This window comes from Mesorhizobium sp. PUT5, assembly GCF_052216645.1.
Lineage (GTDB): Bacteria > Pseudomonadota > Alphaproteobacteria > Rhizobiales > Rhizobiaceae > Mesorhizobium.
This window is the reverse complement of the sequence record NZ_JBQOSO010000003.1, coordinates 3679674-3791523: the sequence shown is the minus strand read 5'-3', so window position 1 is coordinate 3791523 and position 111850 is coordinate 3679674. Positions and strand designations below refer to the sequence as shown.

The following is a 111850-nucleotide window of genomic DNA, read 5'->3' as shown; positions in this document are numbered from 1 at the left end:
CGCGTTGGGCAGCACCTCGCGCAAGGCTATTTCCACAGGGTGCATGCCGACGACGCGGGCGGCGGCCACATAACCGCGCTCGCGGATCGACAGCACCTCGGCGCGCGCCACGCGGGCCGGCCCGGTCCAGGCCGAAAGCGCGATCGCCGCCACCACCACGCCGAGCGAGGGGCCGACGATGCTGACGAAGGCCAGCGCCAGCAGGAAGCCGGGCACGGTCTGGAAGGCGTCGGTGACGCGCATCAGCGCCTCGTCCACCAGCCCGCCGGCAAAGCCCGCCAGCGTGCCCACCAGCGCGCCGATGGCGAGCGAGGCGGCGGCCGCCGCCAACCCCACCGCCAGCGAGGTGCGCGCGCCGTGGAACAGTTCGGCGAGCACGTCGCGGCCCAGCCGGTCGGTGCCGAGCGGCAGCGACCAGTCCTGGAAGGGCGGCAACAGCGCCGGGCCGGCGATGCGCATGGGATCGCCGGGAAAGAGGACGGGCGCGAGGAGCGCCATGGCCGCCAGCAGGGCCAGGATCAGCGCGCCGCTTGCTGCCTCCGGCACGGAAAGGAAGCGGGCGAGCCGGCTCATGCGCCGGCCTCGCTGGCGCCCACGCGCGGGTCGAGCGCGGCATAGGCGATGTCGACGAGCAGGTTGATGACGATGACCAGCACCGCGCTGATGAGGATGATGCCGAGCAGCAGCGGGGTGTCGCGCTGGGCCACTGCCTCCTGCGCCAGCCGGCCGAGGCCCGGCACGGAAAAGACGCTTTCGATCACCACGCTGCCGCCCAGCATCTGCGCCGATTGCAGGCCGAGCATGGTGACCAGCGGCAAAAGCGCGTTGCGCGCCACATGGGCGAGCACGATGCGGCGGCGGGCGATGCCGCGCGCGCGGGCGGCGCGGATGAAATCCATACGCCAGATTTCGGCCATGCCGGCCCGCATCATGCGCAGGTAGAGCGCCAGGTAGATGACGCCGAGCGAAGCCACCGGCAGGGCTAGGTGCCAGGCGATGTCGGCGGCGCGGGCGAAGCCTGTCCTGCTTGAAGCGACGGTCTCGATGCCGGCGATGGGAAACCAGCGCCATTTCACCGAAAACAGCACCGTCAGCACCAGCCCCAGCCAGAAGCCGGGCACGGCATAGAGCGCCAGCGAGCCGATGGACAGAAACCGGTCGCGGAACGAGCCCGGCCGGGACCCGGCATAGATGCCGAGGGCCGAACCCAGGCCGAAGGAAAGCGCGGTGGCGCTGCCCATCAACAGCAGCGTGTTGGGCAGCCGCTCCAGGATGACGTCGCGGATCGGGCGCGAGAAGGCGACCGACTGGCCGAGGTCGAGATGGGCGAGCGCCCACAGATAGTTGGCCAGCCGGGTCAGTTCGCTCTGGTCGAGGCCCCAGCGCTGGCGCAGCGCCTCCACCAGCCCGGCATCGCCGCCGGTGGCCGCGATATAGGCATCCACCGCGTCGCCGGGGGCGGACTCAAGGAGAAGAAAAGTGCCGACGACGACGATCGCCAGCACGAAGACCGAGCCGACCAGCCGGCGGCGCAGCAGGACGAGCGCGCGGGTCATGGTCGTAAAAGCAGCGGTGAAGTTCGTACGTCATTCCGGCCAAGGGAGCGATAGCGACCGCGAGCCGGAAGCCATTCCGGCCGGCGACAGAGCTCGCGCAAGTTCTGCGCGGACAATCCCTGCTCGATTGTTCCGGAATGGATTCCGGCTCGCGCACTCGCTCCCGCTCGTGCTTGGCCGGGATGACGCGGAGGGAGGGTAGCTGCCAGCCGCATACACCGCGGCGATGCCGTAGGTCGCAATGCAACCCTCCGCGATAAGACGAGACATGACGGTTCACTCATGGCGAAAGCTGAGCATTCGCGCGGGCAATGCGCAAGCTTCGGAGAATGCGGCCTATTCCTCCAGCCACGTACCGGCCCAGTTCGACACCGCCCAGCGCGGATTGTCGGCGATGTTGCGGAGCTTGTCGCTGGCCACCGAGATGAAGCTCCAGTCGGCCACGTTGATGAGCGGCAGGTCGGCCGCCACCAGCCGCTGGAAATCCTTGTAGAGTTCGGTGCGGGCGCCGGCGTCGAGCGTCTGCGAGGCCTTCTCGATCAGCGTATCCATCACCGCGTTGTGATAGCCGCCCTGGTTGGAGAAGGGCACGCCGTCGGGGATGCCGCTCTGCACCAATATGGTGGTGGAGATGGCCGGGTCGCCGCGGAACACCGGCGGGCCGACGGCAAGGTCGAAGGCGTGGTCGGTGTAGACGGCCTTCATGTGGGCGGCCGCGTCGTTGTTGACCAGTTGCGCGTCGATGCCGATGGCGGCCAGCGCCTGGCGCAGATAGTCGCCGAACTGCTTCGTCTCGTTGAAATAGGGCGCCGGCAGGAGCCTCAGCGAAAAGCGCGTGCCGTCGTCGCCGCGCTTGTAGCCGGCCTCGTCCAGCAGGGCGTTGGCCTTGGCCACGTCGAAGTCGTAGGTCGGCACGTCCGCCGTGTAGAATTGCCTGTCGTTCTTCGGTACCGGGCCGGTCGCCGTCTCGGCATAGCCGAGGAAGACCGTCTTGACGACGAAATCCTTGTCGATGGCATGCGCGATCGCCTGCCGCACCTTGAGATCGGCAAGCTCCTCGCGGCGGTGGTTGATCTCGACCACGAGCTGATAGGTCAGCCCCTCATAGCCCTTGGTGACCACCTTCAGGCCCGGCACCTTGGCGATGCGGTCGAGATCGGCCAGCGGTACGGCGGAGAAGGCGGCGAGCTGGATCTCGCCGGCTTCCAGCGAGTTCGCCGCCGAGGCGCGGTCGGGCAGCACCTGGTAGACGATCTCGTCCAGATAGGGCTCGCCTTCGCCCCAATAGGCCGGGTTCTTCTCCAGCCGGTAGTACTGGCCGGGCTTGTACTCTGCGAACCGGAACGGCCCGGTGCCGATGGGCGCGTTGTTGGCGGGGTTGTCCTCGATCTTGCCTTCCGCATAGACGTGCTTCGGCACCACGCTGGACAGCGCCGGCAGCGCGTTGCGGATGAGCTGGAACGGCGTTGGCTTCGAAAAGCGGAAGACGGCGGTGTGCTCGTCCGGCGTGTCCACGGCCTCCAGGTCCTTGAACACGGTGCGGCCGAGATTCTGCAGCTTCTTCCACACTTCCAGCGCCGAGAAGGCGACGTCGGCGGAGGTGAAGGGCTTGCCGTCGTGCCATGTCACGCCCTCGCGCAGCTTGAACGTCGCGGAAAGCCCGTCTTCCGCGCCTTGCCAGCTCACGGCCAGGCGTGGGCTCAGCCCGTCCTCGCCCTCATAGTCGGCTTCCGCCAGTTGCTCGACGATCTTGCTGGAGACGAAGAAGACGCCGTTGGAGGCGACGATGGCGGGGTTGAGGTTGCGCGGCTCCGAATCGGCGGCCACCACCAGCCGCCCGCCCTTGCGCGGTTCGGCTGCAAGGGTGATCGGCGGCAGCGCGGCGGAAGCCGCCAGCGCGGCCGTGCCGGCCAGAAGCGTGCGTCTGGAAAGAGTGAAAACCGGCATCGTGAACTCCCCTGCATCGGCCGCCAGGGCCGGCGGCGCAAATTCTCCGGCGGGAAGCATGGCCCCCTGCCCATGGCGGGCGATTATGGACGCAAGCGGCGCTTTGGCCAGAGAAGGAATTGGCGGGGCGCGGCGTGGACGTGAAAATTCCGTCCGCTGGACCAGTTGGAAAGCGAACCATTCCCCGCGCAGCCTATGCTGATAGGATGGCGGTCCAGAAAGAGGACAGGGCAATGCCATCCAGCCGCGACCGTCTCGAAGACATCCTGTCCCGCCTCGAAGCGCGTGGCGGGCAGGAGCGTGTGTTCACCAGGCTCTATCCCGACGCCGCGCGGGCCGCGGCCGATGCCGCCGACGCGCGGCTCAAGGCGGGTGTGACGCTCGGGCCGCTGGACGGCCGCATCGTCTCGATCAAGGACCTGTTCGACGTTGCGGGCGAGCCGACCGCGGCCGGCTCGCTGCTGCGCGCCTCGGTCGCCCCGGCCGCCAACGATGCGGCGGTGGTGGCCAGGCTGCGCCGCGCCGGCGCGGTGGTCCTGGGCAAGACGGTGATGACCGAGTTCGCCTTCACGGCCATCGGCGACAACCCGCATTTCGGCACGCCGCCCAATGCGGCGGATGCGTCGCGCATTCCGGGCGGGTCGTCGTCGGGGGCGGGCGTGTCCGTCGCCGAAAGCACCAGCGAGATCGCCATCGGTTCCGACACGGGCGGCTCCGTGCGCATCCCGGCGGCGCTGAACGGCACGGCCGGCTTCAAGCCCACCGCGCGCCGCGTGCCGCTGGCGGGCGCCTTCCCGCTCTCGCCCAGCCTGGACTCGATCGGCCCGCTGGCGCGCTCGGTCGCCGATTGCGCGGCGGCGGACGCCGTGATGGCCGGTGAGGAATGGCCCGGGCTTCAGCCGCTGCCGCTGGCAGGCTTACGTGTCGGGGTCCCGCGCGGCCGTCTGTTCGAGCATGTGGAAGATGCGGTGGGCGACGGATTCGAGCGGTGCCTCTCGGCCATCGGCCAAGCCGGTGCGCATCTGGCGGAAGCCCGGATCGACGATCTCCTGGGCGAGATGCGGGCGGTCACGCGGCCTGCCTCGATCGCCGCGCTCGAGGGCGCGGAAGTTCATTCCGGCTGGTTGGAGGAGGGCGCCCCGGCCGCCGTCGACACGCATGTCAGCGGGCCTCTGGCGCGCGCGGCCGCCGTGCCGGCGCCCGTCTATATCCGTGCGCTGCGCCGCCGCGCCGAGCTTGCCGCGGCCATGGACGAGCGGCTGGCGGGCTTCGACGTGCTGGCGCTGCCCACCGTGCCCATGCTGGCGCCCCGGATCGCCGAGCTTACCGCCGACGAGGCGCTGCGCAACCGCACGGAGGGACTGCTTCTGCGTAACACGCAGGTGGCCAACCAGTTCGATCTCTGCGCCATATCGCTGCCCATGCCGGACATGGCGCTGCCGGCCGGGCTGATGCTGGTGGCGCGCAACGGCCATGACCGCCGGCTGCTGGCCGTCGCGGCCTCCGTCGAGGCGCGCCTGACGGCCGCCTGACCGTCCGTCAATTGATATCGTATTCATATTATTTTTGTGAAAATAAGTATTTCACATCGCTCCGATCGCTCGCTAGTACTTATATAGATTGAAAAAAGCGCCGGAATTCGGCGTGCATGAAAATGGATCAATGAAAGGCAGCTTGGCGCCCTTTTCCGCTGACGGCGGCAATCCCGGGCGCTGATCGGGCTGCCTGCAGGAAGCGGGGCATCCGAACCGGGGAGGAGCGCGTGGGGGACGCGACCCGGCTCGGCAGCCAGGGCTTCGGCAAAACCGGCATGGCCGCGCCTGGCAAGCAGGCGGGAAGCGACCGGGCCGGCAACGACATGGCGAGGAGTGATTGATGATCAGGGTTGGTGTTGACGTCGGCGGCACGTTCACGGACATCGTTCTGGAACGGTCCGGTTCCGGCGGGCCGAGCCAGGTGGTGGTAACCAAGGTGTCCAGCACCCCGCACGACCAGTCCGAGGGCGTGGTGCAGGGCATCCTCAAGGTGTGCGGCCTGGCCGGCGTGGAGCCCGGCGCCATCGACGCGGTCTTCCACGGAACCACCGTGGCCACGAACATGATCATCGAGCGGGCCGGGGCTCGCGTCGGCATGATCACCACGCGCGGCTTCCGCGACATCCTGCACATGGCCCGGCACAAGCGGCCGCACAATTTCTCGCTGCAGTTCGACCTGCCCTGGCAGTCGAAGCCGATCGTGCGCCGCCGCGACCGGCTGGTGGTGACGGAGCGGATCATGCCGCCGGACGGCAGGGTCGAGACGCCGCTCGCCCTCGACGAGGTCAAGCAGGCGGCCGAACTCTTCGCCAAGCGCGGCATGGACGCGGTGGTGGTGGCCTTCCTGTTTTCCTTCCTCAACAACGAGCACGAGCTGCGCGCCAAGGAAATCGTCAAGGCGGCCATGCCGGATGCCTTCGTCTGCTGCTCGTCGGAAGTGGTCAACACCATCCGCGAATACGAGCGCTTCTCCAGCACGGCGATGAACGCTTATATCGGGCCGAAGACCTCGGCCTATCTGCGCAGGCTGGAGGGGCGGCTGCGCGAAGCCGGCGTCAACGCCATCGTGCGCATCATGCAGTCCAACGGCGGCATCTCCACTATCGACAACTCCAGCGAGCTGCCCATCGGCCTGCTTCTGTCGGGGCCGGCGGGCGGCGTCATCGGCGGGCGCTGGACCGGCCGCAACAGCGACAAGGCCAACGTCATCACCATCGACATCGGCGGCACCTCGGCCGATATCAGCGTCATCCAGAAGGGCGAACTGCGCATCAAGAACCCGCGCGACACAGAGGTGGCGACGCTGCCGGTGCTGGTGCCGATGATCGACGTCGACGCCATCGGCGCCGGCGGCGGCTCGATCGCCTATGTCGATCCCGGCGGCGCGTTCCGCGTCGGCCCCCGTTCGGCCGGCGCGGTGCCGGGCCCTGCCTGCTACGGCAAGGGCGGAACCGAGCCGACCGTCACCGACGCCCAGGTGGTGCTGGGTCGCATGGACCCGGAACAATTTCTCGGCGGCGACCTGGAGATCGACAGCTCGCTGTCGCACAAGGCCATCGAGGAGCACATCGCCAGGCCGCTCGGCCTGCCGGTGGAACAGGCGGCCCTCGGCATCCTCAAGATCATCAACAACAACATGGCGCTCGCCATCAACGCCAACTCCGTGGCCAAGGGCATCGACCCGCGCAATTTCACGCTGATGGGCATGGGCGGCGCCGGGCCGCTGCATTCGGTCTCGCTGGCGGAGGCCATCTACGCCAAGGACGTGATCTCGCCGGTGCAGCCGGGCATCACGGCGGCGACCGGCCTGCTCGTCACCGACCTGCAATACGAATACACCCATTCGACCGTGCTGGTGCTGAACAAGGCCACCGACGAGGACTTTCGGGCGGTCAAGGAAGCGGTCGACGGCCTCGCCGCCCGCGCCAACGCCCAGCTCGACCTCGACGGCATCCCCGCCGGGAAAAGGCGCTTCCGCAAGGTCGCCGAATGCCGCTATGTCGGCCAGGGTTTCGAACTGCGCGCGGACATGCCGGCGGAGGATCTCGATGCCGCCAACATGCAGGTGGTCATCGACAATTTCTACGAGGCCCACAAGCAGGTCTACGGCCACGCCTTCCGGGACCAGCACACGCAGATCGTCACCATCCGGCTGATCGCTTCCGTGGAGGTGGAGGAATTGACCCTGCCGAAGCTGCCGGCAGGCGGCCGCCGCAACCCGCAGGAGGCGGTCATGTACCGGCGCCGCACCGTGTTCGACGACGGCACGGCGCTGGAAACGCCCCGCTATGCGCGCGACAGGCTCAAGGCCGACGACCGCATCGAGGGCCCCGCTCTGGTGATCCAGCACAATTCCACCACCGTGATTCCTCCCGCCTATGCCGGCACCGTGCTGGCTTTCGGCGACATCCTTATCAACCGCAACTGAGGAGAGGGACAATGACGAGGGAAGTCGATCCGATCTCGCTCCAGATCATCGGCGGCGCGCTGCATTCCATCGCCGAGCAGATGGGCAACGTGCTCTACCGCATGAGCTATTCGTCGATCATCCGCGAAAGCCAGGACCTCGGCGCCGGCCTGTTCGACATGGACTACAACACGCTGTGCGAGTCCGATTCCACGCCCATGCATATCGGCTCGCTGCCCGGCTATCTTCGCGGCATCGAGAAGTCGGTGCCGAAGGACGGCTGGAAGCCGGGCGACTGCGTGATCCACAACCACCCCTATTTCGGCGCCAGCCACTCGCCCGACATCGGCATCGTCATGCCGGTGTTCTTCGAGGGCGAACTGGTCGGCTTTTCCGCCAACACGGCGCACCATGTCGACATCGGCGCGGCCACGCCGGGCCTGGTGATCGACATTCCCGACGTGTTCGCCGAGGGTATGCTGTTCAACGGCCTCAAGCTCTACGAGGCGGGCGTGCGCAACGAGTGGCTGTGGAAGTACATCCGCGACAACACGCGCGTTCCCAGCCTGGTGATGGGCGACCTGGAGGCGCAGATCGCCTCCGCCGAACTCGGCGTGCAGCGCTTCGTCGAGCTGATGGAGACCTATGGCAAGGACACCGTGCTGCAGGCCACGCGCCAGCTCATGGACTACACCGAAAACATGCTGCGCCGGGAGATCGCCAAGATCCCCGACGGCGACTATGTGGCCGAAGGCTTCATGGACGACGACGGCCGCAACCGCGGCGCGACCCTGCCGCTCAAGGTGACGGTGAGGGTGCGCGGCGACGATGTCGAGGTCGACCTCACCGGCTCCTCGGCGCAGGTGCCGACCGCCTTCAACGTGCCGTTCGACGGCTCGACCAAGGTGGCCTGCTTCTTCGCCTTCCGCGCGCTTTTGCTCGATACCTACACCCACGAGGAATACATTCCCCAGAACGAGGGTTCGTTCCGCCCGGTCAAGGTCACGGCGCCGCTCGGCACGATCTTCAACCCGATCTCGCCGGTCGCGGCGGAAGCGCGCTTCAGCCAGATCCAGCGCATCGTCGATCTCATCATCAAGGCGCTGGCGCCGGTGGTCCCGGAAAAGGCAACCGCGGGCAACGCGGCGGTGCTGTCCTTCGCCTCCTATTCGGGCGTGCGCCCCGACGGCGACTACTGGGTGTTCCTGGAGGTCAACGAAGCCTCGATGGGCGGCCGGCCCTTCTCCGACGGGCCCGACACGGTGGAGGAATTGATGCGCAACACGCGCAACAATCCGCTGGAGGACCTGGGCATGCATCTGCCGCTGATCTGCGACCGCTACGAGGTGCGCGACGACGTGCCTCCGGGCGCGGGCAAGTTCCGCGGCGGTGCCGGCGTCGTCAAGTCGCAGCGCTATCTGACGCCGGGCTTCATGACCCACGAGGCCGACCGCCACGAGGACGCGCCCTGGGGCGTGTTCGGCGGCAAGCCGGGCCATGGCGGCAAGCTGGAGGTGCGCAACGTCAACACCGGCAAGGTTCGCTACGAGCCGGCCAAGTTCTCCGGCCTGCGCACCGAGGAGGGCGACGTCATCACCTATTATTCGCCGGTTGGCGGCGGTTATGGCGATCCGCTCGAGCGCGATCCCGCAAAGGTGCTGGACGACGTGCTCGACGGGTTCATCACCGTCGACCATGCGCGCGACGACTACGGCGTCGTGCTCGCGCCGGTCGACGACGGCTACGGCTGGGCGCTGGACCTTGCCGCCACGGCCAGGCGCCGCACCGAGCTTGCCGCCGTGGCGGGAGGCTGACCGCAAAGCCGGCGGGCGGCATCGGCCGGCGGCTTGCCGGCCGACCGAGAGGCCCGACCGGACGCCTACGGACGAACATTTCTTCTCGCCCGTCCTGCCTCGGAAGCATGGCCGGCGAGCCGCTGCGTTCGGCCGGAAGGGCGTCGGAAACACGAAACCGAGACGGCGGGAGCACGCCGCCGGCGCGAAATCATTGGGGGAGAGGGCGTTGGCCGACATCCAGGACATTGCAAGCCGAACGATCGGCGAAATCGCGCTCGCCTATCGCAGCGGGCAGGCCGACCCGGTGGCGGTGACGGAGTGCCTGCTGGAGCGGATAAGCACGGGCGGCCACGACAACGTCTTCATCTCCGTTTCCGGGGACCGGGCGCGGGCGGAGGCGGAAAGGTCGTGGAAGCGGTTCAGGCAGGGCCGGCCGCTCTCCCCGCTGGACGGGGTGCCGCTCGCCTGGAAGGACAATTGCGATGTCGCCGGCACGCGCACCACGGCGGCGTCGGCGCTCCTGCGCGACAGCGCGCCCAAGGATCGCGACGCGCCCTGCGTGGCCAATGTCGCGGCGGCCGGCATGGTCTGCCTCGGCAAGCTCAACATGTCGGAATTCGCCTATTCCGGGCTCGGCCTCAACCCGCATTTCGGCACGCCGCGCAATCCCAACGACGCCGCGGTCGCGCGCGCGCCCGGCGGCTCGTCGTCCGGCACCGGCGTGGCGGTGGCGGCACGCCTGGTGCCCTGCGGCATCGGCACCGACACCGGCGGCTCCATCCGCGTGCCGGCGTCCTTCAACGGCGTGGTGGGCTTCAAGACCAGCGAGCGGCGCATCGAGAAGGCCGGCGTGTTTCCCCTGTCCCACACCCTCGACACGGTCGGGCCGCTGGCGCGCTCCGTGGCCGACTGCGCCCTGATCGACATGGCGCTTCGGGGCGCCGTCAGCGTCGAGGCGCGCCGCGGCGATCTCGGCGCGCTGAGGATCGTGGTGCCGACCGACGTGGTGCTCGACGATCTGGAGCCGGCAGTCGCCGCCAATTTCGACCGGGCGCTCGCCGCGCTGGAGGCGGCGGGCGCCACCGTCGTGCGCCGCTCCGTTCCGGCGGTGGTCGGCGCGCATGCGCTCACCGCGGCCTGGGGCACGCTGACGGCCGCCGAGGCTTATCACGAGCACCGCGGCCTGGTCGAAAGCGACGACGTCGCGCTTATGGACCGGCGCGTGGTCAAGCGCATCATGGACGGGCGTGCCATGTCGGCCGATGCCGTGATCGCCATCCAGCGCGGCCGCATCGCGCTGGAGGCCGAGATTGGCGAAATGCTGGGCGGCGGCGCGCTGCTGGCGATGCCGACGACGCCGATCACCGCGCCGGCCATCGCGCCGCTGGAGGCCGACGACGCGACCTTCCACCGCGTCAATCTGTTCGCGCTCCGCAACGTGGTGATCGGCAACATCCTCGGCATGTGCGGCCTGGCCATGCCGAGCGGGCGCAACGAAAACGGTATGCCGACCAGCATCCTCTTTTCGGCGATGCGCGGCCAGGACGAGCGCCTGCTTTCGCACGGGCTGGAAATCGAGCGCGTCCTGGCCGAGGCGGGGGCGACGGCGTAGAGGCCGCTACCCGTCGAGGAACTCGTTCCAGCGGCGCGTCAGGTAGGTGTGCTCGTCCATGAAGGTGTTCCACACGCGCACCATGGACAGCCGCTCCCGGTGCGACCCGCCGTCGCGGCGGTCGCCCGGCCAGGCGCAGGGCAGGCCGAAGGGGTCGGCCAGAACCGCTTCGGCCGGCTGGCCTTCATACCAGTAGGCCCATTCCTCGGGGCTGAGATGGGCGCGCGTGCGCTCGGGAAACGTCGCATAGTAGCCCTGCCTGGTCAGGCAGGCGCCGGCCCAGCCGCCGTGCCACCAGTTCAGGTAGTCGTAGGCGGCGTCCAGCATGTCGCCCTGCGTGTGCGCCGAGATGCACAGGTCCGCATGCCAGCCGCGGCTTCCTTCCACGGGCGCCGCCACCGCCACCGGAACGCCGAGCCGCCTCAACATGGTCTGGGCGGGGGAGAACATGCTTTGCACCACGACCCCGCCGCGCTGCATCAGCCTGGCCGCTTCCTCGTAGTTGCGCCAGATGCCCTTGAAATGGCCGGTCTTCTTCTTGTGCAGCAAAAGGTCGACGACGGCGTCGATCTCCTCGATGGTGAGATTGCCGATGTCGCCGAAGGCCGCGCCCTGCGAGGCCTCCGTGGCAAGGGCGGCCTCGATCATGCCCAGCACCGGGTCGCCCATGATGGCGATGCGCCCCTGCCAGCGGCGGTCGAGCAGCCAGGCCCAGCTTTCGGGCTGGCCCGGTTCCAGCTCCGCGCGCACGGAAGGCAGATAGCCGAAGGCATCGACCCCGTGCAGCACGGGCAGCATCGACACGCGGTCCGACGGTGTGCTGCCGAGCTTGCCGTCCGGCTGCAGGAACAGCTTGCCGAAGACCGTGGCAATGGCACGGCTGCCGGGGCCGGAAAGCGCCTTCGCCCTGATCTCGGCGCCGCCGTCGATCCTGGCCAGGTCGATGTCCTGGATGGCGCGGGCCGTCCAGATCAGATCGATCGTGTGCCATTGGTGATAGACGTCGAACGTGTCGGGCCGGGTGACGGCGCGCTTCAGGCCGTCGATGCCGTCGCTCAGCTCGAACTCTATGTCGAAGCCGAGGTCGCGGCGCGCGCGGGCGCGGATGGGCTCGGGCAGGAATTCCGTGCGCCCGATCACGCGCAGCTTTCCCGGCCTCCTGCTGCGTGCGCGGGCCATCAATGGATCCTGACCAGATAGTGCGCCACCTCCGGCTCGGTGAAGACCGACAGCACCTTCAGGCGCTCCCTTGCGCGCATGTGGTCCATGTCGAGATGATGCAGCAGGGCCGCGGCGGCGCCCCTTGCGTCCCCGAGGTCCAGATGCTCCAGCACCAGCCGGTGCTCGCGCAGCATGTCGGCCTTGTCGTGCAGGCCGATATAGGTGCCGAACAGCCTGTTCACCACCAGCGAGAGCTGGCACAGCCGGACCGTCTCGACAAGCCGGCGGTTGCGCACCTGGCCGATGCAGCGCCCGTGGAGGTCCGCCTCCACCTCGTCGATCCGGGGCTGGGAGACGGCCGAGGCCACGCCCAGCAGGGTATCGACGCGCGCCTGCATGTCGCGCAGCACGGCCCTGTCCAGCCCCGGCTGGGCGGCCGCGAGCGCTTCCGGCTCCAGCAGGCGGCGCATCTGGTGCGCGTCGTCCAGCATGCGCGCGCTCAGCGGCCCGGCGATCCAGTGCGAGGTGCGGTCCTTGGCGACGAGGCCGCGCCCGTCCAGCCGCGACAGCACCTCGCGCACGACGGTGCGGCTGACGGCAAAATGGTCGCCGAGCGCGGTCTCGGAAATCTGGTAGATGCCGAAGGGGATGCAGTTCAGCGTATCGGCCTCGACGGTCTCGAAGATGCGCTCCCAGCTTGGCTGGACGGCTGCGCCGGCGAGCCCGCCGGAAAGATCGAGGTCGAGCAGGTGCAGGTTGCGCCGCGCCGGCTCGGCATCGCCGACGACATAGCCCTGGTCGGGCGTATGGCGCACGAGCCCCAGTTCCTCGAGCAGGACGAGCGCGCGCTTCACCGGCGGGCGGCTGACGCCGAGCCGGTCGGCCACGGCGGCGGTGAACAGCCGCGTGCCCGCCGGCAGGCGGCCGGCCTCGATGTTCGCCGCCAGCACGTCGCGAACGATCTCGTAATAGGGTCTGTTCGCCGTCAAGGAACCGCCGCCCTTGCTTTGCCCGGATATCGCGCCCTCCATCGCCCGGCCGCCGCCTGCGGTCAACCTGCCGGGCCTGCGCCCATTCAGGTCCTGCCGGCCCGCTCGGCCCGGGTGGCGGCAAGGTCGAGGGCCTTGGCCTTCATCACCACCCCGTAGGCGGCGCGCGCCGTCTCGGCGCTGATGAAGCCTTCCAGCACGTCGTCCAGCACCGCCTGCGGGTCGCGCATCAGCGGATCGCCATAGCCGCCGCCGCCCGGACCGTGGGAGACGAGCGTCTCGCCGGCCGTGACCTTGTGATACGGCACCTTGGAGACAAGCTCGCTCTCCCGGCCGTTCCTGCCCCGCAGCCGCAGGGCGGCGGTGTGGCCGTCCTCGCCGCCGCGGAAGCCCCAGGGGCGGTATTTGTGGCCGTCGCCCTCGACCGAGAAGCCGCCATCGGCCAGGAAGGTGAACTCGCGCACGGCGCCGATGCCGCCGCGCCATTGCCCGGCGGCGGCCGCGTCGCTGCGCAGCTCGTAGCGGTCGACGCGCAGCGGCAGGTGCGATTCGATGTCCTCGATGGGGTTGTTGCGGGTGTTGGCATAGAGCGTGTCGACGGCGTCCATGCCGTCAAGCCCGGGCCGGCCGCCATAGCTGCCTTCCATGATCTCCATGTGCACCCAGTGGTTGCCCTCGTTCAGCCCGGAGAAGGCCACGACGCGCAAATTGCCGATGCCGGCCGAAACCTGCCCCGGCACCGCCTGGGCAAGCGCCTTCATCACCGTGTCGGCAAGCTGGTTGCCGGGGCAGAAGCGCGCGATCACCGGCGCGGGGAAGGTGGGATTGGCGAGCGTGCCCTTCGGGGCGACGATCTCGATCGGCCGGGTGAGGCCCGAATTCTGCGGTATGTTGCCGTAGATGGTGCTGTCGAGCAGGATCGAGCGCACGGTGAGCCAGACGGCACAGTCCACGGTGCCTTCGAGCGGCATGTTGATGGGCTTGTCGGGGAGCTGGGCGGCGGTGCCGGTCAGGTCCACGATCAGCCGGTCGCCGCGGACCTTCACCGTGGCCACGATCGGCAGGTCGCGGCGCGCCGGGTCGGGGTCGTCCAGATAGCCGTCTATATGGGTGGTGGCGGTGTAGTCGCCGTCGGGCAGCGCCCGGATCGCGTCGCGCATCAGGCGCTCGGAATAGTCCATCAGATGTTCGTAGGCGGCGTTGACGGTGGCAAGGCCGTACTGGCGCACCAGCGCCAGATAGCGGTCGGCGCCGATCTCGGCCGCCTTGATCTGCGCTTCCATGTCGCCGACCACCAGCGGCGCGGCGCGGATGTTGTCGCGCAGCAAGTGCCAGACCGCATCGTTACGGCGCCCCTCGCTGAACACCTTGATGGCCTTGAACTGGAGGCCTTCGGCATAGGTGTCGACGGCATCGACGATGCCGCAACTGCCGGGGGTGAGGGCGCCGATGTCGAGATGGTGGGCGGTGGTGGCGGAAAAGCCGATCAGCGCGCCGTCGAGGAAGACCGGCACGCAGAAGGCCACGTCGGGCCCGTGGCTGGCGCCGCCATAGGGGTCGTTGTGCATGATGACGTCGCCGGGCTTCAGTTCGTCGCCCCGGGCCTGCAGCGTCTTCAATATGCCGCGGATGTAGCCGGGAATGGGGCCGGACTGCAGCGGCGTCGACATCTTGCATTCGCAGAGCTGGCGCCCCTCGGCATCGGTCAGCGCCGCGCCGAAGTCCTCCGATTCGCGGATGATGGAGGAATAGCTCATGCGCATGAGCTTGTGGCCCATCTCGATGGCGATGTTCTCCAGCGCGCCGTGGATGACGGCGGCGGTCACCGGATCGATGCGGGCGGAAGCCTGCGGTGCGGCGGCGGCGGTGTCGGCATGTCCGGTCATTGGGCGTCTCCCAGCGTCATGATGATGCTTCCCGAGGGGTGGACCTCGGCCGTGGCATGGGGCGGCACCACGGTCGTGCTGTCCTTCTGCAGGATGATGCACGGCCCCTGGAACGGTTCGCCGGGCGGCAGCAGCGAGCGCTGGTAGACCGGCGTCTCGAAGCTCCTCAGCTCGCCCGCCACGCGGAACAGGCAGGTGCCGGTGCGCAGGCGCGCCTCGGCCAGCGAGCCGCCGGCAGGCGCGCGCAGCGCCGGGATCTTGGCGATGTGGCCGATGCCGCTCACCCGCACGTTGACGATCTCGATGCCGCTCTTTTCGAAGGCGTGGCCGTATTCGGCCTTGTGCGCCCTGTGGAAGCTTGCCCACACCTCTTCGAGGTCGCTCTCGGAAATCTCGCCGGCCGGCAGCGGCACCTTCAGTTCGTAGCCCTGGCCGACATAGCGCAGGTCGCCGACGCGGGCGAACGAGACCTCCTCCGTGGGGATGCGGTCGGCCTCGAACTGCGCGGCAAGCCCGGCTTCCATGGCGTCGAGGTCGGCGTTCAGGCGGGCGAGGTCGACCGCGCCGGAATGCTGGAACTGCGTGCGGATGACGTCGTATTTGAGGTCGGTGGTCAGAAGCCCCATGGCCGAGTTGATGCCGGGATAGGGCGGCACGATGACCTCCGGGATGCCCAGCATGGCCGCCACTTCCGCGCCGTGCAGGGGGCCGGCGCCGCCGAAGGCGACCAGCGCGAAGCCGCGGGGGTCGATGCCCTTCTGCACGGTGCGGGAGCGGATGGCGTTGGCCATGTTCGAGTTGATGATGGTGAGCACGCCTTCGGCCGCCTCGTTCAGCGGCAGGTCCAACTCCCCGGCCAGCCTGCCGATCACGGCGCGGGCGGCCTCGACATCGAGCTTCATGCCGCCGCCGAGGAAATCGTGCGGGTCGAGGCGGCCGAGCACGAGATTGGCATCGGTCACGGTCGGCAGCCCGCCGCCGCGGCCGTAGGCGGCCGGGCCGGGAGCCGCGCCCGCGCTCTGCGGGCCGACGCGGAAGGCGCCGCCGCGGTCGACATGGGCGATGGAGCCGCCGCCGGCGCCGATGGTGTGGATGTCGAGCATCGGCATCAGCAGCGGGAAGCCGGCGATGGAGGTGGAGCGCGAATCGGTTTCGGCCAGCCTGCCGTCGACCACCAGGCCGATGTCGGCGCTGGTGCCGCCGATGTCGAAGGTGATGAGGTGGTCGCGGCCCACCTGCTCGCCGATCCAGGCGCCGCCGAGCACGCCGGCCGCAAGGCCGGACAGGAGCGTCAGCGTCGGCTTCTCGGTCACCATCTTGGGCGTGGCGACGCCGCCATTGGACGCCATGATCCTGAGGTCGCCGCCGATGCCGCTGTCGCGCAGGGCGGCGTCCAGATGCGCGATGTAGCGATCGACCTTGGGGCCGATCGCCGCCGCCAGCGCCGCGGTGGTGAAGCGCTCAAACTCGCGGAACTGCGGCGACACGAAGGAGGAGGTGGTGACGAAGACGTCCGGCAGAACCTGCCTGACGATCTCCGCGGCGCGCAGCTCGTGCGCGGGGTTCAGGTAGGAGAACAGGAAGCAGATGGCGATGGATTCGACGCCCTCCTCCTTCAGCTCCAGCGCCGCGCGCCGCACCGCCTCCTCGTCGAGCGGCACCAGCTCCGCCCCGGTGGGCGGCACCAGCCGGCCGGCAACCGTCTTGCGGAAGCGCCGCTTCACCAGCGGGCGGCTCTGCCACGGCAATTGCTGCATGATGGAATAGTGCTCGACGCGCTGGTGGCGGCCGATATGGACGATGTCGCGGAAGCCTTCGTTGGTGATGAAACCGGCGCGCGCGCCCTTGTCTTCCAGCACTGCGTTGGTGGCGGTTGTGGTGCCGTGGAACACATGGGCGATCTCGGCCGGGTCGACGCCGTTGTCCGCGCACAGTTCCCGGATGCCGGTCAGGACCCCTTCGGCAGGATCGTGCGGCGTGGTCGGCACCTTGTGGATGGCCAGCGCCCCGGTGGCCAGGTCGCAGTAGACGAGGTCGGTGAACGTGCCCCCGACATCGACGCCGATCGTCTTCATCCGCCACTTCCTCCCGCTCGACAGATCCGAAACATATCGGACTATGAATCCATAATTCATATAGCTTGGCAAGCCTGTATGAAGCCGAAAAGACGGATCTGCATGAGCACATATGCTTCGATACAAGTCTCGGCATCGGGACAAGCGGAAAATTGCCGTTGTGTTATGTGAATTATGTATACATAGTTGCAAAAACTGGCTCCCGACCAAACGGGTCTGGGGCAGTGCTCGGGAGGGACGGGACATGGCGGTTTCCGCGCTGGACATAGACGGCTCGCAGGTCGAAAGGCTGATCCTGGAACTGGGCGCCATCGGCGCGCATAGCGGCACCGGCGTGTGGAGGACGGTCTATTCGCCCGAATGGGTCGAGGCCAACGCGCTTCTGGCCCGCTGGTTCGAGGGCGCCGGGCTCGCCGTGAGGCAGGACGCCGTCGGCAATCTGTGGGGCCGGCTGCCGGGCTCGGAAGGCGGCAAGTCGATCGTGTCGGGCTCGCATGTCGACACCCAGCGGCCCGGCGGCCGCTACGACGGCGCGCTGGGCATTCTGGCCGCCTTCGTCGCAGTCAAGGCGCTGCGGGAGCGCTTTGGCCAGCCGAAGCGCACGCTGGAGGTCGTCTCGCTGTGCGAGGAGGAGGGCAGCCGCTTTCCCACCGCGAATTTCTGGGGGTCCAGCGCCATCACCGGCCGCACCCGCCCGCAGGACGTCGACACGGTCGCCGATTTCGACGGCGTGCGCATCGCCGACGCCATGCGCCAGGTCGGGCTCGATCCGGGCAGGATCGGCGAGGCGGTGCGAGACGACATCGCGGCCTTCATCGAACTGCATATCGAGCAGGGTCCGATCCTCGAGGCGGCGGGCCTTCCCGTCGCGATCGTGGAGGCCATCACCGGCATGCGCCACACCGAAGTGTGCCTCACCGGGGTGCAGAACCATGCCGGCGCCTTTCCGATGGATCTGCGCAACGATCCCATGGCGGGCTTCGCCGAGATCGCGTCCGGCCTGGTCGACACGGCGCACCGCATGGGCCGTCCGGCGGTCACCACCATCGGCCGCTGCACCGTGGCGCCCAACGCCGGAGCGGTCATTCCCCAGTCGGTCACCTTCACCATCGACGCCCGGCATCCGGACCCGGACAAGCGCCGGCACCTGTATGCCACCCATGATGCGCTGATGCGCGAGGTGGCGCAGCGCCGCGGCCTGGGCCTGGAAAGCCGGGTGCTGTTCAACCACGAGCCCAAGCTCAGCGCCCCGCATCTCGTCGCCCTGCTCAAGGGCGCGGCCGGGGAACTGGACATTCCCACCCTGACCATGGCGAGCGGAGCCGGCCATGATTCGCAGCAGATGGCCGAGATCGCCGATTTCGCCATGATCTTCGTGCGCAGCAAGGACGGCCGCAGCCACACGCCGGAAGAGTTTTCCACCATCGAGGACATCGTGGCCGGGATCAGGGTGCTGGCGTCGGCCCTTCACAAGCTGGCCTATTAGACGCCGCAGGCCCTCCGCATCCCGGAAGCCGCGCATCGGCGAGGCTTTCGGGCGCGCAATGTGCGGCAGATCAAACTGTTCGTCCCTGTCCGTGCTAGAAGCGGTGCGGCAAGCGCGCCGGCTGCGGCGGTTTTGCCGGTTCCTGCCCGGTTCGCGCTGTGATAGGTGTGGCCGGAGAAATCGGGGGAGAACGAGGTTGAGCGGTCCGCGCGCAAGATGGAGCATGCCGGCGATCCTCGCCGTCGCCTATCTGCTCGTGCTGCAATCGGCGCTCGGCGCCTTCGCGTTCGGCGCGGGGCCGGGCACGGGCCAACTCGATGCCTTCGGCAACGTCATCTGCACGCATGAGGGCGCCGCCGAGCGTCCGGCCGGCGACCCCCAGCACCGGCACGATTGCTGCCTGTTCGGCTGCAGCCTCTCCTCCTTCGCCCATGGCGCGCCGCCGGCGGCCGAAAGCCTCGTCCATGTGGTCCGGTACGAACCGGTGGCGCAGGTCCTGCCACGGTCCGACGCCGCGCCGGTCGTGCGCGTGCGCACCCCGGTCAACCCGCGCGCGCCCCCGGCCGCGGCCTGAGGCTTTCCCCGGTCCCGGAACCTTCGCGGGCCGTCATCATCCAATCGTCAAATCGTTCGCGGCCGCCCTGCGGCGCGACCCCCTCTTCATGGAGCACCCATGTACAATCCGCACTCTTTTCCCGCGCGCATTTTTGGTCGCGCATCCCCGCTGTTCCGCTCGCTGGAGGAGCGGCTCGGCATCGCCGTCTTCGTCCTCGCCCTTCTGTTCGCGGGCGCCCATGCCGCCATGGCGCACGAATTCAAGGCGGGCGATCTCGAAATCGGCCATCCCTGGTCGCGCGTGGTGCCGGCCGGCGCCACCGTGGCCGGCGGCTATCTCACGGTCACCAATCACGGTGCCTCGCCGGACAGGCTGCTGTCCGTCGCCTCCGACATCTCGGCCAAGGCCGAACTGCACGAAATGGCGGTCAAGGACGGCGTCATGACCATGCGTCCGGTCGAGGGCGGGCTGGAGATCCCGGCCGGCGGCTCGGTCGAGCTGAAGCCCGGAAGCTATCACCTGATGTTCATGGGGCTGAAGGAACTGCCCAAGCAGGGCGAAAAGTTCCCGGCCACGCTGACCTTCGAGAAGGCCGGCACCGTGAAGGTCGAGTTCGCCGTGGAGGCGATGGACGCCGCCGGCGGCATGAAGATGGACCACGGCCAGGAAATGGATCACGACCATGCTGAATAGAGGATTGAAATCGGGCCTGGCGGCAGCCGCCATCGTCATTTGCGGCAGCGCGCCGGCACTCGCCCATGTCACGCTGGAGACGCAGGAGGCGCCCGTCGGCTCGACCTACAAGGCCGTGCTCAGGGTGCCGCATGGCTGCGAGGGCAAGGCGACCACCGCCGTCCGGGTGAAGATTCCGGAAGGCATGATCGCGGTGAAACCGATGCCCAAGCCCGGCTGGGAGCTGAAGACGGTCAAGGGAAAGTATGCCAAGTCCTACAAGCTGTGGGGCGAGGATGTCGCCGAAGGCGTGCAGGAAGTGGACTGGAGCGGCGGCAACCTGCCGGACGAATTCTACGACGAGTTCGTGCTGCGCGGCCAGCTCGCCGCGGACCTGCCGGCCGGGGAGATGATGTACTTCCCCGTCGTGCAGGAGTGCGAGGGCGGCGCCGCCGACCGCTGGATCGCCATACCGGCGGCCGGGCAGGACGCGGACGACCTCGAATTCCCGGCGCCAGGCCTCAAGCTGCTGCCGAAGAAATAGGGGACGGCGCGGCGCGGCGGTTCCGGCCGCCGCGCCGCCTTTTCCGGGGCGCGGGCGATGGAGCAGCATACGGGAAAAAGTCGGCCGGCGCGGCCTGCTTGCCTGGCAAGGCCGGGTGAGGCCGCGAGCGGATCTACCCCCACCCCTTACCCCTCCCCACAAGGGGGAGGGGGACCTTGCAGCGGGGCCACTCGCCTCCGAAACCTCGTTGATTGCGCGAAGCGCGCGAGCCTTCCCCTCCCCCTTGTGGGGAGGGGTGAGGGGCGGGGGTGCGAGGTCGGCCGCCTCACCTCAAGCATCCTGCCTGAACCTCCGCAGATACGGGATCTCCGCCTGCGGCTCCGCGCCGTCCTGCTTTTCCTCGCCCTGGCTCTGGCCTTCGGCCTGCCGGGCGCGGCCTTCGCCCATGCCGCGCTGGTGGCCACCGAGCCGGCGGACGGCGCCGTTGTGGCCGAAAGCCCGAAGCAATTTTCGCTGACCTTCAGCGAGCCGGTCTCGCCGCTGGTGCTGACGCTGGTGCGGCCGGACGGCAGGCCGGTGGCGCTTTCAACCTTCCGCCTCGACGGGCAGACGGTGGTGATCGACGCACCGCCGGAGCCCGGCGGCGGCCTCGGCACGCATGTGCTGAGCTGGCGGGTGATCTCGGCCGACGGCCACCCTGTCGGCGGCTCGATCCTGTTCTCGATCGGCGCGCCGAGCGCGGCGCCGGCCGCGACCGAGGCGGTCGACTGGTGGCTGCGCGGGGCCATCTGGCTGGTTCGCATCGCCCTCTATGCCGGCCTGTTCCTCGGCATCGGCGGCGCCTTCGCCGTCGCCTGGCTGGAGGATGGCAAGCGCGACGGCGCCCGCTTTGCCGGCTGGATCATGCTGCTGGGGCTCGCAGCCGCCCCTGTCGCGCTCGGCCTGCAGGGGCTGGACGCGCTCGGCGCGCCGCTGTCGCATTTCGCCAAGCCCGCGGTCTGGCGCACGGGCGCCGGCACCACCTATGGCTGGACGGTGCTGATCGCGGTGGTCTCGCTTGTCCTCGGCCTCGCCTCGCTGGCGCTGCCGCGAAAGCTCACCGGGAGGCCGCTTTCGCTTCTGGCCCTTGCCGGCGTCGGCGCGGCACTGGCCGCCAGCGGCCATGCCAGCGCCGCCGAGCCGCAATGGCTGACGCGGCCGATGGTGTTCCTGCACAGCGCCGGCATCGCCTTCTGGACCGGCGCGCTGATGCCGCTGGGGCTGGCGCTGCTGCGGCGCGGGGTCGAAGCCAAATCCATGCTCATGCGCTTCTCGGCGGCAATCCTGCCCGTGGTCGGCGTGCTCGTGCTTGCCGGCGTCGTGCTCGCCGTCATCCAGGTGCAGGCGCCGGCCGCGCTGGTCGGCACCGCCTATGGCCGCCTGCTGCTCGCCAAGCTCGCTTTGCTTGCCGTGCTGTTTGCCCTTGCCGCCCTGAACCGCTGGCGGCTCACCCGGCCGGTCGAGGCCGGCGAGCGGGCGGCGCGCGCCCGGCTGGTGCGCGCGATCGGGGCGGAACTGGTGCTGGTGCTGGCCGTCTTCGGCGTCGTGGCCGGCTGGCGCTTCACGCCGCCGCCGCGCGCGCTGGCGATCGCCGCGGCGCAGCCGGCCACCACCCATATCCACACGCTGAAGGCGATGGCGGATTTGTCGGTCACGCCCGGCCATGCCGGCCCGGTCTCGGTCTCCATCGTGGTCATGACCGGCGATTTCGGCCCGCTGCCGGCCAAGGAGGTTACCCTGGTGCTGTCCAAGCCGGAGTCCGGCATCGGGCCGCTGAAGCGGCCGGCGCGCATGCCCGGCGACGGCACATGGCGGGTGGACGACCTGGTCATCCCCGTGCCCGGCCGCTGGACGGCGCGGCTCGACATCCTCGTCTCGGATTTCGACATGGTGCAGATCGAGGGCCCCATCGACATCAGGCCGCGATAGGCCGCGATGCGCTTCGCGCGCGGTTGACGAAGCCGGCTTCGGGGATCAAACATCCCGGTCCGGCGGCATGGCGAAAAGGGACAGGAAAATGGAAAAAGCCGAAATCGGCCTGATCGGCCTCGGCACGATGGGCTCCAACCTCGCGCTCAACATCGCCGAGAAGGGCCATCGCATCGCCGTCTTCAACCGCACGGTCTCACGCGCGGATGCCTTCAAGGCCGAAGCCGGCGCGCTCGCCGACCGCATCGTGCCCTGCCACAGCCTGGCCGAGCTGGCGGAGGCGATCCGGCCGCCGCGCCCGGTCATCATCATGGTGGTGGCGGGCAAGCCGGTGGACGAGCAGATCGCCGCTCTGCGCGACGTGCTTTCCGCCGACGACATCGTCATCGACGCCGGTAACGCCAATTTCCACGACACCGTCCGCCGCTTCAAGGAACTGGAAGGCTCCGGCCTCACCTTCATCGGCATGGGCGTGTCGGGCGGCGAGGAGGGCGCGCGCCACGGACCCTCCATCATGGTGGGCGGCACGGAAGAATCCTGGCGGCGGGTGGAGGGCGTGCTCACCGCCATCTCCGCCAAGTTCAAGGGCGAGCCCTGCGCGGCCTGGCTGGGCCCCGACGGCGCCGGGCATTTCGTCAAGACCATCCACAACGGCATCGAATATGCCGACATGCAGATGATCGCCGAGATCTACGGCATGCTGCGCGACGGGCTCGGCATGGGGCCGAAACAGATCGCGCCGGTGTTCGCCGGCTGGAATGAGGGCCGGCTCGCCTCCTATCTGATCGAGATCACCGCCAAGGTGCTGGCCGCCGACGATCCGCAGACCGGCCGGCCGGTGGTGGACATCATCCTCGACCGCGCCGGCCAGAAGGGCACCGGCAAATGGTCGGTGATCGAGGCGCAGCAGCTCGGCATTCCGGCAACCGCGATCGAGGCGGCGGTGGCCGCGCGCGTGCTTTCCTCCATGAAGGACGAGCGGCTGGCCGCCGAGAAGGTCTATGGCGCGGGTGGGGGGCGGATTTCCGAGCCGCGCGAGGCGTTGCTCAAGGACCTGGAGTTGGCGCTGCTCGCCGGCAAGATCGCGGCCTATGCGCAAGGCTTTGCCGTGATGGCCGGCGCCTCGAAGGAATTTTCCTGGAACCTGCCTCTGCCCACCATCGCCAGGATCTGGCGCGCCGGCTGCATCATCCGCTCGCAGATGCTGGACCAGATGGCCGAAGCCTTCGGCAAGGGCGGTGCGGCCGCCAATCTGCTGATGGCGCCGGCATTCGTGGAGATGATGAAGGCCGCGCATCCCTCGCTGCGGCGCATCGTGGCGCTGGCGGCGGAAGCCGGCCTGCCGGTGCCGGCGCTGTCCTCCGCGCTCGCCTATTTCGACGCCTACCGGCAGGGGCGCGGTACATCCAACCTGATCCAGGCGCAGCGCGACTTCTTCGGCGCGCACGGCTTCGAGCGCATCGACGCCCCCGGCGCGCATCACGGGCCGTGGGGCGGCGGGCAGTAGGAGGGCTTCATCTCATCTGGCCGACCGTGCGCGTCAGCGCCGGAAACGACGGCAGCTCGGCTGCCGGCGGTTGCTGGTTGGCAAGCCGCAGCAGCCTGATCGGGAAGACGATGGCCTCGCGGTTCGCCGGCGGTATGTCGTCCGACCGGCACTCGCTCGCTTCCGCCTCCTTGAGCGCGGCGTCTATCTCCTGCGCCGATACCACGCCCTTGTGAACCAGCAGGCGGTTCACCGCGGCGACGGCCATCAGCAGGCCTTCCAGTTGCAAGTTGGCGACATTCATGGCTCTGGCTCCCATCTGTCCGCCCATAACGCGCGGACGCGCAAGCCGATCCTGACACATTATCGCGCCGGCGCGTCCGGTATTGCGGCCGCAGGGCAGGATTCCACCTCGGCCGGCCGGCTCAGCGTCTGCAGCGAGCCGATCGGCGCGCCGTCGATGCGGCCGATGACGGCGCGGGCAAGCTCGGCGCCGGCCAGGCGCACGTCCTCGTTGATGACATGAAGCTGCGGCCGCAGGAAATGCAGCAGGCGCGAGGCCTGCTTGGAGACGATGTCGAGATCGTCGCCGATGCGCAGGCCCTCGTCCTCCACGCCGGCCACCAGCGCGAAGGCGGCGGCACCCGCGCCGCTGACGATGCCGTCGGGCCGCAGCCTGCGCTGCATCAACTCGCGCGTGCGGGCGCGGATATGCTCTATGGAGTGGTCGACCGTGGCCGCCGGGAACGGCACCTCGGTCAGCCCGCAATCGGCCAGCGCCTCGGCGAAGCCGTCGCGCATGTGATGGTAGTAGCTGAGATTGGCGGGCGGGGCCAGCAGCGCCAGGCGGCGGCGGCCGAGCGCGGCCAGCTTCCTCACCGCCTCCGCCGCGAAGGCGAAATTGTCGAAGTCATGGTAGGGGTGCTCCAGCCCCATCTCGGTGCGGCCGTGCGTGGCGAAGGGAAAGCCGCGCTCGGTCATGTAGCGCACGCGCTTGTCGTCCGGCTCGGTGCGGGAAACGATGATGCCGTCGGCCGAGCCCGTCTCCACCACATAGCGCACCGGTTCCAGCGGATCGTTGTTGCGCGAATAGGGCGTGACGATGAGGTGGTAGGGCGTGGCGGCGAGCGCCTCCGAGATGCCGTAGATCATGTCGGAGACGAAGCCGCCGATCTGCTCTTCCGTGTCGAGCACCAGCGAGATGACGTTGGTCTTGCCGGTTCGCAGGCGCACGCCGGCGCGGTTCGGCCGGTAGCCGATCTGCTTGGCCACCAGTTGCACGCGGCGGCGGGTCTCGGCGCCGATCTCCGGCGCGTTCTTGAGCGCGCGAGAGACGGTGGTGACGCCAAGCCCGGTCATGAAGGCGAGCGTCTTCAGCGTCGGCCTGCCTGCCTCCGCGTCGTCGTCTGTATCGTGGCGGTGTTCTTTGTCCATGATCCCGGCCGTGGGCGCATAGCAGCCGCAAGGCCGCGCTGCAACCGCCCTGTGAATGCCCCCGCAGCATGGGCGGGGCACGGCCGGCAATAATAATCTGTAACGTTACAGATTGACAGTGCGAATTTCAGCAAACCGGAACATGAGGACGCCGTGCCGGGCGCGGCGCCCTGGCGGGCACGCACGTGAGATATGCGGCACTGCGAGATGGATGCTGCGCTGCACCCGGCGTCATAAGGGCGGGGCGATTTCTTCGGAATCCGAAAAAAATGGCGCGGCGGGCTTGCGCTGCGGTTCCGTTTGTCCTATCGAAAATCTGTAACGTTTCAGATTCTGGGAGGAGCCGAAATGAGTTACAGGTTTGCGATCGCTGCGCTTGCGGCGACCACGGCAATTGCGTTCGCAGGTCCCGCGTCGGCGACCGACCTCGAGGTCACGCACTGGTGGACCTCGGGCGGCGAGGCGGCGGCGGTCGCCGAATTCGCCAAGGCGTTCGACGCCACCGGCAACCATTGGGTGGACGGGGCCATCGCCGGCTCGGGCGGCACCGCGCGCCCGATCATGATCAGCCGCATCACCGGCGGCGATCCCATGGGCGCCACGCAGTTCAACCACGGCCGCCAGGCGGAGGAGCTGGTCGAAGCCGGCCTGATGCGCGATCTCACCGACATCGCCACCAAGGGCAAGTGGACCGAGGTGGTGCGCCCGAAGAGCCTGCTCGACAGTTGCACCATCGACGGCAAGATCTATTGCGTGCCCGTCAACATCCATTCCTGGCAATGGCTGTGGCTGTCCAACGAGGCCTTCGCCAAGGCGGGCGTTCCGGTGCCGAATACCTGGGACGAGCTGGTGGCGGCCGCGCCCGCGCTGGAAAAGGCCGGCATCGTGCCGCTCGCCGTGGGCGGCCAGCCCTGGCAGGCGTCCGGCGCCTTCGACGTGCTGATGGCGGCGGTCGGCGGCACCGACACCTTCCTGAAGGTCTACAAGGACAAGGATGCCGAGTTCGCCAAGGGGCCGGAAGTCGCCAAGGTGTTCAAGGCCGCCGACGACGCCCGCAAGATGGCCAAGGGCACCAACGTGCAGGATTGGAACCAGGCCACCAACATGGTCATCACCGGCAAGGCCGGCGGCCAGATCATGGGCGACTGGGCGCAGGGCGAGTTCCAGGTCGCCGGCAAGGAGGCGGGCAAGGACTATAGCTGCCTGCCGGGGCTCGGCCTCAATCCGGTCATCGCCACCGGCGGCGACGCCTTCTACTTCCCGCTGCTGAAGGACGAGGCGAAATCCAAGGCCCAGGAGGTGCTGGCCGAAACCATGCTGGCGCCTGCGACGCAGGTCGCCTTCAACCTCAAGAAGGGCTCGCTGCCGGTGCGCGGCGACGTCGACCTCCAAACCGCGAACGACTGCATGAAGAAGGGCCTCGACATCCTGGCCAAGGGCAGCGTGATGCCCTGGACCGACCAGCTGCTTTCGCAGGACACACAGAAGCAGAAGGAGGACCTGTTCTCCGAGTTCTTCGCCAATGAGGGCATGACGGTCGAGGACGCCCAGAAGCGCTTCGCCGACATCATCGCCTCGGCCGACTGAGGCGGCGATGGTTCGTTGAAGCACCCCCTTGCCGGTCCTTCAGGCCACCTCTCCCGCAGCGGGAAAAGCTGGTCCGAAGCGCCGGCGAGGGGCGGATACGCGCGGACAAGACCGCACCCCAGAAGGCAAGCCCGATGACCGACGACCAGACACGGCCCCCCGGAAGGCTGCTGCGCAACCTGAACGCCAAGATCGCCTCGCTGCCGATGATCCTGACGGCGACGGTGGTGTTCCTGGGCGGCACGATCTGGACGGTCGTCTATTCCTTCACCAACTCCAAGCTCCTGCCGCGGCTGAAATTCGTCGGGCTGGACCAATATGAAAGGCTGTGGGCGGCGCCGCGCTGGCTGGTGTCGATCGAAAACCTCGCCATCTACGGCGTGCTGTCGCTGGTGTTCTCGCTGGTCATCGGCTTCCTGCTCGCGGCGCTGCTGGACCAGAAGATCCGCTTCGAAAACACCTTCCGCACCATCTTCCTCTACCCCTTCGCGCTCTCCTTCATCGTCACCGGGCTGGTGTGGCAGTGGCTGCTCAACCCCGACCACGGCATCCAGAGCGTGGTGCGCGGCCTGGGCTGGGAAAGCTTCGATTTCGACCCGCTCTACAATTCCAAAATCGTCATCTACGGCATCCTGATCGCCGCGCTGTGGCAGGGCACGGGGCTGGTCATGTGCCTGATGCTGGCCGGCCTGCGCGGCATCGACGAGGACATCTGGAAGGCCGCGCGCGTCGACGGCATCCCGATCTGGCGCACCTATGTCTTCATCGTCATCCCGATGCTGCGGCCGGTGCTGGTGACGACGCTGGTCATCATCGCCTCCTCCATCGTCAAGGTCTACGACCTCGTCGTGGCGCAGACCTCCGGCGGCCCCGGCATCGCCTCGGAGGTGCCGGCCAAATATGTCTACGACTATATGTTCCACGCCCAGAATCTCGGCCAGGGCTTCGCCGCCTCGACCATGATGCTGCTTTCCGTGGCCATCGTCATGGTGCCGTGGGCCTATCTCGAATTCGGCCGGCGGAGACGGGCATGAGCACCGCCACGCTTGCCTCGCCCGTCGCCGCAGCGGCCGCGCCTGGCCCCGGCGGGCCGCAGGGGCCGAAGCCGCAGCGCAGGTTTTCGCGGCGCAACCTCTTCGTCTACGGCACGCTGTTCGTCGTCGCGGTCTACTATCTCCTGCCGCTCTACGTGATGGTGGTGACCTCGCTGAAGGGCATGCCCGAGATCCGCATGGGCAACATCTTCTCGCCGCCCATGGAAATCACCTTCGAGCCGTGGGTGAAGGCGTGGGCCACGGCCTGCACCGGCCTCAATTGCGACGGGCTTTCGCGCGGCTTCTGGAACTCGGTGCGCATCACCGTGCCTTCGGTGGTGCTTTCCATCGCCATCGCCTCGGTCAACGGCTACGCGCTGGCCAACTGGCGCTTCAAGGGGGCGGAAACCTTCTTCGCCATCCTCATCGTCGGCGCCTTCATCCCCTACCAGGTGATGCTCTACCCGATCGTCATCATCCTGCGCGAAATCGGGCTCTACGGCTCGCTGACCGGCCTGGTGCTGGTGCATTCCATCTTCGGCATGCCCATCCTGACGCTTCTGTTCCGCAACTATTTCGCCTCCATGCCGGAGGAACTGTTCAAAGCCGCGCGCGTCGACGGCGCCGGCTTCTGGGGCATCTACTTCCGCATCATGCTGCCCATGTCGCTGCCGATCTTCGTGGTGGCGGTCATCATCCAGATCACCGGCATCTGGAACGACTTCCTGTTCGGCGTCGTCTACACGCGGCCCGACACCTATCCGATGACGGTGCAGCTCAACAACATCGTCAACTCGGTCCAGGGCGTGAAGGAATACAACGTCAACATGGCCGCCACCCTCATCACCGGGCTGGTGCCGCTGGCCGTCTATTTCGTTTCCGGAAAGCTGTTCGTGCGCGGCATCGCGGCCGGGGCGGTGAAGGGATGAACGCCATGATGCAGACTGCCGCCAGCGTTTCGGTGCGCGACCTGTCGCTGAACTTCGGCGCCGTGCAGGTGCTGAAATCGCTCGATCTCGACGTGGGGGAGGGCGAGTTCGTGGTGCTTCTGGGGCCTTCGGGCTGCGGAAAGTCCACACTGCTCAACTGCATTGCCGGCCTGCTCGACATTTCGGCCGGGCGCGTCTTCATCAAGGGCCGCAACGTCACCTGGGACGAGCCGGCCCATCGCGGCATCGGCATGGTGTTCCAGTCCTATGCGCTCTATCCGCAGATGAGCGTGGAAAAGAACCTGTCCTTCGGGCTGCGCGTGGCCGGCCTGCCGAAGCAGGAGATAGACAAGCGCATCGCGCGCGCGGCCGAGGTGCTGCAGATCGAGCCGCTGCTGAAGCGCAAGCCGGCCGCCCTTTCCGGCGGCCAGCGCCAGCGCGTGGCGATCGGCCGGGCGCTGGTGCGCGACGTCGACGTGTTCCTCTTCGACGAGCCGCTGTCGAACCTCGACGCCAAGCTGCGCTCGGAGCTGCGCGTGGAAATAAAGCTGCTGCATCGGCGGCTGAAGAACACCATGATCTACGTCACCCACGACCAGATCGAGGCGATGACGCTGGCCGACCGCATCGCGGTGATGAAGGGCGGCGTCATCCAGCAGTTCGACGCGCCGCAGGTCATCTACAACCGGCCGGTCAACCGCTTCGTCGCCGGCTTCCTCGGCTCGCCGGGGATGAATTTCCTGGAAGGGCGCCTGGAGCAGGAGGGCGGCGCGTGGCGCTTTGCGGCGGACGCATTGTCCATCCCGCTTTCCACCTACGAGTTCGAGGCCGCGCCCCGGCCGGGCCCGGCTTCCTTCGGCATCCGGCCGGAGCATGTCGGCCTGAACAGCGGCGCCGGCTGGCCGTTTTCGGCCTCCGCCACCGTCGAGGTGGTGGAGCCGATGGGCTCCGACACGCTGGTCTGGCTGAAGCTCGCCGGACAGAATTTTTCCGTGCGCGTCACCTCCGAGCGGGCGCCGGCAGCCGGCGAGACGGTGACGATCGGCCTCGACCCCATGCGCGCCTCGCTGTTCGCAGAGGCCGGCAACCGCCTTTGATGCTTTTCAACTCCCCAAGCCCGATGGACGAAAAACGATGAACTGGTCATTCCAACTCTACAGCGCCCGCAACTTCCAGCCCTGGGACAAGGTGCTGAAACTGCTCGGGCAGGCCGGCTACAGCCAGGTGGAAGGTTTTGGCGGCGTCTATGACGACCCCAAGACCTTCTGTGCCGAACTCGACCGCAACGGCCTGTCCATGCCGAGCGCGCATTTCTCCATCGACGCGCTGGAGAACGACTTCGACGGCGTGCGGCGCATCGCCGACGCCTTCGGCGTCAAGCTGCTGGTCTGCCCCTATCTCGTGGCCGAGGCGCGGCCGACCGATGCCGCCGGCTGGCGCGGCTTCGGCGAGCGGCTGGCAAAGGCGGGCGAGGCGGCCGGCAAGGCGGGCTACGGCTTTGCCTGGCACAACCACGATTTCGAGTTCGAGGCGCTGCCCGACGGCTCGGTGCCGATGCAGCATGTTTTGTCCAGCGCGCCGGAGATCGGCTGGGAGATGGACGTGGCCTGGGTGGTGCGCGGCGGCGCCGATCCGCTGCCCTGGATCAAGCGCCATGGCGACCGCATCGCGGCCGTGCATGTCAAGGACATCGCCCGGCCGGGCGAAGGGCTGGACGAGGACGGCTGGTCCGATGTCGGCCACGGCACCCTCGACTGGGCGGGGCTGATGAAGGTGCTGCGGGAAAAGACCCCGGCCAGCTATTTCATCATGGAGCAGGACAACCCCAACGACGTCGAGCGTTTCGCCCGCCGCTCGATCGCCGCGGCCAAGAGCTGGTAGGAGCAACGCATATGGCAAGGAAACTGGGGGTCGGCGTCATCGGCTGCGGCAACATCTCGGCCGCCTATTTCAGGCTGGCGCCGCTGTTCCGCGGCATCGAGATGCGGGCCTGCGCCGACATCGACATGAAGGCGGCCGAGGCGCGGGCCGGGGAATTCGACGTGCGGGCACAGACGGTGGACGATCTGCTGGCCGTAAGCGACATCGACATCGTCGTCAACCTCACCATTCCGGCGGCGCACTACGAGGTGTCGAAAAAGGTGCTGGACGCCGGCAAGCACGTTTATTCGGAAAAGCCCTTCGTCCTGTCGGTGAAGGAGGGGCTGGACCTGAAGAGGCGGGCCGAGAAGAAGGGCCTGCGCATCGGCTCGGCGCCCGACACCTTCCTCGGCGGCGCGCACCAGCTCGTGCGCAGCCTGATCGATGCGGGCAAGCTGGGCAGGATCACCAGCGGCACCTGCTTCGTCATGAGCCACGGCATGGAGCACTGGCACCCGAACCCGGACTTCTTCTTCCAGCCGGGCGCGGGGCCGGTTCTCGACATCGGCCCGTATTACGTCACCAACCTTATCCAACTCATCGGGCCGGTCAGGCGGGTGGCGGCCTTCGTCGCCACGCCGGCGAAGCAGCGCACCATCTTGTCGAAGCCGCGGGCGGGCGAAAAAATCCCCGTCAACACGCCGACCACCATCCACGGCATGCTGGAATTCGAGAACGGCGCGGTGGTGACGCTTGCCACGAGCTGGGACGTGTGGGCGCACGGCCATGCCCCGATGGAGCTGTATGGCGAGGCGGGCACCGTCTTCGTGCCGGACCCCAACTTCTTCGGCGGCACCGTCGGCTACACCAAGGCCGGCAAGGCGGTGAAGACGCTGCCGAAATGGGACCATCCCTTCGCCGTAGAGAACGAGAAGCATTCGCAGGGCATGATGGCCAACTACCGCACGGCCGGCCTTGCCGACATGGCGCTGGGCATCATGGACGGCCGTCCGCACCGCTGCTCGATGGAGCTTGCGCTGCATGCCGTGGACGTCATGACCGGCCTGCTCCGGTCGGGCGAGACGGGCAGGTTCGTGGCCATGCAGACCACCTGCGAGCGGCCGGCCGCGCTCGGCGTGCGGGAGGCGAAGGCGCTTCTGGCGAAGCGATGACGACGGCATCGCAGAATCCTCCTCCCCGTTGCGGGGAGGGGGCAGGGGTGGGGGTGTTTCCTGGCATGATTGCTCTGCCCTTTCGGGACGAGTAAGCAGGGACGTGCCATTCTGAGAGGACCATCATGTCGTATACCCCCGCGGAAAACCGCTATGAGACCATGATCTACAACCGGTGCGGCCGCTCCGGGCTCAAGCTGCCGGCGATCTCGCTGGGGCTGTGGCACAATTTCGGCCACGACGTGCCGCACGCCACCAAGCAGGCGATCGTGCGCCGCGCCTTCGATCTCGGCATCACCCATTTCGACCTGGCCAACAATTACGGCCCGCCTCCCGGCTCGGCCGAGGAGGCGTTCGGCGAGATCCTGCGCACCGACCTTGCCGGCCATCGCGACGAGCTGATCATTTCCAGCAAGGCCGGCTACAACATGTGGCCCGGCCCCTACGGCGAATGGGGCAGCCGCAAATACCTCCTCGCCAGCCTCGACCAGAGCCTGAAACGCATGGGGCTCGACTATGTCGACATCTTCTATTCGCACCGCTTCGATCCCGACACGCCGCTGGAGGAGACGATGGGCGCGCTCGACCAGGCGGTGCGCTCCGGCAAGGCACTCTATGCCGGCATCTCCTCCTACAATTCGCAGCGCACGCGCGAGGCCGCCGACATCCTCCGGCAGCTCGGCACCCCCTGCCTCATCCACCAGCCGAGCTATTCCATGCTCAACCGCTGGGTGGAGGAGGACGGGCTGCTCGATACGCTGGACGGGCTGGGCGTCGGCTCGATCGTGTTCTCGCCGCTGGCGCAGGGCATGCTGACCGACAAGTATCTGGGCGGCATTCCCGAGCACAGCCGTGCCTCCCAGGGCAAGTCGCTCAACACCGCCTTCATCAACGAGCAGAGCCTGGCCAACATCAGGGCGCTGAACGCCATCGCCAAGAAGCGCGGCCAGACGCTGGCGCAGATGGCGCTGGCCTGGGTGCTGCGCAAGGGCCGCGTCACCTCGGCGCTGGTCGGCGCCAGCCGGCCGGAGCAGGTGGAGGATTGCGTCGGCGCGCTCGACAGGCTCGACTTCACCGACGCGGAGCTGGCCGAGATCGACCAGTACGCCCGCGAAGCCGACATCAACCTGTGGGCGGCCTCCGCCGAGCGCCAGGGGCCGGCGCGGAAATAACGCGGCCGGCAGGCGCAGGGAGCGGGGCGGCCATCGCCGCCCTTGCTCCGTTCCCGTTCGCCCGCCTCATCCCGACATTGCCCTAAAGACGTAGCCCGCCGCTCCATGGGGCGCCGGCCTGCGGCCGCGCGCCATGCCGTCGGGCACCGCTCATGCCGTGCCGACGGGGCCATAAGCCTTTCGGACAAAGCCCTACCGCGTTTTCGCTGCTTTACCGTCAAGCCGAAAAGAAATCTGCTTTGCCCGGGATGCGGGTTCAAGTCCGAAGCAAAAATCTCCGGATCACGAAGCGGTGTCGACTTGTGGATGATGCAGGCGGGCGAACGGCGCCCATGCGTCGCGGACGGTGAGGGAATGGCATGATCACGCCGGATGTCGTGCTCGATGGCAAGGTGATCATCCATCAGCCCGACCTCGTCAACCTCTACGGCTGCCGCATCGGCGCCGGCACGCGCATCGGCGCCTTCGTCGAGATTCAGAAGAACGCCGTCGTCGGCCGCGACTGCAAGATCTCCAGCCATTCGTTCCTGTGCGAAGGCGTCACGATAGAAGACGGCGTCTTCATCGGCCACGGCGTGATATTCACCAACGACACCTATCCGCGCGCTCTGACCGCCGACGGCACGGTGCAATCGGAAGCCGACTGGTCGGTCATTCCCACCCGGGTGGGGCGCTGCGCCTCCATCGGCTCCAACGCCACCATCCTGCCGGGCGTGACGATCGGGGAAGGCGCGATGGTGGGCGCAGGCGCCGTGGTGACGCGCGACGTGGCGCCCTACACCACCGTCGCCGGCGTTCCGGCGCGGGTCCTGCACCCGTCGGAGCGGAAGAAGGGCGGAACCATGCGAACGAATGAGAGGCTGGCATGATCGGCGTTGGCGTCATCGGCTACGGCTACTGGGGACCGAACCTGGTCCGCAATTTCTGCGAGACGCCGGGCGTGCGCCTGGTCTCGGTCTGCGACCTCAGGCCGGAGCGGCTGGAGGCGGTGAAGGCGCGCTATCCGGGCGTCGAGATCACCGACGATTTCGAGGCCGTGCTGCGCGACCCGCGCATCGACGCGGTGGCCATCGCCACGCCGGTCTTCGCCCATTTCCGCCTGACCATGAGCGCGCTGATGGCGGGCAAGCACGTCTTCGTGGAAAAGCCGATGGCGGCTACCGCCGAGGAAGCGCGGCGCATGACGGAAGAGGCGGCGCGGCGCGGACTGGTGCTGGCCGTCGACCATACCTTTGTCCACACGGGTGCGGTGCGCAAGATGCGCGAACTGGCTTCCGGCGGGTTGGGCGATCTCTACTACTACGATTCCGTGCGGGTGAATCTGGGCCTGTTCCAGCACGACGTCAGCGTCGTGTGGGACCTGGCCGTGCACGACCTGTCGATCATGGATTTCGTGCTCGACGAGAAGCCGGTGGCGGTGTCGGCCACCGGCATGAGCCATGTCGCCGGCGAGCCGGAAAACATCGCCTATCTCAACCTGTTCTTCGACAGCAAGATGATCGCGCATGTGCATGTCAACTGGCTGGCGCCGGTGAAGGTGCGCCGCACGCTGCTCGGCGGGTCGAGCAAGATGGTGGTCTACGACGATCTCGAGCCCAGCGAGAAGATCAAGGTCTACGACAAGGGCATCACGCTCAACGGCAATCCGAAGAGGAACGGCGAGAAGGTCTACCAGATGCTGGTGGGCTACCGCACCGGCGACATGTGGGCCCCGCAGCTCGACATGACGGAGGCGCTGGGGCGCGAACTGCGCGAATTCGCCGACTGCGTGGAGCACGGCACGGCACCCACGGCGGACGGCCATGCCGGCCTGCGCGTGGTGCGCATCCTGGAGGCCGCCAGCCAGTCCCTGGCGCAGCGCGGCCGCCTTATCGAACTGGAACCGGCGAGGCGCATCGCATGATCCCCCTTCTCGACCTCAAGGCGCAATATGCCGGCATCCGGCAGGAAATCGACGCCGCCGTGCTCGGCGTGCTGGCCTCGGGCCAATATGTGCTGGGCGAGGAGGTGGCGGCGTTCGAGCGCGAATTCGCCGCCTATTGCGGCACCCGGTACGCGGTCGCGGTCAACACGGGCACCAGCGCGCTGCACCTGGCGCTGCTTGCCCTCGGCGTCGGGCCGGGCGACGAGGTGGTCACCGTGCCCTTCACCTTCGTGGCGACGGCGGCCGCCATCTGCTACACCGGCGCGCGGCCGGTGTTCGTGGATGTCGAGCCGGCCACGCTGACCATGGACGCGCGGCAGCTCGACGCCGCCATCACCGAACGCACCAGGGCCATCGTGCCGGTGCATCTCTACGGCCAGATGGCCGACATGGATGCCATCATGGACGTGGCGCGCCGTCACGACATCCCGGTCGTCGAGGACGCCTGCCAGGCGCATGGCGCCGAATACAAGGGCAGGCGCGCCGGCAGCATCGGCGCGGCCGGCTGCTTTTCCTTCTATCCCGGCAAGAATCTCGGCGCCTGCGGCGAGGGCGGGCTGGCCGTCGCCAACGATCCGGAGCTGGCGGACAGGATGCGCATGCTGCGCGACTGGGGCCAGGAGCAGCGCTACCAGCATGCAATGAAGGGCTTCAACTACCGCATGGACGGCATCCAGGGCGCGATCCTGCGCGTCAAGCTCGCCCATCTGGAGGACTGGACCGAGGCCCGGCGCGCGCATGCCCGCCGCTACACGGCGCTGCTTTCCGGCTCGCCGACGGTCAAGGTGCCGCGCGAGGAGGCGGGCCGGCGCCACGTCTACCACATCTATGCGGTGCGCTCGCCCGACCGCGAAGGGCTGCGGCGCGCGCTGGCGGCGGAAGGCATCCAGACCGGCCTGCACTACCCCATTCCCGTGCATCTGCAGAAGGCGCATGCCGATCTCGGCCATCGCGCAGGCGACTTCTCCGTCTCGGAAGCTGCCGCGCGCGAGGTGCTGTCGCTGCCGATCTATCCGGAGATGACCGCAGCCCAGGTCGAGCGCGTCGCCGCCATGGCGGAGATGGAAGCCTATGTCGGCTGAGGGTGCGATGCGCATCGTGCGGGCGGTGCATGGGCTGCGCGAGGCGGCGGTCGACCCCGTCTTCGAGACCGGGCTCTCCGAGGCGCTGAAATCGGCCTATGGAGCGGCCGGGCTCACCGAGCTTTACGGGCGCTTCAGCGCTGGCGACGGCTTTGCCGACGCACTGATGCGTCGCGCCATCTGGCGCGCGCTGGCGCGAAGCTGCGGGTCCGGCCTGCAGATCGGCGCGGGGGCCCGCTTCCGCCATGCCGAGACCTTCGAGATCGGCGAACGCGTTTTCATCGGCGCGCAGGCCGATATGCAGGGGCGCCATGACGGCACCTGCGCGATCGGCGACAATGTCTGGATCGGGCCGCAGGCCTTCATCGACGCCCGCGATGTGGTGTTCGAGGACTATGTCGGCTGGGGGCCGGGCGCCAGGCTGCTCGGCTCCACCCATAGCGGGGTGCCCCACGACGTGCCGATCGTGCAGACCGACCTGGAGATCAGGCCTGTGCGCATCGGCGCCTGGGCCGACATCGGCACCAACGCCACCATCCTGCCGGGCGTTACGGTCGGCAAGGGCGCCATCGTCGGCGCGGGCGCGGTGGTGGCGGAGGACGTGCCGGCCTTCGCCATCGTGGCCGGCGTGCCGGCAAGGTTCCTGCGCTGGCGCGACGAACGCGGCGAAGGCAAGGCAAGGCGAGGGAAAAATCCATGAAGGGCAAGCGCATCCTCATTACCGGCGGGGCCGGGCTGATCGGCTCCCATATCGCCGAGCTTGCCGCGGCCGAACGGCCGGCCAGGATCGTGGTGCTCGACAATTTCGTGCGCGGGCGCATGCAGAACCTGGAAGCCGCGCTTGCCGCCTTCCCGGTCCGGGTGGTCGAAGGCGACATTCGCGACACGGCGCTGCTCGGCGAGCTGATGCAGGGCACCGACATCGTCTTCCACCAGGCCGCCATCCGCATCACCCAATGCGCGGAGGAGCCGCGGCTGGCCTTCGACGTGCTGGCCGGCGGCACCTTCAACGTGCTGGAGGCGGCGGTGGCGGCTCGCGTGTCCAAGGTCGTGGCGGCCTCGTCCGCCTCCGTGCTCGGCCTTGCCGAGACCTTCCCGACCACGGAAGCGCACCATCCCTACAACAACCGCACCCTCTACGGCGCGGCCAAGACCTTCAACGAGGGGCTTTTGCGTTCCTTCGCGGAGATGTACGGGCTGCGCTACGTGGCGCTGCGCTATTTCAACGTCTACGGACCGCGCATGGACATCCATGGCGTCTACACCGAGGTGCTGATCCGCTGGATGGAGCGCATCGCCGCCGGCCAGCCGCCCATCGTGCATGGCGACGGCACGCAGACCATGGATTTCGTTCATGTGCGCGATATCGCCCGCGCCAACATCCTCGCCGCGAAATCCGACGTCGCCGACGAGGTGTTCAACGTGGCCAGCGGCACCGAGACCTCGCTGAACGAACTGGCGGCGGCGCTTACCCGCGTCATGGGCTCGCCGGTGCAGACCGAGCATGTGGAGGCGCGCAAGGTCAACCCGGTGTCGCGCCGGCTGGCCGACATCTCCAAGGCGCGGGATCTTTTGGGCTTCACCGCCGCCATTTCGCTGGAAGACGGCCTGCGCGACCTCGTCGGCTGGTGGCGAAGCGAAAAGGCGGGCAATCAGGAGGCAGCCGCATGAGCAACCAACCCTACCGCATTCCGGTCGCCAGGCCGGTGCTCGACGAGCGCGAGGCGGAAGCCGCGCGGCGCGTGATCCTGTCCGGCTGGGTCACGCAGGGGCCGGAGGTCGCCGCCTTCGAGCGCGAATTTGCCGCGTTCGTTGGCGCGCCCCACGCCTGCGCCGTGTCGAACTGCACGACGGCGCTGCACCTGGCGCTGAAGGCGATCGGCATCGGCCTCGACGACGAGGTGATCACGGTCAGCCATTCCTTCATCGCCACCGCCAATGCCGTGCGCTATTGCGGCGCCATCCCGGTTTTCGTCGACATCGAGGCCGACGGCTACAACATCGACGTCGGTCTGATCGAGGCGGCCATCACCCGCCGCACCAGGGCGATCCTGTGCGTGCACCAGCTCGGCATGCCGTGCGACCTCGCCCGCATCGTCGAGATCGGCCAGAGCCATGGCATCCCGGTCATCGAGGATGCGGCCTGCGCCACCGGCAGTGAGATTCTGTGGGAAGGCAATTGGGAAAAGATCGGCAAGCCGCATGGCGACATCGCCTGCTTCTCCTTCCATCCGCGCAAGGTGGTGACCACCGGCGACGGCGGCATGCTGACCACGCGCAATCCCGAATATGACGAGAAGTTCAGGCTGTGGCGCCAGCATGGCATGAGCGTGCCGGATACGGTGCGGCACGGCTCGTCCCAGGTCATCTACGAGACCTATCCGGAGATTGGCTACAACTACCGCATGACGGACGTGCAGGCGGCGATCGGGCGCGTGCAGCTCGAGCGCCTGCCGGGCATCGTGGCGCGGCGGCGCGAGATCGCGCTCGACTATGCGCGCCGGCTCGCCGGCATCGAAGGCGTTGCGGCGCCCCGCGAGCCTGACTGGGCGCAGAGCAACTGGCAGAGCTATTGCGTGCGGCTTCTCGGCGCCGGCCAGCGGGCCACCATGCAGGCACTGCTGGATCGCGGCATCTCCACCCGGCGCGGCATCATGAACGCGCACCTGGAGGGCGCCTATCTGGATCGCGGCTGCTCGGTCCTCGGCTCCGACCTCGCCCGCAGCGAGGCGGCGCAGAACAGCTCGATCATCCTGCCGCTGTCCGTCCAGATGTCGGAGGCCGATCTGGCCTATATCGCCGGGACGCTGGGCGAAGTGCTGTCGCGCCGGGGCCGCGCCGCCGCCTGATCCCGCAGCGCGTTTTCGCTATCTCTTCGGCAGCCATTTGCGCAGGCGCGCCGGCACCGCTTCCGGCGGAAGCAGCCTTGCCAGCGCATGCAGCGAGTAAAGCCCGGTCGCAGCCGTGACGGCGAGGCCGAACAGCGTCGCCGGCAGGCCCGGCAGCAGCGTCAAGGCGGCGAACACGGCAGCCGTGGCCGGCAGGAAGACGATTCCCAGGCCGACATTGGCCGCCGACCAGCGGAAGCCGGTCATGTAGCGCGCGATGACGTAGACGATCAGGCCGTGCCACACGTAGAGGCCGAAGAAGGCGGCGCCGGCCCCCGCCACGCCGAAGCGAACCGTCAGCAGCCAGGCAAGACCGACATGCAGCAGTCCGGCGGCGGCCTCGGTCACGAACAGGACGAGGCGCGCGCCGCGCGCCACGATGATGAAGCCGATCGGCCACGCCACGATGCGCAGCATCATGCCCAGGCATATCCAGCGCAGGACCTCCACCGCCTCGTGGAACTGCGAGGAATAGAACAGCGACACGATCAGCGGCGTCACCGTCAGCGTCGCCATCACGCCGGGGCCGGCCAGCAGCATGCCGATCTGCGCCTGCTCGTTGACCAGCCGGTTGCACTCGCCCGCATCCTCGCAGACGGCGGTCAGCCGCGGGTAGAAGTCGGCGCCCATGGCCTGCAGGATGAAGCCGGCATAGAGGCCGCCCAGCGTCCAGGCCGCCTGGTAGAATCCGGCCGCCGCCACGCCGTCCCAGTGCACGACGATGAGGCGCACCAGATAGGCCGAGCCGGTGGCGGCGAGGCCGCTCGACATCAGCGCCAGGCCAAGCTTGACCAGTTCCGAGGTTTCGTGGCGCATCTCGCGCAGGCTCGGCCTGGCCTGTTCCACCGGCACCTGCCGGCTGTAGAACCATGAGACGGCGAGGCCGACGGCGGCCCCCGCCACCAGCGAGGGCACGATGCCGTTCATTCCGAACAGCACGAGCAGGGGAATGGTGATGGCCGTGGCGAAAAGGGCGCTCCACATGTTGACGCGGGCCAGGTCGCCGATCCTGCGCATGCCCTGGATCAACGCCATCTGGCCGTCCGCGACGATGCGGAAGAAGAGCGCCGCCGAGACCAGCACCACCCCGGCGGCATGGCCGGCGTCGCCGAAGGTCAGGCGCGCGACGGGAACGGCGAGCGCGCACAGCAGCAGGGCGCCGGCAAGGCCGAGGATGAAGGCGACGCGCCGCAATATGGCGGCGGTGGTGGCGATACGGCTGCGTTCGCCCGTGCCGGCCGCCTCGGCGATCTGGCGCACGCCGCTCGACGGCACGCCGAGATTGGCCAGGTTCTGGGAGAGGTCGAGGATGGAGTTGTAGAGCCCCATCAGGCCGAAACCCTCCGGCCCCAGCAGCAGGGCGGCCGCCTTGTTGCGCAACATTGCGAAGACGAGGGTGATGACGCTGGAGCCGCCGATCAGCGCCGTCGATTTCAGGATCTGCAGATAGGACGGCGCCCGCGGCTCTCCGGCATCCGAGACGGAGGCCATCAGCGTGTCTCCCCTGCGCGACTGCTCACTGGCTGGCTTCCGCCGGCGCCGCGGCCGTTTCGGCGGAGGCGGCCGCCCCGGTCGCTGCGATGACTGGCCGGTCGAGCCTGACCTTGACCACGTCGCCCGGTTCGAGCCCCGTGGCCTCCGTGGCGGCGAAGGTGTTCGCACCCTCCCTGCCGGCCCGGATGACCGAATAGCGCACGCCGGCGTCGCCGGCGGCGGGGCCGGACGAAATGGCGTCGACCAGAAGCTTCTGGGTGGTGCTCTGCTTCAGTTGCGCCTGTTCCAGTTCGGCCTGCTCCTGCTGAAGCGCGGAAGCGACGTCGGTGCGGCGCTTGTCCTGCAGCCCGTCCAGATCGCGGGTGGCCTGGGTGATGCCCTGGCGCGCGCGCATGACCGCCGTCACCTGGTCCAGCTTGTCCACCTGCAGGCTGGCCAGCAGGCGCTCCAGGTCCGACTTGCGCGAGGCGACCGCTATGCCCTTGTCGACCAGCACGGTGACGCTGTTCAGCTCCTTCTGGGCATTCTGGATGGCCATGTCGGCGGCCTTGATCTTCTCCTGGAGCACGTTGATCTCGGCGTTCAGCAGGTCGCGCAGGTCGGCCAGCGCCTTGGACTGGCGGGCAAGCTCGTTCTTGCGCGCGGTGAAGATGACGCGTTCCTGCGCCACGATGTCGGCCATCGCCCCGGCATCGGCATCGCCGGCCTGGACCTGCTTGAAGTCGGGCTCGTCGGCGTCGGCCAGCTCGGCCTGCAGCCGGGCGATCCGAACATGCGAGCGCAGAATGGCGTTGGCGGTCTGCTTGAACTCGCCCGCCAGGCGGACCGCGTCGCCGGAGCCGGCGGTCGTGCGCAGAGGGCCGCCGCTCAGGGCCAGCGCCTGAAGCACGGTAATGCCCGAGCGGAACCGGTATTCGCCGGGCTTGACGACGTCGCCAACCACGTAGACCGGCGGATATTCCACGATCTCCACGGTGGTGTCCGGCTTTTCGACCAGACCCAGCTTCGCCTGGAGGCGGGACGCGATCGCGGCGGCGAGGCCGGCCGGGTCGAGATTGCCCACCGTCATGGCGCCGAGCACCGGCAGTTGCACGGTGCCGGCCTGCGAGACGACGAACTCGCCGCCGAGCGCCTGCCAGTCCTCATATTCGCCCTTGGTCGGCATCCATTGCACCACCGAGAGCTTGATCCTGGTCTGCGGCGCGAGCGGCGCGTCGCCGGCATGCGCGGGCGACGCCAGGAGCGCTACGGCAAGCGCCGCACCCGCGGCACGCCGGACGAAGGGAATGCGGCGAAAGCTCATCTTCGCTCCGGATCGTTGGCGGCGTAGCCCGTCGGGCCGACGACGGCGAAGGTCGGCAGCAGACCGGCTGGCCGGGCCGGGGCGCCGGGGCGGGGCGCGGCGGCAGCGGCGATCTCCGCTTCCGCGGCGCCGCCGTCTTCGGCCAGCCGGCGCAGATAGTCGGCATATTCGGTCTTGCCGAGCATGGCCGCGCGCATCAGCAGCCGGTGCGGCTCCAGCCAGCCATTGGCCAGGCCGATCTCCTCGGGACAGGCGATCTGCACGCCCTGCCGCCGCTCGATGGCGCGCACGAAGGACGAGGCGTCGTAGAGGCTTTCGCAGGTTCCGGTGTCCAGCCAGGCGTGGCCGCGGCCGAGCTTTTGCACATGCAGGTCGCCGCGCTTGAGATAGGCGTTGTTGACGGAAGTGATCTCAAGTTCTCCGCGCCGCGAAGGCTTTAGGCCGGCGGCGATGTCGACCACGTCGTTGTCGTAGAAGTAGAGACCGGTGACGGCCCAGTTCGAGCGCGGCCTTGCCGGCTTCTCCTCGATGGCGACGGGCTTGCCGGTGACGCGGTCGAAGGCCAGCACGCCGTAACGCTGCGGGTCGTCGACATGATAGGCGAACACCGTCGCCCCGCTCTGCCGGCTCGCGGCGGCCCGGCAGGCGTCGGGCAGGGCATGGCCGAAGAACAGGTTGTCGCCCAGGATCATGGCGACGCCGTCATGGCCGATGAAGTCGCGCCCGATGATGAAAGCCTGGGCAAGCCCTTCGGGGCGCGGCTGTTCGCGATAGGAAAGCGAGATGCCGAAGTCGGAGCCGTCGCCCAGAAGGGCCCGGAAACTCGGCAGGTCGCGCGGCGTGGAGATGATGAGGATGTCGCTTATGCCCGCCAGCATCAGCACGCTGAGCGGATAGAAGATCATCGGCTTGTCGTAGATCGGCAGGATCTGCTTGGAGACAGCCATGGTCAGCGGATAGAGCCTGGTGCCGCTGCCGCCTGCAAGGATGATGCCCTTCATTCCCAAACTCCGTGAGCGCGGCGCCGCCGGCGTCGTCGACCAAGACATTGCCGCCGCCGCACGGAAATTTCTCGGCCTCGATATGGGGAAGCCGCGCAATCGGACCTCATCCAAATTGTGAAGGCAGGGTCAGGGCACCTCCCCGAGACGTAGGGAAGGCTGCATGCGGCCCGCCCTTCGACGGCTTCGTATCGGTCGAATGGCAGTGAGCCCGTGGCGGCGGGGTCGTCCGTTCGGCATTCGCGGATGTGGCAGGATCCCTCGTCCGTCATCGGAAGACTTTGCCCTTTCCCCTATTGCTCCGTCGCGGTGCAGGGTCGGCCGAAATATGTTTGCGTCGAGAACGGCCGCCTGGCCTCGCGCGGTTTCGCGACGCCTGAAAAGAAAAGGGGGGCGGGGTTGGAGACGACGACAGCACCAGCAAATACCGGGCGCCAGGCGGGCAAGCAGGGCCGGGCGCAGCGCACGATCCTGCTTGTCGCGACCCCGGGCACCATTTCCGAAAGCCTGCTGCGGGCACTGGAAAGCGAATATCCCTGGATCGTGGTCGAAAGCGTGGCCACGGTCGAGGCGGCCTGCGCGGAGTTTTCCCATCCGGTCGCGCTGATCCTGGTCGACGCCGCCCTTCTGGAGCAGGTCGAGGCGTCGGCGGCCGAGCTGATGCGCCGGCATCCCGCGGCGAGCGGGGCCGTGATGATGCCCGATTATCCGGACATGCTGTTCGAGCTTCCGCGCATCCTCGACCACCGGCTGGTGCGCGCCGTGCTGCCGATGAACGTGAAGCTCGACGTGTGGCTGTGCGTGATCGAGCTTCTGCTTTTGGGCGGCGAGTATTTTCCGGCCGCCCTGGTTCATTCCTATGCGAAGAAGTTCGGCGCGGCATCGGGCGCGGCCGCGCCTGCCGGCACGACCGCAATCCGGCTTTCCGACCTGACCGCGCGCGAGGTGCAGATCCTGGAACTGGTGTCGCGCGGACTGCAGAACAAGATGATCGCCGCCGAACTCAGCCTCTCCGAGCATACGGTAAAGATCCATCTCCACAACATCATCAGCAAGCTCGGCACCCATAACCGCACGGAGGCCGCCGCCCGTTTCCGCGACCACCAGGCAAGCCGTGCCACCGCAGTGTCGTTTGGCGGGCGTCCTTATGACGGGCACGGCCAGTGAGCACTCATCCATGTCTGCCGGAGGAGCAATGAACGCCGGGGACAAAAGGCCTCTGCGTATCCTCGTCACCGGCGGCTACGGCTTCATCGGCTCGGCGGTGGTGCGGCTGGCGGTGGCGCGCGGCCATCAGGTTGTGAACGTGGATGCCGAGACCTATGCCGCCTGCCCTGCGAACGTGGCAAGCGTGGCCCAGAACATCGGCTATCGCGTCGAGCATGTGGACATTCGCGACCGGCCGGCGCTCGACCATGTCTTCGACCGCCACGCTCCCGACGCGGTCCTGCATCTGGCGGCCGAAAGCCATGTCGACCGCTCCATAGACGGGCCGGCGGCCTTCGTGACGACGAATGTGCTCGGCACCTTCTGCCTGCTCGAGGCGGCGCGCCGCTACTGGGAGGGCAGGGGCCGGCCGGAGACCTTCCGTTTCCATCATGTCTCGACCGACGAGGTCTATGGCTCGTTGGGGCCCGAAGGAGAATTCACCGAGGCGACGCCCTATGCGCCGCGCAGCCCCTATTCCGCCTCCAAGGCCGCAGCGGACCACCTGGTGCGCGCCTGGAGCCAGACCTATGCCCTGCCCACGCTTGTGACGAACTGCTCCAACAATTACGGGCCGTTCCAGTTTCCCGAGAAGCTCGTGCCGGTGGTGATCCTCAATGCGCTGGCGGGGCTGCCCATTCCCGTCTACGGCACCGGCGAAAACATCCGTGACTGGCTCTATGTCGAAGACCATGCGGAGGCGCTTTTGCATGTACTGGAGCACGGGGTCGTCGGCCGCAGCTACAATATCGGGGGCGATAGCTGTGTGAGGAACATCGATCTGGTCCGCATGATCTGTGCCGAACTCGACATGCGGCGCCCCGGTGCACAGCCGCATGCGCAGGCCATCCGTTTCGTCGGCGACCGGCCCGGCCACGACCTGCGCTACGCCGTGGACCAGACCCGCATCCGCTCGGAACTGGGCTGGCGGCCTTCGGTGCCTCTGGCCCAGGGGCTGGCGAGAACGGTCGACTGGTATCTCGGCAACGAAGCCTGGTGGCGCGCCCTGCAGGAGCGCGAGGGCGTCGGTCGCCGGTTGGGGCTCGGAGGATGAAGACGTGAGCGACAGCGCTCCCGTCCGCGTGGGAGCCTCGGAACCTTATCTGCCCCGGCGCGTTGACAGGCGCGACTTTCCGTATCGGGACGCCCATTTTTGCGTGGCGTCTCAGGGGCAATATGGCGGGACATGTTTGGCGAAACGGACGCCTTGGCGAAAAAGCTTGAGGGGTTCCTGCCGACGGCAGCCGAAAGGACGCTGCTGGCGGAACTTTCCGGAGGCAGGCGCAAGATTGCAGCGCGCGAGGAATTCGGCCGGGACAAGCTCGATCAGGCGAAGGGCGCGTCCGCAGCCTATGTTCTCCACAAGGGCTGGGCCTGCGTCTACAAGCTGATGCCCGACGGCAACCGGCAGATCGTCGACTTCCGCCTGCCCGGCGATTTCATCGGGCTTATCGGGCTGCTCCTCAACAAGCCCGACCGGCATTTCGAAACCATGACGGAGGCGGTCGTCTCCGAGATCAACATCAACCGGCTGCTGGCGACGTTCCCCAAATCCTCCCCCCTGGCCGAGGGCCTGCTGTGGGCGCTGTCGCGCGATGCCGCGATCATGGCGGAACATATCGTCAATCTGGGGCGGCGGCCGGCGCTGGAGCGCACCGTGCATCTTCTGCTGGAACTCGGTTTCCGGCTGACCCAGATCAACATGGCCACGCCCACCGTCTATGAATGTCCGCTGACGCAGAAGGACCTGGCGGAAGCGCTCGGCATCACCAACGTGCACCTCAACCGGGTGCTGCGGGCGTTGCGCGACGACGAACTGCTCACCTTCAACGGACATATGGTGGCGCTGCACAATCCGCAACTGCTCATGCGGATTTCCGGCTTCGACCCCGCCTACCTGCTCAGCTCCCGCGAAAAGTAGGGCAAGACCCTCGCCGTTCCCGGCCTGAGCCCGAACGGCCGCGACAGAAAAAACGGGCCGCGACCTGGCGGTCGCGGCCCGTCCATTTCAGGCGTGATCCCGTTTACAGGATGAAGTCGGAGGCGTTCAGATGGACACCCCCCTGCAACTGGATCTCGAAGTCATGCACGCCATCGCCGTTGATGTCGCCCTGGATGACCGTGATGTCCTTGCCGTTCACATGCTCCAGATGCCAGGCAAGCGCACCCGGCTTGAAGTCGAACCTGGCGTTCTCCTGCGCGATGAAGTGGAACGTACCGTCACCGCGCAGCGACCCGTTCGCGTCGATCTTCGACAGATCGATCTTGTCCTGGCCCTGCTGGAAGTCGGTGATGATGTCGCGGTACTTGGCCGAACCCGTGTCGGCCACCTTGGTGAACACGAACGTGTCGGCACCCTTGCCTCCGGTCATGACGTCCCTGCCCTCATGGCCGTAGATGACATCATTGCCGGCTCCGCCCTTGAGAGTGTCGTTGCCCTTGGTGCCATGGATGGTCTGGCCGATCGTCGTCGACGGCTGGTCCCCGGAACCGCTGGAAGGCGGCACCGGCTTGTCCACGGGCTCGGAGGTCGGCGGCTGCGGCTTTTCGACAGGATCAGGCGCGGGTGCCGGATCCGGCGTGGTTTCGACCGGCGGCGTCGTAGCGGTGAGGCCGCCCGGCGCGGGCGCCTTGCCATGCGCATACTCGGTGTTTCCCGACATCGTCGGCGAAGCCTTGTCGATCGAGTAGTAGCCGTAGGATCCTTTCTCGACATGGTTGTCGACGATGGAAACGCCGGTGATGGCGCCGCCGGAGGCGCGCCCGTCGACATAGACCTGATAGCCGGCATCGCCGAGCAGCAGGTTGCCCTTGACCGTGACGTTGCTGATGGAACCGAAGTCGTTCTTGATGAAGATGTCGGAGGTGTCGCGGCCGATCACCGTGTTGCCCTCGATCAGAACGCCGTTCTGGCCGCCCTGCACGGAAATGCCGTCATAGTGCGGGTCGGCACCGGCGGCAGCGAGGTCGTGGATATAGTTGCCCTTCACCGTGCTGGCGCCGCTGCTCAGGACGATGCCGTTCTCCGACTTGGAGATGTCGTTGCCGATGAAGTTACCGCTGCCGAGAATGGCCGCATTGGCATTCTTGGCGAAGCCGGGACCGGTGATGTCGCAGTTCTCGATGGTGATGTTCTTGGCGCCTTCGGCGTCGACACCCCACCAGCCATCATAGTTGATGACGCAGTTCTTGATGATGACGTTGGGAGCAGTGACCAGAAGTGATCCGTTGATGATCTTGCCTTCAATGACGGTTCCGGCCTGGGTGATCGTCATCGGGCCGGTGTAGGTGGTCAGTTTCGTTCCAGCCGGAACGCCTGCACTGTTGGCATCGGGGAAACCCGTGGTGGCCATATTATATTACCTTTCATGCTCAAGCCCCAATCCCGCTATCCGTTTGCCTGAAACTAAATTAGCCTTCGTTAAAATAAATGGTTGATCCTTCCCTTCAACGAAAGCCGTAGGGGTCGTATCAGCCTCACCTAAAGGAGTAAACCCTGATGGAGGAAAACGCTTTGGATAACAGGGCGAGCTAAAATGCCGCCCTAAAAGCTGGTCGGTAGAACAGGGTTGACAGATCGGCCAGATTCCTGTTCGCGCGATGCGGGCGGGTGCTTGCGCGAGCTTAGAAGGAACAGTGGTTCGTCTTAGCGGCCGTGGCGCGCGAGTCGTCGTCTGTACGTCACCGAAGTTTCCCAACTGGATCTGGTTTGCTGAGATGTCGGTGCCTGTGTTCAGGTGTGGTTGCGCCCCAAAAATAGCTGCGGCGCAAATGGCCGGGTACACAGCCCTGGATTGTGCCCCCGAACGCGAGAGAACAGGGTCGAATATTTGCGGGATTCGCTGGTAGGATAAGGGAGCACATCGCTTTCCCGATCCTACGTCGCAATGCGGAACGCTGTTGGCGCTTCTTGGTGGGGTGAGTTGCTTATCGGCGGAGTTGTGTTCGCCTGAGGCTATCCGCCGAGCCTATTCTCTGCGCCGATGCCGGGGCGCCCTGATCCAGGAACCATGCCCCGCTCCCCAGAAGGAACATCAGCCAGGCATAGGGAGCCGCCCAGAAATGCACCGTGCATCCGACGACGACGAAGCTGGCCATGCACAGCACATAGCCCATCCGGTAGGCTTCCCGAACCGCGTCCTGGCTCTTCCTTCTGGACAGCGGCAGGATCACGAATAGAAACGACACCGCGAGAAGAGTTACGGCGGGGAGGCCGTATCTCATCGCAATCAGGAGCCAGAAATTGTCCACGCTGTTGCTCGGCATCCAGACCGGACGGGCCCAGTCGCCGTTGCCGATCCCGAGAAGTGGATGGGCAAGTGCCGAAGCGGAGCCGTATTGCCATATGAGCATGCGATACCAGCCGGTCGAGCCGTCAAAGGTGAATTTGGAGACGTAGAAGGCCAGCGGCGTCTGGTTCGATCCGAACTCCACGACGAGATACGCCAGCAGAACCAGACCCCATAGGACCTTCCAGCGGCCGGGATAGGCTTTGAGGGTACTGTTCCAGGCCATCAGACCGCCCTGCAGGGCCACTCCAGCCATCGGCGCCGACGACATCGACAACGCCGCGGTGAACCCCACCGTTCCAACGAGCAGCAGGCGCGGCAGCCGGGCCATGCCCTGGCCGAGCACCAGCGCGGTGAGTGCAAACAGGCTGCCGCAGACGGTCCCGAACAGGATCGAGTGCTCGAACGGCCCCTGGACGCGCCAGAAGCCCATGCGCGGCGACATCAGCGTGCTGTCCACGGTGGGGAAGATGGTGCCGAACGCGGTCAGCAGCGGCTTGGTGCCGGTGAACGCCTCGAACAGCGCGAACGGCAGCAGCAGGATGACCAGCTTGACCATGAAGGCGACCGCGCCGCGAAAGGCCTCCGCGTCACGGATGTAGCAGCGCGCCAGCATATAGGCGCCCACCGTCTCCACGAAGAAGATTCCGGCCGGCTGCACGGCGCCGCCAAGGCCATGCGCGTGGACCAGCGCCAGGTCGCTCCACAGCGCGAACAGCAGCAGCGTGACGTCCGCCGCCCGTATGCGGCCGGCGCCGCCGCGCAGCCAGACGATCAGGCAGGGGATCGTGCTCGCCAAAAGGACGATGCGGTATGCGGACAGGTTCAGCGGGCCGACGGGAATGATCCAGGGCACGAAAAGCGCCGCCAGGAACAGCCGCACCTGCCAGGCGAGCTTGGCCGGCGACGCTTCCGTGGCACGATTGCGCGCGGCGGTTCGCGTCCTTGCAGGCAATGTGCCGGCGGCGAGCCTTGGGACGGTCATCGGGTTCGCCGGGCGCCAGGGCGCCAGCCCTCAACCTGGCTGGGGCCGACGTTAATTCCGGCTAGGGAAGAAGTTCGATCCATATCCACTGGAACGCCTGAAACAATCAGTCCGGTTACCGTTCATTCCATCTGGAAATGCCATGCCCTGCACTCCACGCCGAGATAATGCCGGACGTCCGAGCGGGAGGTACATTTACCTTAATTGTCCACCAGCCGTCATTTGGCTCATGCGCGAACCATCCGATCGGCGGATCGGTTCATTCGTTTTGGCTTTGATCCGGAAAGAATAGGCAGATTGATTAGTCGCCGCATCTGCGCAGCAATGTCGAGCAGTGCGATGAATTGTATTCTTCGTCCAAGTACTTGGCATCGGGCCTGCTGTGGAGAACAGATTGTCAAAAATCTTAAACGCGGCGTTGGATCGTGCGGCCCTGAAATATCGGCAAGTGACGGGGGTTTGGCGGGCGGAAGGCCGCCGAGGAATCGTCAATCGCCTGCGAAAGCTCGCGGCGGAACGGCTCAAGCCGCGGGCCATCCGCTGGGAAGTGCTCCCCGAGGATGTGATGTCGGCCGATCTCACCCGCACGGCCGTGCGCCCGTTTCGAAGACGTTGCGCAGGCGATCCGATTTCGCTGAACTGGGTGACCACGCCGGCAGGTCCCGGATCGGGCGGGCATACGACCACCTTTCGAATGATCAGGTATCTCGAGAGCCGCGGTTTCCGGAACAACGTCTATTTCTACGACGTGTTCAACAGCGACCACCGCCATTATTCGCAAATCGCGCGCAGCGCCTACGGCGTGGAATGCCCGATCCTCGATACCAGGGAAGGGATCGAGGACGCGGACGGCATCATCGCGACGAGCTGGGCTTCCGCCTATGCCGTCTACAACGCGCGCTGCGCGGGCAAGCGGTTCTATTTCGTCCAGGACTACGAGCCATGCTTCTACCCGACGGGGTCGAACAGCCTTTTCGCCGAAAACACCTACAGGATGGGGTTTCATGGGATCACCGCGGGCCGCTGGCTTGCCCAGAAGCTTGCACGCGAATACGGCATGCAGACGGACTATTTTCCCTTCGGCTGCGACACGCGCGAATACCGCTTTAATCCCGATGCGAAACGGTCGGGCATCGCCTTCTATGCGCGGGCGGAAACCCCGAGACGCGGGTTCGAACTGGGAATCTTGACCCTGAGGATATTCGCCAAGCGCAATCCGGATATTCGAATCCATGTTTTCGGAGAACGGGCCGGGGACGTGCCGCTGGATATCATCGACCACGGACTGGTCACCCCCGCCGCACTCAACGACATCTACAACCAATGCTACGCAGGCCTCTGCCTTTCGTTGACCAACGTTTCGCTGGTTCCACACGAGATGCTGGCTTCAGGCTGCGTTCCGGTCGTCAACGACGCCGAACACAACAGGATGGTGCTGGACAATTCCAATGTGAGCTATGCACCCGCCGAGCCTCACGCGCTGGCCCGCGCGCTTGAAGAGGTGGTCAGGGCGCGCGATTTCCCGGAGGTTTCGCGCCGCGCCGCCGAAAGCGTCATGTCGACGTCGTGGGACCAGGCCGGAGCGGCCGTCGCGGATGCGCTCCGTCGTGCCCTGGATCCCATGGCCGGCAGAGGCTCCGAAACCGTCGTTGCAGATGACAGGTCCATCGACGATTCTCCTGCCGTGGCGTGGGCCCCGGGAAAGGGTCTGCGGGCCTGAACAAGGCAGCTTCGGTCTCTCCTGAAGGTGCGGCTACCGTCCTTGGGCCGCCTATGCAATCGGCCGGCGGTTCGAAAAACTGGTCCGCCGGTGGCGGCGCAGGCACATCGGCATCTGAGGTTGGGGCTTGGGCCTAGGCAGTCTCTACGCCGCCTTCAGCCCCTGGACGAAATGCTCGTCGAGCGCATGCTTGGTGGCAAGGATGTTCTGCCTGCTGGAAGCGCCGAAGACGACCGACTGCACCTTGCCGAAGGACGCGACGTAGCGCACGCCTTCCTCCGGCGGTATGGCGCCGGAGGCCAGCACGGACATGGCGATGGGCCTGAAGCGGCGCGACCTGATGGTCCGCTCATAGGCCTCCGGCCCGCCGCACATGCGGAAGGCGACCTTGTTGAGGTTGAAGCAGACGATCGGATTCTCGATGCCCTGCCTGTCGAGCGCATCGAGGAGCAGCGGCAGGTTCATGGTGATGAAGCCCGGTTCCGCGCCGTAGCTTGCCCTGATGTGGTCGTGGAAGATGCGCAGCCCCTGGTGAATGCCCAGGCCGAGCAGAAAGTCGGTCACCACGTTCTGCAGGAACACGATCGGCGTGGCGCAGCCCTGGAACATCTTCATTTCCGCGTCGATGAGCAGGTGCGCTATGCCTTCCATGTCCCTGGTGGCCAGCGACATCCCGCCCGAAAGCATGGCGCCCAGCGGGTTGCCGTTCGGCAGCAGCAGCCGAAGCGCCTCCAGCATGCCGTGCTCGGTGACGGCATTGGCGTATTTGTGGGCATAGGGCATGCAGGGCAGGAACTTGAAGTCGGCGTATCTGGCCGGGTCGGCGCGCACGTGGGCGCACACCTCCGCGATGCGCTCGTGCGTGGTGCACATGAAGGAGTGGATGCCGGCGTCGTAGGCGATGTCCAGCACCTTGATGATCTCGTCCGTGTTCTGGAACCGGATTGCCTGGGTGCGCGCCTTCTCCTCGGAGAGATGGTTCACGCCGAAAAACTGGTTGTCGCCGAAAATGACCGGGTCCATGACGTCTCACCTTGCCGCGTGCAGGAGGGAGCGCAGGCGCCACGGCCGCGGCGGCCCGGCCGGCCTGGCTTCCGCGACCTGGGGCTGGCGCGCCGCCGGCAGGGCCGTGGCGTCGGCGCGGATGTCGTTGATGATGCGGTCCGTCTCCGCCGCCGTCCGGAAGGTCGATACGGCAGGTGCGCCGTCGGCGATCTGCTGCACGAAATGCGCGATCTGGGCGGCGTATTCCTCCCCGCGCAGATAGTACCAGACCGGCTGGGTCAGGTCGGTGGTGTAGCGAAGGTTCCAGCCCTTCCGCAGCCCGGCGGATTGCGCCAGCGCCGCGTCCGACAGGTAGACCTGCAGCTCCTGCCGGTCGCACTGCATCCGGCCCTTGTCGCCCCACACCGAGATCTTCACCGACATCTTGCGGTTGCTCTCGTCGCTCCAGTTGGCGGCGAGCTGGCCCGAGGCGCCGTTGTGGTAGTGGAAGGTGGAGTAGACCTCGTCGTCCACGTCGCGGGAGAATATGCGGTTGAGCGTGGACCCCGTGATCGAGGTCGGCGGGCCGACGAGATAGTTCATCAGGTCGATGACGTGGGAGGCGTAGTCATAGAGGCAGCCGCCGCCTTCGCTCTTGCTGCTGCGCCATGTCGCGCTCTTGCGCCTCAGCACGACGGGCCCGAAAGCCTCCCCGCGAATGTGATGCACCTGCCCCAGCGCACCGCCGGAGAGAAGCCTGCGCGCTTCCTGGAAGGCGCCGACGAAGCGGTAGTGGTAGCCGACCTGGTTGACCAGGCCCTTGCGCTCGGCAAGGTCGGCCAGTGCGCGCCCTTCTTCCGGGTCGAGGCAGAACGGCTTCTCGCAGAAGACGTGGATGCCGTTCTCCAGCGCCAGGCGCACGATGTCGCCATGGAAGCGCGACGGGGTGGCCACCACCACGGCGTCCAGCCGGCGCTCCGTCAGCAGCTTGCGATAGTCCTTGTAGGTGGGGATGTCGGTGTATTTTCGCAGGGCGTCCAGGACGATGCCGGAGGGATCGCACACCCCTTCCAATTGTACCTGAGGACAGGTCCTGACCATTGCGAGATGGGAAAGGCCCATCTTGCCCAATCCTATGAGTGCGGTGCGGATCATTGCGCGGTCCCGAGGGTTCAGTTTTCGACGGCCTGACGGATCTTCTCGACGAAGGGCATGGGGGCGATCTTCGAAAGCTGCGGATGCTCGCCGACCCAGGCTTGCGCCCTGTCGATCTGGGCGGCGAGGTCCTCTGCGGCATCGGCGACGAAGATGCCCGGACGCTGGCCCAGCCAGGCAACGGTGTGAAGCTGGTGGTCTGTCGTGTGTTCCCTGCGCGCGGCCTGCCGCGGCAGCAGCACGATCGGCTTGCCGGTCTCGGCCGCCATGATCACGCTGCCCATGCCGGCATGGGCCACGATGAGGTTCGCCTCGTCGTAGATCTCGCGAAACCGCGCCGGCGTGACGATGCGCGAATACGGCATGTACCGGGGAAGGAAGGTGCCGTCGCCGATCTGGGCGAGCATCCTCTGGTGCGGATGCGCGGCGGCCCATTCGTCCATGGCCATGATCAGCCGGTCGAACGGAAGCATGGAGCCGACCGTGACGAATATCATAGCACGGCTCCCCAATATTGCGGGCCGTCGCCGCGCGCGAGATGCGGCCATTGCGTCAGCCAGACGTCGGCATATCTGCGCGCCTTGGAGCCGGAGAAGGAGAGCTGCTCGCAATTGGCGATGCTGTCGATCCATATCGTCTTGGAGCGAAGCAGCGTCTTGCACAGCGCCAGCATGATGAGCGCCGGCCCCGAGCCGGTGGTGACGACGACATCGGGCCGTTCCCGGACGAGGATCCACAGCAGTTGCGCCATGACCTTGACGATGCGCGTCTTGTGCAGGCGGCTGACGTCGTCGAACGCATAGAACCGGCTTCCCGGCACGTCCTGGCTGTAGGCCGGATAGACGCTGGCATAGGCGACGTCGACCCCGTCGAAGGCGGGGGCGAGGCGCTGCAACTGGACCCAGTGCCCACCGGCGGAGGCGATCGCCAGCACCCGCTTCCTGCCGCGGCGCGACCCGCGCATGGCGGACGCCGGCACGGACTCCGGCCCCGGCCCCGTCCTTGACACAGGCATCGCCGTGGCGGAACGGGCCGGCGCGGCTTCCCCGCTCTCCCTGAAAAGCATCATGTCCTGTTCCATCGCGCGACCATTTGTGTGTGGCTTCCGCCCATCGCCAGTTCGATCATCAGGCGGACGCGGTAGGCACGCACGAGGGCCACCCCCATGAAGGCCAGGACGCGTGCGCGCAGGCCGTCGAGCCGGTCCGACAAGGCGATCCTCGGCATCTCCGCCAGCGGCGATACGAGGACGGCGCCGGCGCGCAGCAGCCAGCGCAGCCGCCAGGCGGGCTTCGACCGGATCGCCTCGAAGTCGTGGGCGACGTGCCTCTGCCATTTCCGTGCGAGTTCGGCGAAGGAGGCGCGCGCCGGATGAAAGACGATCATGGCGGGCCGGTAGTGGGTGCGGAAGCTGAGCGCCAGCGCCCTCTGCCCCCAGTCGCGGTCTTCCGCGACCTCCAGCCCGCCGAAGGGACCCACGGCGGCGAAGGTGCGGGCGCGGACGGCCAGGTTCCCGGTTCCCGTAAAGCCCTGCTTTTTTATGTATTCCTGCATTCGATAGGCAAAGACGCTCTCATACGCTTCGAGCCAGGTAAGCCTGTGCGGATCGGCGCGGGCGATCCGCACGTCGCCGCCGATGATGTCGATGTCGGGCCGGTCGCGGAAGCAGCGCTCGATCTCGGCCAGCCAGCCCGGATCGGCCAGGCAGTCGGCATCTATGAAGGCCAGGATGTCGCCGCCGGCCCGGGACACGCCGAGATTGCGGGCGCGGCCGGGGCCGGGCAGGGGCTGGAACAGCAGCGCGGCCCCGAACTGCTGGCAGAAATCGACCTGCACCCGCGATCCGTTGTCGACCACGATGATTTCCGGCGCCTCGCCCAGGCCGCGCTGGCGGCCCAGCGATTCCAGACAACGGCGAAGGGCCGCCGGCTGATCGAGGTGGGGAATGATCACACTGATCATGAAAAACTCTTTGCTCGGGATGGCCTCAGTCTGCCCCCGCCCCTGTCCGGCCCGCCAGTCGGCTATCGGGGGTAGGCAGCTTGCACCTTTAGTTGAAGTATTTTTCGCCGCCGCAACGCGCCTATCCTTCGGCAATTGTTGAATGCTTGATGGTTGCGGCGAATTGAACCTGGCGCACTTTCCGGGACTGCCTGCGGGCGGCAAGGTCAGCGTGGTCCCGATCCTGCCGGGCGACCTCGCCGAGGTCGCGCTGTTTCTTCATCGCGAGCTCAATTCCCGGCTTTCGCCCGAGGCATGGCAGCGTGCGATCCGCCCGTGCTGGCCTGTGGAGGCGCCCAATCACGGCTATATGCTGATGGCGGGCGGGCAGGTGGTGGGCGTGCAGCTTGCCTTCTATGCCGACCGCGTCATCGACGGCAGGCCCGAGCGTTTCTGCAACGTCGCGGCATGGTGCGTGGCGCCCGCCTATCGCGCCCATGGCGTGCGGCTGCTGACCGCGCTCCTGGCGCAGAAGGACCGCACCTTCACCGACCTGTCGCCGAGCGGCAATGTCGTGCCGCTGAACCGGCGGCTGAACTTCCAGACGCTCGACACGGCCTCCTCGCTGATCGTCAACTGGCCGTGGCCGCTCTCCGGCGGCGTGCGGATCCTGTCCGACAGGGCGCAGATCGAGGCCCGGCTCGAGGGGCGGGACCTGGAGATCTTCCGCGACCATGCGCAGGCCATCGCCGCGCATCACCTCCTCGTCACGAGCGGGAGCGAAAGCTGCTACGTCATCTTCCGCCGCGAGCGCCGGAAGCGGCTGCGGCTGTTCGCCACCCTGCTTCATGTCGGCAATCCGGCGCTGCTTCGCCGCACGCTGCGCCCTCTGTGCAGTCATCTGCTCACGCATTTCGGGATCGCGGCCACCTTCGTCGAGCATCGCGTCGCCGGCTTCCGCCCGGCGCACGCCATCGCGGTTGCGCCCCGCGCGCGCATGTTCCGCAGCGGCGATCTCGGCGCCGCGCAGATCGATTACCTCTACAGCGAACTGGTCAGCGTTCCGTGGTGACAGGGGTGCCGATGCAACGACATATCAGGACCAATCTGTGCCATCTGATCGAGATTTCCGCGCAGCGGCAGGCCCGGGCGCCGGCCGTCACCTTTCGTGGCGAGCAGGTCGGCTACGAGGAGCTGTGGCGGCAGGTGCGCGCCTTCGCCGGCGGGCTCCTGGCGCTGGGCCTGCGGCGCAACGACCGGGTGGCCATCTTCCTGGAAAAGCGCATCGAGACGGTCGTCGCCATCTTCGGCACCATGGCGGCCGGCTGCGTGGCCGTTCCGGCCAACCCGCTGCTGAAGCCGGCGCAAGTGGCCTACATCATGCGCGACTGCGCGGTGCGGGCGCTGGTGACCTCGCCGGAGCGGCTGGCGCAGATGGGCGACGAGATCGGCCAATGTCCGGCGCTTGCGCATGTGGTGTGCGCCGGCCCGGCGGCCGGGGCCATGCCCGCGGCCGGCGCGGCGCTGCATGGCTGGGAAGGCTTCGGCCGCGAGCCTTCCGGCGCGCTGCCGCACGAAACCACGGTGGACGCCGACATGGCCGCCATCCTCTACACCTCCGGCAGCACCGGCCGGCCGAAGGGCGTGGTGCTTTCCCACCGCAACATGATCGTGGGCGCGGAGAGCGTCAGCGCCTATCTCGAGAACGGCCCGGCCGACACCATCCTGTCGGTGCTGCCGCTGAGCTTCGATGCCGGCCTCAGCCAGCTCACCACGGCCTTCAACGCCGGCGCCCATGTCGTTCTGATGAACTATCTCGTGCCCGCCGACGTGCCGCGCCTTTGCCGGCGGCACCGCGTCACCGGCATCACCGCCGTGCCGCCCTTCTGGATCAAGGTGGCGGAGCTGGAATGGCCGGCGGAGGCCGCGTCCGGCCTGCGCTATTTCGCCAATACCGGCGGGCGCATGCCCAAGGCGACGCTCGACAAGCTGCGCCGGCATTTTCCACGTGCGCTGCCCTATCTCATGTACGGGCTCACCGAGGCGTTCCGCTCGACCTATCTGCCGCCGTCGGAGGTCGACCGCCGGCCGGATTCGATCGGCAAGGCCATTCCCAATGCCGAGATCATGGTGGTGCGGCCGGACGGCAGCCCGTGCGACCCCGGCGAGGAGGGCGAGCTGGTGCATCGCGGCCCGCTGGTCGCTCTGGGCTACTGGAACGACGCCGCGCGCACCGCCGAGCGCTTCCGGCCGTCGCCCGGCCAGCCGGGCGGGGTGCCGGCCGACCGTGCCGTCTTCTCGGGCGACACCGTGGTCAGGGACGCCGAGGGGTTCCTCTATTTCGTCGGCCGTCGCGACGAGATGATAAAGACGTCCGGCTACCGGGTGAGCCCGACCGAGATCGAGGAGGCCGCCTATGCCACCGGCATGGTGGGCGATGCGGTCGCGCTCGGCCTGGACGACGCCGAATTGGGACAGCGCGTGGTGCTGGTGGCCAGCCCCGCAGACAGCGGCGGCCTGGCCACGGAGCAACTCGCGGCAGCGCTGCGGGCGCGGCTGCCGCAATATATGCTTCCTTCCCGCATCGTGGAGATGGCCGCGATACCGACCTCGCCGAACGGCAAGTTCGATCGCGTGCGGCTGCGCCAGGAACTCACCCGTGGGCCGGGCGAGGACACGACCGCTGCCGGGCAGGCGGTGCTCGAGCCGCAAGGCGGCGCGTGAGGATGCATTCCACCATCGCCGCCTTCGCAACTGTCGACGGGCGCCTCTGCGTCGGCGGCGTGCCGATCGACCGGCTGGCGGCGCGTGTCGGCGCCACGCCCTATTTCGCCTATGACCGCAGGCTGCTGACGCAGCGCGTCGCGCGGCTGCGCTCGCTCCTGCCCGAGGGCCTGCTGCTGAAATATGCCGTCAAGGCCAACCCGATGCCGGCCGTCGTGCAGCATCTGGCCGGGCTGGTCGACGGCTTCGACGTCGCCTCGGCGCTGGAGATGAAAATCGTGCTCGACACGGCCATGCCGGCCGCGAGGGTCAGCTTCGCCGGCCCCGGCAAGACGGATGCGGAACTGGCGCAGGCGGTCGCCGCCGGCGTCATGGTCGAGATCGAATCGCTGAACGAGGCAAGGCGCGTGGCCGGGATCGGCGCGCGGCTGGGCGAGCGCCCGCGCGTGGCGCTGCGCGTCAATCCGGACTTCCAGGTCAAGGGGTCCGGCATGCGCATGGGCGGCGGCCCGCAGCAGTTCGGCATGGATGCCGAGGCGGTTCCGGCCGCACTCGATTTCCTCACGGATGCGGAGCTCGACTTCCAGGGCTTCCATGTGTTCGCCGGGTCGCAGAACCTTCATGCCGATATATTGTGCGAGGCGCAGGAGCGGACCGTGGAGCTGTTCCTGCGCCTGGCCGAGGGCGTTCCCGATCCCGTCCGCTACCTGAATCTCGGCGGCGGCTTCGGCATCCCCTATTTCGAAAGGGACGAGCCGCTCGACCTGGCGCGGGTAGGGGCCAATCTGGAGGCGCTGCTGGCGCGGCGGCTGCGGCCCGCCTTCCCGCACGCCGCCATCCATGTCGAGCTGGGGCGCTACATCGTCGGCGAGTGCGGCGTCTACGTCACCCGCGTCATAGATCGCAAGGTTTCGCGCGGCCGCACCTATCTCGTGGTCGACGGCGGCCTGCACCACCAGCTCGCCGCCTCCGGCAATTTCGGCCAGGTCGTGCGGCGCAACTATCCGGTCGCGGTCGGCAGCCGCATGGACGATGCGGCGGGCGAGACGGTGTCGGTCGTCGGCTGCCTGTGCACGCCGCTCGATGTGCTGGCCGACCAGGTGACGTTGCCGCACGCGGAAATCGGCGACCTCGTCGTGGTGTTCCAGGCGGGCGCCTACGGGTTGACGGCGAGCCCCACCGCCTTCCTGGGCCATCCCATGCCCGCCGAGGTCGTGGTGTGAGCGGCAAGCCCTCCGGCGTAGAGCGGATACCCCCGGCATTCCCCCCTTGGCCAAGTGCAGTGTCGCGGGCGCGTCGTGCTAGCGTCCGCCATCACGGATGAAGGGAGCAAGTGCGCGCGATGATGACGACGGAATCTGCCACTTTCCTTGATGTGCGCGAGCTGATCGTGGCGACGCTCGGCCTCGAAGCGGAGCGGGGCGAGGCCCTGAAGCCGTGGACGCCGCTGTTCGGCGGCATTCCGGAGCTGGATTCCCTTGCCGTGGTGACGCTTGCGGCAGCGCTGGAGCAGCATTTCGGCTTCCAGATCGACGACGACGAGTTCACCGCCGAGATTTTCGACACGATCGGCTCGCTGTCGGATTTCGTCGACCGGAGCCGGCATTAGGCAGCAGGATCCCCCTGACGTCGACTGAAGAGGTGCCACCAATGGAGTCCGGAAGCGTTCGCGCCGTCGTCGTGACCTATAACAGCGCCGCGGTGCTGCCCGGCCTGCTGGATTCGCTGCCGGCAGGGGCCCGTGGCGTGGACGATTTCGGCGTCATCGTCGTCGACAACAATTCGCGCGACCGCTCCGTGGAGATCGCCCGGGCCCATCCGCTGCGCCCCGCCATCGTCACCATGGGCCGCAACGCCGGCTATGCGGCGGCCATCAACGCGGCTGCCGAAGCGGCCGGAAACGAGGCGCATCTGCTCATCCTCAACCCCGACCTGCGGATGGCGGAGGACGCGGTCCTGCGGCTTCTCGGCCATGTCGGCAGGCAAGGCGTCGGCATTGCGGTGCCGCGCAACCACAAGGAGGACGGCACGCTCGACCCGACCGTGCGCCGCGAGCCGTCGCTGGCGACGGCGTGGTGCGACGCCTTGCTGGGCGGAACGCTGGCCGGACGCCTGGGGCTCGGCGAGATTGTCGCCGATCCCGCCGTCTATGCCCGCGCCGGTACGGTGGAATGGGCGACCGGCTCGGCCCTGCTGATCTCGCCGCAGGCGCGCCAGGCCACGGGGGACTGGGACGAATCCTATTTCCTCTACAGCGAGGAGGTCGACTACCAGCGCAGGGCGCGCGAGGCCGGCTTCGGCACCGTCTTCGTGCCGGAGGCGGAAGTCACGCATGCCGGCGGCGCATATGGCGCCGATCCGCGCCTCTATGCGCTGCTGACCACCAACCGCATCCGCTATTTTTGCCGCAATCACGGCCCGCTCGCCGGCCTTCTCTTCCGCGCCGGCGTCGCGGCCGGCGAAGCGCTGCGGTCCTGGCGCGGCCGTGCCAACCGGGCCGCGCTGGGCTGCGCGCTGGCGCCGCTCAAGCCGGCGCTGTCGTTCAGGAACGATTAGATGAATGGGGCGATGCGCATCGTCAATTTCCACGGCATCGGAGCCGCGCAGCGCGTGCTGGAACCGGGCGAGGCGCGCTACTGGCTGGACGAGGGCCGCTTCCGCGACATGCTCGACCGCATAGCCGCCCATGCCGAGCGCGGCCTGCTGCGCCTGACCTTCGACGACGGCAACATCTCGGACCTGGCGATCGCCGCGCCGGAGGTGAAGGGCAGGGGGATGCGGGCTACGTTCTTCGTGCTGGCCGGCCGCATCGGCCAGCCCGGCTCGCTGTCGGGCGCCGATATCCGCGAATTGCTGGCGATGGGCATGGAGATCGGCAACCACGGCTTCGACCATGTCGACTGGACGAGCCTGTCGCCGCGCCGGCTGGAGCAGCAGTTGCGCTGCTCCAGGGCGGCGATCGAGGATGTCGCCGGCGCGGCGGTGCGCGTGGCGGCGATGCCGTTCGGCCGCTACAACGCCGCCGTCATCCGCGCCCTCAGCGCGGCAGGCTATGCGGAGGTCTATTCCAGCGACGGCGGCAGCGCCGCGCCTGCGGCTTTCGTCAAGCCGCGCAAGACGGTCGTGGCGGACATGTCCGACATGGAGGTCGATGCCATGCTTGCGGGACGGCTGCCATGGCCGCGCCGGGCGCGCCGCTGGGTGTCGATGACGGTGAAGCATGCGCTCTGACTGCCCGGCCGCTCCGGCTCAGTCGCCCTCCTCGTCGGGGACTTGCGGGCGTTCGCGTGCGCGCCGGAACGGCGTGTCGCCGAAGATGACGGTGTCGGCGTCGGGCGCCGACATGGTGCGCGGCCGGTCGTCGTCGCAGACGAAGACCGGCCAGGCCTGCGCATAGCATTTCTGCTCGGTGCACAGGCTCGACACGCAATTGCCCGAGATGAGCTTGAACACGCCTTCCTCGATGCGCTGGAGCGTGTCGCCGTTCGCGGCCTGCCACAGGAACGGAATTCCACCCGGGGGTATGAACGAGCCGCGCGGCAGGTCCGCGGCCGTCCGCTGTCTCAGCGCCGACATAGCCGCGGCATATTCGGCCACGGACCCCGAAAGCGGCATCGGCGCGTGCGCGAGCAGCATCCGGGAGGCGGCCTGTGCCGGCATGGCCGCGGCAAGGCCTGCGAGCAGCACGAGCATGCGCCCGCCCGGCCGGCCGGGCCGCCGCATGGCGCCGCGGCGAGGCGGCCTATCCCTGCGCATTCAGCTTTTCACTCCCGGCATCTCATGCCAGCGCTGACGGCGCTCTGCCGTCACCTCGGCCACCACCGCCTCGCCGACGGTGTCGCGCCCTTCCGCGAAGGCGTGGACCAGCGCATAGTCGCAGATCTGGTTGATGATGCGCGGCAGACCCGAACTGGCTTCGAAGATCATGTCATAGGTGCCGGGCTGGAAGATCTCGCGCCTGGCGCCTGCCACCCGCAGCCGGTGGACGACATAGTCGTGCACCGCGTCGCGCGGCATGCCGGCCAGATGGAAGTCGGCCGCCACGCGCTGCGCGAACTGCAGCAGCTTCGGCCGACCGATCGTGGTGCGAAGCTCCGGCTGGCCCACCAGCACGATCTGCAGCCGCTCGCTGTCGCCGCCGTTCAGGTTGGACAGGCAGCGCAGTTCCTCCAGCATGGTCGGCGACAGGTTCTGGGCCTCGTCGACCACCAGCACGCAGCGCCGCCGCTCGGCCCAGCGGGCGGCAAGGAAGCCCTCGAACTGTGCAAAGTGCTGCACCTGCGAGACGCGCTCGCCCAGCGGCTGGCCGAAGGCGGTCAGCACCCAGTTGATCGCCGCGCCGCTGCGGCCGTGGGCGTTGGCGATCACGCCGATGTCGATCTCGCACGACACCGAGCGCAGCAGGTGCTGGATCAGCGTCGTCTTGCCGGCCCCGACCTCGCCGGTGATGAGGATGATCGGCGCGAAGCTGACCAGACCGTATTCCAGCATGGAATAGGCGCGCAGATGGTTCCTTGACCAGAAGATGAAGTGCGGGTCCGGCAGCAGGCTGAAAGGCTTTCCCTCAAGGCCGAAATGCGCCGCATAGATCGCGGATCGGCATGAAAGCTCAATACCCATACTCATCCTGCGTATATCTGCACTTGTTCAGGACGACACCGAGCAGATTGGTTTTCTCCGACAGATCCCGCTCGCACAAATCCACCTCCGGCAGCTTGGTCGCCTCCGCCGCGACGACGAGGATAGCGCAGTCCACATTGGGGAGGAAAGCCATCACGTCGTCGCCGCACAACATGGGGGGCAGGTCGTAGAGGACGACGTCCGGCTGCAGCCGGCGCTGCACCTCCTTCAGGGCCTCGCCGGCCTTGCCGCTCTGCAGCAGCTCGGACGAGAAGCCGACGGAGCGGGGGTTGGTGGCGATGGCCAGGTTCTCGGCATAGCGCACGAAGACGCTTTCGGCGGGAGCCTGCCCTTGCAGCACCCGCTCCACGGCAGGCGCGTTTTTTGCGCCCAGCAGCTCGTTGACGCGCGGGCGTCTGAGGTCGAGGTCGAGCAGCAGCGTGCGGCAGTCCTTCTGGCGGGCGAGGCTGAAGGCCAGGTTGAGCGCCACCAGGGTCTTGCCGCATTCGGGCGTGGGCGAGGTGATGGCGATCGAGGTCCAGTTGTTGTGGCGGATCATCTGGAGCACGCGCGTGCGCAGCATGCCGAAGGCCACGCGGGCCGGATCGGACATGGTGGCGGTGACGATGCGGTTGGCGGCAAGCAGCGCCGGGTCGGGCGTGCGCTCCGGCAGGCTCGACCAGATCGCCTCCACGGAGGGCTCGCGGGGCCGGTCGAAGGCAAGCAGCGACTGATCCTGGCGTTGCCGGGCCTTGTCCAGCGCGATCTGTATGTGCTCCATGAGTTCCATGCTCCGGCCACCCGTCCGTGTTACATCTTCCTACATAGTCGGGTTGTACCCGAACATGCCGGCGACCCTGCCAAGCAGCGTGCCGAGCGGCATCACGCGGTCTGCCGCCACCAGCAGCACCAGCGAAGCCATTGCCAGCGACCCGACGGCGGTGCTGGGTCTCCACCAGCGCATGTCCGCGTTGGCGTGGATATAGGGGATCGTGGCCAGCGGCTGCGCGTCGAGAAGGTCGGTCAGGTCCTTCGGCCGCCGGATGCTGCTGTTGAGCATCTCAAGCAGCACGAACAGGCCGGCGGCCGTGCCGATGCCGGCCACGAGGCTCAGCGCGGCGATGCGCAGCCGATGCGGCCGGATTGGCTTGTCGGGGGGAGAGGCCGCCTCCACCACGGACAAGCGGCTGCCCTTGGCGTTGGCCTCGATCTGCTTGCCGGTCGAAGCCTCGGCCAGCTTGGCCACGGCGATGTTGTACTGGGCCTGGATGTTCTGGCGGTTGCGCTCCATGGCCGAAAGCGCTGTCTCGTTGGCGGGGGTCGCGGCGATCGATTTCTCCAGCTCGGCCAGATTGCCGGTGATGGCCTTGCGCTCGTCGGCGATCGCCTTGAGCCGGTCGTCGATCTCGGACATCTGGATGTCCATCTCCGAGGGGCCGGCCGAGTCGGGGCCTTCCTGGCCCTGGCGCTCCTTGATGCTGTTCTTGAGCGCGTCGATCCTGGCCCGCAGCGCCACGATGTTGGGGCTGTTCTGCGAGAAAAGCACGAGCTGGCTCGACAGGGTGCGGTTGAGGTCTTCCAGCGTCTGCTGGTCGGGCGAGAGCGGACCGCTGGAGGCGACGCGCCCCGTCGCCTCGAAGGCGCGCAGCAGGTTCATGCGCCGCGTGCGCAGGGCCGTTTCCTCGCGCTCCAGCAGCAGCAGGCGCTCCTGCTGGTTGCTTTGCTGGGTGCGGCGGAAGTCGATGCTGTCGGGAAGCGCGTTTTCGTTGGCGTTCTTGAACTTCAGGATGCCGGCCTCGATGGACGTCAATTCGTCGCCCAGCCTGGCGACCTCGCGCGTGAAGAATTGCATGGTGTCGCTGGCGCGGTCGGTGCGCAGGCTGACATTCTTGTCGAGGATGACGTCGGCGAACTCGTTGGCCACCCGGGCGGCGAGTTCCGGCCGGCGCGCGTCGAAGGCGACGCTGAATATGCTGGCGCCGCCCTGCTCGGGGCCGGTCGCCTCGATCTGCTCGATCGTCGTGCGCGCGCGCATGTCGTCGACGATCTCGTCGTCCGAAAGCCCGGCCGCCTTGCCGCCGTAGATGTGCAGCCGCCGGGCGAAGTCGAGCAGGTTCTCGCGGGTGGTGAGCTTTTGCTGGATGATCTGGACCTGCTGCCAGGGGTCTGCCGGCACGGTCGAGCGCGCGAGGTCGGAGGGAATCTGCGGCGCCTCCACGAGGATCTTGGTGCCGGCGCGGTAGACCGGCGGCAGCAGGAAGGCGACGGCGATGCCGACCGCGGCCACGGAGGTCGCCACCAAGATCAGCCAGGGAGCCCGGCGCCAAAGCAGCGAAAGATAGAAACGAATGTCGGCATCGTTCATTACAAGCGCCCCGGCCGGTGGCAGACCGGCTCGTACCGGCAATGCATTCTCACGCGGGGGCCGCGGGCACGATAGACAGCCCATAGGCGTGCCCGGTGAAGCCGGTCGCCGGCCGGATACCTCTTGTGGGGTAAGCCGGACGCCCGACATTGCGGTTGCGGACCTCGCCGCGGCGGCTTTCGCGCCAGGCCCGGCCCGACAAAGGGGTTAGGGGCGCCGCAGCTACGCCGGCCTGAAATCCACGACCTCGTCGCGCAGCCTGCGCAGGAAGGCCGCCTGCTTCTGAAGCGACACAAGCCGGTTCGAGCAGGCGATGAGCGAGACCGTCAGTTCGTCCGTCCGCTCCGACAGGGCCTCGGCCTGCTCGTTCTCGAATTCCTCCAGCGAGAAGGCGGCGTTGTCGGCCACGCGCTGATAGCGCGCCTGCAGGCCGGTGCTTTCGGCCTCCAGTTCCTCCAGCAACTCATCGAGCATCGTCGTCAGCCGGCCGAAGCGCGCCGCGTCGGTCTGGCTGTCGCGCGCGGGGTTCCTTGTCCTGAAGCCGAAGGCCATCTGCTTCCTCCCTTAACGGGCACGCATGCATCTGATCCATGAGGGGCGCCAGCCGCAAGGCTGCGGCCGCATTGCGGCCACCATATGTCATCGCGCTTCTGCGCGTCCGCAATCCGTTGGATGGCAGGCGAGGGACAGCCCCCGAAAGGGGGACGGCCTCGCACCGATGGACGATACATGCGCCGCTCTCAATGTCTAGATCAAATTCCCTATAGATTTGCCTGATCTCCAAAACATATCATGGTTTACATCTCGTTAAAGCCGAGAAATCAAGAACCTTATCTCCTGATAATTCAGGGATATAAACCAAGAACAAGAAGAAACTCGGATTTCTTCACAGAAAATCGGACATTATGGAGGCGTTATGCTTGGAGATCTTCCGGGCGCATATCTGCCTTTGCCGGCGGCGTCCGTTGCGCTGGCGCCGGTCGACCGGCGCCAGAAGCGGCTGTATCTCGGTGCGAAGCGGATGCTCGACATTCTCGTCATCCTGGCGGCGGCGCCCGTTGCCCTTGTCATCGTCGGCTGTCTCGCCCTGCTGGTGAGAGGCGACGGTGGCAAGGCGCTCTATGGCCAGCGCCGGCTGGGCAAGGACGGCGCCGTCTTCACCATGTGGAAGCTGCGCACGATGGTTCCCGACGCGGAGCAGCGGCTCGAGCATTATCTGTCGCAAAACCCCGCCGCGCGGCAGGAATGGGACAGGACCCAGAAGCTCAAGGAAGATCCGCGCATCACCCGGGTCGGGCAATATCTGCGGAAATACTCTCTCGACGAATTGCCGCAGCTCTGGAACGTGTTCGTCGGACAGATGAGCCTGGTCGGCCCGCGCCCGATGTTTCCGGCCCAGCGCACGCTTTATCCTGGGACCGCTTATTTCGACATGCGCCCCGGCCTGACCGGCCTGTGGCAGGTCAGCGAGCGCAACCGCTGCTCGTTTGCCGAGCGCGCCGCATACGACACCGCCTATGCCGGCATCATGTCGTTCCACACCGATCTTTCGATCATGCTGAAGACGGTCACCGTGGTGGTGCGCGGCACCGGCGTATAGGGACGCCGCGCCGCTCTCCTTGCCCCCGGGCCTTGAACGATCATCGCATGTTCAAGGCCCTTTTCTTTTGCACGGCGGGTGCCTGCCCTTTCTGTGACGTTGTGCACGCGGGAGAAGCCTTGCAGCCGTTCTGGAACGGCGAGATCGTCTCGATGTCGGATGACAACAGGCCCCGATCCGTATCCGCGGAGGGTCGAGCGCGTGGTGCGTCTTTGCGGACGAGCGGGGAATGTCTCCCCTGGTGCGACGCAGGATAAAAAGCCGGATGTCGCCATCGGGTTCGATGACGCGGATTTGCGCCGGTCGGCCGAAACGACCTTGGCCGGTCCCGCTTCCCTCCCCGGCCTCGCGTGGCGGGGAAGGGCCGGGGACGAGGCTACGGGAATGGGAGGACCCGGTAGAGGAAACGACCGGCAGGGCCGAAAGCGGAGGCGCACGCGTGCGGTCGCTTTCGGATCTGGCCGGTAACTTGGGGGAGGAAGGGGGGAGAAGAGAGTGTCGGCTGCAGGCCCGATGCGGCCCGTCAGCCGCCTCCCTGCGGTGCCTCCGGTCAGCTCAGCGGCTCGCCGGTCCAGTTGGGCTGGCGCGGCGTCGGGCCATGGCTTTCGGCAGGCAGCAGATCCCGGATCTTGAAGGCGACCTCGGTGCGATTGGTGGCCTTGAGCTTCTTCATGATGTTGCGGATATGTACCTTGACCGTGCTTTCGCGAAGGTTCAGCTCATAGGCGATGATCTTGTTGGCCTTGCCCCTGCGCAACGCTTCGACAACCTCGGCCTGCCGTATGGTGAAGATGCCGGCGAGCGGTCGTGCCGTTTCACGGCTCGATTCCAGGAGCTGGCGAACCGCCATGACGCTGCTGGCGGGCACGAAGATGCCGCCGGCGAGGGTCAGCTCGATCAGTTCCACGCAGACGCGAATGCCGACGGTGGAGGGGATATATCCACGCGCACCGCATTCGAGAGCCTTGAGGATCTGCGACAGGTCGTCCGTGTCCGCCAGGATGATGACAGGCACGTTCTTGAAGCCGGCCACAAGCTTGCGGATCTCGTCGGCCACGGCGTCTTCGCCGACGTTGCGGCCGCCGACATTGAGCAGGATCGCCGAAAGCGGCGGGTACTGGTCCTTGACCCGCCGCCATTCTTCGAGCGAGCCGACTGCCAGCACCTTCGTGCCGGGCCGGTGGGCGGCGATGCCCCTTGCGAAGCATTCACGATCGAGCGCCCGGCTGTCGATGATGACCAGCGAGCGCTCCGTTTCCTTGGATGCGTCCGCTTCGGCCCACCCTGGTGGAATTCCAGGATCGAGAAGGGCCGCGGCGGACGGGATGGGCACGTGCTTTCCATTGGTGCTGATTGCTGAATTCATGGCTTGCCCCCAATTCATTCAGACGAGCGGTTCAGTCATAGCTGCTCGGCCTGTCAGCCAGGCCGGCGGCGGTTTGAGTGTGAGTGGAAGATGGCCTAAGATTCCGTGCCGGAATATGCCAACGTCACCACCCCTTTCTTTGGAACGAAAGTTTTATCCGGCCCGAGTAAATATACATGCCGAACTGTGGCGAGCATTGATCCATGTTAATCGGTATAGTAAAATTTTTCTAGATAGATTTATCTATAGTCGATCATAAATCTAAGCAGAATTTTTGCATGTATATTTATACATATTTGAGAATATGTAAAAATATAACTATATTCACGACATCGTGATATACGTATATGCGTTCATAGCAAATAGTTAGTCCGTTTCGTCGTTAGAATACTAGATGAAAGTTTTAAGTTTATATATTGTAAACCGAAATATACAAAGTATATGCGAATGATTTTTCGACTTAAAAATTTTAAATCTGATCCGATCATGATGCGGTTTTCGGTGCGCGGTAAAATTTTCTTTCGTGCCTAAAACATATGTGTTGCGCGAGTGCTGTGCGGCCGCGACTTGTGCAGATCATCGCGCCAGAAGAATCGGTGGGCCCGAGAGCTTATCCACGCCAGGGCATTCGGTTTCCTCCACAGGTTGTCTTTCGGAAAGGTTCGAGTTGCAACCTGAAGGACATTAAACTGCGCGGAATTGCTATGGATTCGCACGCCGGCACGCTTTGGACGCTCTGCCGTCTGCGGTGATGGCGCGTATTTTCGCCGGCGAGTCCGGCACGCAGCTATGCGTTCGAAGCAGGGACCCTGCGTGAGCTGCTCCGAAATGGGTAGGGTCGAAATTGCGCCGCTCGCCTGTGCCGGGTTCATCCTTATGCAGAGGCCGGTCGGTTCGATGCAAAGCTGTATTCCGCACAGTGTGTGCCCGCGACGGTGGCAAAGTCGCGCATTCATCGCTATTTCAAGGGCGGGCGAACGCGAGCGGCGGCAGATGCGCGCAAGCGGCCGCCGGGCAGGGAAGCGGGATCATGACTGCAAGGAAAGCACTGACCAAGAACCAGATCAGCGTGCTGGAAAAGCTCGAGGCCGCCGGCGGGCCGCTCAGCGCCTATACCCTGCTCGACCAGTTGCGGGAGCGCGGCTTTCGCGCGCCGCTGCAAGTCTATCGCGCGCTCGACACGCTGATGAAGGAAGGCTTCGTTCATCGGCTGGAAAGCCTGAATGCCTTCGTCGCCTGCTGCGAGCCGCACGACCACAGCCATGCCATGACGGCATTCGCCATCTGCGACAAGTGCGGCCAGGTGACGGAATTTTCCGATCACGAGATCGGCCATCGGCTGGACGACTGGATCCGTGCCACCGGCTTCGCGCCGAAGAGGGCGGTAATCGAGTTCCGCGGCACCTGCGCCAAATGCCTGGCCCAGGCAGCGTAGGGGTGGGCGGTTTCAGGCAGAACGGGCGGCCCGCGCCAGGCCGTGCGCCACCAGCCGGTCGATGATTTCGGCATAGCCGACGCCGCTTGCCGCCATCGCCTTGGAATACATGCTGATGTCGGTGAAGCCGGGAATGGTGTTGAGTTCGTTGACGAGGATGCGCATGTCCGGCGTCACGAAGAAGTCGGCGCGCGCCATGCCGTCGCAGCCGAGCGCCCGGAAGGCCCTGGCCGCCAGGGCCCGCACTTCGTCCTCCACCTCGCGCGGCAGTTGTGCCGGCACCTGCAGCGTCGCGCCGTCCTCGTCGATATATTTGGCATCATAGGTGTAGAAGCCGTGGCTTTCGGCCGGCCGGATCTCGCCCGTGCGTGACACGAACAGGCCGCCGCCTTCCTCGTCCTCCAGCACGCTGCATTCGATCTCCCGGCCCTGGATGAATTCCTCGGCCAGCAGCTTGCCGTCATGTCTGAAGCCTTCGGCCAGCGCGGTTTCGTAGTCCCTGGCGGTGGTCACCTTGCTGACCCCGACGGACGAGCCCTGCCGGGCCGGCTTGATGAACAGCGGCAGCCCCAGCCTGCCGCAAAGGTCGGCGAAGGACGGCACCGCATCGGCCAGTATGGTGACGGAACGCGTCGCCGGCACGCCCGCCTCGTTCAGCAGCCGCTTGGCGATGTCCTTGTCGAGCGCGGCCGCCGAGCCCAGAATGCCGCAGCCGGCCAGCGGCACGCGCGCCACCTCGGCCAGTCCCTGCACCGCGCCGTCTTCGCCGTGGAGGCCGTGCAGGACCGGAAACAGGACGTCTATCGCGGGCAGCTCGTAAGGAGGCCCGGCCGCCGGGAGCGCCAGCATCCGCCCTTGTCCGCCCGGCACGAGGCAGGCCTGCGTGCCGCCCTCGGGCTTTGCCAGCGCGCCGTCTTCGTAGCTGCTCAGCAGCCACTGCCCCTGGCGCGTCACGAAGACGGGGACGGCATCGTATCTGGCCGGGTCCAGCGCGCGCATGACGTTGGTGGCCGAAAGCACGGAAACGTCGTGCTCGGCGGAGCGGCCCCCGAAGAGCACGGCGATGCGCAGTCTGGGAGCGGGAGCCGTCATGCTTGTTTTCCCCTAATGGGCCTCGTCCCAATTGTGGGCGGCGCGCGCATCCACCTTCAGCGGCACGTCGAGCGACACCGCCGGCATGGGCGCATTTTCCATAACGTCGCGCACCACGGGGATGGTCGCCTCCACCTCTTCCTCGGCGGTCTCGAAGATCAGCTCGTCATGCACCTGCAGCAGCATGCGCGCAGAAAGGCCCGCCTTGGCGAGTGCCGCGTCCATGCGCACCATGGCGCGGCGGATGATGTCGGCGGCCGTGCCCTGCAGGCGGGCGTTGATGGAGGCCCGCTCGTTGAAGGCGCGCACCGAGGGATTGGGCGAGCGGATTTCGGGGTAGTGGATGCGGCGGCCGAACACGGTCTCCACATAGCCGTTCTCGCGCGCATAGGTCTTGGTGGTGTCGATATAGTCGCGGATGCCGGGGAAGCGCTCGAAATACTTCTTGATGTAGGCGCCGGCCTCCTCGCGCGGGATGGAAAGCTGGTTGGCAAGGCCGAAGGCCGAGATGCCGTAGATGATGCCGAAATTGATCGCCTTGGCGCGGCGGCGGATTTCGGAGGGCATGCCCTCGATCGGCACCCCGAACATCTCCGAGGCGGTCGCGGCATGGATGTCGGCGCCGTCGGCAAAGGCCTGCTTGAGCTGCGGAATGTCGGCGACATGGGCGAGCACGCGCAGCTCGATCTGGCTGTAGTCGGCCGAGATCAGCTTGTTGCCTTTGTCGGCGATGAAGGCGGTCCTGATCCTGCGGCCCTCGGCGGTGCGCACGGGGATGTTCTGCAGGTTCGGATCGGAGGAGGACAGCCGCCCGGTGGTGGTGGCGGCCAGCGCGTAGGAGGTGTGCACGCGCTGCGTTTCGGGGTGGATGAAGCCCGGCAGCGCGTCGGTGTAGGTGGATTTCAGCTTGGTGAGCTGGCGCCAGTCGACGATCTTGCGCGGCAGTTCGTGGCCCTCGGCGGCAAGGTCCTCCAGGAGCTGCGCCGAAGTCGACCACTGCCCGCTCTTCGTCTTGGAGCCGCCCGGCAGGCCCATGCGGCCGAAAAGAATGTCGCCGAGCTGCTTCGGCGAGCCGATGTTGATCCTCTCGCCGATGAGCTGGTAGATCTCGTCCTCCAGCCTTGCCGCGCCCTGCGCCAGCTCGCCCGACAGGCGCGACAGGATCTGCCGGTCCACCGAGATGCCGCGCTGTTCCATCCTGGCCAGAACCGGCACCAGCGGCCGTTCCAGCCGTTCATACACGGAAACCAGCCCCTTGGCGGCCAGCCGCGGCTTCAGCACCTGCCACAGCCTGAGCGTGACGTCGGCGTCCTCGCCGGCATAGCGTGTCGCCTTGTCGAGATCGACCTGGTCGAAGCCGATGAAGTTCTTGCCCGAGCCCGCCACCTCCTTGAAGTGGATGGGCTTGTGGCCGAGCCATTTCTCCGACAGCGCGTCCATGCCGTGGCCGCCCGAGGTGCCGGCGTCGAGCACGTAGGAAAGCAGCATGGTGTCGTCATAGGGCGCGACGTCGATGCCGTGCCGGTTCATGATGACGAGATCGTATTTGAGGTTCTGTGCGATCTTGAGGACGGAGCGGTCCTCCAGCAGCGGCTTCAGCGCCGCCAGCGCGTCGCGGATCGGAATCTGGCCGTCGACAAGGCCGCCGCCCAACAGGTCGTCGCGGCCGTTCCTGTGGCCGAGCGGGATATAGGCCGCGCGCCCCGGCTGCGTGGCCAGCGCGATGCCGCACAGCTCCGCCTGCATCGGGTCGAGCGAGGTGGTCTCGGTGTCGAAGGCGACGATGCCGGTCTCGCGCGCCGCGGCGATCCATGCCCGGAGCGTCTCCATGTCGCGGATACAGGCATAGGCGCCGACGTCGATCTTGTCGGCCACGGCCGCCTCGGCGCGCAGGGCCGAAAGCAGCGAGGGGGTGTCTCCCTCCTCCCTGGCGGGCGCCGCGGCGTCGTCATCCGCCGCGGCCGGAGAGGTTTGCGCCTCGCCCACGCCGACATCCGGCCCATGGGCGGTGTCGCCCCGCTCGACGGGCACGTCGGCAGCCTCGATGTCGGCGGGGTCGGCGCCTGTCGCCTCGGCGACGCGCCGGGTCAGCGAGGAGAATTCCATCGCCTTGAGGAAGGAGATCAGCTTCGGCCCGTCGGCCGGATGCAGGAAGAAGTCTTCCAGGCCCTCGGTCACGGCCACGTCGTTCTTCAGCGTCACCAGCTCGCGCGAGATGCGCGCCTTGTCGGCATTGTCGATGATGGACTGGCGGCGCTTCTCCTGCTTGATCTCGCCGGCACGCTCCAGCAGCGCGTCGAGCGTGCCGTACTGTTCCAGAAGCTGCGCCGCGGTCTTCGGGCCGATGCCCGGCACGCCCGGCACGTTGTCGATCGAATCGCCGGTCAGCGCCTGCAGGTCGATCATCTTTTCCGGCGGCACGCCCCATTTCTCGATCACCTCGGGAATGCCGATCTGGCGATCCTTCATCGGGTCGTACATGCCGACCGTCGGGCCCACCAGCTGCATCAGGTCCTTGTCGGAGGAGACGACGGTGGTGTCGCCTCCGGCCTCGCAGGCCAGCCGGCAATAGGTGGCGATGAGGTCGTCGGCCTCGAACCCTTCCATCTCTATGCAGGGCAGGCCGAAGGCGCGGGTGGCATGCCGGATCAGCCCGAATTGCGGGATAAGGTCTTCCGGCGGCGCCGAGCGGTTGGCTTTGTATTCGGGGTACAGCTCGTTGCGGAAGGTCTTCGACGAATAGTCGAAGATGACGGCGAAATGCGTGGGCGTGACGCCGGCATCGGTGTTGCGCGCCTCGCGCAGCAGCTTCCACAGCATGTTGCAGAAGCCGGAGACGGCGCCCACCGGCAGGCCGTCCGACTTGCGCGTGAGCGGCGGCAGCGCGTGATAGGCGCGGAAGATGTAGCCGGAGCCGTCGACAAGAAAGAGATGATCGCCGTTTTTCATGGCAAGAGCCGTAGCGCGAGGGCGGGGGCCCTGTCCACGGCAAAGGCGCAACTTGCCGCAACACCCTGACAGGAAAGCCTTTCTGTCGAGCGGCTCGTCCGATCGGCCGCGTCTTTCCCGCCGCCGGTCGCCGCAGGGGGTAGGGAAGATCACGTCCATGTTACAAAGATGTAATGTTCGTGCCCTTGAATCGCCACGTTCCCGGACACAGATTACGGGCATCGGCAGTTTTTGCCGAAGTCCGGAGCAAGGCCCGTCCCCCGCCTATACCGGACATTGCGGCAGCCTCATCCCCCCTCTCCGGGCTGCCGCATCGTTTCGAGTAAAGCCGCCGTGGTTCCCCCTCCGCCACGGCGGCACTTTTTTGCCTGCAATTTCGTGCGTTCACGCGCCTATGTGGTGGAGCGCATCCCGCCCGCCGGCCACCGCTGCGGTGGAAAGCTTCCGATCGAAGGTCGCCAGCACGCCGCCCTTCGACTGGGCCAGTGCGAGCAGGTAGGTGTCCGTTACCTGGTGCGGAGCGAGAATGCGGCGCGGGTCGGCATGGCTGCCGCCGAACAGGCTGATGTCGTCGGCCCAGAAGGTATGTCCCGCAAGCGTGCGCAGGACCGTGACGATTTCCGCGACCGCGGCTGGAGAGCCGGGGGAATTTGGATAGCGCGGGTTGCCGACGATGCGGACAACGCCGTCCTCCGTCAGCGGGCAGGTTGCCCAGCTTGCATTCCCGACCCGCTCGAACCACCCGTGCGCGGCATCATGCGCCACATGGCCGGGGTCTATCAGCGCAACCAATACGTTGACGTCCAGAAGGAACGTCACGACAGATCGTCGCGCAGGGCGTTGACGATCTCCAGCGTTACGGGCGCCGTCCCCGGGCGGGGTGAAAGCAGCGGGATGCCGTTGCGGCGGGCAGCCGGACGCGGCCGGGCGAGCGACTTGCGTGCCAGTTCGGATATGATCTCGCCCACCGGGCGCTTCTTCTGTTCGGCAATGGCCTTTGCCGCCGTCAGCACGTCGTCGTCTATCGTGAGCGTGGTGCGCATGACCGCCTCCCGCATCGCATCAATCATCACGCATCATGGGGTTATACCGGCCGATTTTCAAGCACATGGACGCTATCCGGGGCTTTTCGAGCGGCGAACTGGGCTATAGGGTCGCGGCCGACAAATCAGAGGCTTTAGAAATGTCCGCGCTTTCCCCCGTTCTCGACCGTCTCGACCAGGATCTCGACCAGAGCCTGGAGCGGCTGTTCACCGTTCTGCGTATCAGATCGATCTCGACCGATCCCGATTTCGCCACCGACTGCCGCAAGGCGGCCGAATGGCTGGCGGCGGACCTGAAGACCATCGGCTTCGACGCCTCGGTGCGCGACACGCCCGGCCATCCGATGGTGGTGGCCCATCATGACGGCCCGCAAGGCAGCCCGCATGTGCTGTTCTACGGCCACTACGACGTGCAGCCGGTCGATCCGCTCGACTTGTGGGAGGACGATCCCTTCTCGCCCGCGATCAAGGAGACCGAGCCGGGCCGCAAAGTCATCACCGGGCGCGGCGCCTCCGACGACAAGGGGCAGTTGATGACCTTCGTGGAGGCCTGCCGCGCCTGGAAGGCGGTGCATGGCGCGCTGCCCTGCCGCATAACGTTTCTGTTCGAGGGCGAGGAGGAATCCGGCTCGCCGTCGCTGAAACCGTTCCTCGAGGCCAATGCCGAGGAGCTGAAGGCCGACTTCGCGCTGGTCTGCGATACCGACATGTGGAACCGCGAAACGCCGTCCATCTGCACCTCGCTGCGCGGGCTGGTGGGCGAGGAGATCGTGGTCAAGGCCGCCAGCCGCGACCTGCATTCGGGCATGTATGGCGGGCCCGCCGCCAACCCGATCCGCATCCTGGCGAAGATACTGGCCGACATCCACGACGCCGACGGCCGCGTCACCATTCCCGGCTTCTACGACGGCGTGGAGGAAACGCCGGCGCAGGTGCTGGCCTCGTGGGAAGCGCTGGGCGAGACCGCCGAGAGCTTCCTCGCGCCCATCGGCTTGTCGAAGCCGGCTGGCGAGAAGGGCCGCTCCGTCATGGAGATGATCTGGGCGCGGCCGACGGCCGAGTTCAACGGCATTTCCGGCGGCTATACCGGCAAGGGCTTCAAGACCGTCATCGCGGCGGAGGCGTCGGCCAAGGTCTCGTTCCGCCTCGTGCACAAGCAGGACCCCAAGAAAATCCGCGCCGCCTTCCGCCAGTTCGCGCAGGAGCGCGTGCCGGCCGACTGCGCGATCGAATTCCATCCGCATGGCGGCTCGCCCGCCATCCAGCTTTCCTACGACTCGCCCTTCCTGACCGGCGCCAAGGAAGCGCTGACCGACGAGTGGGCCAAGCCCGCCGTCATGGTCGGCAGCGGCGGCTCCATTCCCATCGTGGGCGACTTCCGCACCTATCTCGGCATGGAATCGCTGCTGGTCGGCTATGCTCTGTCCGACGACCGCATCCATTCGCCCAACGAGAAATACGACCTGCGCTCCTTCTCCAAGGGCCAGCGTTCCTGGGCGCGCATCCTCGCCGCGCTGACCGCGAAAGGCTGAAGAAGAAGATGAGCAACGCCAGGATCCGTTTCCACAAGGGCGACTTGCCGGACCTGTCCCACTACGATGTCGAGGCGGTGGCCATCGACACCGAGACGCTGGGTCTCAACCCCCATCGCGACAGGCTGTGCGTGGTGCAGCTTTCACCCGGCGACGGTTCCGCCGATGTCGTCCAGATCGCGCAGGGGCAGAAGCGGGCGCCGAACCTTGTGGCCCTGCTGAAGAACCGCAAGGTGACGAAGCTTTTCCATTTCGGCCGCTTCGACATCGCCGTGCTCTACCATGCCTTCGGCGCCATGGCCGAACCGGTGTTCTGCACCAAGATCGCCTCGCGGCTGACCCGCACCTACACGGACCGGCACGGGCTGAAGGACATCTGCAACGAGCTGCTGGGGGTGACGCTGTCGAAGCAGCAGCAATCGTCCGACTGGGCGGCCGGCACGCTGTCGCCCGAGCAGCTCGAATATGCGGCCTCCGACGTGCTCTACCTGCACCGTCTGCGCGAGGCTCTGGCCGGGCGGCTGGAACGCGACGGGCGCGCCAGGGAGGCAGAGGCCTGTTTCCGCTTCCTGCCCACGCGCGCGAAGCTCGACCTCATGGGCTGGGCCGAAGAGGACATTTTCGCCCATAGCTGAGCCATGGCGGGTGCCGCGCCGGCCCGGCGGAACCGCCATGGCGCGCACGCGTTGTGGAGCGGTGTCGAAAAAGGGAGAACGACATGTCCGAACGCCAGCCGATCGCAAGCGCGCCGAAGGACGGCAGAAAGGTCACCGTGTACTGGACCGACGGCGACGGCGTCATGAACGAATCCATCGCCCGCTGGGACGACGGCGCCTGGTGGGCCTATACCGATTCCAGAACCCAGAAGAAGATCGAGCCGTCGAGCTGGCGCCCGGACCGGGACGAGGACTGAGGCTGCCCGGCCAGACCGGGATTCGCCGGAATTTACCCCCAGCGGATTTTACCCTAACCCCTCCCCACAAGACACAAGGGGGAGGGTGGGGGCGGCACTTCCGCCTCGTTCGTCGACCACCCGGCCGGGCCAAGAGGCCCGGCCAGCAAAGCGTTGGATTTCCAAAGAACCCGCTTCGCTTCCTCCGTCTTCCTGCGTTAGCCTGCTCGGGTTGCAACCCTTGGTCGATTCGGGGCGGCGGTCTCGGTTTCGGCTGCTATCGGAGGACTTCTTATGGGGATTGAAAGTCTGATCATCTTTCTCGTCGTCGGCGCCATCGCCGGCTGGCTGGCGGGGCTCATCGTCAAGGGCTACGGTTTCGGCCTGATCGGCAACATCGTCGTCGGCATCATCGGCGCGCTGATCGCCGGCTGGCTGTTTCCCACGCTGGGCATCAGCCTGGGCACCGGCATCCTGGCGGCCATCATCCATTCCGCCATTGGCGCCATCATTCTGCTGGTGCTGATCCGCCTGGTGAAATCCGCCTGACGGCGCAGGCAAACGCAAGGAGCGCGCCATGAACCGGAATGCCTTGTATGCCGTCATCGGCGCGCTCGTCGTGGTGGTGCTCGTGCTGGGCTTCTACATCTACCGGCAAGAGAACAGGCCCGAAGGCGTGGAACTGAAGATCGACGACAACGGAATCTCGATCCAGAAGAACTGACCCACCCTGAAGCCGACCGGCCGCAAAAGCCGGTCGGCCGCCCGCGCCGGGCCGGCGTCCCGCATGGATCACCGCTGGCGGCTTCCTGGTGCCCGCTACCTGGTTATGTGCCTGGCTGAATGCCGTTCGGCGATCAGGGGCGCCGGGCCGTCATCGATCAGAAGCCCGGTGATGCGCGCGAAGCCGGCGAAGGACTTATGGGCCTCCTCCGCGCTCATCTGGGCGGCCATGGCTGCCGCGCAGCAGTTGAGCGCACAGCGGTAGACCGGGCCGCGACGCCCCACGGGCCATTCGCGCAGGAAGACCATGGCGTCGGGAACGTTGTCGATCTCCTCCACCGGATGGCCGGGGCCGCGCGACAGCCGCACAGCCGAAAAGAACTGCAGCCGATTCATAGACTACCTCCCCGGATAGGCCGATTTGTCGATTGGTTAACCAACATTAACGCCCCGGCGCCGGTTTGGTTCCCGGCATCCCGCAAAAGGATGGCCCGCTGCGAGGGGGGATCGCAACGGGCCATCATGCAGGGCATGGAGGGCATGCCCTTTTCCCGAAACAGGGGATGTGCGCAACAACGCGCGACGGACGTCCCGGTTCCCGGCGGCGGAAAAAATCTTCGACGGCGTTGCCGGCGCCGCCCGTGCCTCGCGCCGGCGATCGGCTCCTTCTGTTTCCGGTCCCGGGAAACGCCTGTGTGCCGCAACTCATCGGCGCTCGATTCGTCCGGATGCCGAAATTCGCGCCGTCCCTCTTGAAATCGCAAAATCCTCCAACAAATCACTCGCACCGGCACCGGGAGCAGGCTCGATGGCGACGCGACGGGCGTGATCGAGGGTGCGGGAAGCGTTGCCGCGTGATCACCGCAATGCATGGGGAAGGAGCAGGAAAATGGCTGCCAAGGAAGTGAAATTCCATTCGGAAGCGCGCGACAGGATGCTGCGCGGCGTCGACATCCTCGCCAACGCGGTGAAGGTGACGCTCGGCCCCAAGGGCCGCAACGTCGTCATCGACAAGTCCTTTGGCGCCCCACGCATCACCAAGGACGGTGTCACCGTGGCCAAGGAGATCGAGCTGGAAGACAAGTTCGAGAACATGGGCGCCCAGATGGTGCGCGAGGTGGCCTCCAAGACCAGCGACATCGCCGGGGACGGTACCACCACGGCGACCGTCCTGGCCCAGGCCATCGTTCAGGAAGGCAACAAGGCCGTTGCCGCCGGCATGAACCCGATGGACCTGAAGCGCGGCATCGACAAGGCGGTGGATGCGGCAGTCGAGGAACTCAGGCGCAACGCCCGCAAGATCACGAAGAACGACGAGATCGCCCAGGTGGGCACCATCTCGGCCAATGGCGACGCCGAGATCGGCCGCTTCCTGGCGGAAGCCATGCAGAAGGTCGGCAACGAAGGCGTCATCACCGTCGAGGAAGCCAAGACGGCCGAGACCGAGCTTGAAGTCGTCGAAGGCATGCAGTTCGACCGCGGCTACCTGTCGCCCTATTTCATCACCAACCAGGACAAGATGCGGGTCGAACTCGAAGAGCCCTACCTGCTCATCCATGAGAAGAAGCTCTCCAACCTGCAGGCCATGCTCCCCATTCTCGAAGCGGTGGTGCAGTCGGGCAAGCCGCTGCTCATCATCGCCGAGGATGTCGAGGGCGAGGCGCTGGCCACGCTCGTCGTCAACAAGCTGCGCGGCGGCCTCAAGGTCGCGGCCGTCAAGGCGCCCGGCTTCGGCGACCGCCGCAAGGCCATGCTGGAGGATATCGCCATCCTCACCGGCGGCCAGGTCATCTCCGAAGACCTCGGCATCAAGCTCGAAAACGTCACCTTGCAGATGCTGGGGCGCGCCAAGAAGGTGGTGGTCGAGAAGGAGAACACCACCATCGTCGACGGTGCCGGCAAGAAGGCCGAGATCCAGGGCCGCATCGCCCAGATCAAGGCCCAGATCGAGGAGACCACCTCGGACTATGACCGCGAGAAATTGCAGGAGCGCCTTGCCAAGCTGGCCGGCGGCGTTGCCGTCATCCGCGTCGGCGGCGCCACGGAGGTGGAGGTCAAGGAACGCAAGGACCGCGTCGACGACGCCATGCACGCCACGCGCGCCGCGGTGGAGGAAGGCATCCTGCCCGGCGGCGGCGTGGCCCTGCTTCGGGCGGCCGAGGCGCTGAAGACGGTGGCGGCGGACAATACCGACCAGAAGTTCGGCATCGACATCGTGCGCCGCGCCATCGAGGCTCCGGCCCGGCAGATCGCCGAGAATGCCGGCGCCGAAGGCTCCATCATCGTGGGCAAGCTGCGCGAGAAGGCCGATTTCGCCTGGGGCTGGAACGCCCAGACCGGCGAGTTCGGCGACCTCTACAGGCAGGGCGTGATCGACCCGGCCAAGGTGGTGCGCACGGCCCTTGAGGGGGCGGCCTCCATCGCCGGCCTGCTGGTGACCACCGAGGCGATGGTGGCCGAGAAGCCGAAGAAGGAGGCCGCGCCCGCCATGCCTGCCGGCGCCGGCATGGACTTCTAGGGTCAGGCGGCGGGAACCTGCCGTTTACGCTGAGCCGCGAAGCGCTCCGGCCGCGGGCCGTTGCGCCATTCTTCCTGTTGCCGTTCGGCATGCGCTCTGCTCTACTCCGCTTCGGTCGGATGGGGGAACATATGCTGACGCGGCGGAATTTCTGCGGCTGCCTGGCAGGCGGCCTTTCGATGGTTGCGGGCGTGGCCCATGCACGGGCGCCGGAATGCGCGGTCTTCACGCGCCAGCGCCAGGAAGAGGTTTCCGCAGACGAGGCGGTCGCGCTGCTCAAGGCCGGCAACGACCGGTTCGTGAGCGGCCGCTCCATCAATTGCGACCTCATGGAGCAGGTCAGGGAGACGGCCGGGCAGCAGTCGCCGTTCGCGGCCATCGTCGGCTGCATCGATTCCCGGGTGCCGCCCGAACTCGTCTTCGATCAGCGCATCGGCGACGTCTTCTGCGCCAGGGTGGCGGGTAATTTCGTCAATGTCGATATTCTCGGCAGCCTCGAATACGCCACGGAAGTGGCAGGTGCCAAGGCCATCGTCGTGCTCGGCCACAATTCCTGCGGCGCGATCAAGAGCGCGGTCGACGGCGTGCAGATGGGCAACATCACCGCCCTGCTGGAGAATTTCGCCCCGGCGCTGGCGACGTTGGACGCCGCCGACGGACCGCGCGACTCCCACAATGACAGGCTGGTGCAGAAGGTGGCCGAGCAGAACGCCCGGCTGACCGCAGCAAGCCTGATTGAACGCAGCGCCATACTGGCGAAGCTGGCCGATGCCGGCAGGCTCAAGGTCATGGCCGCCATGCACGACATCACGACCGGCCGGGTCGCCTGGCTGCAATAGACCGTCCGGGCAGGCCCTGTTGGAACAGCATATCGTCTCCGTCCACAACATCTTTCCGCATGTCCGCATCGTGCTGGGCATGGTCATCGGCCTGGGCGTGGCACGGCTGCTGTCGGGGCTGGCGCGCATCGTCCAGCATCCCAAGCGGCACCTTCTCTATGTGGTGCATCTGGCCTGGGTGGTTTCCGTCCTCTTGATGCTGGTGCATTTCTGGTGGTGGGAGTTCAACCTCTACCGCATCGAAAGCTGGACCTTCGGCAAATACCTCTTCGTCTTCGGCTACGCCGTCATGCTTTTTCTGCTGTGCGCGCTGCTGTTTCCCGACAGCATGCAGGACTACAGCGGCTACGAGGATTATTTCTACGAGCGCCGCGCCTGGTTCTTCGGCGTGCTGGCGGTGGTCTATGTCATCGACGTCGGCGACACGCTCATGAAGGGCGACGCGCACATGGCCAGTTTCGGCGTGGAGTATCTCATCCGCGTTCCCCTCATCATCCTGCTGTGCATCGTGGCCATGTATGTGCGCAACCGCAGCTTCCACGCCGCCTTCGTGATCTTCAAGCTCGCCTACCAGTTCTCATGGATCATGCGGCACTTCGACAGGATCGTGTAGAAACCGGGCTCCTGCCGGGCCGCCGGCAAGGATCGCTTAACCGTTGGCGGCTATGTCCGAACGGCGCGTGGGGCGCATTGGACATGTGAGAGACAATGAGCGATCGCCCTGACAAGCAAAGCGACTGGCGCGGCATCCTTGCGCTGCAGGCCCGCATAGCCGCGGTATTCGTGCCGGCCGCCCTCGCCCTCGCGCTGATCGCCGCCCTTGCCGGCGGCGAGCGCAAGTCCGCTCCCGACATGACCGATCCGACCGTGACCGGCTCGATCCGCTAGGTGGCCGCCCGGAGGCACGTCCGGAACGAATCCCTTGCCGAAGCATTCTCCTCCCGTTGATCAAGGGAGAACGAAATGCTGCGTGGACTTGTTCTTTGGCTGATGGGCGTGCCGATCGTCGTAATCATACTGCTCTATATGTTCGTCTTCCGGTAACCGGCCGAAACATTCCGGCGAACGCCCTGCGGTGCCCGAGACCAGCGGGGCGCTCGCAGGTGCGGCGGCATGCTCGCGCCGCCCGATGGAATATTCCGTCGAACATTCCACCCGATCGGCTTTCAGAACGGACATATGCGGGAAACCGACTCTATGGCCCGCAGCAAGGTTTTCGTGTCATAGGTCGACAAGGCATCGTCATAATAGTTGCTGAATTTCTTGCGATATGCCTCGTCTTCCTTGAGTTTGAAATTCACCATCTCCACCCGGACGATGGTGTCGATATTGTTTCTCAAGGACAATCTGATGACGTCGCATACGCCACTATCGTGTAGTCTGGAACCGCCGCTCGCAGAGATGGTTATGGCGGATGAGACGGCGGCCAGAGCGATTATACCGGATATTTTCAATTTATAGATCCTAAAAGCTCATGGATATCTTTGCGCATGGCAAGTGCGTAGTCGATAATTTCCATTATCTCCGCGCGAGATATCTGTGATTCGATCTCAATTAAGCGCTGTTCATCCCAACGGAGACGTTTGCCCAGCTCCTTGGTGCTCACCCCGAGTTTCATTCTCTCCCGCTTCAGCGTCTCGATAAGCTCTTGGTATTGTCCGTCGTCTGCGACTATGCCGACCAGTTGCGCCAACGCGCGCGGCCGCTCGTCCGGGGCAAGCTCGTCAGGGTGCGGGGCCGGCTCGGGCGAGGCTGGCGAGCTATGTCTCGCGTCGATACTGGCCGGGCTTTCGGGTTCCGTGCCAGGCAACTCGCCAAGTTGCCACAAGGCCACCGCTCCCAGCGCAAGGACGCAGATGCCCAGGAAAATCTCCCTCAGCCGCGCTCTGCTGGGGCTTAGATTCCATATCTTCTCATCGTGCCTGCTGAAGAGATCGTATCGGGCAGACTGCTGCCTGCGCCTTGTGTTTCCCGGTTCCTTCGGCTTTGCGTCACCCGATTTCTGCTTCGGGTGATTTATCGTGAATTCCCGTGCGATCCTGTCGAGAAAATCGCCGTCGAACTTGTCGGGATGGAAGAGCAGGTCAAGAGCCGCATCATGCCCCTCCGGCACCTGTTCCAGCGTCTGAAGGCGGCTCTCCGGTGGGACTTGAAGCTGGGTTAGCTGGTATTTCGGGCCCAGCGGCTTCTCATGAAGGGAAGCGATCTTCTCGTTAACGAATTTGCAAAAATCGGAAATCTTCTTCGTGGATTCGCTGCATCTTATCGCTTCCACTCCGGTTTCTGCATAGATGATCACCTTCTTCCTTCCCAGGAAGTTGCTTATCGCGGCCATATGAAGCTGGTCGTAGGAAAGTGTTTTCGCCGATGCCCTTGCGCGTCGCATCGCGAATGTGACGCCGTCGTCGCCGGCATGGATCACAATCGGGATCGTGCGGGAAAACAGGGGCCTGGGCCGGATCGTCACGCGGCCGCTCAGAAAGAACCCGTTGTCGGGCGAGGTGCGTTCGGGGCGCATGGCGACGTTTTCTATCAGGCTCCGTTCACCATCGGTCTGCGCCGATGCTTCTTCTTCCTGGTGTTGTTCCGGCGTCGAATCAGCGTGCGGCATGTCACGCGCATAAGACCTTTCTCAATTTAGCAATTTAGAATGCGGTTAATAAAACCATTAAAATCCTTCCGAATGGCAGGAGCCCCCAGGCTTCGAGCGGCCTTCGGAAGCGCAGGAGCCTGGTCGGCGGCGCGATCATCTTCTTGCGCGCGACCTAGAGCGGTTTTCGATCAGTCTGGCTCATAACCACATGAAGTGAAGTAGTTGGCGCATTCGTTAGGCTGGAAGATATCGACGAGCTTGCCGATCAGGCTCCAGAGGCCGCCGACGGTTCGCTCTCCCGCCTTGCGCAGCATGGCCTTGAGGCGGGAGAAGGCTTTCTCAATGGGGTTGAAGTCCGGGCTGTAGGGCGGAAGGAAGCGCAGTGTCGCGCCCGCTGCCTGGATGTGTTCGCGCACCGAGGCCCGCTTGTGGCTCGACAGATTATCCATGACGACAACGTCACCGGGGCGCAGTTCCGGCACGAGAACCTGAGTGACATAGGCTTCAAACCAGTCGCCGTTGATCGGCCGATCCAGCACCATCGGTGCGACCATGCCACTCATGCGCAGCCCGGCCACGAGCGTGGTGGTCTTGCGGTGGCCATGCGGGAAGCCCATCCGCAGCCGCTCGCCTTTTGGGCAGCGTCCATGGCTGCGGGTCATGTTGGTGGTGGTCCATGTTTCGTCGATGAACACAAGACGCTCCGGTTCCAGATCGATCTGGCCGTCGAACCAGGCCCGGCGCTGCTTCAGGATATCGGGACGGTCTTGCTCGACGGCATGGCCAGTCTTTTTTTGCGCGTCATGCCACGGCGCGCGAAGAAGCGGTGGAGCCCGGCGATCGAGACGTGCAAGCCGATCTCGATCAGCGCCAGGCGCAGTTCCTCAAGCGAGGTGTCCCTGCGCGCTTCCCAAATCGCCAGGATGTCCGCCCCACGCTCCTCGATCCGGCGTGACCGCATATCGCCGCCCTGTGGTTTGGGAGAAAAGTCGCCAGTTTCCCGGCGCTGCGCCTGCCAGCGGATCGCCGTCGATGGTGCAACGCCAAAGCGAGCGGCTGCCGCACGGCAGCTCATACCATCATCAACCGCCGCCAGAAGCCGCGAACGCAAATCCATCGAAAGAGGTTGGCCCATCCATGCCGGCCTCCATCACCAGCACGGATCCTGAATCAGAAATTACGCTCCGAGGGAATCCACTCTCGATTCATAACGGTCGAAATCCGCTCTAACCCAAACGGGGTATGCCAAGCCGTTCGCTAGCCCGTATGATCTAGACCTGCGGAGGGGCGTCTACGCGGGGCAGCGGGGGCGCAGGCGTGAAGGTACTTGCCCTACCGTCAATCCCTTGATGCCGCAATCGCATCAAGTCTCCGCACCATCCAGTTGCCCGGTCGCTGGACGCTTCTACCCCCGGGGTCGGCGGCCGGGCGCTCCTTTGCGCCATCCCGCCCTTCGGCATGCTGCTTCGGCGGCGGGCGAGCGACAATGAGCGTGACCCATCTTGGGCGTGACCCATCTAAAAATTCGGCAAGGAATTCAATGCGCTGATCCGGCGCAATCTTAACCCGCCCTTAAATCGCCGCATCTAGTGTTCAGGCGCAACGCCATCGGCACCGGGACGACATCGAAAGCACATGGCGAGCCGCCGCGACAGACGCATCGAGCCCAGCTTCGAAGGGCCGTCGCAGGCGGCGCCGACGGACGGCTTCTCGGTGCGCGAGGAGGATCGCGTGGTGCCGGCAAGCCGCAAGACATCCGCAAAGCGCAAGACCACGAGAGCCGCCGCCAAGGGCGGGCGAGGGCGCCGGGCGCGCCGGCGCGGTCTTCTCGGCCTGTTCACGCGCGCCGTCTACTGGTGTTTCGTGCTGGCCATCTGGGGCGGCATCGCCGCGGCCGGCGTGGCGGTCTATTACGGCGCCAAGATGCCGGCGGCCACCACATGGTCGATCCCCGAGCGGGCGCCCAACATCAAGATCGTCTCGGTCGATGGCCATCTCATCGCCAATCGCGGCATGAGCGGCGGCGAGGCCATCAGCCTCAAGCAGATGTCGCCCTATATTCCCGAGGCGGTGGTGGCCATCGAGGACCGGCGCTTCTATTCGCATTTCGGCGTCGATCCGATCGGGCTGGCGCGCGCCATGCTCACCAACCTGACGGGCGGGCGCTTCAGCCAGGGCGGCTCCACCATCACCCAGCAGCTTGCCAAGAACCTGTTCCTGACGCCCGACCGCACGCTGGAGCGCAAGGTGCAGGAGGTGCTGCTGGCGCTGTGGCTGGAGCAGAAGCACAGCAAGGACCAGATCCTGGAGATGTATCTCAACCGGGTCTATTTCGGTTCCGGCGCCTATGGGGTGGAGGCGGCCTCGCGCCGCTATTTCGGCAAGAGCGCGCGCAACGTGACGCTGGCCGAGGCGGCGCTGCTGGCCGGCCTGCTCAAGGCGCCTTCGCGGCTTTCGCCGGCGCGCGATCCCAAGGCGGCGGACGAGCGCTCGCAACTGGTGCTGGCGGCCATGCGCGACGAGGGCATGATCAGCGGCAAGGAACTGGCCGTCGCCAAAAGCGCGCCGGCCACCCGCGCACCCTCCTACTGGACCGGCTCGGAAAACTATGTCGCCGACACGGTCATGGAGGAACTGCCCGACCTGATCGGCGACGTGCGCGGCGACATCGTCGTCGACACTACGGTCGACCTCACCTTGCAGAAGCTGGCCGAGACGTCGATCCGCCGGCTCATCGACCAGAACGGCAAGAAGCTCAACGTCTCGCAGGGCGTGCTCGTTTCGATCGACAATTCGGGCGCTGTGCGCGCCATGGTGGGCGGCTACGACTATTCCACCAGCCAGTTCGACCGCGCCTCGGAGGCGCGGCGCCAGCCCGGCTCGGCCTTCAAGCCCTTCGTCTACATGGCGGCGCTGGAGGACGGCCGCACGCCCGACTCGGTGCGCAACGACGCGCCGGTGAAGATCGGCACCTGGACCCCCTCGAATTTCGACGGCAAATATTACGGCAGGGTCACGCTGGCCACGGCGCTCGCCAAGTCGCTGAACTCGGTGGCGGCGCAGCTCACCATGGAGGTCGGCCCGAAGGCGGTGGTGGAGGCGGCCCACCGCATGGGCATCGATTCGCCGCTCCAGACCAACACCTCCATCGCGCTCGGCACCTCGGAGGTGACGCCGCTGGAACTGACCTCGGCCTATGTGCCCTTCGCCAATGGCGGCTACCGCCCGCCGCTGCATTTCATCCGCCGCATCACCAGCGCCGACGGCAAGCTGCTCTATTCCTTCGACGGCGGCAGCGCGCCGCGCGTCATCAGCCCCCAGGTCGTCGGCATGATGAATTCGATGATGGCCGGCACCGTGCAGAGCGGCACCGCCACCAAGGCCGCCTTCGGCTGGCCGTCGGCGGGAAAGACCGGCACCAGCCAGAACTCGCGCGACGCCTGGTTCGTGGGCTACACCGCAAACCTCACCACCGGCGTGTGGTTCGGCAATGACGACGGCACGCCGATGAAGAAGGTGACCGGCGGCACGCTGCCGGCGCAGGCCTGGCACGAATTCATGCTGGCCGCGCATGAAGGCGTGCCGGTGGCGCCGCTGCCGGGCACGTGGAAATCCACGCCTTCCCCCACCGTCGTGCCGGACGACGTGGCGCCGGCGCAGGCGCCCTCGGCCGCCGCCCCCGCGCCTGCGGCCCCGCCGCGGCCGCAGGCGCCGGTCGCCGCCGCGCCCGTGCCGCCGCGCCCGGTCGGTGCGGCGCAGACCGTCGACGCCGTGTCCATGCCGGGCGATGCCGCGCCCACGGGCGCCATCAAGCGCCCCGTGCCGCCGGGCGACGTCGGCGGCCCACTGAAGAAGCGCCACACCTCGATCCTGGACATATTGGGCGGCGGCTGACGCGGTCCTGCGGCCCTTTCGCAGTTGCCGGTGATCGCCTCTCGCTATGGCCGGTGGGTTCGGCTACATGTGTCGCCGGAGACCGAGACGATGGCGAAGACCCAGACCAGGAAGACGATCGTGCTGACCGGAGCCAGCCGCGGCATCGGCCATGCCACGGTCAAGCGTTTTTCCGGCGAGGGCTGGCGCGTCATCACCTGCTCGCGGCAGGCCTTCTCGCAGAACTGCCCGTGGCCGGCCGGCCCGGATGACCATATCAAGGTGGACCTCGCCGACCCCGAGGATGTCGGCCTGGCCGTGTCGGAAATCCGCCGCCGGCTGGAGGCGGAGGGCGGAGAGCTGCATGCGCTGGTCAACAATGCCGGCATCTCGCCCAAGCTGGAAGACGGCAGCCGCATGGATTCCATCGACACGCCCATGCATGTCTGGCGCGCCGTGTTCCAGGTCAATTTCTTCGCGCCCATCATGCTGGCGCGCGGCCTGTTCAGGGAACTGGCGGCCGCCCGTGGCGCCATCGTCAACGTCACCTCGATCGCCGGAACGCGCGTGCATCCCTTCGCCGGCACCGCCTATGCCACCTCGAAGGCCGCGCTGGGCGCGCTGACGCGCGAAATGGCGCACGACTTCGGGCCCCACGGCATCCGCGTCAACGCCATCGCGCCGGGCGAGATCGACACGGCGATCCTGTCGCCCGGCACCGACAAGATCGTCGAAACCATTCCGCTCAGACGGCTCGGCACCACGGCCGAGGTGGCCGACACCATCTACTACCTGTGCTCGCCGCAGTCCGCCTATGTGACCGGCTCGGAAATCCACATCAACGGCGGCCAGCACGTCTAGCGGCCGGCACGACCGCCGCTTCGCGGCGACGGGCTTCTTTGCGGCTGGCCAGGGCAGCGCGGTAACGCCGCGTTCTGCGCCGCGCCGATCCGGAATGTTTTTCCTCTGCCCGCCGCGCCTGCGCAAAAGCGATTGCCTGGCGCCGGCGCCGGCGCGAGCGCGTTTCTTCTGGAGGGTCCCGCGCTCGGGTAAAAATGCGAGCCCAATCAGGGTTTTATCGCCATGTCGCACGCCGCGCCAAAGCTCAATGCCTTTCCGGTCTTCCTCAAGGTCGAGGGGCAGGTTGTGGCCGTTGTCGGCGAGGGCGAGGAGGCGCTGGCCAAGGCCCGCCTGATCGGCCAGTCGGCGGCGGCGCTGCGCATCGTGGCGGCCGAACCGGAGGCGGCGCTCGCCGCCTTCATCGCCGGACATGGCGCCGTGCATATCCGCTCGACCTACGCGCCCGAACATATCGAGGGTGCGGCCATGGTGTTCGCCGCTTCCGGCGATGCCGGCCTCGACGCCCGCATTTCGGCGGATGCGCGCCGGCTCGGCATTCCGGTCAACGCCGTGGACCGGCCGGACCTGTGCGATTTCTTCACGCCGGCGCTGGTCAACCGCGCCCCGGTGGCGGTGGCCATCGGCACCGAAGGGGCCGGGCCGGTGCTCGCCCAGATGATACGCGCCCGCGTCGACCGCATGCTTTCGCCTTCCCTGGGGCCGCTGGCGGCCCTTGCCGCCACCTTCCGCGACGCCGCCGAGAAGCTGCTGCCGAAAGGTGCGGCGCGCCGCCGCTTCTGGAACGAGTTTTTTGCAGGCGCGCCGGCGCGCGCCATGGAAACGGGCCAGGTTTCGCTCGCGCATGACGCGGCTGCGAAGCTTCTAGCCGTGGATGCGCCGGTGCGCGGCCACATCGCCCTTGTCGGCGCCGGGCCCGGCGCGGAAGACCTGCTGACCCTGCGCGCGCAGCGCCTGCTCATGGAAGCCGATGCCATCGTCTACGACGCGCTGGTGCCCGAGGCGGTGGTGGCCATGGGCCGCCGCGATGCCGAGCGTTTGCCGGTGGGCAAGCGCAAGGGCTGCCACTCCAAGAGCCAGGACGAGATCAATGCGCTGCTGGTGCGGCTGGGGCGCGAGGGCCGCCGCGTGGTGCGGCTGAAGGGCGGCGATCCGCTGGTATTCGGCCGCGCCGGCGAGGAGATGGCCGCGCTGCGTCAGGCCGGCATTTCCTACGAGGTGGTGCCGGGCGTCACCGCCGCCTTTGCCGCCGCCGCCGATTTCGAGCTGTCGCTGACGCTGCGCGGCGTCACCTCCTCGCTGGTCTTCACCACCGGCCATGACCTGAGGGGAGGCACGCTGCCGGACTGGGCCAGGCTCGCCATCTCCGGCGCGACGGTGGCCGTCTATATGGGCCGCTCGGTGGCGGTGGAAGTCGCCGGCCGGCTGATCGAGGCGGGGCTTTCGCCCGACACGGCCGTGGCGATCGTGGAGAACGCCAGCCTCGCCGGCCGCCGCCGCTTCCACGGCACGCTGGCCGACCTGCCGTCGCTGAGCGGCCGCGACGATCTTTCCGGCCCGGTCATGACCATCATCGGCGATGCGGTGGCCGGCGCCAATTTCGACCGATCCGAGCCGCTTGCGGCGCATCGCCATCGCCATGCGGCGCCCGCCGCGCAGGGAGTGTTTTCATGAAGGTCCTGACCGCCAACCGCCTCACCGACGGCGAGGCCGTTTGGTATTCCCGCGACCGCTGGGCCGAGACGATTGACGGTGCCGATCTGGCCTCCGACAAGGAAGGCGAGGCCCGGCTGCAGGCGATCGGCGCCGCCGCCTTCGCCGCCAACGAGGTGGTCGACGCCGAGCTGATCGACGTGGCGCTGGCAAACGGCGCCATCGAGCCGCTGCGCCTGCGCGAGAAGATCCGCGCCGCCGGCCCCAGCAACCGCAACGACCTCGGCAAGCAGGCCCGCCCGCCGGCGCGGGCCGCCTGAACGGACAAGGCGCAGGGGAAGGCAAGGACATGTACCGTTACGACGAGTTCGACCACGAGTTTGTGAAGGCCCGCGTCGCCCAGTTCAGCGACCAGGTGGAGCGCCGGCTGGGCGGCGAGATCACCGAGGACCAGTTCAAGCCGCTCAGGCTGATGAACGGCGTCTATCTCCAGCTCCACGCCTACATGCTGCGCGTGGCCATTCCCTACGGCACGCTGAACTCGCGCCAGCTTCGCATGCTGGCCCACATCGCGCGCACATACGACAAGGGCTACGGCCATTTCACCACGCGCCAGAACATCCAGTTCAACTGGCCGGCGCTGTCCGACGTTCCGGCGATCCTCGCCGATCTGGCGAGCGTGGAGATGCACGCGATCCAGACCAGCGGCAACTGCATCCGCAACGTCACCGCCGACCATCTGGCCGGCGCCGCCGCCGACGAGGTGGCCGACCCGCGCCCCTATGCGGAGATCCTGCGGCAATGGTCGTCGGTGCATCCCGAGTTCTCCTACCTGCCGCGAAAGTTCAAGATCGCGGTGACGGGGGCGGAACGCGACCGCGCCGCCATCCAGACCCACGACATCGGCCTGCATCTGAAGAGGAACGGCCAGGGCGAACTGGGCTTTGCCGTCTATGTCGGCGGCGGCCAGGGCCGCACGCCCATGGTGGCGAAGAAGATCCGCGACTTCCTGCCCGAAGAGCAGTTGCTCGCCTATTGCACGGCGATCCTGCGCGTCTACAACCTCCATGGCCGCCGCGACAACAAGTACAAGGCGCGGATCAAGATCCTCGTCCACGAGACCGGCACCGAGGCGTTCGCGCGGCAGGTCGAGGCGGAGTGGCAGGCACTGAAGGACGGCGAGTTGAAGCTGCCGGAGAAGGACATTGCGGCCATCGACGCCTATTTCGCGCCGCCGGCGCTGCCCGCCCGACCGGAAGGCGACGACGCGGTGAAGGTGGCCAGGCTGGATTCGCGCGCCTTCGGCGAATGGGTCGCCCAGAACGTCACCACGCACCGCCACCCCGACTACGCGGCGGTGACGATCTCGCTGAAGGGCATCGGCGAGGCGCCGGGCGACGCTTCCGCCGAGCAGATGGAGGTGGTGGCCGATCTTGCCGAGCGCCACGGCTTCGACGAATTGCGCGTCAGCCACGAGCAGAACCTGATCCTGCCGCATGTGGCGCGCGCCGACCTCAAGGCGGTCTACGACGCGCTGGCGCAGAACGGGCTGGCCACCGCCAATTCCGGCCTCATCACCGACATCATCGCCTGCCCCGGCCTCGACTATTGCGCGCTGGCCAACGCCCGCTCCATTCCGGTGGCGCAGGAGATTTCGCGCCGCTTCGCCGCCTTGGAGCGGCAGCGCGACATCGGCGAGCTGAAGCTCAAGATATCGGGCTGCATCAATGCCTGCGGCCACCACCATGTCGGCCATATCGGCATATTGGGCGTGGAGAAGAAGGGCACGGAACTTTACCAGGTCACGCTCGGCGGCTCGGCCGACGAGAACACGTCGGTGGGCGAGATCGTCGGCCGCGGCTTTGCCCCCGAAGAGATCACCGACGCCATCGAGACCATCGTGGAGACCTATCTGGCCATCCGTCTGGACCGCAGCGAGCGTTTCATAGACGCCTACCGCCGTGTCGGCGCACAGCCGTTCAAGGAGGCGCTCTATGCTGACCAAGCCAAGGCCGCGTGAGGCCCAGCATGCGGGCGCCATGCCGGTCGAGGCCGGTACGGAGGCGAGGGCGGCCGGGCTGGACGCGCTCTACGGGGGCCTTTCCCCGCAGGAGGTGATCGCGCGCGCCGTCGAAATGTTCCCCGGCGAGATCGCGGCTGTCTCCTCCTTCGGCGCGGATTCGGCGGTGCTGCTGCACATGATCGCCGAGGTCGACCGGCGCCTGCCGGTCGTCTTCCTCGACACCGGCAAGCATTTCGAGGAGACGCTTTCCTACCGCGACGCGCTCGCCGCCGATTTCGGCCTCGCCGACATCCGCGTCGTCAGGCCGGATGCGGCGGCGCTCGCCAGGATCGACCCTGCCGGCAGGCTGCACGAAACGGATGCGGAAGCCTGCTGCGCGGTGCGCAAGGTGGAGCCGATGGCCCGCGGCGTCGCCCCGTTCCGGGCCTGGTTCACCGGCCGCAAGCGCTTTCAGGCGTCGACGCGCGCAGCCCTTCCCGTCTTCGAGGCGGTCGGCCCGCGCATCCGCATCAACCCGCTGGCGCGCTGGACCGGAGCCGACCTTGCCGACTACATGCGCGCGCACGCCCTGCGCGAAAACCCGCTTGTGGCCTATGGCTATCTGTCCATCGGCTGCTTTCCCTGCACGCAGCCGGTCAAGCCCGGCGAGGATGCACGCTCGGGCCGCTGGGCCGGCCAGGCCAAGACCGAATGCGGCATCCATCTCTCGGGGCTTGAGAAATCGCTGACCGACGCCTCACTTTAGGATCTATCGATGACTGACCAGCAGACGGCCCCCGTCACCCGCCTATGGACCCGCGAGGGCTTTCGCGAGGACGAATGGAGCCATGCCGAAAGCGCTGCGGCGCTGGCCGGCAACGGCCGCTTCATCTTGCCCTTGGAGGTGCTGCTCGAACTCGACCCGGCCGAACGCGGGCTTGCCCGGGAGCGGCTGGGCGTGCTGCTCCAGCCCGGCGACCAGATCGAGCCGGTCGTGGATCTGCTGGGCGAGATTGCGCTGGTGGCGCTGGCCTTCCCGGCCTTCAGCGACGGGCGATCCTTTTCCAAGGCCCAGCTTCTGCGCAGCCGCCACGGCTTTTCGGGTGCGTTGCGCGCCACCGGGCAGGTGCTGGTGGATCAATTGCCGCATATGCTGCGCGTCGGCTTCGACGAGTTCGAGATCGCCGACCCGGTGCTGCTGAAGAGGCTGGAGGAGAAGCGCCTGGACGGCCTGCCGCTGTTCTACCAGCCGGCCGCCGTGCCGGGCGCGAAGGCGGGCGGCTATTCGTGGCGGCATGTGGCGGCGGATTGAAGGTCTCAGCCGCGGCTGCCCTGGCCATTTTCGGCGCGCTCCAGCCGGTCCAGCAGTTGCCGCAAGTGATCGGGCAGGTCGCTGACGACCCTGAAGGCCGGCAGGCTGCGCAGGAAGCGGCGCGTCGCATGGTCGCCCGCCTGTCGCCTTATGTGGCCGGACAGAACCGGATCGTCGGGCGGTTTTACAAGTTTCGTGGCCTTTACGCGGGTCATGGGTCCCAAATCCTTCGTTCGGCCTTTGAAACTCCTCCTGGGAAGAATCGTTCCTGCAACGCGGCATGAATGCAAGCCGATGCGGAAGTTAAGGTAAAATTTGATTTAATTCCTGCCGGCCGGGCTCGGCCGGCCGGCGCTCCGCCCCTTGATTTTTGAGCGCCGAACCTCGATATCGGGCGCAAATCCGATCCATTCGACATGACGGGAAATGGCATGAGCGACCAGGCAAAAGACGAACGCGGGCCCGAGGAGATCGAGGCCACGGGAGCCGAAGCTGCGGCCGAGCGCGCCGAGGGCGGTGTCGGCGACGACTACGAAGCGCTCGTGCGGCTGCTTAAGGAGAACGAGGAACTAAAGGACCGGGCGCTACGCGCCGCGGCCGAGGTGGAGAACATGCGCCGCCGCGCCGCCCGCGACGTGCAGGATGCGCGCGCCTATTCGATCGCCAATTTCGCCCGCGACATGCTGTCGGTGTCCGACAATCTGAGCCGCGCCCTGGAGGCCGTGTCGGCCGACGCGCTGGCTGCGGATGCGACGCTGAAGGCACTTTTCGAAGGCGTCGGGCTCACCGAGCGCGCCATGCTTTCGGCGCTGGAAAAGCACGGCGTCAAGAAGCTCGCGCCCGAGGGCGAGAGGTTCGACCCGCACTTCCACCAGGCCATGTTCGAGGTGCCGAATGCGGACGTGCCGGACCAGACTGTGGTGCAGGTTGTGCAGCCGGGCTATTCGATCGGCGAGCGGGTGCTGCGGCCGGCCATGGTCGGCGTCTCCAAAGGCGGCCCGAAAGGCGCCCCCACCGAGCCGGGGCCGGTGAACGAGCAGGCCGAGAAGGATGCCTGAAGGGGAATAAGGCAGTAGGGGAAAAAGCCCGGTGGATGCGCGCCGCCGCAAACTGCGTGCGGCGCCCTTGTGATTCGCCTGAAATTGATCGACCTTCCTACTGTTCCCTACTGTGCCCTACTGTGCCCTACTGCCCTACTGCCCTAGCCCGATGCCGCTGCTCACGCTCCTCGACTATGCCGGCGTCGCCGTCTTCGCGGCGACGGGAGCGCTCGCCGCCTCGCGCAAGGAGCTGGACATTATCGGCTTCCTGTTCCTGGCCAGCGTCACCGGCATCGGCGGCGGCACCTTCCGCGACCTCATCCTCGGCGCGCCGGTGTTCTGGGTGGGCGACAGCGGCTACGTGGTGATCTGCGCGGCGGTGGCGGTGCTGGTGTTCTTCGGCGCGCCGCGCGTCGAATCCCGCTACCGGCTGCTCCTGTGGCTGGACGCCGTGGGCCTCGCCGCCTTCTCGGTGATCGGCGCGGCCAAGGGGCTGGCGCTCACCGGATCGCCCATCATCGCCGTCGTCATGGGCATGCTGACGGCCGCCTTCGGCGGCATCCTGCGCGACCTGCTCGCGCGCGAGGACTCCGTGCTGCTCAGGCCCGAGATCTATGTCACCGCCGCGCTCGGCGGGGCTGCGGTCTACACGCTGGCAGCCCTTGCCGGCTTGCCGCCGCTGGCCTGCTATGCGGCCGGCTTCCTCGTGGCCTTCCTGGTGCGCGGCGGCGCGCTCCGCTACGGCTGGTCCTTCCCGCACTACAGGAGCCGGCCCGGCCGCCGGCCGGAAGACATCCCCTGAACGAAGCGCTCAGGCCGCGAAGCGCTGGGCCTCGCCGCCGTAATAATTGATGTAGCGGGTCTCGATCGCGGCCACAGGCAGCACGACGAAGACGTCGACGGTGGCGAAGTCGTGGTCGATGACGCAGCCGTCGCCGATGCGGGCGCCGAGCCTGAGATAGCCCTTGACCAGTGGCGGCATCGCCGCGATCGCCGCCCTGGCCCCCACCGCCTCCAGCGGCATCAGATCCATGGTGCAGTAGCGGTGGGCAACCGCGCGCACGTCCCATGGCGTCGTCGCCAGGCAATGATGCGCCAGATAGGTCAGCGCCTCGGCATGGATGGCGGGCACCGTGCCGGGAAAGGAGGCGCAGCCGGTCATCACGTCGATCTCGTAGTGGTTGATATAGGCCCAGATGCCCTGCCACAGCGCCTCGATGGTGCGCTTGGAGCGGTATTCGGGCAGCACGCAGGAACGGCCCAGTTCCAGGAAGCGCAGGTCCGGATGGCGCCCGATCAGCCGCGTGAGATGGAATTCGTCGTCGGAGTAGAAACCTCCGGCGGCCGCCGCCGATTCCTGGCGCAGCAGCCTGTAGGTGCCGACGATGCGGCGGTGCTCGGGGCCGGGCCGGGCGGTGTCGAACACCAGAAGGTGGTCGCAGACCGGGTCGAAGCGGTCGGCATCGCGGCGGTCCAGCGCCTGCAGGCCCTGGCGGGCGCCCAGTTCGTCGTAGAAGACGCGGTAGCGCACCTCCTGGGCCGCGGCAATCTCGGCCTCGTTGCGCGCCAGGCGCACTTCGAGGCTGCCAATGCGGCCGAGCGGCGCGCCTTCCAGCATGCCTGCGACTTTCTCGCCACGGAAAAGGGCGGTGCCGGTGGTCGGACGGGACTCACCCTGCGGCATCGCTGTTTGCACGAGCGGTTCTCCTTCGAGCCATCCCTCTTGGCGCGGGGATACAATGGGGGTGCAACAGGATTGCGACAGTACCGTGCCAGGCCCCGGTCGGCAATAGGGGCCGCGGGCCTCAGTTTCGAGGCGGTGGCCCCGGAAGGGTCAGGCGGCGGCCTGCTCGCGCACTGTGCGCACAAGCGCGTCGGGGTCCAGCGGCTTGGTGACGAAGCCGCTGGCGCCATGGGCGAGCACGGCATGGCGGGTCTTTTCCTGGCTGTCGGCCGACAGCACCATGATCGGCACGGGCACGGCGCCGGTCTCCTCCTCGTAGCGGCGGATGGCGGCGATCGCGTCCAGCCCGTCCATCAGCGGCATGTGAAGGTCCATCAGCACCACGTCGAAGCGCGGCCTGGCCATGCTGGTCACCGCTTCCACCGCCGCCTTGCCGTTGCCCACCACCTCGACGCTGTGGCCGGCCTTGGTGAGCGTGGCGCGCGCCAGCATCGCGTTGATTTCGTTGTCTTCCGCGATCAGCACCGACAGCGCCACGCAGTCGGCGCCCGCCGCTCCCCTGATGGCGGCGGCATCGACGCTTGATTCGGGCGCGGGGCGGGCCGCCGCGCCGGCCGTCGCCAGCATGCGCAGCAGGGTTTCGCCGCGCACTGGGCGGGCCAGGAAGCTGCCGTAGCCGCTGGCACGGAACTCGGCCAGCGTGCCCCGGTCGGACGGCGCGATGATGGTCATCGCCTCGCAGGCGGCGAAGCCGGATTGGCGCAGCCGCGTCAGCAGCCGTCCCTCGCTCTCCTCCATCGCCGCGTCGACCAGCAGAACGTCGCAGCCTTCGGCGAAGGTCGCGGCCTGCGCCGCCGTGGCCGCGATCCTGGCGTCGCCGCCATGGGAGCGGATGGTGCGGGCAATGGCCTCCGCCTCCATCGTGTTGCGCGACAGGATCACCGCCCGGCGCCCGCCCAGCAGGCCGTCGCGGTCGAAAGGCGGCTCGACCGGCGCCAGGATCGGTACCTCGAAGCGGAAATCCGAGCCTTCGCCCGGCGTGCTGGAGACCGAGAGCGTGCCGTCCATGGCTTTCACCAGCCGACGGGAGATGGCAAGGCCGAGCCCGGCGCCGCCATGGGCGCGCGTGGAGGTTCCGTCGGCCTGCTCGAACTCCTCGAAGATGCGCTCCAGGTCGTCCTTGCCCAGGCCGGGACCGGTATCGAGCACGCAAAAGCGGAGGCGGTCGCCCTTCTCGGCGCGGACGCGCGAGATCGTCACCAGCACGCCGCCCGCCTCGGTGAACTTGACGGCGTTGCCGAGCAGGTTCAGCAGCACCTGCCGCATCCGGCCCGGATCGGCGGTCATCATCTGCGGAACGTCGGGCTCGACATGACAGCCCAGCCCGATGCCCTTGCTGAAGGCGCGCGCGGCAAGAAGTTCCACCACGTTGTCGGCCAGTTCGCGCGGCGACATGGGCTGCGGCTCGGGCGTGAAGCGCCCCGCCTCGATCTTGGAATAGTCGAGCAGGTCCTCGATCAGAGCCAGCAGCGCGCTGGCGGAGGTGGTTATGGCGCCGACATAGGTGCGCTGCTCCGGCGTCAGCCGCGTGTCGGCCAGCAGCCTGGCCATGCCGATGATGCCGTTCATGGGCGTGCGGATCTCGTGGCTGACCGTGGCGAGAAAGCGCGACTTGGCCTGGCTGGCATATTCGGCGCGCTCGCGCGCGGAGATCAGCGAGGTCTCGGCGCTCTTGCGCGCGGTGATGTCGCGCGCGATGGCCCGGTGCGAGACGGCGCCGCTGTCCTTGTCGCGCACCGACAGCTCGATCCAGGAATACCAGCGCGGCCCCTCCGGCGTGCGGATGGCCACGTCGGTGGAACTGAGGCAGTCATTGCCGGAAAAGGCCGCGTCCGGCACCACCGCTATCTCGATGCCGAGTTCGGCCAGGGTGTGGCCCGGCAGGTCGCGCGGGTCCATGCCGACCAGATCGGCGAACACCTTGTTGGCATAGACGATGTGACCGTTGCGGTCGCGGTGCACGACGAGGTCGCCCAGCGCGTCGATCAGCCCGCGGAAACGCTCCTCGCTTTCCTGCATCTCCCACATGCGGTCCGCCATGGCCTCAATCTCGGCCTGGCTGCGGGCGGTGCTGACGTCGAGCAGCGAGGCGGCGCGGCGGCCCGCGCGGTAGGCATGCGCATGCAGGGCAAGGCCGATGACGCCGGTGGCCAGCAGGGAGAGCGCGATGAAATGCGGCGCGCCGGTGAGCTGCGACAGGCCAGCCAGCAGCAGGATGGCGATGAAGATCAGGATGTCCGGCCCCTCGCGGTGGCGGGCCAGCTCCGGCACCAGCGGCGGCGCCTCGACGCGAACGCGGGAGACGGCGGCGGGCCTCGCCTGCGCGCCGTCGGAGCCCCTTTGCGTGGTGTCGGTATCCGCGATCATGCGGGCCATCATGGCACGCAGACATTAGGGAAGATTTCGGCGGATCGCTTCAATTTTATCCGTCATGCGGATTTCTTGCATTTCCTCCAGGGGGCGGGAGGCGCTTGTGAAGAGACCCTCACCCCTTACCCCTCCCCACAAGGGGGAGGGGGATTCCGTGACGTTGCAGCCCAGACCCTCGCCGTGGCGGGGAACGGTGCCAAAATTCCCCTCCCCCTTGTGGGGAGGGGGTAGGGGTGGGGGTACTGCCCCGCCGGAACTAACTGGAGAGAGAAAATGAAATGCGGCCTACATGTCCACGACGACGCGGCCGCGGATCCTGCCTGCCACGATGTCGCCGGCGGCGTCGATGATGTCGTCGAAGCCGATCGTCGTGGACAGCGCCTTGAGCTTGGCCAGGTCGAGATCGGTGCGGATGCGCTTCCATGCCTCCAGCCTGAGCGCCTTCGGCGCCATCACCGAATCGATGCCGAGCAGGGAGACGCCGCGCAGGATGAAGGGCGCGACCGTCGCCGGCAGGTCCATGCCGCCGGCCAGGCCGCAGGCGGCGACCGCGCCGCCATAGGAGGTCATGGACAGCACGTTGGCCAGCGTGGTGGAGCCGATCGCGTCGACACCGCCGGCCCAGCGCTCCTTGGCCAGCGGCTTGCCGGGGGCGGAAAGCTCTTCGCGCGAGATGATCTCGGCGGCCCCCAGACCGGTCAGATAGGCGCTCTCTGCGCCGCGGCCGGTCGAGGCCACGACATGGTAGCCGAGCTTGGACAGGATCGCGACCGCCACCGAGCCGACGCCGCCGGAAGCCCCCGTCACCACCACGGGGCCGCGCTGCGGCGTGATGCCGTGGCGTTCCAGCGCCATCACGCACAGCATGGCCGTGTAGCCGGCCGTGCCCACCGCCATGGCGTCGTGGGCGCTCATGCCCTGCGGCAGCGGCACCAGCCATTCACCCTTGACGCGGGCGCGGCCGGCATAGGCGCCGTAATGCGTCTCGCCCACGCCCCAGCCGTTGAGGATGACCTTGTCGCCTGCCTTCCAGCCGGGATTGGAGGAGGACAGGACCGTGCCGGCGAAGTCGATGCCGGGCACCAGCGGCCAGCGCCGCACCACCGGCGCCTTGCCGGTGATGGCCAGCCCGTCCTTGTAATTCACCGTGGTCGCCTCGACGGCGACGGTCACGTCGCCCTCCATCAGGTCGGCCTCGGTCATTTCCGTCACTGCCACGGACTGCTTCTTGTCCTCGTCGCGGGAAACCAGGATGGCTTTGAAGGTCTCGGGCATTTCTCGTCCTCGAAGGTTGCGGGCGCAGTTTGCGGCGGCGGGCAGGGGAGGTCAATCGCCCGAAGGTCGCGGTCCGCGGCGCCAGGCGACGAATTCGTCCAGCACCACCAGCCCCGCGCCCACGGTGATGAAGGCGTCGGCCAGGTTGAACACGGCGAACGACCAGACGGGCGTGTGGAACAGCACATAGTCGATGACGTGGCCGTAGACGACGCGGTCGATGAGGTTGCCGAGCGCGCCGCCGACGATCAGGGCAAAGCCGATGCGCGCCAGAACGTGGCCGGGCGGGGTGCGGACGGCCAGATAGAGCACGAAGGCCACCACCGCCACGGCCACCGCGATCAGGCCGGTGTCGCCGAAGGAGGACAGCATCGAGAAGGCGATGCCGGTGTTGTAGGTGCGGTAGAGCGCCAAAAAGGGCAGCATTTCCACGGGCTGCTGAAATTCGAGCCGGGTCTCGACCAGGTATTTTATCCACTGGTCGACAAGCAGCGCGACGATGACCAGCAGCGCATAAGGGACCACAGACCGTGCTTTCTGCAATGTCACGCTCGAATGTCTTCCAGTTTCAGCGCGCCGCGCCGGATCTCGTAGAGCATCACGCCGGTGGCCACTGCAAGGTTCAGCGAATCGGCGCGGCCGGCCTGCGGAATGCGCAGCAGATGGTCGCAGCTCTCAGCAAGCTCGTCGGGAAGGCCCTGCTGCTCGTTGCCCATCAGGAGCAGCACCGGCCGGTTGCCGAAATCGACGGAGCGGTAGTCCACTGCGCCCTTCAGATGCGTGCCGGCGACGAGGCCGGCAAAACCCCTGCGCCAGGCCAGGAACTGCTCTGCCGTGGCTTTTGCCACCGGCACGGCGAAGATCGAGCCCATGGTGGCGCGCACCGTCTCCACGGCGAAGGGATCCGTGGTGTCGCCCACCAGGATGACGCCCCTGGCGCCCACCGCGTTGACGGTGCGCATCACGGTGCCGAGATTGCCGGGGTCGCGCACCCGGTCCAGCGCCACCCACACGTCGCCGTCCCTGGGGCGGATGTCCTTCAGCGCCACGAATTGCTGGGAAAAGACGCCCACCACCATCTGCGGGTTGTCGCGGCGGGTGATGGCCGACAGGACCTTTTCGGACACCTCCAGCACGGTGCCGCCGGCGGCCACCGTGCGCGCCGCCACCTTCTCGATCGTGGGATTGCCGAGGCCGGCCTTGGCGAAGACCAGCGTCTTAATCGACCAGCCCAGGTCGAGCGCGTCGATCACCAGCTTCAGCCCCTCGGCCATGAAGGCGTGCTGCTGGTCGCGGAACTTCTTCAAGGCGAGCGCCTTGATGTCCTTGACCAGCGGATTGGCAAGGCTGGTCACCTCCTTCACCCGGCCGACCGTACGGTGCTGCTCGGTCATGACGCCACCCAGCGCGAAAACAGCGAGGTGGAAAGCGCCCGGCCGGCCGATTTCTCGCGGATGACCAGCTCACCCGATTCGATACGGCCGCCCATGCCGGCGAAGGTGTCGCGCATCAGCGCATGGATGGCGAAGAAGGAGGCGCGGATCGAATAGGCGGTCAGCACCACGGCGAGCGGCCTCGGGGTAAGGATCGACCGGCAGATGTCGGCAAGGCCCGGCAGGTCCTCGAACAATTGCCACACCTCGCCCTTCGGCCCGCGCCCGTAGGCGGGCGGATCGAACAGCACGATGTCGTAGCGGGAGCCGCGACGCTCCTCGCGCTCGGCGAATTTCATGGCGTCCTCGACGATCCAGCGGATCGGCCGGTTCGTCAGGCGGGCCATTTCCTGGTTCTCGCGCGCCCAGCCCATGGCCTTCTTCGAGGCGTCGACATGGGTGACCTCGGCGCCGGCCCTGGCCGCCACCAGCGAGGCGAGGCCGGTATAGCCGAACAGGTTCAGCACCTTCACCGGGCGCCCGGCGTCGCGGATCAGCCCGGCCATGTGGTCCCAGTGCGAGGCCTGCTCGGGAAAGACCCCGACATGGCGGAAGGAGGTGAAGCGGCCCAGATAGTCGATGCCGTCATGCTTCATCGGCCAGGTCTCGCCGAGCGGCGCCTTCGGAAAGCGCCAGCGGCCCATGCCTTCCTCGTCGGTGTCGCCGGTGAAGATGGCGTCGGCGCGCTCCCATTCCTTTGCCGGCCATGCCGGCTGCCAGATCGCCTGCCCCTCCGGGCGCACGATGCGATAGGGGCCGTATTGCTCCAGCTTGCGGCCCGCGCCGCTGTCGAGCAGCGCATAGTCGTCATTGGGCGCGACTTCGAGGATCAGCGGCAGCTTTTCGCCCGGCAGCGCGCCCTCGCGGCGGGACAGCGGGCGCGGCGCGGCCTGTTCCTCGCGCGCGGGGCGCGGCTCCGGCCTGCGTTCCGGCTGGGGGCGGCGGTCCTGGCGCTCGCCCTGCGCGCGCGGGGCTTGCGCGCCTGCGTGCTGGCGGTTCGGCCGGCTCCGGTCCGGGCGGTTGTCGCGCGTGGGTTTCAAAGAAGGACGCTCCGCGTTTCGCGCCGCTTTTGGCATAGGCCCCGGGGCCGCGCAACAGAGGAGAGGCGGTTCCTCGCCGGCGGTTCAGAGCCTGTGCTGCTTCAGCGCTTCGTAGACTGCGATGCCGGCGGCGAGGTCCTCGAGCGCCGCCCCCACCGATTTGAACAGCGTGATCTCGCCGGCGCTTTCGCGGCCTTTCTTTTCGCCGCGGGCAAGTTCGGCAAGGTCGGCGACGATCGCCTCCGGCTTCAGCAGGCCGGAGGCGAGCGGCTGCACGATGTCGCCGGCCTCCTTGGTGGCGCCGGCGCGGGTGTCGACATAGACGCGGGCGCGCACGATCGTGTCGTCGTCGCTTTCGCGCAGTTGCGGCGTGAAGCCGCCGACGAGGTCGACATGGGCGCCCGGCTTCAGCAGCGCGCCCTTGACCAGCGGCGTGGGCGAGATGGTGGCGCAGGAGACGATGTCTGCCTGGGCAAGCTCGGCGTCGAGGTCGCTCGACGCCTCGGCCGCAAGACCCTCGGCGCGCAATTGCGTGGCCACCTTCACGGCATTGGCGTGGGTGCGGTTCCAGACGCGGATGGTGTGGATCGGCCGCACCGCCGCATGTGCCTTGGCCAGGAAGGGCGCCAGCGCGCCGGCGCCGATCACGAGAAGCCGCCCGGCATCCTCGCGCGCCAGCCAGGTCGCGGCCAGCGCCGAGGCGCAGGCCGTGCGCCATTGGGTGAGCCGCTGGCCGTCGATGAGGGCCTGCAGCTCGCCGGTGACGCCGTCGAGCAGGAGATAGAGCCCCATCACCGCCGGCTTGCCGATGGCGTTGTTGTCGGGCGCGACGGTGACGATCTTGACGCCGATATGGCCGTCCCTGGAGGTGCCGGCGGCCTTGAAGTCGCCCCACGCCGGCATCAGCAGCAGCGTGGCGTCGGCGCCGTCCGGCCGCTCAATCGCGTGGTGGTGGCGCACCGGCTGCAAGGCGCCCTTGCGGAAGGCTTCGCGCAGGGTGTCGACAAGGCCGGGAAAGGTGAGCGCGCGGTTGACGTCGGCGGCCGAGATGGTCAGCATCGTGAACTCCCTCGCGAGGCTGGCGGGCCGTGCCGGTTCAGGCGGCGGGGCCGGGCAGCACGGGATTTGCGGGCGTTGCCGGCGCGCGGGCGACGGCCTGGCGCAGGTTCTCCGCCTCGAGGCCGCGCTGGCGCGCCAGCTTGCGGTAGCGGCCCTGCTTCACCCAGGTCACCGCGCTGCCCACGATCATGCCGAGCAGCAGAGAGGCGAACAAAAGCACGAACAGCGGCAGCGTCGCCGTGAGCGCCGGGTTGCCGGGATTGAACGGGTCGAGCGTGAAGGGCACGGCTTCCCGGTTGGCGACCGCCAGCGCGATCAGGATCACGGCCAGCGGCACGAAGACGACGATGAGCACGAAGCGGTTGACCATTGCGGTTCCTGTCAGACGACCTGGCCCGGCCGCGGCCATGACGGCCGGGCGGGCACGGCGCCTATTTGGCTCCGTTCAGCCTTTCGCGCAACTCCTTGCCGGTCTTGAAGAACGGAACCCACTTCTCCTCGACCTCCACCGATTCGCCGGTGCGTGGGTTGCGGCCGGTGCGCGCCGGCCGGTTCTTGACCGAAAAGGCGCCGAAGCCGCGCAGCTCGACGCGGTTGCCATCGGCCAGCGCGTCGGTGATCTCGTCGAATATGGCGTTGACGATGTTTTCCACGTCGCGCAGGAACAGATGCGGATTGCGCGCGGCGATGATTTGCACAAGCTCGGACTTGATCATGCGGACGGTCCCCGTGAAGCGCTGCGTCAAAATTATACGGATGATTTTATTTGGTTTTTCATTGTGCTGGGCAGCCTGTCAAGGGTGCCAGACCGAGACCAGACCGTCAAGGAACAAGCGGTCGGCGCCCAGTTCCCGCAGCAGGTCGCCGTTGCCCTGCGGCAGGCCCAGCGCCTGGGCCGCCAGGCCGGCAAGCGAATCGGGGAGGAAGAAGCTGCCGCGCCGGGTGCTCTTCCATTCCACGACCCTGAGCTTGGCGTCCACGCCCTTCGTGCCCAGCCAGGCGACGGCCTCGTCCTCGCCGCCGAGCGCGTCGATCAGCTTGTTGGCGACGGCCTGGCGGCCGGAAAAGACGGAGCCGTCGGCCAGCGGCAGCACCTGGTCGCGGCTCATGTGGCGGCGCTCGGCGACGATGCCGACGAACCAGTCGTAGCTGTCCATGATGAGCTTGCGCACCATCTCGCGCGCGGCGTCCGAAGTGGGCTTGAAGGGCGAAGGCTCGGCCTTGAGCGGCGCGGACTTCACCTCTTCCAGCTTGACGCCCAGCTTGTCCATCAGGCCGCTGAGGTCGGGATACTGGATCAGCACGCCGATCGAGCCGACGATCGAGGTCTGGCGCGCCACGATGTGGTCGGTGGCGGTGGCGATCATGTAGGCGGCGGAGGCGCCCAGCGAGCCCACCTCGGCGGCGACCGGCTTGTCGGCGGCGAGCTTGCGCACCTCGTCATAGATATATTCCGCGCCGGCGGTGGTGCCGCCGGGCGAATCGATCGCCAGGATCACGCCCTTGACCTGCGGCGACTTGCGGATCTTTTCCAGCCGCTCGACCAGTTCGTCGTCCTGGGTGATCGTGCCTTCGATCCTGACCTTGGCGATGTGGTCGGAAGCCGTGCCGCCCAGGTCCGCGCGATAGAACCAGGCCGACAGCCCGGCCAGCCCCAGCAGCACGATGAGGAAGGCCGCCACGCGCCAGAAGGTCAGCTTGCGCCGCAGGCGTCGGCGCTCGATCAGGTCGTCGGCTCTGAAGGTCATGATGTGCCTCGTTCTGCAAGGAATTCGGTATTTTTAGAGCAAGGCCGGCAGCACGGCCACTGCATTGCGATGATTTTCCGGCGGCAATTCGTCTCCGCGGACCGGCAATGGGGGCGTCGAATCAGGCCATTTTTGCGGTTTTCCTTCGCACGTGCTTGTTTGCATGCGTTCAAATGCCAAACTATAGGGCTGCAAACGGGCTGGCGAAGGAACCTGCATGACGGCTATGGCGGCGCAAGAGACGGAGCAGGCAGCCGACGTTGTCGCCGGGCCGGCAGACGTTCTCCCGGATTCGCCGCGCGCGGCCGCGTTTGGGCGTGCGCAGCGCCATTCGCGGCGGGTGCGCTTCCTCAAGCTGGCGCTGCCGCTGGCCGCTGCGGCGATCGCGGTTGCCTTTCCGGTCTATTCCTATCTGGCCACCCCGGTCTCTGTGCCGGTGCAGGCCGACGCCACCGCCTTTTCCGACGGCAAGCTGGTGATGGCCCATCCCAAGCTCGAAGGCTTCACCAAGCAGAACCTGCCCTATTCCATGATGGCGCAGCGGGCCATCCAGGAGGTCTCCCGGGAGAGCCTGATCCAACTGGAGGGAATCAACGCCAAGCTGCCGCTTTCGGCGGACAACTTCGCCGCCATCCAGGCGCAGCACGGCGTCTATGACCGCGAGAAGAACACGATCGATCTCGACAGCGCCTTCACCATCACCACGACCGACGGCATGGAGGCCAAGTTGAAATCGGCCTTTCTCGACATCGCCAAAGGGAATATGAAGACCGAGGACCCGGTCGACATCACCCGCGGGGGAACGCGGATCGTGTCGGATGCGATGTCGGTCGGGGAACATGGCAAGGTCCTGACATTCGAGGGACACGTGCGCGTCAACATAGATTCCGCCACATTGAAGGCGGCCAACGAGAAGGGCGGAGGGGCGAATGCGGTCCAGTAGGTCGATGCGGCTTTTCGCAGCCGCTGCGGTGCTCATGGCGGGAGGCGCCTGCGCGGCGCTCGCCCAGTCGGGCGGCGCAACCAGCGTATCAAACCTCAAGCTGAGCAACGACAAGCCGATCCAGATCGAGAGCGACAAGCTCGAGGTGCGCCAGAACGAGAATCTCGCCATATTTTCCGGCAATGTCAGCGTGGTGCAGGGGCCGACGCTTTTGAAGGCTGGAACGATGAAGGTCTACTACACCAAGCCGCCCAAGGACGCCCCGGCGCAGCCGGCCGCTGCGGGCGGGAGCGCCGAGGCGGGCATACCCGGCTCCGGCAACATCGACCACATCGAGGTGGACGACAAGGTCTACATCAAGTCCGATACGCAGGTGGCCACGGGCGATCGCGGCACCTTCGACATGAAGAGCCAGGTGCTGGTGCTGTCCGGCGACAAGGTGGTGCTGTCCGACGGCACCAACGTGCTGGTGGGCTGCAAGCTCACGGTGCAGACGCAGAGCGGCCTTGCGCAGGTGGACAGTTGCGGCAAGGGCGGCCGCGTCATGATGTCGATCACCCCGGACTCGCAGAAGAAGCCCTGAGCGTCGATGTTGCGGTTAGCCAGACGAACGGCCACGGGACCGGCCGCGCCGGCCGTGGCCGCGGACACGGACGGCAAGTCCAAGTTCAAGGGCACGCTGATCGCGCGTGGCCTGACCAAGAGCTACAAGGGCCGCAAGGTGGTGAGCGGCGTGTCGCTGGGCGTGCGCGCCGGCGAGGCGGTCGGCCTGCTCGGACCCAACGGCGCCGGCAAGACGACCTGCTTCTACATGGTCACCGGGCTGGTGCCGGTGGACGAAGGCACGATCGAGATCGACGGTTTCGACGTCACCTCAATGCCCATGTACCGCCGCGCGCGGCTCGGCATCGGCTACCTGCCGCAGGAGGCGTCGATCTTCCGCGGCCTCAATGTGGAACAGAACATCCGCGCCGTGCTGGAGGTCGTGGAGAAAAGCGCCAAGGAGCGCGAGAAGAATCTCGACGCGCTGCTGGAGGAATTTCACATCACCCATCTGCGCAAGGCGCCGTCGCTGGCGCTTTCGGGCGGCGAGCGGCGGCGGCTGGAGATCGCGCGGGCGCTGGCCAGCCGCCCCGCCTATATGCTGCTCGACGAACCTTTCGCGGGCATCGACCCCATCGCGGTGGCGGATATCCAGCAACTGGTGCGGCATCTGACGGCGCGCGGCATCGGCGTGCTGATCACCGACCACAATGTGCGCGAGACGCTGGGCCTCATCGACCGCGCCTACATCATCCATGCCGGGCAGGTGCTGACCCATGGCCGCGCGGAAGAGATCGTGGCCAACCCCGACGTGAGGCGGCTGTATCTCGGCGAGGCCTTCACGCTCTGACGGCCTCTGCCCGGCTTGACAAGCAAAAGCCGGGCCAGTTTCATCCGGCGTGATTTCATCCGGACCGGAGTTCCGCTTCGCACATGGCGCTGTCGGCCAAATTGCAGCTACGCCAGACGCAGTCGCTGGTGATGACGCCGCAGCTCATGCAGTCGATCCGGCTGCTCCAGCTCACCCATGCCGAACTGGAGCGCTTCATCGACGAGGAAGTCGAGCGCAATCCGCTGCTGGAACGTGCCGAGCCGCCGCAGGAGGGCGCCGGCGAGCCGGAAGGAACCGAGGCTGCGCAGGAAGCCGCCCGGGACGAGGCGCGACCGGACGGGGACTGGTTCGAGGCGGAGACGCAATGGAGCGCCGAAGCCATTTCGGCCAAGCTCGACGCTTCGCTGGAGAACCTTTTTCCCGACGATCCCGGCACCTCCGAGCGGCTGGGGCCCGATCTTTCGGCGCAATGGAAGTCGGCGCCGGGCGGCGCTGTCGCGGGCGACGGCTTCGACATGGAGGAGATGGCCGCCGCAAGGGTGACGCTGCGCGACCATGTGGGCGAGCAGATCGCGTTCGCCTTCACCGACCCGGCCGAGCGGCTGATCGCGAGCGAACTGGCCGACGGGCTGGACGAAGCCGGCTATCTGCGCGCCGATCCGGACGAAATCGCGAAGCGGCTCGGCGCCGGTCCGGCCGCCGTGGCGGCGGTGCTGGCCACCTGCCGAAGCTTCGAACCGACGGGCATCTTTGCGGCGGACCTGGCGGGATGCCTCTCGCTTCAGCTCGCCGCGCGCGACCGGCTCGACCCGGCCATGCAGGCGCTGCTCGCCAATCTGGAGCTTCTGGCCCGGCGCGATTTCCAGGCGCTTAAGCGCATCTGCGGGGTCGACGAGGAGGACCTTCTCGACATGCTGGCGGAGATCCGCGCGCTCGATCCGCGCCCGGGGCTGGCCTTTTCGGCCGGTGCCAGCGACGCCATTGTCGCGGACGTCGAGGTGCGGGCGGCGGCCGACGGAAGCTGGGCGGTGGAATTGAACCCCGACGCGCTGCCGCGCGTGCTGGTGGACCGGACCTATTTCGCCAACGTGTCCGGCGGCGCCAGAAGCCAGGCCGAGAGGGACTTCCTGGCCGAATGCCTGCAGAACGCCAACTGGCTGACGCGCAGCCTCGACCAGCGCGCCCGCACCATCCTCAAGGTGGCGTCGGAGATCGTGCGCCAGCAGGATGCCTTCCTCGTCCACGGCGTGCGGCATCTGAAGCCGCTCAACCTGAAGACGGTGGCCGACGCCATCGGCATGCACGAATCGACGGTCAGCCGGGTGACCGCCAACAAATACATGATGACCCCGCGCGGCGTGTTCGAACTGCGCTATTTCTTCACCGCCTCGATCGCGTCCGCCGATGGCGGCGAGGCCCATTCCTCCGAAGGGGTGCGCGACCGCATCCGGCAGATGATCGAGGAGGAGCGGGCGGACGACGTGCTTTCCGACGACGCCATCGTGGACCGGCTGAAGGCGGACGGCGTCGACATCGCCAGGCGCACCGTGGCCAAGTACCGCGAAGGCATGAATATTCCATCCTCGGTGCAGCGGCGGCGCGAAAAACGGGCGATGGCGGGCGCCGGGCGATGAGCCGCGGCCGGATTTCCACAGTTTCCGGCCTTCGTTGACAAGCGGCGGGGAAGTGTCTAGAAGCCCGCCCGCATGGGACGGGCGGGGCCCGCATGCGGGTGGACCGTCACACTACAGGCCACGGGTGGCTGGAAGGGCGGCTGTGATCAACCGCGAAGTTCGGACTATAATCGGTGCGAGAGGCGCCGGGCGGCTTGTGCGCGTGGACCACGGGTATAAACTCCGGAAAGTGTTAACCTGAGCAGGGAAGGTCGGTTTCAAGATGACGCTGCGCATATCGGGAAAGCACATGGATATCGGCGACGCGTTCCGCGAACGCATCACCGGCCGTGTCGGCGAGGCGATCGGGAAATATTTCGATCGCGGGTATTCAGGCCATGTGACGGTCATCAAATCCGGGTCGCGTTTCACGGCCGATTGTGTGGTCAGGCTCGATTCCGGCACGTCGCTCCAGGCCACCGGCCAGGCGCAGGAGCCCTCTCTTGCTTTCGAAGCGGCGGCAGAGCGGCTGGAAACCCGGTTGCGGCGCTACAAGCGCCGATTGAAGTCGCATTATTCCGGTTCGGCCAACGGCCAGGCCACCGACGTTCCTTACGCCATCATGGCGCCGCTGGCCGACGACGACGAGGACATGCCGGAGAACTTCGCCCCGGCCATCGTCGCCGAATCGACCGTGTCGGTGAAGACCATGTCGGTTGCCTCGGCGGTCATCGAACTGGACATCACGGACACGCCCGTCTTCGTCTTCCGCAACGCCCGCAATGACCATCTCAACATCGTCTACCGCCGGCCGGACGGCAATATCGGCTGGATCGACCCTTCGCTGACCAAGGTCGCGCAGGAATAGGACCCGCCGGGCGCGGATTCGCGGGTCAACCGCGACCGACGAGCAAGAGGTTTTCAGAAATGGATCTTAGCGATCTGATCGACGTTTCGGCAGTCATGCCGGCGTTGAAGGCGAATTCCAAGAAGCAGCTTTTGCAACTCCTGGCCGAACGCGCCGCAACCATTTCAGGCATTCCCGAGCGGGAAGTGTTCGACACCATCCTCCAGCGCGAGCGGCTTGGCTCGACCGGGGTGGGCAACGGTATCGCCATTCCCCACGGCAAACTGGCCGGGGTCAGGCGCATCACCGGCGTGTTCGCCCGGCTGGAGACGCCGGTCGATTTCGAGGCGCTGGACGACCAGCCGGTCGACCTCGTCTTTCTGCTGCTGGCCCCGGAAGGGGCCGGTGCTGATCACCTCAAGGCGCTGTCGCGCATCGCGCGCGTGCTGCGCGACACCGACACGGTCGCCAAGATCAGGGGCACGCGCGACGCCGCCGCCATCCATGCGCTGCTGTCGGAGACGCCGGCCTCGCACGCCGCCTGATCTTTCGGGCAGGCAATTCGGGGTAAAACCTGGAGGGGCCGCCATGCGCGGCCCGTTTTCGTTGCGTGCCCGCCTTTGTTGCGTGAAGGCGTGCCGCCGGTCCTCGGGGCTTGTCGGCCTCAGTGGATGGCGACGGTCACCAGATCGTTTTCCATCGCGCCGGCCAGCGCGCGCTCACGCGCATCCGAGAGCAGGATCGGCTGGCCGTTGGCGGAAAACAGCGCCCACAGTTCCATCCCGGACGCGATTTCGCCCAGGCCGGGGAACCGGCCGCGCAGATCGTCGCTGGTCATTTTCCGCAGATACGCCACCGAGCCTTCGCCGAGATGGGCGAATTCGCCGCTGGTCATGGGCAGTCTTTCGTCAGTGCTGGTCATTTCAGCCTCCTTCCAGCGGGCCGCCGCCGCGCGGCCGTCCCGCATGAGAGCCATCGGCAAAGATCAGTCTTTCACCGATATGTTTATTTTCCGTACCAGTCTCTCGGCTTCCGGCCGGTCGAGGTCGATCGCCAGCAGGCCGTTCTTCAGTTCAGCGGCTACCACTCGCATGCCGTCCGCCAGCACGAAGAAACGCTGGAACTGGCGCGCGGCGATGCCGCGATGAAGATATTCGCGTTCCACGTCGTCCGACTGCCGTCCGCGCACGACCAGTTGGTTCTCCTCGATGGTGACCTCCAGGTCGCTTTCGGCGAATCCGGCCACGGCCAGCGTTATCCTCAACCGCTCCGCGCTGCCTTCGGTTCCGCGCAGGCGCTCGATATTGTAGGGAGGATAGCCGTCGCCGGTTTTGGCCAGGCGTTCCAGCGTCTTTTCCATGGCGTCGAAGCCTAGGAGGAGCGGGCTGGAAAAGGGCGTCATTCGAGACATGTTACAGTGTCCTCTCAAGAGCGACATGAACCGGAAAAGCCCGACTGGCATCTTTCCCGATGGCACTGATATGGTCCGCCGCGCAGACAAGTTCAAGCCGTCGCGACAGACGCCCAACAAGGAATCGAAATGCCCGAAAAGCGCAAGATCATCATCGACACCGACCCCGGCCAAGACGATGCCGTCGCCATATTGCTGGCGCTCGGCAGCCCGGAACTGGAGGTCCTCGGCATCACCGCCGTCGCCGGCAACGTGCCGCTCAACCTCACCGAGAAGAACGCCCGCAAGATCTGCGAGCTGGCCGGCCGGCCGGACGTCAAGGTGTTCGCGGGGGCCGTGCGGCCGCTGGTGCGCCCGCTGGTCACTGCCGAGCATGTGCATGGCAGGACGGGGCTCGACGGTCCGGTGCTGCCCGAGCCGACGATGAAGCTGCAGGAGCAGCACGGCGTCGACTTCATCGTCGAGACCCTGATGCGCGAAGCGCCGGGCAGCGTCACGATCTGCCCGCTCGGGCCGCTCACCAACGTGGCGCTCGCCCTGATCCGCGAGCCGCGCATCGCCACGCGCATCCGCGAGATCGTGCTGATGGGGGGCGGTTTCTTCGAGGGCGGCAACGTGACGCCCACGGCCGAGTTCAACATCTATGTCGACCCGCACGCGGCCGAGGTCGTGCTGCGCTCGGGCGTGCCGATCGTGATGATGCCGCTGGACGTCACCCACAAGGCGCTGACCACGGCGCGCCGCGTCGAGGCGTTCCGCAGGCTGGGCACCCCGGTGGGCGAGGCCACGGCGGCGCTGCTCGACTTCTTCGAGCGTTTCGACGAGGAGAAATACGGCACCGACGGCGGCCCGCTGCACGACCCCTGCGTGGTGGCCTACGTGCTGAAGCCGGAGCTGTTCAAGGGGCGCCATTGCAACGTGACGGTGGAGACAGCCTCGGAACTGACCATGGGCATGACCGTGGTGGACTGGTGGGGCGTCACCGGCCGGCCGAAGAACGCCATGGTGATGCGCGACATCGACGCCGACGGCTTCTTCGCGCTGCTGGTGGAGCGGCTGGGGCGGCTGTAACGTGCCGTCACTTCGCCCGTGAAAAGGCCAGCCAGAGGCCGCCGCCGATGAGGAAGCTGCCGCTGATCCGCGAAAGCAGCCTCATACGGCTGGCC

Annotated in this window: 107 protein-coding genes and 2 pseudogenes (2 of these 109 only partly in view); 60 read left to right on the top strand and 49 right to left on the bottom strand. The window is 67.0% G+C overall.

Annotation, left to right across the window (positions count from 1 at the left end):
• From ACTDI4_RS20065 to ACTDI4_RS20055, 3 genes are all read right to left on the bottom strand, one after another.
• Positions 1-573, bottom strand: partial view of an ABC transporter permease gene (locus tag ACTDI4_RS20065; protein ID WP_442842829.1) — the 5' portion only. 258 nt of this gene lie to the left of the window's left edge; the window shows 573 of its 831 coding nt (coding positions 1-573); the start codon lies at positions 571-573; its stop codon lies off the left edge, out of view.
• Entirely contained in the window at positions 570-1556 is a 987-nt protein-coding gene (locus ACTDI4_RS20060; RefSeq protein ID WP_442842828.1) for an ABC transporter permease, read from the bottom strand. The genes ACTDI4_RS20065 and ACTDI4_RS20060 overlap by 4 nt, the downstream gene beginning before the upstream one ends.
• A 336-nt stretch (positions 1557-1892) precedes the next feature.
• Complete coding sequence (locus ACTDI4_RS20055) at positions 1893-3503, bottom strand: ABC transporter substrate-binding protein (protein ID WP_442842827.1); 1611 nt, start codon at positions 3501-3503, stop codon at positions 1893-1895.
• A 233-nt stretch (positions 3504-3736) separates the two neighbouring features.
• Between ACTDI4_RS20055 and ACTDI4_RS20050 the strand changes: the two genes are divergently transcribed.
• The 4 genes from ACTDI4_RS20050 to ACTDI4_RS20035 all read left to right on the top strand — a co-directional run bounded on the left by ACTDI4_RS20050 (position 3737) and on the right by ACTDI4_RS20035 (position 10853).
• Positions 3737-5035, top strand: a complete 1299-nt coding sequence (locus ACTDI4_RS20050; RefSeq protein ID WP_442842826.1) for an amidase — start codon at positions 3737-3739, stop codon at positions 5033-5035.
• 343 nt (positions 5036-5378) lie between these two features.
• Positions 5379-7466: a hydantoinase/oxoprolinase family protein gene (locus ACTDI4_RS20045; protein ID WP_442842825.1), complete on the top strand. Its 2088-nt coding sequence runs from the start codon at positions 5379-5381 to the stop codon at positions 7464-7466.
• Between the two features lie 11 nt (positions 7467-7477).
• The gene (locus ACTDI4_RS20040) at positions 7478-9259 is read left to right on the top strand and encodes a hydantoinase B/oxoprolinase family protein (protein WP_442842824.1); all 1782 of its coding nucleotides are present in this window, start codon (positions 7478-7480) and stop codon (positions 9257-9259) included.
• A gap of 208 nt (positions 9260-9467) precedes the next feature.
• Positions 9468-10853 carry an amidase family protein gene (locus tag ACTDI4_RS20035; RefSeq protein WP_442842823.1) on the top strand — a complete coding sequence of 462 codons (1386 nt, stop codon included), beginning with the start codon at positions 9468-9470 and terminating at the stop codon, positions 10851-10853.
• 6 nt (positions 10854-10859) lie between these two features.
• Here ACTDI4_RS20035 and ACTDI4_RS20030 read toward each other — a convergent pair whose 3' ends face one another.
• The 4 genes from ACTDI4_RS20030 to ACTDI4_RS20015 all read right to left on the bottom strand — a co-directional run bounded on the left by ACTDI4_RS20030 (position 10860) and on the right by ACTDI4_RS20015 (position 16964).
• Positions 10860-12032, bottom strand: a complete 1173-nt coding sequence (locus ACTDI4_RS20030) for an ABC transporter substrate-binding protein (RefSeq protein ID WP_442842822.1) — start codon at positions 12030-12032, stop codon at positions 10860-10862.
• Complete coding sequence (locus ACTDI4_RS20025; RefSeq protein ID WP_442842821.1) at positions 12032-13003, bottom strand: GntR family transcriptional regulator; 972 nt, start codon at positions 13001-13003, stop codon at positions 12032-12034. The genes ACTDI4_RS20030 and ACTDI4_RS20025 overlap by 1 nt, the downstream gene beginning before the upstream one ends.
• An 86-nt stretch (positions 13004-13089) precedes the next feature.
• Positions 13090-14889, bottom strand: a complete 1800-nt coding sequence (locus ACTDI4_RS20020) for a hydantoinase B/oxoprolinase family protein (protein WP_442842820.1) — start codon at positions 14887-14889, stop codon at positions 13090-13092.
• A complete protein-coding gene (locus ACTDI4_RS20015) occupies positions 14886-16964 on the bottom strand; it encodes a hydantoinase/oxoprolinase family protein (protein ID WP_442842819.1) in 2079 nt (692 codons plus the stop codon). The genes ACTDI4_RS20020 and ACTDI4_RS20015 overlap by 4 nt, the downstream gene beginning before the upstream one ends.
• A 244-nt stretch (positions 16965-17208) precedes the next feature.
• On the opposite strand from ACTDI4_RS20015, the gene ACTDI4_RS20010 reads away from it, so the two are divergent.
• The 6 genes from ACTDI4_RS20010 (at position 17209) to gndA (ending at position 23658) form a co-directional block, all read left to right on the top strand.
• Positions 17209-18450, top strand: coding sequence for a hydantoinase/carbamoylase family amidase (locus tag ACTDI4_RS20010; RefSeq protein WP_442842818.1), 1242 nt, complete (start codon positions 17209-17211; stop codon positions 18448-18450).
• A 223-nt stretch (positions 18451-18673) separates the two neighbouring features.
• Complete coding sequence (locus ACTDI4_RS20005; protein WP_442842817.1) at positions 18674-19024, top strand: DUF2946 family protein; 351 nt, start codon at positions 18674-18676, stop codon at positions 19022-19024.
• A 99-nt stretch (positions 19025-19123) separates the two neighbouring features.
• Entirely contained in the window at positions 19124-19699 is a 576-nt protein-coding gene (locus ACTDI4_RS20000; RefSeq protein WP_442842816.1) for a copper chaperone PCu(A)C, read from the top strand.
• Complete coding sequence (locus ACTDI4_RS19995; protein ID WP_442842815.1) at positions 19689-20222, top strand: YcnI family copper-binding membrane protein; 534 nt, start codon at positions 19689-19691, stop codon at positions 20220-20222. Before ACTDI4_RS20000 ends, ACTDI4_RS19995 begins: the two co-directional genes overlap by 11 nt.
• Before the next feature lie 297 nt (positions 20223-20519).
• The gene (locus ACTDI4_RS19990) at positions 20520-22151 is read left to right on the top strand and encodes a copper resistance CopC/CopD family protein (protein ID WP_442843411.1); all 1632 of its coding nucleotides are present in this window, start codon (positions 20520-20522) and stop codon (positions 22149-22151) included.
• Positions 22152-22239: 88 nt separating this feature from the next.
• Complete coding sequence (gene gndA, locus ACTDI4_RS19985) at positions 22240-23658, top strand: NADP-dependent phosphogluconate dehydrogenase (RefSeq protein WP_442842814.1); 1419 nt, start codon at positions 22240-22242, stop codon at positions 23656-23658.
• Positions 23659-23665: 7 nt separating this feature from the next.
• Here gndA and ACTDI4_RS19980 read toward each other — a convergent pair whose 3' ends face one another.
• Positions 23666-23941 carry a hypothetical protein gene (locus ACTDI4_RS19980; RefSeq protein WP_442842813.1) on the bottom strand — a complete coding sequence of 92 codons (276 nt, stop codon included), beginning with the start codon at positions 23939-23941 and terminating at the stop codon, positions 23666-23668.
• Positions 23942-24000: 59 nt separating this feature from the next.
• Positions 24001-25071: a LacI family transcriptional regulator gene (locus ACTDI4_RS19975; RefSeq protein ID WP_442842812.1), complete on the bottom strand. Its 1071-nt coding sequence runs from the start codon at positions 25069-25071 to the stop codon at positions 24001-24003.
• Between the two features lie 348 nt (positions 25072-25419).
• Between ACTDI4_RS19975 and ACTDI4_RS19970 the strand changes: the two genes are divergently transcribed.
• From ACTDI4_RS19970 to ACTDI4_RS19910, 13 genes are all read left to right on the top strand, one after another.
• Positions 25420-26658, top strand: a complete 1239-nt coding sequence (locus tag ACTDI4_RS19970) for an ABC transporter substrate-binding protein (RefSeq protein WP_442842811.1) — start codon at positions 25420-25422, stop codon at positions 26656-26658.
• 134 nt (positions 26659-26792) lie between these two features.
• Positions 26793-27692, top strand: coding sequence for a carbohydrate ABC transporter permease (locus tag ACTDI4_RS19965; protein WP_442842810.1), 900 nt, complete (start codon positions 26793-26795; stop codon positions 27690-27692).
• Positions 27689-28621 carry a carbohydrate ABC transporter permease gene (locus ACTDI4_RS19960; RefSeq protein WP_442842809.1) on the top strand — a complete coding sequence of 311 codons (933 nt, stop codon included), beginning with the start codon at positions 27689-27691 and terminating at the stop codon, positions 28619-28621. Before ACTDI4_RS19965 ends, ACTDI4_RS19960 begins: the two co-directional genes overlap by 4 nt.
• 5 nt (positions 28622-28626) lie before the next feature.
• The gene (locus tag ACTDI4_RS19955; RefSeq protein WP_442842808.1) at positions 28627-29718 is read left to right on the top strand and encodes an ABC transporter ATP-binding protein; all 1092 of its coding nucleotides are present in this window, start codon (positions 28627-28629) and stop codon (positions 29716-29718) included.
• Positions 29719-29755: 37 nt separating this feature from the next.
• Positions 29756-30502, top strand: a complete 747-nt coding sequence (locus ACTDI4_RS19950; protein WP_442842807.1) for a sugar phosphate isomerase/epimerase family protein — start codon at positions 29756-29758, stop codon at positions 30500-30502.
• A gap of 11 nt (positions 30503-30513) precedes the next feature.
• Positions 30514-31653, top strand: coding sequence for a Gfo/Idh/MocA family protein (locus ACTDI4_RS19945; protein ID WP_442842806.1), 1140 nt, complete (start codon positions 30514-30516; stop codon positions 31651-31653).
• A 125-nt stretch (positions 31654-31778) separates the two neighbouring features.
• A complete protein-coding gene (gene mgrA / locus ACTDI4_RS19940) occupies positions 31779-32825 on the top strand; it encodes an L-glyceraldehyde 3-phosphate reductase (RefSeq protein ID WP_442842805.1) in 1047 nt (348 codons plus the stop codon).
• Positions 32826-33184: 359 nt separating this feature from the next.
• Positions 33185-33694 carry an acyltransferase gene (locus ACTDI4_RS19935; RefSeq protein ID WP_442842804.1) on the top strand — a complete coding sequence of 170 codons (510 nt, stop codon included), beginning with the start codon at positions 33185-33187 and terminating at the stop codon, positions 33692-33694.
• A complete protein-coding gene (locus ACTDI4_RS19930) occupies positions 33691-34728 on the top strand; it encodes a Gfo/Idh/MocA family protein (RefSeq protein WP_442842803.1) in 1038 nt (345 codons plus the stop codon). The genes ACTDI4_RS19935 and ACTDI4_RS19930 overlap by 4 nt, the downstream gene beginning before the upstream one ends.
• Positions 34725-35831: a DegT/DnrJ/EryC1/StrS family aminotransferase gene (locus ACTDI4_RS19925; RefSeq protein ID WP_442842802.1), complete on the top strand. Its 1107-nt coding sequence runs from the start codon at positions 34725-34727 to the stop codon at positions 35829-35831. Before ACTDI4_RS19930 ends, ACTDI4_RS19925 begins: the two co-directional genes overlap by 4 nt.
• Positions 35821-36531, top strand: a complete 711-nt coding sequence (locus ACTDI4_RS19920) for an acyltransferase (protein ID WP_442842801.1) — start codon at positions 35821-35823, stop codon at positions 36529-36531. The genes ACTDI4_RS19925 and ACTDI4_RS19920 overlap by 11 nt, the downstream gene beginning before the upstream one ends.
• Positions 36528-37502 (top strand): NAD-dependent epimerase/dehydratase family protein, encoded by a 975-nt coding sequence (locus tag ACTDI4_RS19915; protein ID WP_442842800.1) that lies wholly within the window; start codon positions 36528-36530, stop codon positions 37500-37502. The genes ACTDI4_RS19920 and ACTDI4_RS19915 overlap by 4 nt, the downstream gene beginning before the upstream one ends.
• Complete coding sequence (locus ACTDI4_RS19910; RefSeq protein WP_442842799.1) at positions 37499-38680, top strand: DegT/DnrJ/EryC1/StrS family aminotransferase; 1182 nt, start codon at positions 37499-37501, stop codon at positions 38678-38680. The genes ACTDI4_RS19915 and ACTDI4_RS19910 overlap by 4 nt, the downstream gene beginning before the upstream one ends.
• An 18-nt stretch (positions 38681-38698) precedes the next feature.
• Here ACTDI4_RS19910 and ACTDI4_RS19905 read toward each other — a convergent pair whose 3' ends face one another.
• The 3 genes from ACTDI4_RS19905 to rfbA are packed head-to-tail and all read right to left on the bottom strand — an operon-like array spanning position 38699 to position 42517.
• Complete coding sequence (locus ACTDI4_RS19905; protein ID WP_442842798.1) at positions 38699-40210, bottom strand: O-antigen translocase; 1512 nt, start codon at positions 40208-40210, stop codon at positions 38699-38701.
• 25 nt (positions 40211-40235) lie between these two features.
• On the bottom strand, positions 40236-41516 hold the full coding sequence (locus ACTDI4_RS19900; protein WP_442842797.1) for a polysaccharide biosynthesis/export family protein: 1281 nt from the start codon (positions 41514-41516) through the stop codon (positions 40236-40238).
• Positions 41513-42517, bottom strand: a complete 1005-nt coding sequence (gene rfbA, locus ACTDI4_RS19895; protein ID WP_442842796.1) for a glucose-1-phosphate thymidylyltransferase RfbA — start codon at positions 42515-42517, stop codon at positions 41513-41515. Before rfbA ends, ACTDI4_RS19900 begins: the two co-directional genes overlap by 4 nt.
• Positions 42518-42916: 399 nt before the next feature.
• On the opposite strand from rfbA, the gene ACTDI4_RS19890 reads away from it, so the two are divergent.
• The 3 genes from ACTDI4_RS19890 (at position 42917) to ACTDI4_RS19880 (ending at position 45644) form a co-directional block, all read left to right on the top strand.
• Entirely contained in the window at positions 42917-43684 is a 768-nt protein-coding gene (locus tag ACTDI4_RS19890) for a helix-turn-helix domain-containing protein (protein WP_442842795.1), read from the top strand.
• 28 nt (positions 43685-43712) lie between these two features.
• Positions 43713-44777, top strand: coding sequence for a dTDP-glucose 4,6-dehydratase (rfbB, locus tag ACTDI4_RS19885; protein ID WP_442842794.1), 1065 nt, complete (start codon positions 43713-43715; stop codon positions 44775-44777).
• A 153-nt stretch (positions 44778-44930) separates the two neighbouring features.
• Positions 44931-45644 carry a Crp/Fnr family transcriptional regulator gene (locus ACTDI4_RS19880; protein ID WP_442842793.1) on the top strand — a complete coding sequence of 238 codons (714 nt, stop codon included), beginning with the start codon at positions 44931-44933 and terminating at the stop codon, positions 45642-45644.
• Between the two features lie 103 nt (positions 45645-45747).
• On the opposite strand, the pseudogene ACTDI4_RS19875 reads toward ACTDI4_RS19880, so the two are convergent.
• The 3 genes and pseudogenes from ACTDI4_RS19875 to ACTDI4_RS19865 form a co-directional block, all read right to left on the bottom strand.
• A pseudogene (locus ACTDI4_RS19875) lies at positions 45748-46185 on the bottom strand (M10 family metallopeptidase C-terminal domain-containing protein); the annotation flags it as partial.
• Between the two features lie 198 nt (positions 46186-46383).
• Positions 46384-46998, bottom strand: a pseudogene (locus tag ACTDI4_RS19870) (right-handed parallel beta-helix repeat-containing protein); the annotation flags it as partial.
• Between the two features lie 652 nt (positions 46999-47650).
• Positions 47651-48997 (bottom strand): O-antigen ligase family protein, encoded by a 1347-nt coding sequence (locus tag ACTDI4_RS19865; RefSeq protein ID WP_442842792.1) that lies wholly within the window; start codon positions 48995-48997, stop codon positions 47651-47653.
• A 394-nt stretch (positions 48998-49391) separates the two neighbouring features.
• Between ACTDI4_RS19865 and ACTDI4_RS19860 the strand changes: the two genes are divergently transcribed.
• Positions 49392-50717 (top strand): rhamnosyltransferase WsaF family glycosyltransferase, encoded by a 1326-nt coding sequence (locus tag ACTDI4_RS19860; protein WP_442842791.1) that lies wholly within the window; start codon positions 49392-49394, stop codon positions 50715-50717.
• A 144-nt stretch (positions 50718-50861) separates the two neighbouring features.
• On the opposite strand, the gene ACTDI4_RS19855 is transcribed toward ACTDI4_RS19860, so the two are convergent.
• The 5 genes from ACTDI4_RS19855 to ACTDI4_RS19835 all read right to left on the bottom strand — a co-directional run bounded on the left by ACTDI4_RS19855 (position 50862) and on the right by ACTDI4_RS19835 (position 54818).
• On the bottom strand, positions 50862-51740 hold the full coding sequence (locus tag ACTDI4_RS19855; protein WP_442842790.1) for a hypothetical protein: 879 nt from the start codon (positions 51738-51740) through the stop codon (positions 50862-50864).
• A 6-nt stretch (positions 51741-51746) separates the two neighbouring features.
• Positions 51747-52856 carry a Gfo/Idh/MocA family protein gene (locus ACTDI4_RS19850; protein ID WP_442842789.1) on the bottom strand — a complete coding sequence of 370 codons (1110 nt, stop codon included), beginning with the start codon at positions 52854-52856 and terminating at the stop codon, positions 51747-51749.
• 17 nt (positions 52857-52873) lie between these two features.
• Positions 52874-53353 carry a glycosyltransferase gene (locus ACTDI4_RS19845; RefSeq protein WP_442842788.1) on the bottom strand — a complete coding sequence of 160 codons (480 nt, stop codon included), beginning with the start codon at positions 53351-53353 and terminating at the stop codon, positions 52874-52876.
• Positions 53350-53820, bottom strand: a complete 471-nt coding sequence (locus ACTDI4_RS19840) for a UDP-N-acetylglucosamine--LPS N-acetylglucosamine transferase (protein WP_442842787.1) — start codon at positions 53818-53820, stop codon at positions 53350-53352. Before ACTDI4_RS19840 ends, ACTDI4_RS19845 begins: the two co-directional genes overlap by 4 nt.
• Positions 53821-53921: 101 nt before the next feature.
• Positions 53922-54818, bottom strand: coding sequence for a glycosyltransferase (locus tag ACTDI4_RS19835; protein ID WP_442842786.1), 897 nt, complete (start codon positions 54816-54818; stop codon positions 53922-53924).
• Between the two features lie 142 nt (positions 54819-54960).
• On the opposite strand from ACTDI4_RS19835, the gene ACTDI4_RS19830 reads away from it, so the two are divergent.
• The 6 genes from ACTDI4_RS19830 to ACTDI4_RS19805 all read left to right on the top strand — a co-directional run bounded on the left by ACTDI4_RS19830 (position 54961) and on the right by ACTDI4_RS19805 (position 60752).
• Entirely contained in the window at positions 54961-55869 is a 909-nt protein-coding gene (locus ACTDI4_RS19830; protein ID WP_442842785.1) for a hypothetical protein, read from the top strand.
• Between the two features lie 11 nt (positions 55870-55880).
• Positions 55881-57521: an acyl-CoA ligase (AMP-forming), exosortase A system-associated gene (locus ACTDI4_RS19825; protein WP_442842784.1), complete on the top strand. Its 1641-nt coding sequence runs from the start codon at positions 55881-55883 to the stop codon at positions 57519-57521.
• Positions 57522-57523: 2 nt separating this feature from the next.
• Positions 57524-58744, top strand: coding sequence for a pyridoxal-dependent decarboxylase, exosortase A system-associated (locus ACTDI4_RS19820; protein WP_442842783.1), 1221 nt, complete (start codon positions 57524-57526; stop codon positions 58742-58744).
• A 119-nt stretch (positions 58745-58863) separates the two neighbouring features.
• On the top strand, positions 58864-59130 hold the full coding sequence (locus ACTDI4_RS19815) for an acyl carrier protein (RefSeq protein ID WP_442842782.1): 267 nt from the start codon (positions 58864-58866) through the stop codon (positions 59128-59130).
• A gap of 41 nt (positions 59131-59171) precedes the next feature.
• On the top strand, positions 59172-60077 hold the full coding sequence (locus ACTDI4_RS19810; RefSeq protein ID WP_442842781.1) for a glycosyltransferase family 2 protein: 906 nt from the start codon (positions 59172-59174) through the stop codon (positions 60075-60077).
• On the top strand, positions 60078-60752 hold the full coding sequence (locus tag ACTDI4_RS19805) for a polysaccharide deacetylase family protein (RefSeq protein ID WP_442842780.1): 675 nt from the start codon (positions 60078-60080) through the stop codon (positions 60750-60752).
• A gap of 18 nt (positions 60753-60770) precedes the next feature.
• Here ACTDI4_RS19805 and ACTDI4_RS19800 read toward each other — a convergent pair whose 3' ends face one another.
• From ACTDI4_RS19800 to ACTDI4_RS19780, 5 genes are all read right to left on the bottom strand, one after another.
• Entirely contained in the window at positions 60771-61214 is a 444-nt protein-coding gene (locus ACTDI4_RS19800; RefSeq protein WP_442842779.1) for a hypothetical protein, read from the bottom strand.
• Positions 61215-61277: 63 nt separating this feature from the next.
• Positions 61278-62141: an ExeA family protein gene (locus tag ACTDI4_RS19795; RefSeq protein WP_442842778.1), complete on the bottom strand. Its 864-nt coding sequence runs from the start codon at positions 62139-62141 to the stop codon at positions 61278-61280.
• A complete protein-coding gene (locus tag ACTDI4_RS19790) occupies positions 62131-62931 on the bottom strand; it encodes a nucleotide-binding protein (protein ID WP_442842777.1) in 801 nt (266 codons plus the stop codon). The genes ACTDI4_RS19795 and ACTDI4_RS19790 overlap by 11 nt, the downstream gene beginning before the upstream one ends.
• Positions 62932-62961: 30 nt before the next feature.
• Entirely contained in the window at positions 62962-64506 is a 1545-nt protein-coding gene (locus ACTDI4_RS19785; RefSeq protein ID WP_442842776.1) for a GumC family protein, read from the bottom strand.
• A 222-nt stretch (positions 64507-64728) separates the two neighbouring features.
• Positions 64729-65058, bottom strand: coding sequence for a hypothetical protein (locus ACTDI4_RS19780; protein WP_442842775.1), 330 nt, complete (start codon positions 65056-65058; stop codon positions 64729-64731).
• A 364-nt stretch (positions 65059-65422) separates the two neighbouring features.
• On the opposite strand from ACTDI4_RS19780, the gene ACTDI4_RS19775 reads away from it, so the two are divergent.
• Positions 65423-66106 carry a sugar transferase gene (locus tag ACTDI4_RS19775; protein WP_442842774.1) on the top strand — a complete coding sequence of 228 codons (684 nt, stop codon included), beginning with the start codon at positions 65423-65425 and terminating at the stop codon, positions 66104-66106.
• A 550-nt stretch (positions 66107-66656) separates the two neighbouring features.
• Here ACTDI4_RS19775 and ACTDI4_RS19770 read toward each other — a convergent pair.
• Positions 66657-67472: a LuxR C-terminal-related transcriptional regulator gene (locus ACTDI4_RS19770; RefSeq protein ID WP_442842773.1), complete on the bottom strand. Its 816-nt coding sequence runs from the start codon at positions 67470-67472 to the stop codon at positions 66657-66659.
• 1030 nt (positions 67473-68502) lie between these two features.
• On the opposite strand from ACTDI4_RS19770, the gene ACTDI4_RS19765 reads away from it, so the two are divergent.
• Complete coding sequence (locus ACTDI4_RS19765; RefSeq protein WP_442842772.1) at positions 68503-68907, top strand: Fur family transcriptional regulator; 405 nt, start codon at positions 68503-68505, stop codon at positions 68905-68907.
• Positions 68908-68919: 12 nt separating this feature from the next.
• Here ACTDI4_RS19765 and ACTDI4_RS19760 read toward each other — a convergent pair whose 3' ends face one another.
• From ACTDI4_RS19760 to ACTDI4_RS19745, 4 genes are all read right to left on the bottom strand, one after another.
• Positions 68920-69999 carry a D-alanine--D-alanine ligase family protein gene (locus ACTDI4_RS19760; protein WP_442842771.1) on the bottom strand — a complete coding sequence of 360 codons (1080 nt, stop codon included), beginning with the start codon at positions 69997-69999 and terminating at the stop codon, positions 68920-68922.
• Positions 70000-70011: 12 nt separating this feature from the next.
• The gene (gene polA / locus ACTDI4_RS19755) at positions 70012-72948 is read right to left on the bottom strand and encodes a DNA polymerase I (RefSeq protein WP_442842770.1); all 2937 of its coding nucleotides are present in this window, start codon (positions 72946-72948) and stop codon (positions 70012-70014) included.
• 384 nt (positions 72949-73332) lie between these two features.
• Positions 73333-73767 carry a TA system VapC family ribonuclease toxin gene (locus ACTDI4_RS19750; RefSeq protein ID WP_442842769.1) on the bottom strand — a complete coding sequence of 145 codons (435 nt, stop codon included), beginning with the start codon at positions 73765-73767 and terminating at the stop codon, positions 73333-73335.
• Positions 73764-73991, bottom strand: coding sequence for a CopG family transcriptional regulator (locus tag ACTDI4_RS19745; protein WP_442842768.1), 228 nt, complete (start codon positions 73989-73991; stop codon positions 73764-73766). Before ACTDI4_RS19745 ends, ACTDI4_RS19750 begins: the two co-directional genes overlap by 4 nt.
• A 140-nt stretch (positions 73992-74131) precedes the next feature.
• Here ACTDI4_RS19745 and ACTDI4_RS19740 point away from each other — a divergent pair, with 140 nt between their 5' ends.
• From ACTDI4_RS19740 to ACTDI4_RS19720, 5 genes are all read left to right on the top strand, one after another.
• Complete coding sequence (locus ACTDI4_RS19740; protein WP_442842767.1) at positions 74132-75523, top strand: M20/M25/M40 family metallo-hydrolase; 1392 nt, start codon at positions 74132-74134, stop codon at positions 75521-75523.
• Positions 75524-75531: 8 nt separating this feature from the next.
• Complete coding sequence (locus ACTDI4_RS19735) at positions 75532-76158, top strand: ribonuclease D (protein ID WP_442842766.1); 627 nt, start codon at positions 75532-75534, stop codon at positions 76156-76158.
• An 83-nt stretch (positions 76159-76241) separates the two neighbouring features.
• Positions 76242-76436 (top strand): hypothetical protein, encoded by a 195-nt coding sequence (locus ACTDI4_RS19730; RefSeq protein WP_442842765.1) that lies wholly within the window; start codon positions 76242-76244, stop codon positions 76434-76436.
• A 273-nt stretch (positions 76437-76709) separates the two neighbouring features.
• Positions 76710-76964 (top strand): GlsB/YeaQ/YmgE family stress response membrane protein, encoded by a 255-nt coding sequence (locus ACTDI4_RS19725; RefSeq protein ID WP_442842764.1) that lies wholly within the window; start codon positions 76710-76712, stop codon positions 76962-76964.
• A gap of 28 nt (positions 76965-76992) precedes the next feature.
• Positions 76993-77139, top strand: coding sequence for a hypothetical protein (locus ACTDI4_RS19720; protein ID WP_442842763.1), 147 nt, complete (start codon positions 76993-76995; stop codon positions 77137-77139).
• Between the two features lie 95 nt (positions 77140-77234).
• Here the strand turns inward: ACTDI4_RS19720 and ACTDI4_RS19715 are convergent, their stop codons facing one another.
• On the bottom strand, positions 77235-77534 hold the full coding sequence (locus ACTDI4_RS19715; protein ID WP_442842762.1) for a DUF982 domain-containing protein: 300 nt from the start codon (positions 77532-77534) through the stop codon (positions 77235-77237).
• A gap of 493 nt (positions 77535-78027) precedes the next feature.
• On the opposite strand from ACTDI4_RS19715, the gene groL reads away from it, so the two are divergent.
• The 4 genes from groL to ACTDI4_RS19695 all read left to right on the top strand — a co-directional run bounded on the left by groL (position 78028) and on the right by ACTDI4_RS19695 (position 81383).
• Positions 78028-79656 carry a chaperonin GroEL gene (gene groL, locus ACTDI4_RS19710; RefSeq protein WP_442842761.1) on the top strand — a complete coding sequence of 543 codons (1629 nt, stop codon included), beginning with the start codon at positions 78028-78030 and terminating at the stop codon, positions 79654-79656.
• Between the two features lie 131 nt (positions 79657-79787).
• Positions 79788-80495, top strand: coding sequence for a carbonic anhydrase (locus tag ACTDI4_RS19705; RefSeq protein ID WP_442842760.1), 708 nt, complete (start codon positions 79788-79790; stop codon positions 80493-80495).
• Positions 80496-80574: 79 nt separating this feature from the next.
• Positions 80575-81108 carry a hypothetical protein gene (locus tag ACTDI4_RS19700; RefSeq protein WP_442843410.1) on the top strand — a complete coding sequence of 178 codons (534 nt, stop codon included), beginning with the start codon at positions 80575-80577 and terminating at the stop codon, positions 81106-81108.
• Between the two features lie 95 nt (positions 81109-81203).
• Entirely contained in the window at positions 81204-81383 is a 180-nt protein-coding gene (locus ACTDI4_RS19695) for a hypothetical protein (protein ID WP_442842759.1), read from the top strand.
• Positions 81384-81443: 60 nt separating this feature from the next.
• Here ACTDI4_RS19695 and ACTDI4_RS19690 read toward each other — a convergent pair whose 3' ends face one another.
• From ACTDI4_RS19690 to ACTDI4_RS19675, 4 genes are all read right to left on the bottom strand, one after another.
• A complete protein-coding gene (locus ACTDI4_RS19690) occupies positions 81444-81674 on the bottom strand; it encodes a hypothetical protein (RefSeq protein WP_442842758.1) in 231 nt (76 codons plus the stop codon).
• Positions 81662-81835, bottom strand: coding sequence for a hypothetical protein (locus tag ACTDI4_RS19685; RefSeq protein WP_442842757.1), 174 nt, complete (start codon positions 81833-81835; stop codon positions 81662-81664). The genes ACTDI4_RS19690 and ACTDI4_RS19685 overlap by 13 nt, the downstream gene beginning before the upstream one ends.
• A 110-nt stretch (positions 81836-81945) precedes the next feature.
• On the bottom strand, positions 81946-83106 hold the full coding sequence (locus ACTDI4_RS19680) for a helix-turn-helix domain-containing protein (protein WP_442842756.1): 1161 nt from the start codon (positions 83104-83106) through the stop codon (positions 81946-81948).
• Positions 83107-83276: 170 nt separating this feature from the next.
• Positions 83277-84223, bottom strand: a protein-coding gene (locus ACTDI4_RS19675; RefSeq protein ID WP_442839650.1) for an IS630 family transposase whose coding sequence is annotated in 2 segments (ribosomal slippage) — positions 83277-83887 and positions 83887-84223 — 948 coding nt in all. Because the reading frame shifts where the segments join, the coding sequence is not laid out codon by codon here.
• A 500-nt stretch (positions 84224-84723) separates the two neighbouring features.
• Here ACTDI4_RS19675 and ACTDI4_RS19670 point away from each other — a divergent pair.
• From ACTDI4_RS19670 to ACTDI4_RS19640, 7 genes are all read left to right on the top strand, one after another.
• Positions 84724-86982: a transglycosylase domain-containing protein gene (locus ACTDI4_RS19670; protein WP_442842755.1), complete on the top strand. Its 2259-nt coding sequence runs from the start codon at positions 84724-84726 to the stop codon at positions 86980-86982.
• A gap of 90 nt (positions 86983-87072) precedes the next feature.
• Complete coding sequence (locus tag ACTDI4_RS19665) at positions 87073-87822, top strand: SDR family NAD(P)-dependent oxidoreductase (RefSeq protein ID WP_442842754.1); 750 nt, start codon at positions 87073-87075, stop codon at positions 87820-87822.
• 222 nt (positions 87823-88044) lie between these two features.
• A complete protein-coding gene (gene cysG / locus ACTDI4_RS19660) occupies positions 88045-89493 on the top strand; it encodes a siroheme synthase CysG (RefSeq protein WP_442842753.1) in 1449 nt (482 codons plus the stop codon).
• The gene (locus tag ACTDI4_RS19655; RefSeq protein ID WP_442842752.1) at positions 89490-89792 is read left to right on the top strand and encodes a DUF2849 domain-containing protein; all 303 of its coding nucleotides are present in this window, start codon (positions 89490-89492) and stop codon (positions 89790-89792) included. Before cysG ends, ACTDI4_RS19655 begins: the two co-directional genes overlap by 4 nt.
• A 29-nt stretch (positions 89793-89821) precedes the next feature.
• Entirely contained in the window at positions 89822-91492 is a 1671-nt protein-coding gene (locus ACTDI4_RS19650; protein WP_442842751.1) for a nitrite/sulfite reductase, read from the top strand.
• 19 nt (positions 91493-91511) lie between these two features.
• Positions 91512-92240 carry a phosphoadenylyl-sulfate reductase gene (locus ACTDI4_RS19645; RefSeq protein WP_442843409.1) on the top strand — a complete coding sequence of 243 codons (729 nt, stop codon included), beginning with the start codon at positions 91512-91514 and terminating at the stop codon, positions 92238-92240.
• Between the two features lie 9 nt (positions 92241-92249).
• Positions 92250-92786: a DUF934 domain-containing protein gene (locus ACTDI4_RS19640; protein ID WP_442842750.1), complete on the top strand. Its 537-nt coding sequence runs from the start codon at positions 92250-92252 to the stop codon at positions 92784-92786.
• Positions 92787-92791: 5 nt separating this feature from the next.
• Here ACTDI4_RS19640 and ACTDI4_RS19635 read toward each other — a convergent pair whose 3' ends face one another.
• Positions 92792-93001: a hypothetical protein gene (locus tag ACTDI4_RS19635; protein WP_442842749.1), complete on the bottom strand. Its 210-nt coding sequence runs from the start codon at positions 92999-93001 to the stop codon at positions 92792-92794.
• Between the two features lie 216 nt (positions 93002-93217).
• Between ACTDI4_RS19635 and grpE the strand changes: the two genes are divergently transcribed.
• Both grpE and ACTDI4_RS19625 read left to right on the top strand, forming a co-directional pair.
• Entirely contained in the window at positions 93218-93844 is a 627-nt protein-coding gene (gene grpE, locus ACTDI4_RS19630) for a nucleotide exchange factor GrpE (RefSeq protein WP_442842748.1), read from the top strand.
• 151 nt (positions 93845-93995) lie between these two features.
• A complete protein-coding gene (locus tag ACTDI4_RS19625) occupies positions 93996-94628 on the top strand; it encodes a trimeric intracellular cation channel family protein (protein WP_442842747.1) in 633 nt (210 codons plus the stop codon).
• 9 nt (positions 94629-94637) lie between these two features.
• Here ACTDI4_RS19625 and ACTDI4_RS19620 read toward each other — a convergent pair whose 3' ends face one another.
• The 10 genes from ACTDI4_RS19620 to sppA all read right to left on the bottom strand — a co-directional run bounded on the left by ACTDI4_RS19620 (position 94638) and on the right by sppA (position 104495).
• On the bottom strand, positions 94638-95522 hold the full coding sequence (locus tag ACTDI4_RS19620; RefSeq protein WP_442842746.1) for a GNAT family N-acetyltransferase: 885 nt from the start codon (positions 95520-95522) through the stop codon (positions 94638-94640).
• A gap of 138 nt (positions 95523-95660) precedes the next feature.
• A complete protein-coding gene (locus ACTDI4_RS19615) occupies positions 95661-97937 on the bottom strand; it encodes an ATP-binding protein (protein ID WP_442842745.1) in 2277 nt (758 codons plus the stop codon).
• Between the two features lie 288 nt (positions 97938-98225).
• On the bottom strand, positions 98226-99215 hold the full coding sequence (gene acuI / locus ACTDI4_RS19610; protein WP_442842744.1) for an acrylyl-CoA reductase (NADPH): 990 nt from the start codon (positions 99213-99215) through the stop codon (positions 98226-98228).
• A gap of 51 nt (positions 99216-99266) precedes the next feature.
• Entirely contained in the window at positions 99267-99764 is a 498-nt protein-coding gene (gene lspA, locus ACTDI4_RS19605) for a signal peptidase II (RefSeq protein ID WP_442842743.1), read from the bottom strand.
• Entirely contained in the window at positions 99761-100609 is an 849-nt protein-coding gene (locus ACTDI4_RS19600; RefSeq protein ID WP_442842742.1) for a TrmH family RNA methyltransferase, read from the bottom strand. Before ACTDI4_RS19600 ends, lspA begins: the two co-directional genes overlap by 4 nt.
• Positions 100606-101688, bottom strand: a complete 1083-nt coding sequence (locus ACTDI4_RS19595; RefSeq protein ID WP_442842741.1) for an RsmD family RNA methyltransferase — start codon at positions 101686-101688, stop codon at positions 100606-100608. Before ACTDI4_RS19595 ends, ACTDI4_RS19600 begins: the two co-directional genes overlap by 4 nt.
• 84 nt (positions 101689-101772) lie before the next feature.
• Complete coding sequence (locus ACTDI4_RS19590; RefSeq protein WP_442842740.1) at positions 101773-102747, bottom strand: ornithine cyclodeaminase family protein; 975 nt, start codon at positions 102745-102747, stop codon at positions 101773-101775.
• A 37-nt stretch (positions 102748-102784) separates the two neighbouring features.
• A complete protein-coding gene (locus ACTDI4_RS19585) occupies positions 102785-103117 on the bottom strand; it encodes a DUF1049 domain-containing protein (RefSeq protein ID WP_442842739.1) in 333 nt (110 codons plus the stop codon).
• A gap of 61 nt (positions 103118-103178) precedes the next feature.
• A complete protein-coding gene (locus ACTDI4_RS19580; RefSeq protein WP_442842738.1) occupies positions 103179-103463 on the bottom strand; it encodes an integration host factor subunit beta in 285 nt (94 codons plus the stop codon).
• 78 nt (positions 103464-103541) lie between these two features.
• Positions 103542-104495 (bottom strand): signal peptide peptidase SppA, encoded by a 954-nt coding sequence (gene sppA, locus ACTDI4_RS19575; protein WP_442842737.1) that lies wholly within the window; start codon positions 104493-104495, stop codon positions 103542-103544.
• Between the two features lie 217 nt (positions 104496-104712).
• On the opposite strand from sppA, the gene lptC reads away from it, so the two are divergent.
• From lptC to ptsN, 6 genes are all read left to right on the top strand, one after another.
• Positions 104713-105438, top strand: a complete 726-nt coding sequence (lptC, locus tag ACTDI4_RS19570; protein ID WP_442842736.1) for an LPS export ABC transporter periplasmic protein LptC — start codon at positions 104713-104715, stop codon at positions 105436-105438.
• Positions 105425-106021 (top strand): LptA/OstA family protein, encoded by a 597-nt coding sequence (locus ACTDI4_RS19565; RefSeq protein WP_442842735.1) that lies wholly within the window; start codon positions 105425-105427, stop codon positions 106019-106021. Before lptC ends, ACTDI4_RS19565 begins: the two co-directional genes overlap by 14 nt.
• Before the next feature lie 6 nt (positions 106022-106027).
• A complete protein-coding gene (gene lptB, locus ACTDI4_RS19560; protein ID WP_442842734.1) occupies positions 106028-106831 on the top strand; it encodes an LPS export ABC transporter ATP-binding protein in 804 nt (267 codons plus the stop codon).
• 83 nt (positions 106832-106914) lie between these two features.
• A complete protein-coding gene (gene rpoN / locus ACTDI4_RS19555; protein ID WP_442842733.1) occupies positions 106915-108447 on the top strand; it encodes an RNA polymerase factor sigma-54 in 1533 nt (510 codons plus the stop codon).
• Positions 108448-108709: 262 nt separating this feature from the next.
• Positions 108710-109294 carry a ribosome hibernation-promoting factor, HPF/YfiA family gene (gene hpf, locus ACTDI4_RS19550; protein WP_442842732.1) on the top strand — a complete coding sequence of 195 codons (585 nt, stop codon included), beginning with the start codon at positions 108710-108712 and terminating at the stop codon, positions 109292-109294.
• A gap of 59 nt (positions 109295-109353) precedes the next feature.
• Positions 109354-109818 carry a PTS IIA-like nitrogen regulatory protein PtsN gene (gene ptsN, locus ACTDI4_RS19545; RefSeq protein ID WP_442842731.1) on the top strand — a complete coding sequence of 155 codons (465 nt, stop codon included), beginning with the start codon at positions 109354-109356 and terminating at the stop codon, positions 109816-109818.
• A gap of 119 nt (positions 109819-109937) precedes the next feature.
• Here the strand turns inward: ptsN and ACTDI4_RS19540 are convergent, their stop codons facing one another.
• Positions 109938-110195 carry a DUF1150 family protein gene (locus ACTDI4_RS19540; RefSeq protein WP_442842730.1) on the bottom strand — a complete coding sequence of 86 codons (258 nt, stop codon included), beginning with the start codon at positions 110193-110195 and terminating at the stop codon, positions 109938-109940.
• A 63-nt stretch (positions 110196-110258) separates the two neighbouring features.
• Positions 110259-110684 (bottom strand): Hsp20 family protein, encoded by a 426-nt coding sequence (locus tag ACTDI4_RS19535; protein ID WP_442842729.1) that lies wholly within the window; start codon positions 110682-110684, stop codon positions 110259-110261.
• Between the two features lie 129 nt (positions 110685-110813).
• Here ACTDI4_RS19535 and ACTDI4_RS19530 point away from each other — a divergent pair, with 129 nt between their 5' ends.
• Positions 110814-111755, top strand: a complete 942-nt coding sequence (locus ACTDI4_RS19530; protein WP_442842728.1) for a nucleoside hydrolase — start codon at positions 110814-110816, stop codon at positions 111753-111755.
• Positions 111756-111762: 7 nt separating this feature from the next.
• On the opposite strand, the gene ACTDI4_RS19525 is transcribed toward ACTDI4_RS19530, so the two are convergent.
• A protein-coding gene (locus ACTDI4_RS19525; protein WP_442842727.1) for a LysE family translocator crosses the window boundary here: on the bottom strand, positions 111763-111850 show its 3' portion. Its footprint extends 527 nt past the window's final position; the window shows 88 of its 615 coding nt (coding positions 528-615); its start codon lies off the right edge, out of view; it ends in the stop codon at positions 111763-111765.

What these genes read in the sequence shown, in the direction of transcription:
- ACTDI4_RS20060 (WP_442842828.1), bottom strand. Translation starts at nt 1,556, where the DNA reads ATGACCCGCGCGCTCGTCCTGCTGCGCCGCCGGCTGGTCGGCTCGGTC.
- ACTDI4_RS20055 (WP_442842827.1), bottom strand. Translation starts at nt 3,503, where the DNA reads ATGCCGGTTTTCACTCTTTCCAGACGCACGCTTCTGGCCGGCACGGCC.
- ACTDI4_RS20050 (WP_442842826.1), top strand. Translation starts at nt 3,737, where the DNA reads ATGCCATCCAGCCGCGACCGTCTCGAAGACATCCTGTCCCGCCTCGAA.
- ACTDI4_RS20045 (WP_442842825.1), top strand. Translation starts at nt 5,379, where the DNA reads ATGATCAGGGTTGGTGTTGACGTCGGCGGCACGTTCACGGACATCGTT.
- ACTDI4_RS20040 (WP_442842824.1), top strand. Translation starts at nt 7,478, where the DNA reads ATGACGAGGGAAGTCGATCCGATCTCGCTCCAGATCATCGGCGGCGCG.
- ACTDI4_RS20030 (WP_442842822.1), bottom strand. Translation starts at nt 12,032, where the DNA reads ATGGCCCGCGCACGCAGCAGGAGGCCGGGAAAGCTGCGCGTGATCGGG.
- ACTDI4_RS20020 (WP_442842820.1), bottom strand. Translation starts at nt 14,889, where the DNA reads ATGACCGGACATGCCGACACCGCCGCCGCCGCACCGCAGGCTTCCGCC.
- ACTDI4_RS20015 (WP_442842819.1), bottom strand. Translation starts at nt 16,964, where the DNA reads ATGAAGACGATCGGCGTCGATGTCGGGGGCACGTTCACCGACCTCGTC.
- ACTDI4_RS20010 (WP_442842818.1), top strand. Translation starts at nt 17,209, where the DNA reads ATGGCGGTTTCCGCGCTGGACATAGACGGCTCGCAGGTCGAAAGGCTG.
- ACTDI4_RS20005 (WP_442842817.1), top strand. Translation starts at nt 18,674, where the DNA reads ATGCCGGCGATCCTCGCCGTCGCCTATCTGCTCGTGCTGCAATCGGCG.
- ACTDI4_RS20000 (WP_442842816.1), top strand. Translation starts at nt 19,124, where the DNA reads ATGTACAATCCGCACTCTTTTCCCGCGCGCATTTTTGGTCGCGCATCC.
- ACTDI4_RS19995 (WP_442842815.1), top strand. Translation starts at nt 19,689, where the DNA reads ATGCTGAATAGAGGATTGAAATCGGGCCTGGCGGCAGCCGCCATCGTC.
- gndA (WP_442842814.1), top strand. Translation starts at nt 22,240, where the DNA reads ATGGAAAAAGCCGAAATCGGCCTGATCGGCCTCGGCACGATGGGCTCC.
- ACTDI4_RS19980 (WP_442842813.1), bottom strand. Translation starts at nt 23,941, where the DNA reads ATGAATGTCGCCAACTTGCAACTGGAAGGCCTGCTGATGGCCGTCGCC.
- ACTDI4_RS19975 (WP_442842812.1), bottom strand. Translation starts at nt 25,071, where the DNA reads ATGGACAAAGAACACCGCCACGATACAGACGACGACGCGGAGGCAGGC.
- ACTDI4_RS19970 (WP_442842811.1), top strand. Translation starts at nt 25,420, where the DNA reads ATGAGTTACAGGTTTGCGATCGCTGCGCTTGCGGCGACCACGGCAATT.
- ACTDI4_RS19965 (WP_442842810.1), top strand. Translation starts at nt 26,793, where the DNA reads ATGACCGACGACCAGACACGGCCCCCCGGAAGGCTGCTGCGCAACCTG.
- ACTDI4_RS19960 (WP_442842809.1), top strand. Translation starts at nt 27,689, where the DNA reads ATGAGCACCGCCACGCTTGCCTCGCCCGTCGCCGCAGCGGCCGCGCCT.
- ACTDI4_RS19955 (WP_442842808.1), top strand. Translation starts at nt 28,627, where the DNA reads ATGATGCAGACTGCCGCCAGCGTTTCGGTGCGCGACCTGTCGCTGAAC.
- ACTDI4_RS19950 (WP_442842807.1), top strand. Translation starts at nt 29,756, where the DNA reads ATGAACTGGTCATTCCAACTCTACAGCGCCCGCAACTTCCAGCCCTGG.
- ACTDI4_RS19945 (WP_442842806.1), top strand. Translation starts at nt 30,514, where the DNA reads ATGGCAAGGAAACTGGGGGTCGGCGTCATCGGCTGCGGCAACATCTCG.
- mgrA (WP_442842805.1), top strand. Translation starts at nt 31,779, where the DNA reads ATGTCGTATACCCCCGCGGAAAACCGCTATGAGACCATGATCTACAAC.
- ACTDI4_RS19935 (WP_442842804.1), top strand. Translation starts at nt 33,185, where the DNA reads ATGATCACGCCGGATGTCGTGCTCGATGGCAAGGTGATCATCCATCAG.
- ACTDI4_RS19930 (WP_442842803.1), top strand. Translation starts at nt 33,691, where the DNA reads ATGATCGGCGTTGGCGTCATCGGCTACGGCTACTGGGGACCGAACCTG.
- ACTDI4_RS19925 (WP_442842802.1), top strand. Translation starts at nt 34,725, where the DNA reads ATGATCCCCCTTCTCGACCTCAAGGCGCAATATGCCGGCATCCGGCAG.
- ACTDI4_RS19920 (WP_442842801.1), top strand. Translation starts at nt 35,821, where the DNA reads ATGTCGGCTGAGGGTGCGATGCGCATCGTGCGGGCGGTGCATGGGCTG.
- ACTDI4_RS19915 (WP_442842800.1), top strand. Translation starts at nt 36,528, where the DNA reads ATGAAGGGCAAGCGCATCCTCATTACCGGCGGGGCCGGGCTGATCGGC.
- ACTDI4_RS19910 (WP_442842799.1), top strand. Translation starts at nt 37,499, where the DNA reads ATGAGCAACCAACCCTACCGCATTCCGGTCGCCAGGCCGGTGCTCGAC.
- ACTDI4_RS19905 (WP_442842798.1), bottom strand. Translation starts at nt 40,210, where the DNA reads ATGGCCTCCGTCTCGGATGCCGGAGAGCCGCGGGCGCCGTCCTATCTG.
- ACTDI4_RS19900 (WP_442842797.1), bottom strand. Translation starts at nt 41,516, where the DNA reads ATGAGCTTTCGCCGCATTCCCTTCGTCCGGCGTGCCGCGGGTGCGGCG.
- rfbA (WP_442842796.1), bottom strand. Translation starts at nt 42,517, where the DNA reads ATGAAGGGCATCATCCTTGCAGGCGGCAGCGGCACCAGGCTCTATCCG.
- rfbB (WP_442842794.1), top strand. Translation starts at nt 43,713, where the DNA reads ATGAACGCCGGGGACAAAAGGCCTCTGCGTATCCTCGTCACCGGCGGC.
- ACTDI4_RS19865 (WP_442842792.1), bottom strand. Translation starts at nt 48,997, where the DNA reads ATGACCGTCCCAAGGCTCGCCGCCGGCACATTGCCTGCAAGGACGCGA.
- ACTDI4_RS19855 (WP_442842790.1), bottom strand. Translation starts at nt 51,740, where the DNA reads ATGGACCCGGTCATTTTCGGCGACAACCAGTTTTTCGGCGTGAACCAT.
- ACTDI4_RS19850 (WP_442842789.1), bottom strand. Translation starts at nt 52,856, where the DNA reads ATGATCCGCACCGCACTCATAGGATTGGGCAAGATGGGCCTTTCCCAT.
- ACTDI4_RS19845 (WP_442842788.1), bottom strand. Translation starts at nt 53,353, where the DNA reads ATGATATTCGTCACGGTCGGCTCCATGCTTCCGTTCGACCGGCTGATC.
- ACTDI4_RS19840 (WP_442842787.1), bottom strand. Translation starts at nt 53,820, where the DNA reads ATGCGCGGGTCGCGCCGCGGCAGGAAGCGGGTGCTGGCGATCGCCTCC.
- ACTDI4_RS19835 (WP_442842786.1), bottom strand. Translation starts at nt 54,818, where the DNA reads ATGATCAGTGTGATCATTCCCCACCTCGATCAGCCGGCGGCCCTTCGC.
- ACTDI4_RS19830 (WP_442842785.1), top strand. Translation starts at nt 54,961, where the DNA reads ATGCTTGATGGTTGCGGCGAATTGAACCTGGCGCACTTTCCGGGACTG.
- ACTDI4_RS19825 (WP_442842784.1), top strand. Translation starts at nt 55,881, where the DNA reads ATGCAACGACATATCAGGACCAATCTGTGCCATCTGATCGAGATTTCC.
- ACTDI4_RS19820 (WP_442842783.1), top strand. Translation starts at nt 57,524, where the DNA reads ATGCATTCCACCATCGCCGCCTTCGCAACTGTCGACGGGCGCCTCTGC.
- ACTDI4_RS19815 (WP_442842782.1), top strand. Translation starts at nt 58,864, where the DNA reads ATGATGACGACGGAATCTGCCACTTTCCTTGATGTGCGCGAGCTGATC.
- ACTDI4_RS19810 (WP_442842781.1), top strand. Translation starts at nt 59,172, where the DNA reads ATGGAGTCCGGAAGCGTTCGCGCCGTCGTCGTGACCTATAACAGCGCC.
- ACTDI4_RS19805 (WP_442842780.1), top strand. Translation starts at nt 60,078, where the DNA reads ATGAATGGGGCGATGCGCATCGTCAATTTCCACGGCATCGGAGCCGCG.
- ACTDI4_RS19800 (WP_442842779.1), bottom strand. Translation starts at nt 61,214, where the DNA reads ATGCTCGTGCTGCTCGCAGGCCTTGCCGCGGCCATGCCGGCACAGGCC.
- ACTDI4_RS19795 (WP_442842778.1), bottom strand. Translation starts at nt 62,141, where the DNA reads ATGGGTATTGAGCTTTCATGCCGATCCGCGATCTATGCGGCGCATTTC.
- ACTDI4_RS19790 (WP_442842777.1), bottom strand. Translation starts at nt 62,931, where the DNA reads ATGGAACTCATGGAGCACATACAGATCGCGCTGGACAAGGCCCGGCAA.
- ACTDI4_RS19785 (WP_442842776.1), bottom strand. Translation starts at nt 64,506, where the DNA reads ATGAACGATGCCGACATTCGTTTCTATCTTTCGCTGCTTTGGCGCCGG.
- ACTDI4_RS19780 (WP_442842775.1), bottom strand. Translation starts at nt 65,058, where the DNA reads ATGGCCTTCGGCTTCAGGACAAGGAACCCCGCGCGCGACAGCCAGACC.
- ACTDI4_RS19775 (WP_442842774.1), top strand. Translation starts at nt 65,423, where the DNA reads ATGCTTGGAGATCTTCCGGGCGCATATCTGCCTTTGCCGGCGGCGTCC.
- ACTDI4_RS19770 (WP_442842773.1), bottom strand. Translation starts at nt 67,472, where the DNA reads ATGAATTCAGCAATCAGCACCAATGGAAAGCACGTGCCCATCCCGTCC.
- ACTDI4_RS19765 (WP_442842772.1), top strand. Translation starts at nt 68,503, where the DNA reads ATGACTGCAAGGAAAGCACTGACCAAGAACCAGATCAGCGTGCTGGAA.
- ACTDI4_RS19760 (WP_442842771.1), bottom strand. Translation starts at nt 69,999, where the DNA reads ATGACGGCTCCCGCTCCCAGACTGCGCATCGCCGTGCTCTTCGGGGGC.
- polA (WP_442842770.1), bottom strand. Translation starts at nt 72,948, where the DNA reads ATGAAAAACGGCGATCATCTCTTTCTTGTCGACGGCTCCGGCTACATC.
- ACTDI4_RS19745 (WP_442842768.1), bottom strand. Translation starts at nt 73,991, where the DNA reads ATGCGCACCACGCTCACGATAGACGACGACGTGCTGACGGCGGCAAAG.
- ACTDI4_RS19740 (WP_442842767.1), top strand. Translation starts at nt 74,132, where the DNA reads ATGTCCGCGCTTTCCCCCGTTCTCGACCGTCTCGACCAGGATCTCGAC.
- ACTDI4_RS19735 (WP_442842766.1), top strand. Translation starts at nt 75,532, where the DNA reads ATGAGCAACGCCAGGATCCGTTTCCACAAGGGCGACTTGCCGGACCTG.
- ACTDI4_RS19730 (WP_442842765.1), top strand. Translation starts at nt 76,242, where the DNA reads ATGTCCGAACGCCAGCCGATCGCAAGCGCGCCGAAGGACGGCAGAAAG.
- ACTDI4_RS19725 (WP_442842764.1), top strand. Translation starts at nt 76,710, where the DNA reads ATGGGGATTGAAAGTCTGATCATCTTTCTCGTCGTCGGCGCCATCGCC.
- ACTDI4_RS19720 (WP_442842763.1), top strand. Translation starts at nt 76,993, where the DNA reads ATGAACCGGAATGCCTTGTATGCCGTCATCGGCGCGCTCGTCGTGGTG.
- ACTDI4_RS19715 (WP_442842762.1), bottom strand. Translation starts at nt 77,534, where the DNA reads ATGAATCGGCTGCAGTTCTTTTCGGCTGTGCGGCTGTCGCGCGGCCCC.
- groL (WP_442842761.1), top strand. Translation starts at nt 78,028, where the DNA reads ATGGCTGCCAAGGAAGTGAAATTCCATTCGGAAGCGCGCGACAGGATG.
- ACTDI4_RS19705 (WP_442842760.1), top strand. Translation starts at nt 79,788, where the DNA reads ATGCTGACGCGGCGGAATTTCTGCGGCTGCCTGGCAGGCGGCCTTTCG.
- ACTDI4_RS19700 (WP_442843410.1), top strand. Translation starts at nt 80,575, where the DNA reads ATGGTCATCGGCCTGGGCGTGGCACGGCTGCTGTCGGGGCTGGCGCGC.
- ACTDI4_RS19695 (WP_442842759.1), top strand. Translation starts at nt 81,204, where the DNA reads ATGAGCGATCGCCCTGACAAGCAAAGCGACTGGCGCGGCATCCTTGCG.
- ACTDI4_RS19690 (WP_442842758.1), bottom strand. Translation starts at nt 81,674, where the DNA reads ATGTCCGTTCTGAAAGCCGATCGGGTGGAATGTTCGACGGAATATTCC.
- ACTDI4_RS19680 (WP_442842756.1), bottom strand. Translation starts at nt 83,106, where the DNA reads ATGCCGCACGCTGATTCGACGCCGGAACAACACCAGGAAGAAGAAGCA.
- ACTDI4_RS19670 (WP_442842755.1), top strand. Translation starts at nt 84,724, where the DNA reads ATGGCGAGCCGCCGCGACAGACGCATCGAGCCCAGCTTCGAAGGGCCG.
- ACTDI4_RS19665 (WP_442842754.1), top strand. Translation starts at nt 87,073, where the DNA reads ATGGCGAAGACCCAGACCAGGAAGACGATCGTGCTGACCGGAGCCAGC.
- cysG (WP_442842753.1), top strand. Translation starts at nt 88,045, where the DNA reads ATGTCGCACGCCGCGCCAAAGCTCAATGCCTTTCCGGTCTTCCTCAAG.
- ACTDI4_RS19655 (WP_442842752.1), top strand. Translation starts at nt 89,490, where the DNA reads ATGAAGGTCCTGACCGCCAACCGCCTCACCGACGGCGAGGCCGTTTGG.
- ACTDI4_RS19650 (WP_442842751.1), top strand. Translation starts at nt 89,822, where the DNA reads ATGTACCGTTACGACGAGTTCGACCACGAGTTTGTGAAGGCCCGCGTC.
- ACTDI4_RS19645 (WP_442843409.1), top strand. Translation starts at nt 91,512, where the DNA reads ATGCCGGTCGAGGCCGGTACGGAGGCGAGGGCGGCCGGGCTGGACGCG.
- ACTDI4_RS19640 (WP_442842750.1), top strand. Translation starts at nt 92,250, where the DNA reads ATGACTGACCAGCAGACGGCCCCCGTCACCCGCCTATGGACCCGCGAG.
- ACTDI4_RS19635 (WP_442842749.1), bottom strand. Translation starts at nt 93,001, where the DNA reads ATGACCCGCGTAAAGGCCACGAAACTTGTAAAACCGCCCGACGATCCG.
- grpE (WP_442842748.1), top strand. Translation starts at nt 93,218, where the DNA reads ATGAGCGACCAGGCAAAAGACGAACGCGGGCCCGAGGAGATCGAGGCC.
- ACTDI4_RS19625 (WP_442842747.1), top strand. Translation starts at nt 93,996, where the DNA reads ATGCCGCTGCTCACGCTCCTCGACTATGCCGGCGTCGCCGTCTTCGCG.
- ACTDI4_RS19615 (WP_442842745.1), bottom strand. Translation starts at nt 97,937, where the DNA reads ATGATCGCGGATACCGACACCACGCAAAGGGGCTCCGACGGCGCGCAG.
- acuI (WP_442842744.1), bottom strand. Translation starts at nt 99,215, where the DNA reads ATGCCCGAGACCTTCAAAGCCATCCTGGTTTCCCGCGACGAGGACAAG.
- ACTDI4_RS19600 (WP_442842742.1), bottom strand. Translation starts at nt 100,609, where the DNA reads ATGACCGAGCAGCACCGTACGGTCGGCCGGGTGAAGGAGGTGACCAGC.
- ACTDI4_RS19590 (WP_442842740.1), bottom strand. Translation starts at nt 102,747, where the DNA reads ATGCTGACCATCTCGGCCGCCGACGTCAACCGCGCGCTCACCTTTCCC.
- ACTDI4_RS19585 (WP_442842739.1), bottom strand. Translation starts at nt 103,117, where the DNA reads ATGGTCAACCGCTTCGTGCTCATCGTCGTCTTCGTGCCGCTGGCCGTG.
- ACTDI4_RS19580 (WP_442842738.1), bottom strand. Translation starts at nt 103,463, where the DNA reads ATGATCAAGTCCGAGCTTGTGCAAATCATCGCCGCGCGCAATCCGCAT.
- sppA (WP_442842737.1), bottom strand. Translation starts at nt 104,495, where the DNA reads ATGACCTTCAGAGCCGACGACCTGATCGAGCGCCGACGCCTGCGGCGC.
- lptC (WP_442842736.1), top strand. Translation starts at nt 104,713, where the DNA reads ATGACGGCTATGGCGGCGCAAGAGACGGAGCAGGCAGCCGACGTTGTC.
- ACTDI4_RS19565 (WP_442842735.1), top strand. Translation starts at nt 105,425, where the DNA reads ATGCGGTCCAGTAGGTCGATGCGGCTTTTCGCAGCCGCTGCGGTGCTC.
- lptB (WP_442842734.1), top strand. Translation starts at nt 106,028, where the DNA reads ATGTTGCGGTTAGCCAGACGAACGGCCACGGGACCGGCCGCGCCGGCC.
- rpoN (WP_442842733.1), top strand. Translation starts at nt 106,915, where the DNA reads ATGGCGCTGTCGGCCAAATTGCAGCTACGCCAGACGCAGTCGCTGGTG.
- hpf (WP_442842732.1), top strand. Translation starts at nt 108,710, where the DNA reads ATGACGCTGCGCATATCGGGAAAGCACATGGATATCGGCGACGCGTTC.
- ptsN (WP_442842731.1), top strand. Translation starts at nt 109,354, where the DNA reads ATGGATCTTAGCGATCTGATCGACGTTTCGGCAGTCATGCCGGCGTTG.
- ACTDI4_RS19540 (WP_442842730.1), bottom strand. Translation starts at nt 110,195, where the DNA reads ATGACCAGCACTGACGAAAGACTGCCCATGACCAGCGGCGAATTCGCC.
- ACTDI4_RS19535 (WP_442842729.1), bottom strand. Translation starts at nt 110,684, where the DNA reads ATGTCTCGAATGACGCCCTTTTCCAGCCCGCTCCTCCTAGGCTTCGAC.
- ACTDI4_RS19530 (WP_442842728.1), top strand. Translation starts at nt 110,814, where the DNA reads ATGCCCGAAAAGCGCAAGATCATCATCGACACCGACCCCGGCCAAGAC.